Origin of the sequence: Sphingobium sp. SYK-6, assembly GCF_000283515.1 — a bacterium.
Classification (GTDB): Bacteria; Pseudomonadota; Alphaproteobacteria; order Sphingomonadales; family Sphingomonadaceae; genus Sphingobium; species Sphingobium lignivorans.
On sequence record NC_015976.1, the window covers coordinates 1,366,683 to 1,479,907 of the forward strand.

A 113,225-nucleotide genomic window follows, 5' to 3' on the forward strand; every position below is an offset into this window, starting at 1 on the left:
GGCGCCGATGGTGAGACGCGCCACGCCCGGCCGGTTCTCGCCCAGCGCTTCGCTCAGCCCCGCTTCCAGCTCGCTGCGGGCGAGGCGGAAGGCGCGGGCCGTGCGCCGGCCCGGATCGGTGAGCGCAATGCCGCGCCCCCGCCGCTCGACCAGCGGGCGGCGCAGGATGAGCGCAAGATCGCCGAGCGCGCGGTGCAGCGTGGGCTGGGAAAGGCCAGTGCGCGCGGCCGCCGCGGCATAGCTGCCGGCATCGGCGACCGCGAGGAACGCGCGCATCTGGGCCGTGGTGACGCGGTGCGAGCCGATCAACGCCAGCGCCCGCTCGATCCGCGCCGCCAGCGCGCGGGCGGGGGGCAGGGGCGTCATGCCATCGGTGCGCCGCTCGAAGAGCTGAAGCTCCAGCAGGGACTCCACCCGCGCGATCGCCTGAGTGACGGCGGGCTGGGTCAGGTGGACCGTGCTGGCGGCGGCGGAGACGCTGCCCCGGCTCACGACGGCCGCGACCGCCGCGAGGTGGCGCAGATTGAAGGACCAGGGCGTCAGCATCAGGGCGGACTTAGCAGCAGCTTATGGTCCGCGCAAAGTTCGCGCTTGCCTGACGCGCGCATGGGGGTGGATGGCGTGTACGATGTCGCTATTCGCGCATGCGGGTGGATGGTGTCCGCCGTGTCACTATTATAGTGATAACGGTCATCAATAGTGACGATGATCAATCTGAGGAATGAGAGGAGCTGCCATGGGTGTCGTCGTGCAGAATATCGAGCGTGCGCCGCTGGAGGTGATCGATGGTCTCGCCGCGTGCGGTGTCGCCACGGTTCACGAGGCGCAGGGCCGGACCGGTCTGCTGGCGTCCTACATGCGCCCCATTTATCGCGGCGCGCGCGTGGCCGGCAGTGCGCTCACCATCAGCGCGCCTCCGGGCGACAACTGGATGGTCCATGTCGCCATCGAGCAGCTCAAGGCTGGCGACATCCTCCTGCTGGCGCCGACCAGCCCCTGCGAGGATGGCTATTTCGGCGACCTGCTGGCGACGAGCGCGCAGGCGCGCGGCTGCCGTGGCCTGGTCATCGATGCCGGCGTGCGGGACGTGCGGGACCTGACCGAGATGAACTTCCCCGTCTGGTCCAAGGCCATCTACGCGCAGGGCACGGTCAAGAACACGCTGGGCAGCGTCAACGTGCCGGTGGTGTGCGCCAATGCGCTCGTCAATCCGGGCGACGTGATCGTGGCGGACGATGACGGCGTATGCGTCGTGCCGCTCGCCAATGCCGAGAAGGTGCTGGAAGCCGCCCGCGCGCGCGAAGCCAATGAAGGCGACAAGCGCGAGAAGATGGCGAACGGCGTGCTCGGCCTCGACCTCTACAAGATGCGCGAGCGGCTGGAGAAGGAAGGGCTCAAATATGTCTGAGCCGGTCGTGCCGGGTGGCGTGCGCTGCATGTGGATGCGGGGCGGCACGTCCAAGGGCGGCTATTTCCTCGCCGAAGACCTGCCCGCCGACACGGCCACGCGCGACGCCTTCCTGCTGCGCGTCATGGGCTCGCCCGATCCGCGCCAGATCGATGGCATGGGCGGCGCCGATCCGCTGACCAGCAAGGTCGCGGTGGTGAAGAAGTCCGCGCGGGAGGGCGTCGATGTCGACTATCTCTTCCTGCAGGTGTTCGTCGACCAGGCGATCGTCACCGACGCGCAGAATTGCGGCAACATCCTCGCCGGCATCGGCCCCTTCGCCATCGAGCGCGGGCTGGTCGCGCCGACGGGCGACGAGACCCGCGTCGCCATCTTCATGGAGAATACCGGCCAGATCGCCGTCGCCACGGTGCAGACGCCGGGCGGCACGGTGACCTATGACGGCGAGGCCGCGATCACCGGCGTGCCGGGCACGGCCGCGCCGGTCCCGCTGCTGTTCCGCGACACCGCCGGCTCCTCCTGCGGCGCGCTGCTGCCCACCGGCAACGGCGTCGACGAGATCGACGGCGTCCGGGTCACGATGATCGACAATGGCATGCCCTGCGTCGTCATGCTGGCGAGCGACGTCGGCGTCACCGGCTATGAGGACCGCGACACGCTGGACGCCAATGCGGAGATGAAGGCGAAGGTCGAAGCGATCCGCCTCAAGGTCGGCGCGATGATGAACCTTGGCGACGTGACGGAAAAGTCCGTCCCCAAGATGATGCTCGTCGCGCCGCCGCGCGAGGGCGGGGCGATCACCGTGCGCTCGCTCATCCCGCATCGCGTCCATGCTTCCATCGGGGTGCTGGGTGCGGTGAGCGTGGCGACGGCCTGCCTGATCGAGGGCTCGCCGGCCGCATCGGTGGCGACGGTGCCGGACGGCGCGACCAAGACGCTGGGCGTCGAGCATCCCACCGGCGTGACCGAATGCGTCGTGACGGTGGATGCGGCGGGCCAGCCGGTGGAAGCGGGCATGCTGCGGACGGCGCGCAAGCTCATGGACGGCATCGTGTTCGGATAAACGGACGGGATGGCCGGATAAGGAACGGCCGGGGCCGGGCCGCCGCGACGCGGGGCATCGGGCCGGGCAGGGAATAAGGCGCCGCCGAAGCGGACGACATTTTTAGGACAGGCAGACCAGCATGACGAACGACGAGCGCATTCTCTCCTGGAACGAGACCCCCTCCAAGCCGCGCTACACGCCGCCGCCGGGCGCGATCGACGCGCATTGCCACGTCTTCGGGCCGATGGCGCAGTTCCCGTTCAGCCCGAAGGCGAAATATCTGCCGCGCGATGCCGGGCCGGACATGCTGTTCGCGCTGCGCGATCATCTCGGTTTTGCGCGCAACGTCATCGTGCAGGCAAGCTGCCACGGCACGGACAATGCCGCCACGCTCGACGCGATCGCCCGCGCGCAAGGCAAGGCGCGCGGCATCGCGGTGGTCGATCCCGCGATCGACGAAGCGGAGCTCGCGGCGCTGCACGAGGGCGGGATGCGGGGCATCCGCTTCAATTTCCTCAAGCGGCTGGTGGACGATGCGCCCAAGGACAAGTTCCTCGAGGTGGCGGGGCGCCTGCCGGCGGGCTGGCATGTCGTCATCTATTTCGAGGCGGATATTCTGGAAGAGCTGCGCCCCTTCATGGACGCCATTCCCGTGCCGATCGTCATCGACCATATGGGCCGCCCCGACGTCCGCCAGGGGCCCGACGGCGCGGACATGAAGGCCTTCCGCCGCCTGCTCGACAGCCGCGAGGACATCTGGTTCAAGGCGACCTGCCCGGACCGGCTGGACCCCGCCGGCCCGCCCTGGGACGACTTCGCCCGCTCGGTCGCGCCGCTGGTCGCGGACTATGCGGACAGGGTCATCTGGGGCACCGACTGGCCGCACCCGAACATGCAGGACGCCATCCCCGACGACGGGCTGGTGGTCGACATGATTCCGCGCATCGCGCCCACGCCGGAGCTCCAGCACAAGATGCTCGTGACCAATCCCATGCGTCTATATTGGTCAGAAGAAATGTGATCTGAGTCATAGTCATCGCTTGGGGAAGGAGGCAGAAAGAGGGCCACAACAGACTGGAGAGAGCGATGTCATTTCCCGCGACCCCGGACTATACCGGCCTCAACAAGCCGGTAGGCCAGGAAGTCTCGATCAAGGGCCTGAAGGCGAGCGAGGGCACGATTCCCGCAGATGTGCGCGGCGCATTCTTCCGGGCCGTGCCCGATCCGCAGTTCCCGCCTTTCTTCCATCCGGACACCGCACTTTCCGACGACGGCATGATCAGCCGGGTGCTCTTCAACGCGGACGGCACCGTGGACTATGACATCCGCTATGTGCAGACGCCGCGCTGGAAAGCGGAGCGCGCCGCGGGCAAGCGCCTGTTCGGGCGCTATCGCAATCCCTACACCAATGACCCTTCCGCTTTCGACCTCGAGGGCACCGTCTCCAACACGACGCCGGTCTGGCATGCCGGCAAGCTCATCATGACCAAGGAGGATGGCCCGGGCCATCAGGTCGATCCGCATACGCTGGAGACCATCGGCGCCTATGATTTCGGCGGCGTCCTGCGATCGAAGACGATGACGGCGCATGTCCGCGTCGATCCCGAAACGAAGGAGATGTTCGTCTATGGCTATGAGGCGGACGGGCTCTGCTCGAAGACCATGGCCTACTGGTGGACGGACCGGGACGGCAAGCTGGTGAAGGAGCAATGGTTCGAGGCGCCGTTCTGCAGCCTCGTCCACGACTTCGTCATTACCGAAAATTACGCGATCTTCCCGCTGCAGCCCACCACGGCCGACCTGGAGCGTGTGAAGGGCAAAGGCGCCCACTGGGTGCACCAGCAGGACCTCGACTATCATGTCGGCATCATGCCCCGCTATGGCGACGTCTCACAGATCCGCTGGTTCAAGGGCCCCAAGGGCATGTCCAGCTTCCACATGATGAATGCCTTCGAGACCGACGACGGCAAGGTCCACATGGACCATCATGTCACGGACACGATCGCTTTCCCCCACATTCAGGCGGACAGCGGCATCAATGTCCCGCCCCAGATGCTGGGCGGCGGCTTCCAGCGCTGGATCATGGACATGAAGGGCGACGGCGAGAGCGTGGCAGTGACGCCGCTCGGCCCTCCGGGAGACATGCCGCGCATCGCCGATGCCGATCAGGGCCGGCCCTACCGGCGCGGCTGGTATTGCAGCATGAATCCCCAGCCCATGGGGCCGCCGGTGATGGGCGGCGTGGTCGGCGTCATGTTCTCGGCCCTGCTGCGCAAGGATTTCGAGACGGGCGAGATCGTCGGCTACAACCTGCCGCCGGCGCACGGCATGAGCGAGACCGTCCACGTTCCCGCCAGCGAACCCGGCCATGAGGGCTGGCTGATCGCGGTGGTCGATCACCAGCTCGGGCCGGACACATTCGAGCATGCGCTGTGGATCTGGAATGCGGGCGATCTGCCCGCCGGGCCGGTCGCCAAGGTGCCCGTGCCCACGCGCATGCGGCCGCAGGTCCATGGCTGGTGGGTGCCGATGGCAGATTACGAGGCGGCGCGGGCGGCCTAGGCAGCAAATTCGCGGATTCTGAGAGAGCCAAAAGCGAGCTTTTCAGCCATTTCTGTTCGTCATCCCGGATCGAGTCCGGGATGACGTCGTGAATGACGAGAGATGGTGCGCCGCCATGGCCTCGGAATTCGTCCACGCTCCCTAGGACAATGTCGATCAGCCCTGAGGGGCCCGGAGGGGGCGCGGCTTGCCACCCGGCGGGGCGGCGGGCGCGCTTACCAGCTCGCGCCGTCGATGAAACGGCGCGGCAGGCTTTTCCAGAGCGCGGGCTCGAACAGCCTGAGATTGATGCCCATCCGGTCATAGGCCGGATCGTGCGCGCTCCAGTGCGTGACGACGCCGCAGGTGCCGCAATGCCACAAGGTCAGGGTCGCGTCGCCCTGCACATAGCCCACGCCGGTGCCGGTGACCTCCACCTCGCCGGGCGAGCGGTACGTCCACAGGGCGCCGGTCCGCCGGCAGATCGAGCAATTGCATTCGCCGGCATCGACGGGATCGCCGTCCATCGCCACCCGGACCGCCCCGCAATGGCAGCTGCCTTCATGCTTCATGGCCGTCTCTCCCGCTTCGACAGGGCAAGCGCCTGTCGAGGATCGATCCTACCATGGCTGGCGCGGAACGACAGCGGCCATCGCAGCCGCCATCGTTCCTGCCGCATGAGGCCGCGTCGGAGGCCGCGCGCTGCCTCGCGCGCTCAAAGCGCGGAGATGGCCTTCACCGTCTCGTCGAAACGGCCCTCGCGCTCGGCGTAGCGCAGGAACTTCACGGTCTCGACCAGGATTTCCGGCGGGGTCGGCGCGGTCTGGAAGAGCGCCATGACTTCCGCGACATAATCCTCCAGCGGCATGTAGTTCTCGCGGGTGGACTGGCCGGGCGTCAGCTCCGTGCGCACGGCGGGCGGGGCGATCTCGATCACTTCGATGGTGCCGGCAAGCTGCGCGCGCAGTGAAACCGTCCAGCTGTGCAGCGCCGCCTTGCTCGCGCTGTAGCTGGGCGTGCCGATCAGCGGCACGAAGGCGAGGCCGCTGGTGGTGTTGATGATCGCCGCGTCCGGCTGCGCCGAGAGATGCGTCACCAGCGCATCGGTCAAGCGGACTGGCGCGAGCAGATTGGTGGTGATGGTCCGCTCGGCAATACTGGTGTCGCCTTTGCGGGTCAGGTCCTCGCGCTGCATGATGCCGGCATTGTTGAACAGGATGTTCAGGGCCGGGAAGCGGGCGATGGCTTCTTCCGCCAGCGCCGCGATGCTTGCCGGATCGCTCGCGTCGAAGGTGAGGGCATGCATGCCGTCGCGCCCCGCGATGGTCTCCTCGAGCGTGGCGGCGGTGCGCCCGGCGACGATGACGGTGTTGCTAAGATCATGGAAGCGCTGGGCAAGCGCGCGGCCGATGCCCGAGCCGCCGCCGGTGACGAGCATCGTGTTGCCGGTGGTTTTCATGGGAAGTCTCCTCTTTGCCAGTGGACGACGCCCTATCTATGCCGATACTCTCGAATCGAAAGAAGGCACCGAAAAGATTTATACTTACTCGAAAGAGAGTATTGGCCAGAAAGAGAGTATCGGATGACAGCGAGCTCCGGAAGCGCAAGCCCGGCGCGTTACGACGAGATCGACCCCCGCGTGGAAGCGCTGGTGCAGGACCTGATCGCGCAAGTGGCGGACAAGTGGACCATGATCCTCATCGAGGTTCTGCACGACCATGGCGAGCAGCGCTTCACCCGCATCGCGCAGAAAGTGCCGGACATCAGCCAGAAGATGCTGACCCAGACGCTGCGCCGGATGGAGCGCAACGGGCTCGTGTGCCGCACCGTGCATCCGGTCGTGCCGCCGCGCGTGGACTATCGGCTGACGGCGCTGGGCGAGAGCCTGGGCGAGGCCTTCTGCGGCGTGTGGGAATGGGCGCAGGCGCATCTCGACACGGTGGAGGCCGCGCGGCAGGGCTTTGACGGGCGCAAGGCGGAGGGCGTCTGAGCGGGCCGGGCGTGACGGGGCAGGGCATGACGACGCCGCGCGGGCATGACCCCCTTGCGGGCGCTCTCCCGCATCGTCAAAGAAGGGCCATGCGTATCCTGCTTCCGGCCCTCGTCGGCCTTGCCCTGCTGTCTCCCCTCCATGCCCGGACCGCCGCGGTCTCGCCCATCCTGACCACGCCCGACGCGGTGGACAGCGAGACCTATGCGCAGCCGCGCATCGCACGCGTGACGCATGTCGCGCTCGATCTCGATGCCGATTTCGAGGCGCGGGTGATGCGCGGATCGGCCCGGCTGGACATTCTCGCCGCGCCGGGCGCGCGGGAGATCGTGCTGGATGACAAAGGCCTCGCGATTGAGCGGATCACTGACGACAAGGGCAGGGCGTTGCGCTGGACCGTCGGCGCCAGCGAGGAGAACAAGGGCGCGCCGCTGACCGTGCAGATCGGCGCCGCCCGGCAGATCACGATCCATTACAGCTCCCGGCCCGATGCGAGCGCGCTCGGCTGGCTGCCGCCGGCGCTCACTGCCGGCAAGCGCAAGCCCTTCCTCTTCAGCCAGGGGCAGGCGATCGAGAATCGCAGCTGGATCCCGACGCAGGACAGCCCCGGCATCCGCCAGACCTGGGAAGCGAGCATCACGGTGCCGGACGATCTGGTCGCGGTGATGAGCGGCGAGCGGCTCACGCCCCAGGGCGAGCCGGCCGGAGCAGGGCGCAAGCGCTATCGCTTCCGCATGGCGCATCCCGTGCCGCCTTATCTCATCGCGCTGGCGGTGGGCGACCTCGCGTTCCAGCCGCTCGGCCCGCGCAGTGGCGTCTATGCCGAGCCGGTCACGCTGGCGAAGGTCGCGCCCGAGCTGGACGACACCGAGCGGATGATCGACGCGGCGGAATCGCTCTACGGCGCCTATCGCTGGGGCCGCTACGACATGCTCGTGCTGCCGCCCTCCTTCCCTTATGGCGGGATGGAGAACCCGACGCTCACGTTCCTCACGCCGACGATCTTCACCGGCGACAAGGCCAATGTCGACGTCGTGGCGCACGAGCTGGCGCATAGCTGGTCCGGCAATCTCGTCACCAACGCGACCTGGCCGGACGGCTGGCTGAACGAGGGCTTCACCACCTATTTCGAGAATCGCATCGACGAGATCGTCTACGGCAAGGAACGCGCGGCCGTGCTGGCCGACATCTCGTGGGACGATCTCCAGCGCGACCTGCGCGGCAGCAAGCCCGCCGCGACGAAGCTCTATGTGGGGCCCGGGGAGGAAGCGGGCGAACTGGCCTACAACAAGGGCGCCATCTTCCTGCGCACCATCGAGAAGACCGTGGGGCGGAAGCGCTGGGACGCCTATCTGCGCGCCTATTTCGACCGTCATGCCTTCCAGCCGCAGACCACGGCCGGCTGGCTCGCTGACCTGCGCGCGAACCTCATCAAGGGCGATGCGGCGCTCGAAGCGAAGCTGCAGCTCGACCGCTGGGCCTATGAGGCCGGCCTGCCGGACAATGCCGTCCATGTGCGCTCGGCCACGCTGGCGCAGGTGGATGCCGCGATCGAGCAGGTGAAGGCAGGCGGCCCGGTGGCGTCCCTTCCCTTCGCGGGCTGGGGCACGCAGGAATGGCAACGCTTCCTCAACGGCCTGCCGCGCACGCTGCCTGCCGCGCGCCTCGCCGAGCTGGACGGCGCGATGAAGCTCGGCACCTCGCCCAACGCCTATGTGCGCTCGGCCTGGCTGACGCTGGCGATCGGCAATCGCTACGAGCCCGCGCTCGCCTCCGCCGAGGAATTCCTGCCGCGCGTCGGGCGGCTGCTGCTCATCCGCCCCGTCTACCGCGCGCTGGCGGCGCAGGGCGACTGGGGCATGCCCGTCGCGCGCCGCATCTTCGCACAGGCGCAAGGCGACTATCACCCGATCACGGCAGCCGTGGTGGAGAGGATCCTTGAGCCGGCGGGGTAGGGTGGATCGATATCCAGCGCTGGCGGCCTGCCAAGGGCGGTTCCGGGCTTCCGGTGGAAGATCTTGCCTTCAGCCCTGGTTTTGCGCTGCGCGGGTGACTGGATTCCCGTGTGCACGGGAATGACGAGGGAGGGGGAGGGCAGGTCTGCTGCCCCCCTACGGTCAGTCCGCGGGCTGGCTGTTCGGGCCAGCCAATTGCCCGCCTCTCCTTTCACCGCCTACTTTAGAACCGGCGCGATATCGACCAGCTTCACATCGCGCATCTGATGAAGATAGGCTTCGTAATAACCTTTGTGCGACGCGCCGACGATCGCCAGCATCCTTGTGCCTGCCCGCCGTCCGAGTACTTCCCTGATGTTCGCGACCATCCGCAGGTTGCGGGTTTCCCAATAGGCGACGTAGCGCCTGCCATATCCTTGCGGAGAGGGGTCGGCCAGCGCTGGTCCCCAGTCTGACTTGTAGGCCTCGATGGCGTAGGATGGATCGTTGAAGGCGCGATAGAGATTGAGAAGGCCATCGGATGAGGTGATGGTGCTTGCAAGAGCGTCGCTTTGGGCCTTGCGCGCTTTCGATGCGTCATTGTCCCAGGCGCGCGACAGAGCCTTGCCAAAAGCTTCCTCGTCCTGCAGCGCGCCCATATAGGTCGATTGATCGTCCACGCTCCACACACGCTCCAGTCCGGCACGCGCCGCGACACGCGCAGCGATCAGATCGGTTTCGTTCACCCGCTGAGCGCGTGCCTTCAGCAGATCGACAAGCTCGGATGTCAAAATGCCGTCCGCGATGCGCTGGCTGTCGGGCAGGCGCAGCCATTGCACCAGGGCCGATGCAGGCTCTCCCGCTGCCAGGAAGGTCGCGGCCAGTGTGCGACGCATCGCAGGAGCCGGGTTGTCAGGCCAGTCCGCCAGCATGGCTTCCGCCTTCGCATTGGCCGTCGGGACATCGAGGCCAGTGGCTAGCGCGGCACGGGACGGGTCGAAGCAATAGGATCGATAAGCGTCCTCATAGCGCGCCGGTTGCCGCCGCATCATATCGCAAAGAAGCCCGGAATTATCCTCCGTCGCGACCGCTGTGGGCTGCCATGCGACAAGGCGGGACAGGAGCGGCTCGACCATCTCGGGACGAAGACGATCACGCCATTGCGAAAGATGCGGACTGGCGAGAACCATGACCTGGTTCGGCTCGCCCACCGGCCGATCATCCATCGCGTCCGGACGAAAGGCGGGTGAATAGTCCTGTGCAGACACAGCTGCTCCACCCATCAGGGCCACAACCGCAATCATGGAAAGCGACGCCAATGACCTCATAAGATCTCCCCCATCATGCAAGACTTCCGCCAGGAAATGCCGCCGACTTGCGAACGCGTTATTGAACGCGCGAGGATTTCCCGCAATGGCAGGATCGCTTCCGGCCCATGATCCCAAGTCAAGTCAGATCGGCGAGGTCGATGCGGGCGCCGGCGAGGGCGGCCTTGTTGGCGGCGCGGCGTTTGCGTTCGATTTCCAGCCGCTCGGGCGGGGCTTCTTCGTCCGGGAGGGCGGCGAGGCTGGTTTCGTAGATGTCCTCGAAATCCTCGGCGAATTCCGGGTGGGTGAAGATGAGGCCGCGATTCTCGCTCATGCCGCGCAGGATCTTCTCGCCGGCTTCCAGCGGGTCCATGCCGTTGGAGAAGGCGGACGCGAAGTGGCGCAGCTCGGCTTCGTCCACCGGCGCGAAGCCGCTCTCGCCGAGGCGGGCGGGGCGCTTGAGCGCGCTCAGCCCGGCATCGGTCGCCACCAGAGCGGGGCACACCAGCGAGACGCCGATGCCGTGCGGCGCCAGATTGTAGCGCAGCGACTCGGTGAGGCCGCGCACGGCGAACTTGGATGCGGTGTAGATGCCGGCCTGCGGGCCCGAGAGATAAGCGGCCATCGAGGCGACGTTCACGACATGCCCGCCTTCGCCGGTCGCCTTGATCTTCGGCAGGAACGCCACCAGCCCGTTCGCCACGCCGCCGAAATTGACGCCCATGATCCAGTCATAATCGGCGTGGCTGGCTTCATCCGTGGGGCCGAACACGGAGACGCCGGCATTGTTGACCAGCACATGGCATTTGCCGAAATGATCGATGACTTTATCTGCAGCATCAGCGAATGCGGGGCGATCCGTGACATCGAGCCTGATCCACAGCGGCGCCTCGCGCCCGCGCTGCGCGAACCAGGCGTCGCAGCGGGCGCGCTGCGCCTCGTTCCGGTAGGAAAGGGCCAGGCGCATCCCGGCATCGCTGAAGGCCCGGGCAATGCCGAAGCCGATGCCTGTCCCCGCGCCGGTGATGAAGGCGACCTTGCCGGTCCAGTCCATGGCGTTTCCTCTCGATTCATTGGCTTTGCTTTGTTAGCCATCCTTGCAGACAAGGAGAGAGGAGTCGATAATGGCTGATGTGGAAACGCGTTTGGCTGAGCTGGAAAAGAAGGTTCAGCAACTCGAGGACGTGAACGCGATCAGGCGGCTCCAATGGGCTTATGGATATTATATAGATTATAACAGGCCGGAAGAAGTCGCCGGGCTTTTCGCGAAGGACGGCGTCGTCGTCTTTCTTTCCGGTGAATATGTCGGTTACGAAGGCGTGATGCGTCTTTACGGCACATGGTTCCAGAATCGCTTCACCGGCGGACGACGCGGGCCTGTCCATGGCCTGCTTCTCGATCATTTCCAGCTTCAGGACATCATCACCGTCGCCGAGGACGGGCAGACCGCCAAGGGTCGGTTCCGCGGCATCCTCGCGGGTGGCTGGCATGACGAGGTGCTGCACGAGAAGCCGGACGAGGTCCCGCAGCAATTCTGGGAATCCGGGCTCTACGAGAATGACTATGTCAAGGAAGACGGCGTCTGGAAGATCAAGCGGCTCGATTACATGATGCAGTGGCAGGGCGATTATGAGACCGGCTGGGCGCACACGGTCGCGCATCTCCAGCCGGCGCTGGTCTGCTATCCGGAGAATCCGGACGGCCCGGATCGCATCCTGCCCCAGAAGGACGTGCGCCAGACCTGGCCGCACCGCTACGAAGTGCCCATGAGTTTCGCGCATCCGGTGCTGGGCAAGGCCTTCATGGTCGAGAATTTCACGCCGATGATGATGAAGAAGGAGAAGCCCGCATGAGCCGCGCATCCCTGGGCACGCGCGTCATGGCCCTCGCGCTGGGGCTGGCCGGCATCGCCGCGCCCGCGCAGGCGGCGGAGGGACAGTGCGATCTCACCGCCCGGCAAGTGGTCGATCGCTTCATTCCGCTGTTCTACGAGCAGAAGGACGTGCGCACCGCGTTCATGACCTGGGTGGCGGAAGATTATATCCAGCACAATCCCGTGGCGAAGGACGGGCGGGACAATGGCATCGCGGCGCTGGAGCCGTTCTTCCGCTCGATGCCCGAGCTGCGTTACACCGTGGCGCGCGTGATTGCGGAAGGCGATCTCGTCGTCGTCCACAACAAGCTCCAGATGAATGCGCAGGATCGCGGCTCGGCGGTGGTGGACATCTTCCGGGTCGAGAATTGCAAGATCGTCGAGCATTGGGATGTGATCCAGCCGATCCCCGAGAAATCGGCCAATCCCCATCCGATGTTCTGAACGCGGGCGTCGGGGCCTCTTGCCGGGCGCCCGGAGTGCGACGGTGCGGCTAAGGGGAGGAGAGGACATGAAGGCAAGGATGTTCATGGTCGCCATGCTGGCGATGTCGGCCGCTGCGGCGCCCGCTCGCGCCGCCGAGCCGGACAGTTGCGGGAAGACGGCGGTGGAGATCGTCAGCGATTTCAGCCGGCTGTTCTTCGTCGAGAAGAACTGGCGCGAGGCGTTCATGACCTGGGTGGCCGAGGATTATATCCAGCATAATCCCTATGCGCAGGACGGGCGGGCCGCTGCGCTGCGCCATCTCGGCCCGATCTTCGATGCCAATCCGCAGCTCAAGGTGGATATCAAGCGCATCTTCGGGGACGAGACGCATGTCGCGGTCCATTATCATTCGGTGATGACACCGGGCACGCGCGGTTTCGCGGCGGTGGACATGTTCCGGGTGAAGGACTGCAAGATCGTGGAGCATTGGGACGTGATCCAGCCGATGCCGGAGACATCGGCCAATCCGCATCCGATGTTCTGAGCCCCGGCCGCCATGCCCGCGCCGGCGACGGGTTGATTTTGTCCGCTGATCCGTGCAGCCCCTGATGCCAGGACAAGACGGGCCGGAGATCAGCGCGCCGGCACAAGGCCGCCCTTCCTCAAGCTAGAGCAGAAGACCCCATGCCCATCGACCCCAGCAAAGTGAAAGCCATCGACGTCCACGTCCATGCGGAAGTCTCGTGCCACGACCCCGAGGACCCGGTGATGGCGCAGTTCTTCGATGCCGCGTCCGCCTATTTCAAGGCGCCGCGCGAACGGCCGAAGATCCCCGAGATCATCGATTTCTACCGGCAGCGCGAGATCGCCTTCTGCCTGTTCACGGTGGATTGCGAAAGCGCGGTCGGCGCCAAGCGGGTTTCCAACTACGAGATTGCCGAGCTGGCGGCCGAGCATGACGACATCGTCATCCCCTTCGCCTCGATCGACCCGCACAAGGGGAAGATGGGCGCTCGCGAGGCGCGCGACCTGATCGAAAATTATGGGGTGAAGGGCTTCAAGTTCCACCATCTCATCCAGGGCATCCACCCCTCCGACCGGACCGGCTACCCGATCTACGAAGTGATCGCGCACTACAAGCTGCCGGCGATCTTCCACACCGGCCATTCGGGCATGGGCACGGGCATGCGCGGGGGCGGGGGCATCCGCCTCAAATATGGCCAGCCGATGCTGGTGGACGATGCGGCGTCCGATTTCCCGGACATGAAGTTCATCCTCGCGCACCCCAGCTGGCCCTGGACGGACGAAAGCCTCTCCATGGCGCTGCACAAGGACAATGTGTTCATCGACCTGTCCGGCTGGAGCCCGAAATATTTTCCGCCGCAGATCATCCGCTATGCCAACACGCAGCTGAAGCACAAGATGATGTTCGGCAGCGATTTCCCGCTCATCACGCCGGGAAAATGGATCGCCGCCGCGCAGGAAGTCGGCTTCAAGGAGGATGTGCTGCCGCTCATCCTGAAGGACAATGCCGTGCGCGTGCTGGGGCTGGGCTGAGGGGGCCGGCACCCGGACATCGATGACGAAAAGGCGCGGGCGGGGGCTGCCTTCAATCGCGCCGGACAAAAGGAGAGGAGCAGCATGAGCGATCTGGCCGGACGGCACATCATCGTCACCGGGGCATCGAGCGGCATCGGTCTCGCCACGGCGCGGATGCTGGCCGCGCGCGGAGCGAAAGTCTCGATGATCGCGCGGCGGATCGATGCGCTGACGGCGCAGGCGGGCGAGATCGGCACCGGCGCTGCCGCCTTCGCCGCCGATGTGGGCGACAAGGCGGCACTGGACGCCGCGCTGCAGGCCGCGGCGGACCGTTTCGGCCCCGCCTATGGCCTGTTCGCCAATGCCGGCTTGGCAGGCAATTTCGCGCCCGCGCTCGATTATCCGGGCGAGCTGTTCGAGGATGTGCTGCGCGTCAATCTCACCAGCGTCTTCTGGGCGATGCAGGCCGTGCTGCCCGCGATGATCGCGGCGGGGGAAGGCAGCATCCTCGTGACAGGTTCGATGGCGAGCAAGCGAGGCATGGCGATGAACCCCGCTTATGTCGCGTCCAAGCATGGCGTGCTGGGCCTCTCGCGGGCGATCGCGGTGGAAATGGCGCCGCATGGCGTGCGGTGCAATTGCGTGATCCCGGGCTTCATCGATACTCCCGCCTTCGACCTCATCCCGCCCGATCAGGCGGCGCGGATCAACCAGCGCGTGCCCCAGCGCCGCATGGGCTCGGCGGACGAACTGGCCGAAGTGGCCTGCTTCCTGCTCTCGCCCGCCGCGAGCCATGTGACCGCGCAGGGCTGGGCCGTGGACGGCGGCGTGCTGGAGACACTGGAGGTCTGATGCGGGGCAAAGCGGGGCGCCTTGCACGGCTGATTCGCGAGGCCGGCGGCGATGCCGGTGAGGCAGCGGGACTTGCTCTGCGGCGCAACCGGACGTCCGCGCACTGGCAGGGGGAAATGCGCGCAAAAGCCGCAGAAAATCATGCTGTTCCGGGCTTCCTTCTTGGTGGGCCGGAGGGGCTGTGTTATTTCGCGCAGTGAAAGAACAAGCGAGGAGGAGAGGCGCTTGATCGAACGGAAAGTGAAGACCGTACGCGCGCTGGAGCGCGGCTTGCAGGTCCTGTCGGAAATCGACCGGCGCAAAGGCGCCAATCTTCACGAACTTCATCTGGCGCTCGGCCTGCCCAAGGCGACATTGCTGCGCATGGTGGTCACGCTGGGCAAGCATGGCCATATCTGGCAGCGCCTCGCCGATGGCGCCTTCCTGCCAAGCGCGCGCCTGCGGCCACCGTCGGCGGATATCTCCGCCGAGGAAGTGGCCGAGGTCTCATCTGGTCATCTGGCCCGCCTGTCCGATCAGGTGGCATGGCCTTCCGCCGTGGCGGTGCCGCGCGCCGACCATGTCGAGATCGTGGAGACGAACAGCCCGCTCATCCGGCTCGATGCCATCATGCTGGGCCCGGTGGGGGTGCGCCTTTCCTATCTGCACACGGCGACGGGGCGGGCTTATCTTGGCGCCTGCCAGCCGGACGAGCGCGCGGCGATCGTCCGCCGGCTGCGCCCGGCGGAAGGCGACAGCGCGGGAGAACGGCTGCTGGACGACATGCTCGCCGGCATCCGCGACCGTGGCTATGCGCTGCGCGAGCCGTTTCATCCCTGGCCGGACCGGGACTGGCAGGCAGTGCGGCAGGACGGGCGGCGCTCCATGGCGGTGCCGGTCATTCTCGGCGCCTTCCCGGTCGCGTCGATCAACATCACCTGGCTGCAGCGCCGCAGCGACACGGCGACGGTCGTGCAGCGCCATCTCGGCGCGCTGCGCCGCGCGGCGGAAGGCATCGCGACGGACCTGGCGGCGGCGCGCGGCGTCGTAGCCTGACCGGGCCTTCGGGGCGGCGAGGCGGTATCGACTCTGAAAGGCATTGCATGCGGTGAAAACGCTGCGCTTGCCGGAGCTCGCGCGAGGCGGCTAGAGCCGTTCGGAAGAGGCGCCGGCGAGGGATGCCTCAAGGGTTTTGAACGGCCGCTCCCGGGTCGGTCCGGCTGAACAGCCCAGCGACCGTCCAGAGCCGGCCAGGCGAATGAGCACAGGAGACAAGCGGATGCGTGCATGGCAACTGGCGGCGGGCGCCACCTCGATCGATGATCTGAGCCTGATCGAGATGCCCGATCCGGTGCCCGGCCCCGGCGAGGTCGCGATCCGCGTCCACGCATGCTCCCTCAATTATCGCGATCAGGCGATCGTGCGCGGCCAGTATATGGGCGGGCCGGTGCCATCGCCCATCGTGCCGCTGTCGGACGGGGCCGGCGAGGTCGTCGCGGTCGGCCCCGGCGTCTCGCGTTTCCGGACCGGCGATCGGGTGGCCGGCACGTTTTTCCAGGACTGGGTCGACGGACCGCCCAATCCCCACACCGGCCCCGCGAACGGCGCGGCAGGCGGGCGGGGCATGCTTGCGGAAACCGTGCTACTGCCCGAGCAGGGCGTCGTCTCCATCGCCGCATCGCTGAGCTACGCGGAAGCCGCGACGCTCCCCTGCGCGGGCGTGACGGCCTGGAACGCGCTGTTCGAGGGTCCGCGACCGGTCCGCCCGGGTGATCGCGTGCTGCTGCTCGGCACCGGCGGCGTCTCCATGATCGCGCTGCTGCTGGCCAAGGCGGCGGGTTGCGAGGTCATCGTCACATCCTCGAGCGATGCCAAGCTCGAACGGGCGAAGGCACTCGGCGCCGACCATGGCGTCAATTACAAGGCGATCGAGGACTGGGGGCGCCATGTCGGCACGACGCTGGGCGGCGTGGACAAGGTGGTCGAGGTCGGCGGGGCCGGCACGCTGCACCAGAGCTTCGCCGCGCTGCGCCACAATGCCGAGGTGGCGCTGATCGGCGTGCTCAATCCCGTCGGCGGGCCCAATCCGGCCGCGCTCATGATGACCGGCAGCATCCTGCGCGGCATCTTCGTGGGCTCGCGACGCATGGCCGAGCGGCTGGCCGGGGCCGTGGACGCCAATGGCATCAAGCCCGTCATCGGCGCGACCTTCAGCTTCGAAGACGCGAAGGCGGCTTATGCCTATGTCGAATCCCCGGACCTGTTCGGCAAGGCGGTGATCGCATTCTCCTGACCCCGGCAGGCCGGCATGGCGAGCTTTCTGATGATCCATGGCGCCTGGCATGGCGGCTGGTGCTTCGAGCGCCTGCGCAGGCCGCTGGAAGCGCGGGGCCATGCCATGGCGGCGCCGGACCTGCCCGGCATGGGCGGGGACGCGCGGGCCCTGGCGGCGGCGACGCTCGACCGCTGGGCGGACTTCGCCATCGCGCAGGCAGACACCTTGCCGGGGCCGGTGATCCTGTGCGGGCACAGCCGGGGCGGGCTCGTCGTCAGCCGTGCCGCCGAGCGCGCGCCCGAGGCATTCGCGGCGCTTGTCTATGTCGCGGCGCTGCTGTGCGAGGATGGCCGCAGCCTCTACGACATGATGGGCGAGCCGCAGCATGGCGGCTTTTCCGATGGGCTCTCGCCGGTCGCGGACGGGCTGGGCGTGGCGCTCTCCGCGCAGGCGGCGATCCCGCTTTTCTACAGCCACTGCGAGCCGCAGGTGCAGGCCGTGAGCGCCGCGCGGCTCGTGGCGGAACCGGTGCGTCCGCTCGGCACGCCGGTCCGCGTCACGCCGGAGCGCTTCGGCCGCGTGCCGCGCCATTATGTGGAATGCATCCATGACAGGGTCCTGCCGCTGGCGACACAGCGCGCCATGACGGCGGCCCTTCCCTGCGCGAGCGTGACCACGCTCGACAGCGATCACAGCCCGTTCCTGTGCGTACCCGACGCACTGGCGGGCGCCCTGACAACGATAGCGGAGAGGACGCAGGCATGAACAGGACAATGGGTTTCGGCGGGCAGGTCGGCACGGTCTGCCAGATGGCCTATGTCGTGAAGGACATGGACGAAGCGATCGACTGGTGGATCAGCAAGCTGGGCATCGGCCCGTGGTTCTTCCTCCCGCGCTTCGGCGGGGAAGGGCATGTGTTCCGGGGCGCGCCTTGCACCAGCGACGTCGCCATCGCGATGAGCTTCGCGGGATCGATGAACATCGAGCTGCTGCAGCCGCTCGACGACAATCCCTCGGTCTACAAGGAGACGATCGACCGGGTGGGCTATGGCTTTCATCATTTCGGCCTCGCCATCGACGGCGACGAGATCGAGGCGGAAGTCGAGCGCCGCATCGCGCGGGGCGAAGTGCTCGCGCATCGCGCGCCGGTGCCCACCGGCGGGTCGGTCGCCTATTTCGAAGGCGGGCCGGGCGCGCCGGGCTTCGTCGAGCTGATCCCCGCGACCCCCGGCATGGACGAGGGCTTCACGCGCTTCTGGGAGCAGACGCGGGGCTGGGATGGCAAGGATCCGTTGCGCTCCTTCCTCTGATTTTGCTGCGCAGCAACATGGCGCCGCAGGACGTCGGAGGTGACCCGCGTGCCGAGATTTCTAGGGCCGTTTCCGCCTGGTCTGAAATGGGCCTCACAACCCTTCGCGGGTGCAGCAAGAATGGCGGAAATGCGCTGGATACAGCCAGTGACACAAGTTTGGACAGATGCGCCGGGGGCACGAAATTTTCGTTTGTGTAACATACAAAAATTCGTATGTTTCCGGGCGTCCATCGATTCGACCGATTGCGTCGAACGCCGACCCGTACCTCGCGATGATCAAGGAGAGGACTTAGCTGATGTCGGCACCTACCAATCTTGAACAAGTGCTTGCCGCCGGCGGCAACACCGTCGAAATGCTGCGCAACAGCCAGATCGGTGCCTATGTGTATCCGGTGGTGGCGCCGGAATTCTCCAACTGGCGCACCGAGCAGTGGGCATGGCGCAATTCGGCAGTGCTCTTCGACCAGACCCACCACATGGTCGACCTCTACATCCGTGGCAAGGACGCGCTGAAGCTGCTCTCCGACACGATGATCAACTCGCCCAAGGGCTGGGAGCCCAACAAGGCGAAGCAGTACGTGCCCGTGACGCCTTATGGCCATGTCATCGGCGACGGCATCATCTTCTACCTCGCCGAGGAAGAGTTCGTGTATGTCGGCCGCGCGCCGGCCGCCAACTGGCTGATGTATCATGCGCAGACCGGCGGTTATAACGTCGACATCGTGCATGACGACCGCTCGCCGAGCCGCCCGATGGGCAAGCCGGTGCAGCGCATCTCCTGGCGCTTCCAGATCCAGGGCCCGAAGGCCTGGGACGTGATCGAGAAGCTGCACGGCGGCACGCTCGAGAAGCTCAAATTCTTCAACATGGCCGAGATGAACATCGCCGGTATGAAGATCCGCACCCTGCGTCACGGCATGGCCGGCGCGCCGGGTCTCGAGATCTGGGGTCCCTACGAAACCCAGGAGAAGGCCCGCAACGCGATCCTCGAGGCAGGCAAGGAATTCGGCCTCATCCCGGTCGGTTCGCGCGCCTATCCGTCCAACACGCTGGAATCCGGCTGGATCCCGAGCCCGCTGCCGGCCATCTACACCGGCGACAAGCTCAAGGCCTATCGCGAGTGGCTGCCGGCCAACAGCTATGAGGCGAGCGGCGCCATCGGCGGTTCGTTCGTGTCCAGCAACATCGAGGACTATTACGTCAATCCCTACGAGATCGGCTATGGTCCCTTCGTGAAGTTCGACCACGACTTCATCGGCCGCGACGCTCTCGAGGCGATCGACCCGGCCACGCAGCGCAAGAAGGTCACGCTGGCCTGGAACGGCGACGACATGGCGAAGATCTACGCTTCGCTGTTCGACACCGAGGCCGACGCGCACTACAAGTTCTTCGACCTGCCGCTGGCCAATTATGCCAACACCAACGCCGACGCCGTGCTCGACGCGGCCGGCAACGTGGTCGGCATGTCGATGTTCACCGGCTATTCCTACAACGAGAAGCGCGCGCTTTCGCTCGCGACGATCGACCACGAGATCCCCGTCGGCACCGAGCTGACGGTCCTGTGGGGCGAGGAAAATGGCGGTACGCGCAAGACCACGGTCGAGCCGCACAAGCAGATGGCCGTGCGCGCCGTCGTGAGCCCGGTCCCCTATTCGGTGACCGCGCGCGAGACGTACGAAGGCGGCTGGCGCAAGGCTGCCGTCACGGCCTGACCTTTGGGCATCGGGCGGCCATCTCCCACGGGGGACGGTCGCCCGGCGCCACCCATGACGATTGCTCTGCGAAGGGCGCCGTTCGTCCCGAGGAGCCGCCGCGTCCGTCGGCACGGCGAATCGAGGGCGATGCTGACGACCGGCCCCGCCTGGCGCCGGCATGCAGCGCCACCCGGCCGGGACCGCCGAACGACCGGCTCCCGCGGCTCTCGCGCAATCGAACCTGAACCCTGAGGCGAGGAAGAGGCGAGGAACCGATGGCTACTGCAACGCTCGACAAGGCCGCCCTGTCGCGGCTGTTTACCGACTACTCGCTCGAGATCACGCCCAAGGACGTGGAAGCGCTGGAAAATGCCGCGCACATGATCCCGCCCGGCACGCTGATCTCCGTGACGTTCCTCCCCGGCGCCGAATATGAGGATCGCGCCCGCGCCGCCAAGCGCATCCAGGAGCTGGGCTTCCGGCCGGTGCCGCATCTCTCGGCCCGCCGCCTGATCGACGAGGCGGACCTGCGCACCTATCTCGACATGCTCAAGGGCGTCATCGATCTCAAGCATGTGTTCGTGATCGCGGGCGATCCCAACGAGCCGCTCGGCATCTACGAGGACGCGCTGGCGCTGATCGACAGCGGCATCCTCAAGGAATATGGCATCGAGCATTGCGGCATCTCGGGCTATCCGGAAGGTCATCCGGACATCACCGACGAGAAGCTCGCCAAGGCGATGCACGACAAGGTGGCCTCGCTGAAGCGGCAGGGCATCGATTATTCGATCATGACGCAGTTCGGCTTCGATGCCGAGCCGGTGCTCGAGTGGCTCAAGCAAATCCGCAGCGAAGGCATTGACGGGCCCGTCCGCATCGGCCTCGCTGGCCCGGCCTCGATCAAGACGCTGCTGCGCTTCGCCGCGCGGTGCGGCGTGGGCACCTCGGCCAAGGTCGTCAAGAAATATGGCCTTTCCATCACCAGCCTGATCGGCAGCGCCGGCCCGGACCCGGTGATCGAGGACCTGACGCCGGTGCTCGGCCCGGAACATGGCCAGGTGCATCTGCACTTCTATCCCTTCGGTGGCCTGGTGAAGACCAACGAGTGGATCGTCAATTTCAAGGGGAAGCAGGGCATCTGAGCGCCCTGCCGACCGAACAGGACTTACGGCGCATCGGCCCGGGCGACCTGCCCGGGCTCGCCACGAGAAAGGACGAGGAGGACACATGGCACAAGGCTCCGATATCGAGATCGCCCGCGAAGCGAAGATGCAGAATATCGCGGAGGTCGGCGCGAAAGTCGGCATCCCGCAGGACGCGCTGCTGAACTACGGCCCCTACAAGGCCAAGCTGAGCTGGGACTTCATCAACAGCGTTCAGGGCAACCAGGACGGCAAGCTGATCCTCGTCACCGCGATCAACCCGACGCCGGCCGGCGAAGGCAAGACCACGACCACCGTGGGCCTGGCCGACGGCCTCAACCGCATCGGCAAGAAGACCGTGGCGGCGCTGCGCGAGCCTTCGCTCGGCCCCTGTTTCGGCGTGAAGGGCGGCGCGGCCGGCGGCGGCTATGCGCAGGTCGTGCCGATGGAGGACATCAACCTTCACTTCACCGGTGACTTCCATGCCATCACCTCGGCGAACAACCTGCTCGCCGCGCTGATCGACAACCACATCTACTGGGGCAACAAGCTCGGCCTCGATCCGCGCCGCATCGCATGGCGCCGCGTGCTCGACATGAACGACCGGGCGCTGCGCTCGATCGTCAATTCGCTGGGCGGCGTCTCGAATGGCTATCCGCGCGAGGACGGCTTCGACATCACCGTGGCTTCGGAAGTCATGGCGATCCTGTGCCTTTCCTCGGACCTCAAGGACCTCGAGCGGCGCCTCGGCAACATCCACGCCGGCTACACGCGCGAGCGCAAGGCCGTGCTGGCCAGCGAGCTGAATGCCTCGGGCGCCATGACCGTGCTGCTCAAGGACGCGCTGCAGCCGAACATGGTGCAGACGCTGGAGAATAATCCGGTGCTCATCCATGGCGGCCCGTTCGCGAACATCGCGCATGGCTGCAACTCGGTGCTCGCCACCAAGACCGCGCTCAAGATCGCCGATTATGTGGTGACGGAAGCCGGCTTCGGTGCCGACCTGGGTGCGGAGAAGTTCTTCGACATCAAATGCCGCAAGGCGGGCCTCAAGCCCTCGGCCGCAGTGATCGTGGCGACGATCCGCGCGCTCAAGATGCATGGCGGCGTCGACAAGGCCGATCTCGGCACGGCGAACCCGGAGGCGGTCCGCAAGGGCGGCGTCAATCTCGCTCGCCACATCGAGAATGTCCGCCAGTTCGGCGTGCCGGTGGTGGTCGCGATCAACCAGTTCATCACGGACACCGACGAGGAAATGGCCATGGTGAAGGAAATCGCCGAGGCCGCGGGCGCCGAGGCGGTACTGTGCAGCCACTGGGCCAACGGCTCGGCCGGCACCGAGGAACTGGCGCGCAAGGTCGTCGCGCTCGCCGAGAGCGGTTCGTCCAACTTCGCGCCGCTCTATGAAGACAGCATGCCGCTGTTCGAGAAGATCGACACGATCGCCAAGCGCATCTACCGCGCGACCGAGGCGACGGCGGACAGCAGCGTGCGCAACAAGCTCAAGGGCTGGGAAGCGGACGGCTTCGGCCATCTGCCGGTCTGCATGGCCAAGACGCAGTACAGCTTCTCGACCGACCCGGCGCTGCGCGGCGCCCCGACCGACCATGTCGTGCCCGTGCGCGACGTGATCCTCTCGGCCGGCGCGGAGTTCATCGTGGCGGTCTGCGGCGACATCATGCGCATGCCCGGCCTGCCCAAGGTCCCCTCGGCAGACTTCATCAAGCTCGACGAGCAGGGCCAGATCCAGGGCCTGTTCTGAGCCCCGGCCATGCCGTGCGCGTCATGACCGGGTCATGACCGCGTGAAGACATCGGGAAGGCCCGCCGCGCAGATGTGTGGCGGGCCTTTCGCTATGGCGGCTCGGCGCCCGCTTGCGATGCCGGGACCCGCGTGCGACGCTGGCGCCATGACGGGCGCGGGGAGAGCAGAAGCGGAAGGCGCAGCGGAGCAGCCGCTTGCCGGTGGGCGGGCGACGCGCGGCGTGGTGCGTGTCGGCGACACTGTCCGCCGCCCGCCGCGCGACAATGCCGCCTTTGCGCGTGCATTGCTGCGCCATCTGGAGAGGGCGGCCCCCGGCCTCGCGCCGGCCTTTCTCGGCCAGGATGCGCAGGGGCGGGACATGCTCGGATGGATCGCGGGCGACGTCGAGCCATCGCTGCGGGATTATGGCGACGCGGCTGTCATCGCGGCGGCGCGATTGCTGCGCCGGCTGCACGATGCCACGCGTGGCACGGCATTGGCGGGGGAGAGCGAGGTCGCCTGCCATTTCGATTGCGGGCCCTATAATGCCATCTTTCGCGACGGCCTGCCGGTGGCCTGGATCGATTTCGACATGGCCGCGCCCGGCCGGGCGATCGACGACCTGGCCTATCTGGTCTGGATGTGGTCGATCTCGTCACAAGCGAACCGCGCGCCGCTCGCCGCGCAATGCCGGCAGGCGGCTCTGGCTGCCCGCCATTATGGGGTCGCGCCGGCCGAGCGGGCCGGGCTGGTGGCGGCCATCATCGGACGGATCGACGGCAATATCCGTTATTGGGAAGCCGCCCTGCGCGATCTGCGGCGCGTCGCGGTGAGCGAGGAGAAGGCGCGTGCCATGCTGCGCTGGTCCCACGAGGAGCGCGCGCATATGCTGCGCCACAAGGCGGCCTTTGCTGCGGCTCTCGATGCTGGCTGAGGGGCGGGGGAGTGGCTTGCCGTCACCCTCGGCTTTGCGCAGATGGAGCGGAGATACCCACGGCAGGGGGATGCCCAAGCGGCGTGGACAGAGTCCAGGCCTTTGCGGAACGGCGGTTATCCCGCTTTTGCTCCAGAAGAAGCCTGACCCGATACGACTTCTGTTGCGGACGTGCCGTCCCTCATTATGGAATAATTCCGGGGTAGGGGTTCCATGATCGATTGGATTCTTTCTGGCTTTGGCGCGTGGCTCGGAAACCGCTGGTTCGGGGCGTGGTTCAAGCGTCATCCAATCGTTGGAAATCTTTTCTTTATTGTCGGGACAATTGCAGCGATCATTGTTCTTCTGGCCATCGAGTGATCGTCCGCTTTCCATCACCTTTACGCCATAGCTCCTGCAAGCCCTCTGTCCTAAAAGCTGACATTCGCAGTTTTATGCGACATCTTCGGTGTTACAACCGGAACCGCTCGCTCCGCATTCGGCTATGAAAGATCGATAACAAGGCGATGGCGAACGGCAGAAAATCAGGTGCGAGGCCTCAAGAGCGGCCTTTCCGGACAGACGCCAATGGAGACGTCATCTTCCCCTTAAATCGTCATTCCCGCGCACGCGGGAATCCAGCTGAGACATCGCGTACGAGCGCCGGGGTGTCACTGGATTCCCGCGTGCGCGGGAATGACGAAAAGTGGAAATGTCCGCTTGCCACAACCAATCGGCCATCCACCGACCTTGATGGGTTCCTTTAAAGCGGACCTTCGCCCGGCCGACGTCTGGCCACGCCGCCGGGTCATTTGAGGCGCACCTTCCCCGCCGCACGGCGAAGCGCCGCTTCAGGGGAGGCGGGCCGCGCGGGCCGGGTTTTCCGGGCCTGCGCCGCGATCGGGGAGCTGCTCGTTGAAGATCTTGCGGCTGACGAACTTCCATGCGCCGTCGACCTTGCGCATGGAGTCCTCGTAATGGCCGTAGCTGCCGATGGCGGGGCTGTGGCCGGGGCCATTATTGGCCACCTCGAACCAGTAGATGACGCCCTTCGCGGTGTCGCCATGCACATAAATCGCCTGATTGGTGATGAAGTGGCGCAGCACGACGGGTTTGCCCGAGCCGTCGTCGCCATAATATTGCTTGATGGCTTCCTTGTAGATGCCGATCTCGCGGTAGATCGCCTCGGGGCCGACGGCTGTGCCCCGCGCCCATTCGAGCCGGCCTTCGGGCGCGAACAGGGCCGCGTAGGATTCCGCATCGCCCCAGTCGAGCGCCATCAGATACTCCGCCTCGAGCTGCATGATCGCCGCGCGATCGGCGGCATAGGCATCGCCCGCATCCTGTTGCTGGCCGGTTCCGGTGATCATTCGCTGGGCCTCCCCTGTTGTCGATGCGTGCCGCCAGATGAAATGACCGGGCTTTGCGCGCGCCTTACACCATGCCCGTAAAGCACAGAAAACCGGCACCTGCAAAGTGCTGGACAAAATCAACGCGACGTTGGAAACCACGGGGGCGGACGGCACCGGGGGAGAAGACCCGGCGACTGTCCGCATTCTGGGAAGAGGAGATCATATGGCAATTGCACCCGTCACGGGGCAGGGGGCGCCGAAGGAAGGTACGCAAGCGCATAGCTGGCCGTCCGCGCCAGCCGCTTATTATGGCCTCACGGTCATCATCATCGCGACATTCCTGAGTTTCTTCGACAGCACGGTGTTCGGCATGCTGGCCGAGCGCATCAAGATCGACTTCGGCCTGTCCGATACGCAGCTCGGCATCCTGGGCGGGCCCGCCAGCATCATCTTCTACGTCTTCGTCGGCATTCCGCTGGCGCGCCTCGTCGATCTCTATCCCCGCCGGATCATCCTCGCGATCAGTGCCGCGGTGACGGGCGGCGTGACGATGCTGAGCGGCCTTGCGCAGAATTTCGGCCAGTTCATCGCGGCGCGCATGCTGCTCGGCGCGGGCGGATCGGCCCATGCGCCCGGCTCCTATTCCCTCATCGTCGACATGTTCCGGCCCAAGCGCATCCCCATTTCCTTCGCCCTGCTGCAGCTCGGCTTCATCGGCGGGACCACGCTCGGCGTGTTCTTCGGCGGCATGATGATCGCGGCGACATCGCACTGGGAACCGAGCCAGGTGATGGGCCTGCGCATCTTCGGCTGGCAGTGGATCCTCATCGGCCTTGGCCTGCTGTCCTTTCCGGCAGCGCTGCTCTTCCTGTTCATCAAGGAACCCGGCCGTCGCCTCGCGCCGGTCGAGGCGGTGGTGGTGCCGGAAGCGGTGCCGCTGGGCCGCAAGGTGCTCACCTTCATGGGCTTCGATGCGCTCAAGGGCATCCGCGCCAAGGGCGTGGTCTATTATCCGCTGTTCTTCGCGCTCGCGCTCAGCGCGACGGAAAGCCAGGGCATCGGCTTCTGGCGCGTGCCTTTCCTGGTGCGCACCTACGGGCTGGACGAGGCGCGGATCGGGCAGGTGCTTGCGCCCATGCTGCTGGTCGCGCAGCTCGTGGGGCTCGTGCTGGGCGGCGTCATGGTCTCCTGGTTCGCGCGCCGGCACAAGGACGCCAATGTCCGCACGGCGGCCATCTGCTTCACGGCGGTGACGGTCTGCACGCTCGCCGCGCCGCTGATGCCGAGCGGCGAGCTGGCCATGGGCGCCATGGCGATCGCCACCATGTTCGGCCTGGCCGGCGCGCCGGCGCAGAACGCGGCGATCCAGCGGGTCGCACCGCAGGCGATGCGCGGGCAGGTGACGGCCTTCTATCTGTTCATGTTCACCTTCTTCGGTGCGATGGGCAGCTTCGTCATCGGCGCGGTCGCGCAATATGTCGTGGGGGATGAAGCGCGGCTCTGGCAGGCCATCTTCATCACCGCGCTGGTGCTGCTCCCGCTCGCCACGATCAGCATGTGGCGCGCCTGCAAGCCCTATCGCGCGGAGATCGAGCGACTGGAGGCAGCCGAGGCGGCAATTGCCGCGCAAACCGCGGAAACAGCCAAGGGGAGTTGACGACTCACCATCTCTTCCCGAAAGGATCATACATGCCCTCGGGCATGTCCGGCTCCCGGAGGCCGCGGCGCGTGCTGCGGCCTCCTCGCGGAGCACGCTGAGTTCTGGAAGAGGATTGCCATGACCGCCTATCCGTCCCTTCACATGATTATCGACGGTGAGGCCGTCACTGGCGGCGACCGCCGCACGCAGACCATCGTCAACCCCGCCACGGGCGAGACGCTGGGCGAATTGCCGCTCGCCGACACTGCCGATCTCGACCGGGCGCTCGAAACGGCGCAGCGCGGCTTCCAGCGCTGGCGCAACAGCACGCCGCAGGAGCGGGCCGCCGTCCTCTCCGGCGCGGCGCGGCTGCTCATGGAGCGGCAGGAGACGCTGGCGCGCATCGCCACCATGGAGCAGGGCAAGACGCTGGCGGAATCCCGCATCGAAGTGATGATGGTCGCCGGCCTGTTCAATTTCTACGCGGGCGAGGTGTTCCGCCTTTATGGGCGCGCGCTCGTGCGTCCGGCCGGCACCCGCTCGACCGTCACTTATGAGCCCGTCGGTCCCGTCGCGGCCTTTTCCCCCTGGAACTTCCCGCTCGGCAATCCGGGCCGCAAGCTCGGCGCCCCGATCGCGGCGGGCTGCTCGGTCATCATGAAGTCGGCCGAAGAAACGCCCGCGTCCGCGCTTGGCGTGCTTCAGTGCCTGCTGGATGCGGGCCTGCCCAGCGACGTGGCGCAGGCCGTGTTCGGCGTCCCGGACGAAGTGTCGCGCTATCTGCTGGCCTCGCCCGTCATCCGCAAGCTCAGCTTCACCGGATCGACGGTGGTCGGCAAGCATCTCGCGAAGCTCGCCGCCGACGACCTCAAGCGCACGACGATGGAGCTTGGCGGCCACGGCCCAGTGCTCGTCTTCAACGATGTCGACGTCGACCGCGTCCTCGAGGTGATGGTCGGGCACAAATATCGCAATGCCGGGCAGGTCTGCGTCTCCCCCACGCGCTTCATCGTGCAGGAGGATGTCTACGAGACTTTCCGCGACGGCTTTGCCGAGCGCGCGAAGGCACTGCGGGTCGGCAACGGCCTCGAGGACGGCATCCAGATGGGCCCGATGGCCAATGCCCGCCGTCCGGACGCGATGGAACGCCTGATCGGCAGCGCCGTCGATGCCGGGGCGACGCTCAATGCCGGTGGCGAGCGAATCGGCAACCAGGGCTTCTTCTACGCGCCGTCCGTGCTGAGCGACGTTCCGCTGGACGCCGAGATCATGAACGAGGAGCCGTTCGGCCCCGTCGCGCTCATCAATCCCTACCGTACGGCGGACGAGATGATCGCGGAAGCCAATCGCCTGCCTTACGGTCTCGCCGCCTATAGCTGGACCAACGACGTGAAGATGCAGCGCCGCATCGCCCGCGAGGTCGAAACCGGCATGCTCGGCATCAACAGCGTTGCCATCGGCGGCGCGGATTCGCCCTTCGGCGGTGTCAAATGGTCGGGTCACGGCCATGAGGACGGCCCGGAAGGCGTGCAGGCCTGCCTCGTCACCAAGGCGGTGCACGAGGGCTAAGGCCCGGCTTTCCATTCAGGAAACGCTGCCCGGGCCGGAGAGGCCAGGCCGCCTTGCAGGGGCAGGGCCGGCTCTGCCCGGGCAGACCAGTGAACTCAGGGGTTGCAGGAGAAAGACATGACCCACGCACTCAACACCGGTGGCGACCGGGGATATCTCAGGATCGCCACGGAGGAAGCCTTCGCCACGCCCGCGCAGCTCGACGCTTATCTCAAGCTCGTGCGCGAGGGACGGGCCGACAAGGCGACGACGTCGCTCTGGGGCTTTTACGGCACGTCGCCTTCGGAGCGCTCGCAGTGGATCCGCGACCGGCTCGTCGATCTCGACGACCTGCGCCTGCAGGCCATGGACGAGACCGGCATCGACGTCGCGATCCTCTCCATGACCTCGCCCGGCGGCCAGGTCTTTGAGGCGGACGAGGCCAAGGCGCTGGTAAGCGAAGCCAATGACGTGCTCAAGGCTGCGTGCGAGCGCTACCCCACGCGCTACTACGGCATGATCTCGATCGTCCCGCAGGACCCGGCATGGTCCGTGGCGGAAATCCGTCGCGGCAAGGAGGAGCTGGGCTTCCGGGGCGTGATGGTCAACAGCCACACCAAGGGCCAGTATCTGGACGAGCCGCAGTTCGACCCCATTCTGCGCGCCTGCGCCGAACAGGACCTGCCGCTCTACATCCACCCGCAGTCCCCGCCGGACGGCATGATCGCCGGCATGGTGGAAGCCGGGCTCGATGGCGCCATCTTCGGCTTCGGCGTGGAAACGGGCTATCATCTGCTGCGCCTGCTCACCACCGGCGTGTTCGACCGCTATCCGAACCTTCAGGTGGTCGTCGGCCATGGCGGCGAGGCCATCCCGAACTGGCTGTTCCGCGTGGACTACATGCACAAGGCTGGCGTGCGCTCGCAGCGCTACGAGCGCCTGAAGCCCCTGCAGCACGACATGTTCCACTACATGCGCAACAATGTGCTGGTGACCACCAGCGGCATGGCCAGCGAGCCCACCATCAAGCTGTGCATGGAACAGCTCGGCGAGGACCGGGTGATGTATGCCATGGACTATCCCTATGAATATGTGGCGGACGAGGTGCGCGTGCACGACAACCTCGCCATCCCCTTCGCCCAGAAGAAGAAGCTGATGCAGACCAACGCCGAGCGAGTGTTCAAACTGTGAGCGACGCGCCCGCGGCGGCCCGGGTAACCGGGACGGCCTGGTATGCGCTGGCGCTGGTCGGCCTGACCAACGCCCTGTCGCTCCTGGATCGCAATATCCTTGCGATCCTGGCGCCGCGCATCAAGGCGGACCTGGCGATCGGCGACGCGGAGATGGGACTGCTTTACGGCACCGTCTTCGCGTTGTTCTACGCCTTGTTCTCACTGCCGCTCGGGCGCCTCGCGGACGGCTGGATCCGCACGCGGATCCTAGCCGTCGCCATTGCCTTCTGGTCCGTGGCGAGCGGCATGGCCGCCTTCGCCAACGGCTTTGCCATGCTGGCGATTTCCCGCCTCGGGGTCGGCATCGGCGAAGGGGCGACGGCGCCGGCCGGCACCTCGCTGCTGTTCGACTATTTCCCGCCGCGCCGGCGCGGCCTCGTCATGGGCGTCATCGCCTCGGCCATCGCGGTCGGCCTCGGCCTGTCCAATGTGCTGGGCGGCGTGGCGGCCGAATGGTGGGACAATCGCTATGCCGGCGGCGCCGCGCCGCTCGGCTTCTCCGGCTGGCAGTTCGCCTTCATGGTTGCGGCGGTGCCCGGCCTGATCCTCGCGATCCTGCTCTGGGGTCTGCGGGAGCCGCAGCGCGGCACCATGGACGGCATCGTCTCGCGGCCTGATCCGGCGCCGTTCCGGGCAAGCTTCGCGCTGCTCGGATCGGTGACGCCGGGGCCGCATCTTCTTGCCCTCGGCACGCGCCGCGCCCCGGCCCGCCACTGGTCGGCAAACCTCGTCTTCATTCTCGGCGTCATCCTGCTCATGACGCTGATCGTGCAGGTGACCTCGGCCTTTTCGCCGCGCCCCTCGCTCAACTTCGGCGGTGCGGCGATCAATCCCCATGTCCTCCAGTGGGGCGTGATGGGCTTCGGCATGATCGTGATCTTCAATCTGCTGCAGGGCTTCGCGCTGGTCGATCCGCCAACCTACAAGCTCACCGTGGGATCGCCCTCGCTGCTCATCGCCATCGCGGTCGGCACGATGCAGACGATCATCAATTACGGCGTGATGGGCTTCACGCCGACCTTCATCATGCAGACCTACGGCACGTCGCCGGCCGAGACCGGCGTCACCTTCGGCATGCTCTCGCTGGTCGTGGGTATCGTTGGCCCCATGCTGGCGGGTCCGCTGGCCGACTGGTTCGACAAGTCGATGCCTGCCACCGGGCGAGTCTATCTGACGCTGTTCGCGCTCGGCGTCTCGCCGCTTGTGGGCATCTGGACCTATCATGCAGCCGACACCACCGGCTTCTATACCCGCTTCGTGCTCTACAGCGTGATCCTCACCTGCTGGATGCCGCCGCTCTATTCATTGCTCTACGGCCTTGTCCTGCCCCGCATGCGCGGCATCACGGCGAGCACCTATCTCATCATCTCGACCATCTTCGGCCTCGGCATGGGGCCCTATCTGGTGGGCATGGTGTCCGATGCCACGGGCGGCGACCTGCGCACCGCGATCCTCAGCGTGAACTGGGTCGCGATCCCCATCGTCATCCTGCTGCTGGTGCTGGTGTTCCGGATCCGCAAGGACGAGGGGCTGAAGCTCGAGCGGGCGCGGGCGGGCGGCGAACCCGTCTGACCCGGCCCGGCCGGCCTGCGCGATCCTCTGGTTGACTTTGTTCGAAAAAGACCGCCTTGTAGCGGCCGATGGAGTCAATGCAGCGCACAGCCAAATCGTGCGCGCGGGGTGAGAGGAAAGACAGGCCAATGGTTGATGTCAGAACGGTCGACTATGTGATTGTCGGGGCCGGAAGCGCGGGCTGCGTGCTCGCCAACCGGCTCTCGGCGGATCGGCACACCGAAGTGGTGGTGCTGGAGGCGGGCGGCGACGATCGTCCCACGCGCGAGCTGAGCCAGTTCCGCTCCAACCTGATGATCCACATCCCGATCGGCTTCGGCAAGACACTCAACGATCCCAAGGTCAACTGGCTCTACGAAACCGAAGTGGACGAGGGCTCGGGCGGTCGTCCGCACAAATGGCCCAAGGGCAAGGTGCTGGGCGGCTCCTCCTCGCTGAACGGCCTGCTCTACGTGCGCGGCCAGTCCGCCGACTATGACGGCTGGCGCCAGATGGGCAATGAAGGCTGGGCCTGGGATGATGTGCTGCCCTATTTCAAGAAGAGCGAAGATCAGCAGCGCGGCGCCATCGAGGGGCACGGCACCGGCGGCGGCCTCTCCGTCTCCGATTTCCCCGAGCAGCACCCGGTCAGCAAGGCGCTGATCGATGCCTGCGTCCAGGCGGGCTATGGCTACAAGGACGACCTCAACGACGGCGACCAGGAAGGCACGAGCTGGTTCCAGATGACGGCCCGCAACGGCCGGCGCTGCTCGGCGGCGGTGGGCTTCCTCCATCCGGTGATGGATCGCCCGAACCTGACGGTCGAGCTGCGCGCCATGACCACGCGCATCCTGTTCGAGGGCAAGCGTGCCGTGGGCATCGAGTTCCGCCAGCATGATCGCATGCGCCGGGTGATGGTCCGGCGGGAAGTGATCCTCGCAGCAGGTGCGGTGGAAAGCCCCAAGCTGCTCGAGATCTCGGGCGTGGGGCAGGGGGCGCTCGTCCAGTCGCTGGGCGTGCCGCTCGTCCATGAGCTGCCGGGCGTCGGCGAGAACCTGCAGGACCATTACATGATCGGTTGCCAGGCGCGGCTCAAGCCGGGCACGCCGTCGGTCAACTCCATGGCGAGCGGCCTGCCGCTGGTCGGCCAGATCTTCAAATATGGCTTCACGCGCAAGGGGCTGCTGTCCTACGCCGTGGCCCATGGCTGCACGTTCCTGCGCTCGCGCGAGGGGCTGGAGACGCCGGACATCCAGATCCACACCATGGCGGCCTCCATGGACCTCGAAGTGCTCAACGCGAAGCAGCAGCTCGCGCTGGAGAAGGAGCCGGGGCTCGCGTCCAACCCCTGCCAGCTTCGCCCGGAATCGCGCGGCTCGATCCATGCCCGCACGCCCGACGGCCTGGACGCGCCGAAGATCACGCCCAATTATCTTGCCGACCCGATCGACCAGCAGATGGCGGTGACGCAGCTCAAGATCATCCGACACATCTGGCAGCAGCCGGCGATCAACAAATATCTGGCCGGGCCCGATCCCTTCGGCGAGACGGACGACCAGATGTTCCATTATGCGCAGGTCGCGGGCGGCACGCTCTATCATGCCGTGGGCACGTGCCGCATGGGCTCTGACCCCAAGGCGGTGGTGGATGCGCGCCTGCGCGTCCACGGCATCGAAGGCCTGCGCGTCATTGATGCCTCGGTCATGCCGAAGATCGTCTCCGGCAATACCAATGCCGCCTCGATCATGATCGGGGAGAAGGGATCGGAGATGATCCTGCAGGACGCGAAGGAACTGGCGCCCGCCTGACCGGAGCGGCGCGGGTGCATGCCGCCCGCGCTCCTGCCCCGCCTGTGCGTGCCGAACTCAGGCCGGCGCGGTCGTCTGCCCCGCCTCGACCGCGCGGAAGGCGTCGGCGATGAGCGCCACGGACTTCAGCCGGGCATCGGGATCGAAAGCCGGGCTGTGGACGATCACTTCGTCCACCTGCGTGCGCGCGATGAAGCGGGCGAGACCCCGCGCGACATCCTCCACCGACCCGAAGGCGCTGCATTGCAGGACATGGCCCAGCATCGCGCTCGCCGAGGGCGGCAGGCTGGCGACATAATTCTCGACCGGCGGTGGCAGCTTGCCCGGTCGACCGGTGCGCAGCGCCACGAAATTCTGCATCATCGAACTGGCGATATATTCGGCTTCGGCCGTGGTGTCGGCGGCGACGGCGCTCAGCGCCGCGGCGGCATAAGGCTCGCGCAGCCGGGCGGAAGGGCGGAAGTCCCGCCGATAGATCATCAGCGCTTCATCGAGCTGGTCGGGCGCGAAATGGGACGCGAAGGCATAAGGCATGCCGAGCGCGGCGGCGAGTTGCGCGCCGAACAGGCTGGAGCCGAGAATCCACATCTCGATGTCCGCGCCGCGCCCCGGCACCGCCAGGACGCCAAGATCCGGGTCGCCGGTGAAGTGCGCGCGCAGCTCCACGACATTGCGGGGAAATTTCTCCGCCTCGGTCATGAAGTCGCGCCGCAGCGCGCGAGCGACGCGGCTGTCCGCGCCGGGCGCGCGGCCAAGGCCGAGATCCACCCGGCCCGGAAAGAGCGCGTCGAGCGTGCCGAACTGCTCGGCAATGACGAGCGGGGAATGATTGGGCAGCATGATGCCGCCCGAGCCGATGCGCATGCGGCTGGTCGCGCGGCCGGCCTCGGCAATGATGAGCGAGGTGGCGGCGGCGGCCACGCCTTCCATCCCGTGATGCTCGGCGATCCAGTAGCGATGATAGCCATGCGCCTCGGCATGGGCGGCGAGCGGGCCGACGCGGCGGATGGCATCGGCACTGGTTTCGCCCTCGACGACATTGACGAGGTCCAGGAAGGAAAGCTTGGTCATTGGAGGAAGATGGGCGCTTCGGTAGCGCTTTGCAACGGGCTGGGCGTCGTGACGGGCAGCGTGCGGGATTGCGCGTATGTGATGCCCTCCGGACGGGCGCCCGGCGTCCTCAGGTCACGCGCCACACCCACAGCTTGATGCCCGCCTTGTAGCGCGCGCCGGAGCACAGGAAGATGCTGCGGTTCATCCAGTCATATTTGCCGATCGGTGCGATGAACTCGGGCACGGTGCGGAAATAATAGTCCGCCGGGTCGACGTCCTCACCGGCGCCCAGCCGCGCCATCACCTCGGGCGGGCCATGGCGCAGGCCACGATTGCGGATCTGGATGACGACGTCGTCATCGGTGTGGAGCGCGTAGATCGCGTCCGCCACCGTCACGCCGTCGCCGCGGGTGAGCTGCCAGTCCGACGCCCCGCCGACCAGCCGGCCACGGATCAGCGGTCCTTCCACGCGCCCCCCGGCGCGGATGGGGATGATCCGCCGCGTGCCATCGACGGTCTCGCCGATGGGAATGGGCGGATCGAGATCGCCCTCGGCCTCATAGACGAACTCGAGGCCGGGAATCACGGCGCCGGCTGGAATCATGGCTTCTCTCCCTTGATCGACGATATGGCCGCGCGGACGTCAGGCGCCCGCGCGGCGGTTGTTCGGTTTCGATGCCCGGATCTCAGGCGGCGAGGCCGATCTCCTCGGCATTGGCCCAGTTGCCGTGCAGACCGAAGCGCAGCGCGAAGGGCAGGTGAACCGTCGCGACCGGGCCTTTCTCGATGTCCAGTGCCTCGAAGATCAGCAGGTCGCTCTTGTGGTCGGCCAGGCGATTGCAGACCTGTACGATCCAGCCATCGCCTTCCGGCGCATCCTTGCTGCGCGGGATGAAGGCGGGCTCCTGCAGCGAGGAAGTGGGGCCGCACCACCAATGCTGCTCGGCGCCGGTCTGGTGATCCTTGAGGAACAGGCAGTTCATCAGGAAGCCGCCCGCGCTGCCGCCCTTGAGTTCCACCGGGCGCTTCATGTCCATTTCCAGCATCCAGCCGTAGCGATAAGGCAGGCCGGTCATGCGATCATCGATGCGCGGGAACTCGCCCGCCGTCTCGGTGAGGCGCGTGACGCTGTCGAACTCGTCGCTGTTGGATGCCATGTCCACCGTCCAGCGGGTGAGCCGGCTCATTGCCTGCTGCGGATTGAACGGCGCGCCGTGGACGTCCGGGAAGAAGGGGAACATGTTGTTCTCCGCCTCGGGCACGTCGACATGGACTTTCGTGCCTTCCTGGAAGGCATTCATCACATGGCTGGCGAAGCAGTTCTCCCGCTTGAACCAGCGGATGTCCTCCTGCTTGAGGTCCGCGCGGCGCGGAATGATGCCGAGATAGACCGGCAGGGTGGTGTCGAAGCCGAAGTGCGGCAGGCCCTTCTCCAGCCGGTCCCAGCTGCCGATGCTCGGCACGATGTGCAGGACCAGATAGTCCTTCGTCACGCCGAAATCATGCATCATGCAGTAATAGGGGACCTTGAACCACGCCTCGTAGATCAGCTCGCCGTCCGGGGAGATTTCATAGAGGCACACATCGTCCGTGCACAGGCCGCTGGCCGCATAACCGATGGCGACCATGTTGCCGGTGAGCGGATCGACCTTGGGATGGGCTGTGAAGGTCTGGCCGGTCATCTTGCCGCCGAACTTCTCGAAGCCGAAAGTCTCCATCGTCGCCGGGTCCATGGTCAGCGAGGGGCTGTCCTCCTTCATCGCCCAGAGCTTGCCGGCGAAGACGAAGGCATTGGTGTTCGCGGTGGAGCGATACTCGCCCTTGACGGACTCGTCATCGGTCAGCGGATTGCGATAGGAGCCGAACAGGGCCTTGCCGGCGGCGTTCTCCAGCTTCCACTTGTTCGTCTTCGCCCAGCGCTGCTTGATGTCGCACTGTCCATCGTGGATGTGGAAGCGCGTGATCATGCCGTCGCCGTTGAAGCTGATGTCGTCGCCCAGCCGCGGCGGGAATTGCGGGTCCGGCTGGACACGGAAGAAGGCGCCGTTCAGCTCCGGCGGGATCGTGCCCTCATGCACCAGGTTCGGAATGTCGCACTCGATGCGCGAAGGGGCGTTGAAGCCGGTGAAGGCAGGGGTGTCGGGAAAATGTGCCATGGCTTGCTCCTCTCGCAAGTAATTGTATGCTACGCTTACGAAATCGACAAATTTCGGCTTCGGGTCAAGGAGGCTGCGGCGAGTCTTGGGGGAAAGAGAGTTGGAAGCAAGAGATAGACAGCATCTGGTTCAGGCCGCCGGCCTTGAATGCGCGGACGACGCGCAAGCTCGTCCCGCGCGCGCCGCGACGATCGAGGACCAGGGCGTCGGCGCGATCGACGACATCATCGGCTTCCATATCCGCCTCGCGCACGGCGCGACCTACCGTCACTTCACGGAAACCTTCAGCGAGCTGGGCCTCACCCAGAAGATGGTGTCGGTCCTCTGGCTGATCGACGATCATCCGCACATCGCCCAGGCCGACATCGGGCGGCGCCTGCAGATGGACCGCGCGACGACCATGGCGATCGTGAATCGGCTGGAAGCGCGGGGCCTGCTGGTGCGCGGCGCATCGACGCTCGACCGGCGCCGGCAGACGCTGACGCTGACCGATGACGGGCACGCGGCGCTCCTCGAGGCGCGCCGCTGCATCGACGCGCACGAATATTGGCTGAAATCCCGCTTCACCAAGCGCGAAGCAACGTTGCTCATTGAGCTGTTGCGCCGTATCCACGAATAGATTCGGGGCGTTGGTTGCCCGGAAACGAGGCAGCGCACTCGGGGAGGGGATGAAGGGGTATGTCCGCAACGGATCCACGTGAGATCATCAACGATTCGCCCATGTCGGTCCGGCAATGGATCGTCGTGGTGCTGATGATCTTGCTCAACGCGCTGGACGGCTTCGACGTCCTGTCGAGCGCGTTCGCGGCACCCGGCATCTCGCAGGAATGGGGCATTCCCCGCTCTGAACTGGGCGTCGTGCTTTCCGCCGAGCTGGTCGGCATGGGCTTCGGCTCGGTGCTGCTGGGCGGGCTGGCCGACAAGGCGGGCCGCAAGCTGGCCATGCTGCTTTGCCTCTTCGTCATGGCCATCGGCATGTACATGGCCCATGCGGCGGGCGATGTGTGGACCCTGACGGTCTGGCGCTTCATCACCGGCCTCGGCATCGGTGGCATGCTGGCCGCGACCAACGCGGTCGTCGCCGAATCGACCAGCAAGGCATCGCGCAGCGTGGCGATGGCGCTCTACGTCATCGGCTATCCGCTCGGCGGCGTGATCGGCGGCTTCGCGGCGCAGAGCTGGCTGCTGGTCGATTATGACTGGCGCGCGGTCTTCATGTTCGGCGCGGTGGTCACGGCCGTGATGATCCCGCTCGTCTTCCTGCTGGTGCCCGAGACGCCGGCCTTCTACGCGGCCCGCAGGCCGGAAGGCGCGGTCGAGAAGATCAATCGCTCGCTGCGCACGCTGCGCCAGCGCACCATCGAGGCATTGCCGCCGCTGAAGCTCGAAGGCCCGCAGCCCAAGGTGACGGACATCCTGTCCCGTCCCGGCCTGCGCTCGGTGACCTGGCTGCTTGCGTTCGGCTACATGTTCCACACGCTGACTTTCTATTACGTCCTGAAGTTCGCCGTGCAGATCGTCGCGGACTCCGGCTTCACGCAGGCGCAGGCCGCCAGCACGCTCACCTGGGCGAATGTCGGCGGTGCCATCGGGGGCGCGCTGTTCGGCTTCCTGCTCAAGAAGTGGGACATCAAGGGCCCGACCATCGCGATGCTGCTGCTGGGCGTCTGCGCGGTCGCCTGGTTCGGCAGCGGGCATGGCGATCTTGCCGCGTGGCGCTTTGCCGGCTTCCTGTCGATGTTCTTCCTCAATGCCGCGATCGTGGGTTATTACGCCGCCTTCGCGCGCGGCTTCCCCGCTTATGCGCGCGCGACGGGCACCGGCTTCGTGCTGGGCATCGGCCGGGCGGGCGCGGCGGGATCGCCGATTATCGCCGGCTTCCTGTTCGATGCGCTGGGCAAGGAGCAATTGCTGACAGTGTCGGTCATCATGAGCCTGGGTTCGGTCATGGCCGTGTTCATGCTGCTGTTCCTGCCGATGCGGGATGGCGACGCGGCGGCGGCTGTTACGGCTGCCGGCAAGTAACACGCCTGTCCGGCGCTGCCGGTCGTCGGAGGTTCTTCGGGCGGCTGCAGTGCCGGGGGCGTCGTCCCGGATGGAATGGCGATCAGTGCCCTGCGGTGACGCGCAGCACTTCGTCCGGCCGGGCCAGCGCATAGAGGCTGAGGCCCGCCGCCTGCGCCCGCGCCGCCGCCATGCTGGTCGGCACGGAAATGGTGACGAGCATGGTCGCGCCGGCGCGCACGCTTTTCTCGACGATCTCGTAACTGCACCGCGCGGTGGAGAGGATGAAGCCCTCCGCCATCGGCTGGCCTGCGCGCGCCATGGCGCCGACCAGCTTGTCCAGCGCATTGTGCCGCCCGACATCCTCGCGCACCGCCACGATCGCGCCGTCCGGCGCCACGAAGGCAGCGGCATGCATGCCGCCCGTCGCGCGGTTGCCGGGCTGATGGTCGCGAAGCGCCTCCAGCGCGCGGAAGATGGCGGCCGGGGCGATCGGCGCGTGCGGCGGCACGGGGGGCAGGGGCTTGGCGATCGCTTCCAGATTGTCGATGCCGCACAGGCCGCAGCTTGATTCGGCGACGCGCGAGCGCACGCGGGCCTGCAGCGTCTCCAGAGCCAGCGAAGTGATGGTGGCGCGCGCGATCCAGCCCTTGTCCGTCTCGGCAAGGTCGATGCCGGTGACGTCTGTGGCGGTGGGCGCCAGCCCTTCGGTCAGTGCGAAGCCGGTGACGAAATCCTCCAGATCGCTGGGACTCGCCATCATCACGGCATAGGAAAGGCCGTTATATTCGAGCGCGACCGGAATCTCCGGCGCGAACGGCCGTTTGACGTGGCGGCTGGACCCGTCCGGCCGAAGGGCGACGAGGTCAGCCGGCGTCGTTATAGCCAGGATCGTTCTCATCCGCGCTCGCGAATTCGGTGGCCCGCGTCATGTGCGGCACCGGCCCGTCCACCATGGCGATGGCGCGCGCGGCGAGCGGCGACAGGTCGGCCGGGTCGACAGCCTTGATGCCCGCGAGCATCCGCGGGTCCCAATACATCTTGATATGATCGGCAGTGGCCATGGCCGCCTGATCGTGGCCCAACGCTTCAAAGTTCCGCGCGATCTGGTTCGCCATGTAGATGAGGCGGCTGGGTTCCATCTCGCCTTACTCCGCTGCTTCAGCCGTGAGGCTGGCCACGATCCGCCGTGAGCGCTCGGACCAGCTGTTGTAATCCTCCTGCCAGTCGGTCGGGCCATTGGACGGCGTGATCTGCACGGCCGTCACCTTGTATTCGGGGCAGTTGGTGGCCCAGTCCGAATATTCGGTGGTGACGACATTGGCTTGCGTCGCGGGGTGGTGGAAGGTGGTGTAAACCACGCCTGGCGCAACGCGCTCCGTGATCGTCGCCCGCAGCGTCGTCTCGCCGGTGCGGCTGGAGAGCTTCACCCAGTCGCCATCCTTGAGGCCGCGATTCTCGGCATCGGTCGGGTGGATTTCCAGCAGATCCTCGGGGTGCCAGGCCGTGTTGCCGGTGCGCCGGGTCTGCGCGCCGACATTATACTGGCTGAGGATGCGCCCGGTGGTGAGCAGCAGCGGGAAGCGCGGGCCGGTCTTCTCGTCGGTCGGCACATAATCGGTGACGACGAACTTGCCCTTGCCGCGCACGAAGCCATCGACGTGCATGATCGGCGAGCCTTCATGCGTGTCGTCCTTGACCGGCCATTGCAGCGATCCCTCGCGCTCCAGACGCGCCCAGGAAACACCCGCGAAGGACGGGGTAAGACGCGCGATCTCGGCGAGGATCTCGCTAGGATGGGTGTAGGTCCAGCCCAGATCGAGCGCATTGGCGAGCAACTGCGTGACTTCCCAGTCGGCATAGCCGTTGGCGGGTTCCATCACCTTGCGGACCGGCTGAATGCGCCGCTCGGCATTGGTGAAGGTGCCGTCCTTCTCGAGGAAGGTGGAGCCGGGCAGGAAGATGTGCGCGTAGTTCGCCGTTTCGTTCAGGAAGAGGTCCTGAACGATGACGCATTCCATGGCCTTGAGGCCAGCCGCGACGTGCACGGTGTTGGGGTCGGACTGGAGAATATCCTCGCCCTGAATGTAAATCGCGCGGAACGAGCCATCGAGTGCGGCATCCAGCATGTTGGGGATGCGCAGGCCCGGCTCGGAATCGAGCGTGACGCCCCAATCCGCTTCGAAAAGCTTGCGCGTCTCTTCATCGCTGATGTGGCGATAGCCCGAGAGCTCGTGCGGGAAGCTGCCCATGTCGCAGGCGCCCTGCACATTGTTCTGGCCGCGCAGCGGGTTCACACCCACGCCGCGGCGGCCGATATTGCCGGTCACCATGGCGAGGTTGGCAATCGCCATCACGGTCGAGCTGCCCTGGCTGTGCTCCGTGACGCCAAGGCCATAATAGATGGCGCCATTGCCGCCGGTCGCGAACAGGCGAGCCGCGCCGCGCAGTTCCTCGGCGGGCACGCGGGTGACCGGCTCCAGAACCTCGGGGCTGTTGCGCTCCTGCGAAACAAAGGCCGCCCAGTCCTGATACTCGTCCCAGTCGCAGCGCTCGCGGATGAACGCTTCGTCGGCCAGGCCTTCGGTCACGATCACATGCGCCATGGCGGTGAGCACGGCGACGTTGGTGCCGGGCTGCAGCGCGAGATGGTGCTGCGCCTCGATATGTGGCGACTTGACCATGTCGGTGCGGCGGGGATCGATAACGATCAGCCTGGCGCCCTGACGCAGCCGGCGCTTCATGCGGCTCGCGAACACCGGGTGGCCGTCCGTCGGGTTGGCACCGATGATCAGGATCACGTCGCTGTCCATCACGCTGTCGAAATCCTGCGTGCCGGCGGACGTGCCGAAGGTGGTCTTCAGGCCATAACCGGTCGGCGAGTGGCAGACGCGCGCGCAGGTATCCACATTGTTCGCGCCGAAGCCGGCACGGATCAGCTTCTGGACGAGGAACGTCTCCTCATTGGTGCAGCGCGAGGAAGTGATGCCGCCCAGCGCGCGGGCGCCATGCTCGGCCTTGATGCGCTTGAGCTCGGACGCGGCATAGCTGATCGCTTCTTCCCAGCTCACCACTTGCCAGGGATCGTCCACGGACTTGCGGATCATCGGCTCGGTGATGCGGTCCTGATGGTTGGCATAGCCCCAGGCGAAGCGGCCCTTGACGCAGCTGTGGCCGCGATTGGCCTTGCCGTCCTTCCAGGGAACCATGCGCACGAGCTGTTCGCCGCGCATCTCGGCGCGGAACGTGCAGCCCACGCCGCAATAAGCGCAGGTGGTGACGACGGCGCGCTCGGGCTTGCCGATCTCGCGCATCGTCTTTTCCTGCAGCGTGCCGGTGGGGCAGGCCTGCACGCAGGCGCCGCAGGAGACGCACTCGGAGGAGAGGAAATCGTCGCTGGCAACGCCGGCGGACACCATGGAGCCGAAGCCCCGGCCCTCGATGGTCAGGGCGAACGTGCCCTGCACCTCGTCACAGGCGCGCACGCAGCGCGAGCAGACGATGCACTTGGACGGATCGAAATCGAAATAGGGATTGGACTCGTCGGTCGCGAGACCGAGATGGCTGTCGCCCTCATAGCCGTACCGCACGTCGCGCAGGCCCACGGCGGCGGCATTGTCCTGCAGCTCGCAATCGCCATTGTCCGAGCAGGTGAGGCAATCGAGCGGGTGATCGGAGATGTAGAGCTCCATCACGCCCTTGCGCAGCTTCTGCAGGCGTGGAGTCTGCGTGTGGACGTTCATCCCTTCCATGGCGGGCGTGGTGCAGCTTGCCGGGGTGCCGCGCATGCCGTCCACTTCCACCAGGCACAGGCGGCAGGAGCCGAAGCTCTTCACATTGTCCGTGGCGCACAGCTTGGGGATGGAGCCGCCGCATTCGGCGGCCGCGCGCATCACGCTCGTGCCCTCGGGCACGGTGACCGAGCGCCCGTCAATGGTCAGGGTGACCAGCTTCTCCGATGTGGAGGCGGGAGTTCCGAAGTCGGCTTGCGGTTCATAGCCCATGGCGTTCAACTCTCTCGAGGTCAGCAGCGGTGTTTATGTTAACAGGTTCGCGCGCCAGTTGCACGGCACGCGCTCCAATGCGGGATGCGAAGGCCTTCATGGAATGGGTTCCGTTCCCGTCCAGTATCGCGAGCGCGTCGGCGGCCGCCGCGGCTGGCCAGAGGCCGATGACCGGCAGGCTCTCCACATAAGCTGGGTAAGGGAACAGGCGCTTCAAGAGGTCTTGCGGCAAGTCGATGGCATCGCACGGCACGCTCAGCACGGCCGGCAAGCCACGCGCCTGCGCTTCGAGCAGCGCGGCGGCCAGGCCACCGAGCGGGCCCATGCCGGCGGCGGGCTGGTCCGGAACGGCGGACGCCCCGTCATGCGTGCGGCCGCAGACGATGACCTGTCCGCAATGAGCGGCCAGATTGTCCAGGGCATGATCGATGAGCGGGCGGCCCTGAAAGCGGGCGAGCGCCTTGTCGCTGCCGAAGCGCGTCGACCTGCCGCCAGCGATCACGGCGCCGAGCACGGCGCTGCGATCGATACCGAGCAGGCCGGCGCAGCAGCTCATTCGGCCGCTTCCGCCATGCGGGTCACGCCGAAATCCTCCGGCCAGTGACGCAGTGCGCTCAGCACCGGATAAGGCGTGAAGCCGCCGAGCGCGCAGAGCGAGCCGAACTTCATCGTCTCGCACAGATCCTCGAGCAGCGTGATCTCGTCTTCCAGCGCGCGGGCGCCGCGCGGCGCATTGTGCATCTGGGGGAGAGCCTCCACCGTATCGCGTCCGCGCGGCGCACGGGCGAGGATGCGGTCGATCAGTTCCTTGCCGCGCGTCGAGCCGATGCGGCAGGGCGTGCACTTGCCGCAGCTTTCCACCGCGCAGAATGCCATGGCGAAGCGGGCCATTCCGGCCAGATCGGCGGTATCGTCGAACACGCAGATGCCGCCATGGCCGATCAGCGCGTCGACAGCGGCATAAGCTTCATAATCGAAGGGAATGTCGAACTGGTCGGGGTGGATATAGGCGCCGAGCGGGCCGCCGACCTGCACCGCCTTCACCGGGCGTCCGCTGGCCGTGCCGCCGCCGATCTCGTTGACGAGCGTGCCGAGCGAGATGCCGAAGGCCGTCTCGAACAGGCCGCCATGCTTCACATTGCCCGCGAGCTGGATCGGCATGGTCCCGCGCGAGCGGCCGAGCCCGTAATCGGCATAGAATGTCGCGCCATCCGCCAGGATGTGCGTCACCGCGCAGAGCGACAGGAGATTGTTGACCACGGTGGGCTTGCCGAACAGGCCCTCCAGCGCGGGCAGCGGCGGCTTGGCGCGCACTTCGCCGCGCTTGCCTTCCAGGCTGTTGAGCAGCGAGGTTTCCTCGCCGCAGACATAGGCGCCGGCGCCCTCGCGCACTTCCAGATGGAACGGCGCGATGATGTGGGCGCTCTTGTGGATCGCCTGCTCAAGCTTGGCGATGGCGTGCGGATATTCGGAGCGGACGTAGATATAGCCCTTGCTCGCGCCCACCGCGAAGCCGGCGATCGCCATGCCCTCGATGAGCTGGTAGGGGTCGCCCTCCATGATCATGCGATCGGCGAATGTCGCGCTGTCGCCTTCGTCGGCATTGCAGACGATATATTTCTGATCCGCCCTGGCAGCGGCGACGGTGCGCCACTTGATGCCGGTGGGGAAGCCCGCGCCGCCGCGACCGCGCAGGCCGGACGCCACCACTTCCTCGATCGTCGCTTCCGGGCCCAGCTCGCGTGCGCGGCCCAGCCCCTTCCAGCCATCGGTCGCCTCATAGTCATCGAGGCTGAGCGGGCGCGTCTTGCCGGCGCGTGCGAAGGTCAGGCGCTGCTGCGCGACAATGAAGGGATGCGCCGCGACCGGCCCGACGCAGAGCGCGTCCGCGCCGCCATCAAGGATGGCCTGCACGTCGGCCGGCGTCACGGGGCCGAAGCCGACGCCATTCACTTCCACCAGCGGTTCCAGCCAGTGCATGCCCCAGCTCGACACGCGCTCCACGGCGGCGCCGGCTTTCTCGAACGCAGCGGCGACGTCGTCCGCGCCGCAGGCAATCGCCAGCGCGTCATCGGAAATGCGCACCGTCGTCATCACGCCATCTCCCCGATCAGGGCCGTCAGCTTCGCGCTGTCCAGCCGGGCATGGACGGTCTTGCCGACCATCGCATTGGGGCCGACAGTGCACAGGCCGAGGCAGTAAACGGTCTCAACCGCCACGCGATCGCCCGCTGCAGCCTCCGCCGCGCCTACGAGCGTCTCGACGCCGCGCGACTTGCAGGCTTCCGCCCGGCAGAGCTTGAGTACCGGCTTGCCTGCCGGCTCGCTGCGGAAATCATGATAGAAGCTCACCACGCCATGCACTTCGGCGCGGCTGAGATTCAGCGCGCCGGCGATCCGCCGCTTGGCTTCCTCGCTGACATGACCGAACTCGGCCTGGATGTCGTGCAGGATGGGAAGGAGAGGGCCTTCGCGGCTGCTATGGCTCGCAATGATCTCGTCCAGCCGGTCGGCCTTGCCGTCATTCACGCGCGCATCTCCCAGACTTTCTCTCGTAAAATTCGTTTGTCTTACTGCCTATTTTTTGCGCCGCTGGCAAGGGCAAAGCGCAGCATCGCGCCGGGATGTTGCTGCGCGAAACGCTGCGGAATCGGGGCGGCGGAAGGCGTGCTCAGCCGGTGCGGCGGCCGAAGGTGCGCGGGGCGGTGCCGAAGGTTACGGGCCGCGTTCCGGCCGCGCCGGGCATAGGGGGGCGCGGGGTGCCCGAGGGCGGGGCTGCGGACTCGAGAAGCGCCAGCGTCTCGTTGAAGCAGCCGCGCAGCATGGCGACTTCGCCGCCCACTTCGCTCGGCGCGAGGCGCTGCTCGACGCAACGACGGGCCGTCTGCTCGATCGATTCGGCGATGCCGCCCAGGCGTCGCGCGCCGAACTGGAGCGATTCGCCCTTGAGCGTGTGCGCCGGAATGACCATCGCGGCGGCGTTACCCTGCGTGAAAGCCTCCTCGATGGCGCGGATGGACCGCGCGCCATCCTCGCGGAAATAGCCCAGGATGCGCGCCATGCCCGCACCCATGACGGCACGCGCCTGCGCCAGCTCGGACTGGTCTACCAGTGGTGTCTCATAATGAAAGGACATGGCCTGCATCCTATCCCAAGGCATCCCGGAGGGGGCTTCATTATGGCCATGGTGGAGTAAAGGGCGGCTTAACGCTGCCGGTCAGGTGCGCGGACGGCCGATCCGGAACTCGGCGTGGCCCGGCAATTCGCGGACCTCGAGGCTCCAGCCATGGGCCTGCGCCAGCGCGGGCACGTCGATCAGCGCCACCGGATCATCGGCGAGCAGCAGGATCGCTTCGTGCTGGCGCATCTCACGCGCGGCGCGCAGCACCGGCCAGGGGCATTTGAGGCCGCGCGTGTCGATCCGGGCGGGGTCGGCGACCTCGTCGGCCTCCGGCTCAGTTCTTCTTGTTGTCAAAGGGATTGCGCGCGCTGCGCAGGTTGAGGCGGATGGGAACGCCCGAGAAGTCCAGCTCCCGCCGGATGCCATTGACGAGATAGCGCCGGTAGCTTTCCGGCAGCTCATCGAGCCGGGTGCCGAACAGCACGAACGTGGGCGGGCGGATGCGGGCCTGCGTGATGTAGCGCAGCTTGATGCGCCGGCCGCCCGGCGCAGGCGGTGGATTGGCTTCCAGCGCAGAGTCGAACCAGCGGTTGAGCAGGCTGGTCGGCACGCGCTGCGACCAGCGGCTGCGCGTGTCGAACGCCGCGCCGAGCAGGTCATCGAGGCCCTTTCCGGTCGCGCCGGACACGGTGAGCAGCGGCACCCCGCGTACCTGCGCAAGCCCTTCATCCAGCGCCTTGCGCACGCCCTGGTAGAGCGAGGAGCCGTTCTCGGCGACGTCCCATTTGTTGAGCGCGATGACGAGCGCGCGGCCTTCGCTCAGCACCTTGTCGGCGATCTTGAGATCCTGCGCTTCCAGCCCCTTGGTGGCATCGAGCAGCAGCACCACGACTTCCGCGAAGTCCACGGCGCGCAGGGCATCGGAGACGGAAAGCTTTTCCAGCTTGTCCTGCACCTTGGCGCGCTTGCGCATGCCGGCGGTGTCGATCAGCCGCACCGGCCGCACGCGACCGTCCGGCGCATGCCATGTCCAGTCGACGGCAATGCTGTCCCGCGTGATGCCCGCTTCCGGGCCAGTGATCAGCCGGTCCTCGCCCAGGATGCGATTGATGAGCGTGGACTTGCCCGCATTGGGACGGCCGACGATGGCGAGCTGGAGCGGCGCATTCTCGTCGGCTTCCTCGTCGTCGCCTGCCTCGTCCGCCTCGTCCTCGTCCCGCTCGACATGGGGGCGAATGGCTTCGAACAGGTCCGCGAGGCCAAGCCCATGCTCGGCGGAGAAGGCGATCGGTTCGCCAAAGCCAAGCGCATAGGCTTCCATCAGCCCGGCGTCGGCAGCGGAGCCTTCCGCCTTGTTGGCCATCAGGACGACGGGCGTGTCACCGGCGCGCAGCCAGCGGGCGATATGCTCGTCGAGCGGCGCGACGCCCGCGCGCGCGTCGATCATCAGCAGGGCGACGGAGGCCCCGCGCACCGCCATTTCCGTCTGCGCCCGCATGCGGCCCGGCAAGGTCTGCGGATCGTCCTCCTCGAAGCCGGCCGTGTCGACGATGCGGAACTTCAGGCCCAGCAGCTCGGCATCGCCTTCCCGCCGGTCGCGCGTCACGCCCGGCTGATCGTCGACAAGCGCGATCCTCTTGCCGACAAGGCGGTTGAACAGGGTCGACTTGCCGACATTCGGCCGGCCGACAATGGCGACGACGGGGAGCATGGGGCAGTGTCCTGACAGAGGGTTCATCGATTGCGCCTGCATCGGCAGGAGCCCGGGCCGGCGAAGATCGCCGCAGTCATCCCGGGTTCCCGCGCCTGCAGGAACGATTGCTGGTTACATGGCGTCGCCGCCGACCTCAAGTGCCGGCCGCCCCGCGCCTGCCGGAGCCGCTTGCCTTGCCCGCCTTCCGGACGGCGCGGCCCGGGCGCTCAGCGATAGGCGAGGATACGGCCGTCGTCGGCCAGCAGATAGAGCATGTTGCCCGCCACGACCGGCGAAAGCGAGACGCCCCGATTGAGATCCTGCTCGGACAGGATGGCGCCCGTCGTCGGATTGGCAAAGACGAGCGCGCCTTCCGTCGACACCAGGATCAGCTTGTTGCCGGCCACGACCGGACCGCGCCAGCGGATCGGGCCCTGCTTCTTCTTCGGCTTGCGCCAGGCCGGGAGATCGCTGATCCAGCGCACCTTGCCGGTGGAGCGGGTGATGCAGAAAAGCTTGGCCTTGTCGGTGACCACGAACACCCATTCGCCCACCACCAGCGGCGTCGACACGCCACCGATATTGAGCTCCCACAGGCGCTGGCCGCTGACCAGCTCATAGGACGCCATGCGGCCACCTTCGCCGATCGCGAAGACGCGGCCCCGGTCGATCACCGGGTCGGCATCGATGTCGGTAAGCGTGGAAACGGAGGTCGAGATGCTGGTCTTGCTCAGCGCATCGCCCCAGAGTGCCCGGCCATTCTCGTAGCGATAGGCGGTCAGCTCGCCCGAGCTGTAACCCGCGATCACCGAGCCCTGGCCGGCGGCGGGGGCCGCCACGCCGAACACGCCCGTCGATTCGAGCGTGCCGGAATCGGACCAGATGACAGCGCCATCGGTTTCGTTGAGCGCGAAGAGCTGGTTGTCCTGGCTCATCACATAGACATTGCCGTTGGAAAGCGTCGGTGATCCGCGCAGGGGGCCGCCGGGCCGGACCTTCCAGGCGATCGTGCCGTCGGCCGCATTGAGGGCGGCCACGTCGCCGATGCCGGTCGTGGCATACACACGTTCGCCATCGACGCTGACGCCGCCGCCGAACTGGACGCTGCCGCGATCATCCTTGGCGCGGACGCTGGATGTCCACAGGCGGGCGCCGGTCTGGGCATCGAAGGCGTAGACCACGGCCTCGGTATCGATCACGTACAGCTTCCCCTCCGCGATCACGGGCGGGGAGGCGAGGCGGGCGCGATTGCTGCCGCCGGTGATCGACGCGGTCCAGACCTGCTGCGTCCCTTCCCCAAGCGCCACATGGCCGATGGCCTTGGAGGCGGTGCCGCCGGATTGCGGCCAATCCGCGTTGGGGGCGGGGGGTGGCAGGGTAACCTCCAGCGCGGCCACGCTTTCATCGGGGTTCACCACTTCGGTGCCGCTCAGGATGGAGGTGCGCTCGCCGTGGACGGGCGTCTTGGGGCCGCTCTTGCGCCCCCCGCAGCCGGTCAGCACCAAAGCGACAGGCAGGACCATCAGGGCGGCACGAAAGCTCATGCGACGATTCATCATCATATTCTTGTCTTTCAGCGGGCCGGGGTGCCGGGTTGCGCGGCGGCGGGCGTGGCCGCCGAGCCGAGCATGCTTGCCATCTGTCCTGCCCGGAGCCTGATCGACTCCGGAACGCTCTGGTCGCCGGCGAGGCTGGCAAAGAGAGAACCGGCCTGCTGGCGGCGGCCGGCCTTGAGATGCGCGATCGCGGTCAATTCGCCCGCGCTGCCGAAAAAGGCGCTGTCGGGCGTGCTGAGCCTGCTGAGCGCGGCGATCACGTCATCGGGCTTGGCCTTGTCGAACTGCAGGGCCGTCTTGCGCAGCAGCGCGGCATCCTTGAGCGGCTGCAGCGCCTCGGGATCCTTGAGGACCTCGTCATAAGTGGCGATGGCGGCAGCATCATCCTCGCGTCCGGCGGCGAGGGCTGCCTTCACGAGCTGCGCTTCCGTCTTGTAGATGGCGCCGCCTTCGGTCACGAGCGGGTCGTAGATCTTCTGGTCGAGCGAGCCGCCCTGCGCAGCCTTGAGGAGATTGCCGAACGCGACGCTGTTCGCCTCGGCGACCTGGGTCCTGTGGTGCTGCCAATAGAGCCAGCCACCGAATGCCGAGAGGCCGAGCACCACCGCGACCCCAATGGCGATGCCATAACGTTGCCAGAACGACTCGAGATCATCCTTGCGGACGGCATCGTCCACTTCGCGAAGCAGGGCATCTGTCTGATATGGCGTCAGGGCCAAATCTGGTCTCCGGTGGATTGAACAGGTTGGGGGAGTTTGCGGCGGCGGACCTTAGCCGTGGCTGAACCTCAAGCAAATCACTTTTTGGCGCGGTAGAGCTGGTCCTCGTCCGGGAAGGTCCGCGTGCGGACCTCCGCGGCGTAAGTCGCGGCCGCTTCGCCGATCGTGGCGGCGATGTCCGCATAGCGTTTCACGAAGCGCGGCGTGCGCTCGAACAGGCCCAGCAGATCCTCGGTGACCAGCACTTGCCCATCGCACAGGGGCGAGGCGCCGATACCGATGGTGGGGCAGGGGACGGCCGCAGTGATGGCGGCGGCGAGCGGCTCGATCACCCCCTCGATCACCATCGCGAAACAGCCGGCCTGCGCCACGGCCTTCGCGTCCGCCATGATCTTGCCCGCTTCGGCCGCGTCGCGCCCGCGCGGGCCATAGCCGCCCAGCACATTGACCGCCTGCGGGGTGAGGCCGACATGCGCGCAGACCGGGATGCCGCGCGCGACGAGGAAGGCGATCGTCTCGGCCATGGCTGCGCCGCCTTCGAGCTTCACGCCCGCCGCGCCGGTCTCCTTGAGCAGGCGCGCGGCGCTTTCGAAGGCTTGCGCGGGCGATGCTTCATAACTGCCGAACGGCATGTCGATGATGACGACGCTGTGATAGCTGCCGCGCACCACGGCTGCGCCATGGGCGGCCATCAGGTCCAGCGTCACGGGCACGCTGGAGGGCAGGCCATAAATGACCTGGCCAAGCGAATCCCCGACCAGCAGCATGTCGCAATGCGGATCAAGCAGCTGCGCCTGCCGCGCGGTGTAGGCCGTGAGCACGACGAGCGGCTCGGCCGTCTCGCCGTCCGCCTTGCGGGCCCGCAGCGCGGGAATGGTGAGGCGCTTCATCGGCGCGGGCGTCGGGTTGGCCCGGCTCGTCGATGTGTCGAGCGTGAAGGTGGTGGACATGAGCGCGCTTTAGCTCATGCATCCCGCGCGGAACAGCCCCTGCCGGGAAGGGACTAACATGCCCGGTCCGGGACCGGGCAGCGCCTCAGGCCCACTCCGCGAGCCGGGTGCGCAGCTTGTCCAGCGCGGCCTTCTTGATCTGGCACACGCGCGCCGCGCCGATGTCCAGCGTCAGGCCGATTTCCTCGAGATTCAGTTCCTCGACGAAATAGAGCTGCAGGACCATGGCTTCCCGTTGCGGAAGGTCCGCGATGCAGGCAGCGATGGCTTTCTTGAGCGACTCGCGCTCCAGCATCTCGTCGGCCCGCTCGGCGACATCCGCGAACCACATCGACTGGTCCGAATAGACCTCGTCCATGCTCTGATGCTGTGCCATATCGGTGCCGTCCGCGAATTCGCGCCAGGCGGCGGGATCAAGGCCGAGATGCGCGGCGATCTCGGCATCGCTTGCCGCGCGGCCGGTCCGGTGCTCGATGCTGCGCCGGGCTTCCTGCAAGGTCTTCCGCCGCGCCATGGCGGAGCGACAAAGCGTCGCATGCCGGCGCAGATGATCGATCATCGCGCCGCGCACGCGCATCTGGGCGTAGGTCGCGAAGCCGTGGCCGCGATCCTCGAAGCTGTTGGCCGCTTCCACCAGGGCGACCATGCCGATCTGCAGGAGATCCTCGATATCGATCGCCGAGGAGACCCGGCCATGGACATGCCAGGCGATCTTGCGCACCAGCGGCATATATTGCCGGGCGAGCTGGTCGGGCGTGGAACTTGTCCTGCGCCCATATGTGTAGCCGGCGACCTCGAGCTTTGCGCTTTGCATAAGAGTGGCTTAGTCCAAAAGGCTTAACTTAGATTTTCCGACGCGTTTGCGGTGCGTTAAACTTCATTTTTGTGCGCAGCATGGCGGTGCAGCATCGTTGCTGGTCGCTGGGGCTTGTGACCGCCATCGTCAGGGCGCTCCTCATGCCGCCTGAAGCCTTTCCACGCGGTTGATGCGGCTCTCGCTCCCGACCACGGCGACGACCTCCACCGGCTTGCCGTCCGGGATTTCGAGGAAGGACAGCACCGGCGTCTCGGGCAAATGCGGCTTGAACAGGCGGGCGAGCGCGCGCCGCGCCACGGGGGATGTCACGATGGCGAAATTGCGGGCCTGCGCGAGCAGCGGTTGCGCGGCCTCGCCGACCTGCTCGATGAGGCGCTGGGCCAGCGCGGGTTCGATCGGGTGCTGGGCGTCGCCAGCGACTCGCATCGCCTGCGCCAGCAGCCCTTCCAGCTCGCCATCGAGCGTGACGACCGGCAGCGGCATCTTCACGGGCACGATGGTCTGGATGATGAGCGAACCGATTTTCTGGCGCACGGCCTCGGCCAGCGCCTCGGTGCCCATGTCCGGCCGCGCGACCACGATCATGGCCTCGGCGATGCGGCGGAAATCCTTGAGCGGCACGCCCTCGGACAACAAGGCGCGGCAAAGCGCGGTGATCTGGGCAAGGCTCAGCGGATTGGGAGACAGGCCATCGGCGAGCTGCGGGGCGACCTCCTTGAGCGTGTCGAGCAGCTTGCGCGCTTCGTCCATCCCGAACAGCTCGGCGGCATTGTGCGCGACGAGGTGATTGAGATGCGTGGCGACGACCGTGGAGGGATCGACCACCGTATAGCCGGCGATCACGGCCTCGCTGCGGCGATCGGGCGTGATCCATACCGCGTCGAGGCCGAAGGTCGGATCCCGGGCGGCGCGTCCGTCAACGGTCTGCGTCAGGTCGCCGCTGTCCAGCGCGAGCAGGTCGTCCGGCCAGATCTCGTCCTCGCCGACCACCACGCCGGCAACCGTGATGCGATACTGGTTGGGGCCGAGCGCGAGATTGTCCTTCACCCGGATCATGGGGATGACGAAGCCGAGTTCCCGCGAGAGCTGGCGCCTTATGCCGGTGATCCGGCCCATGAGGGGCGCTTCCTTGCGCTCGTCGACAAGGGAAATGAGGCCATAGCCGATCTCCAGGCCGAGGACCGCGCCGTCGGACACGTCGGTCCATTCGATATGCGCGGGATTTTCGGGGATCGGCTCTTCCGCCGGCGTCTCGGGCGCGGCGCTGGCGGCCTTGCGCAGGCGCCATGTGACGAACCATGCAAGGGCGGCCGCGGGCAGGATGATGAAATGCGGCATCCCCGGCAGCACGCCAAGGAAGGTGAGGATCGCGGCGACCGGGAGCCAGGCCTTGCCGACGCCGAACTGCGCCGAGATCTGGCCGGAAAGATCATGATCGGACGTGACGCGCGTGACGATCGCCGCGGCCGCGATGGAGAGAAGCAGGGCAGGCACCTGCGCGACCAGCGCATCGCCGATGGCGAGCAGGACATAGGTCTGCGCCGCTTCGCCAAAGCCCAGATCATGGCTCACCACGCCGAGGATGATGCCGCCCACGATGTTGATGACGAGAATGAGGATGCCGGCGACGGCGTCGCCCTTCACGAACTTGGAGGCACCGTCCATGGAGCCGTAGAAGTCCGCTTCCGTCGCGACGTCCTGACGGCGCCGCTTGGCTTCCTCGGGCGTGAGCAGGCCGGCGTTGAGATCGGCATCGATGGCCATCTGCTTGCCGGGCAGCGCGTCCAGCGTGAAGCGGGCCGACACTTCCGAGACGCGCCCGGCGCCCTTGGTGATGACCACCAGGTTGATGATCATGAGGATGGCGAAGACGAAGATGCCGACGACATAGTCGCCGCCGATGAGGAAGTTGCCGAACGCCTCGATCACATGGCCGGCCGCGTCCGATCCGGTGTGGCCGTTCACCAGCACGACGCGGGTGGACGCGACGTTGAGCGCGAGCCGCAGCAGGGTCGCGAACAGCAGCACGGTCGGGAAGCTGGAGAAATCGAGCGGCTTGGCGGCGTTGAGCGCGATCATCAGCACGACGAGGCTGATCATGATGTTCGCGATGAAGCCCATGTCCAGCATGATCGCCGGCACCGGCACGACCATGAACATGACGAGGAGCAGGATGGCGAAGGGCAGGACCGCGCCTTTCGCGGCATTGCTCCAGATGCGGCCATTGACGTCGCTGCGTGTCATGGTGCGGGATTACCTTCCGAAGGTGGCGAGCATGAGATAGGCGAGCCGCGCGGTTTCGGCGCGCGGGGCGGAAGCGGGATAGGGCTGGGCTTCGGCGAGCTTCTGCTGGCTCGCGAGCTGATCCTGCCCGGAAAGATTTTCGCGCGCGATGCGGACATAATCGGACGGCTGGACGGTCCGCGCGTTGGCGGGAAGGCCGCCGTCGACCGCGCCGGCGTTCTGCATGCCGTTCATCTGCGCGCCGGCCTGGAGTTTGCGGGCGAAATTGTCGCGGATGTCGGCAAGGCTGCGCGCATTGCCCTGCCGGTCGTAGAAGATGGCGCTGTTGGCGCGCGCGGCGGCGGGAAACAGGCTGGCGCCGCTCGCATCGGGTGACTGGGCCATGGTCGTCAGGAATTTCGCGGCGCCTCCGGCACCCAGGAAATGGGCGAGATAGAGATCCACCGAGTCCGCCGGGCGACCTATGCGCGCTTCCAGATAATCACGATTGTCGGACGCGAGCTCCGCCGCCATGACCGACGCCGTTTCGGGATGATTGCGCAGATCGAGGATCTGCTGGCGCACGGCCGGATCGGCAACGAAGTAGCGGCCGCTTCCGGTGCGCTGGATGGCCTCGGATGCCCAGCCCATGCCATGCTTGGCGCCATGATCGTTGACGATGGCGAGCCAGCTCTGATCGATGAACTGGTAAAGGCCGGTGGCGCTCGACGTGCGCGCCCGCGCCGAGGGATCGAGGCTGCTCTCGACCTGTGCCTGGCCCAGAAGATAATTGAAATCGACGCCGGTCCGCCGGCTCGCCGAGGCGATGGCCTGCGTCACCCGGCCCGGCTGGCCCGACGTTTCCTTGATGTTCAGTCCGTTGAACAAGGACATGGTGTGCGTTCGATCCCGCGTTGATACGGGTATCAAAAAGCAAAAACCATGCCAGTTTCAGTGATTTGGGCCGGGCCAGATAAGGCGCGTGTCGGGAGATGGCGCGCGCAGAGCTGCCGCTCAGGACCGCGCGGAGCCGGCGGGCGTCAAAAAATGGGGAGGGGAAGGGAAATCAGCGCCGATAGAGAGGCTGCGGCGCATCCGGCGTGCGGGCGGCGGCGGCGGCATGCGCCTGGCCAGCCATGTCGCCCAGCAGGAGGGCAAGGCCGCGCGAAGCGTCGAGCTCGGTCATCAGTTCGGCGATTTTCGCCTTGATCTGCGGTTCGCTCCGCCAGGCGCCATTGGCCTGGACCGCCTCGATGGAGGACCGGAAGCCGTCCAGCCCCTTCTCGATGTCGCCGAGGTCGGCGCGCTGCATGGCATCGCGCAATTGCGACGCTGCAACGGACAGATCATCGATGAGGGCAAGCGACATGAGTACGTCTTTCAGTGCTGGCGAAGGGGAAGGTCGAGATCCAGCATCTTCTCGGCGATCTTGCCGGGATCGACGGGATAATTGCCGGATGCAATGGCCTGCTTGATGCTGGCGATGCGCGCGCTGTCGATGGGGGCGCCTTGCCCAGCCATGCGCGAGGCCGGCGTGGACGCCGGGGCAGGGCTCTCGGCATCGTTCTCGGCGACGACCCTGGATGCTGACCGCGACGACGCGGTCTCGCGCAGCCGGGCTGCCTCGACTGCGGCGTTCATGAACTGGCCAACAGGCTTGATCATCGTTTCATCCTTTCTGTCCGACCCTTCTATATACGGATCGGTTCACGAAAGTTTAAATCCCCGGAATGCGAACGATGCCGAGCGCTTCCACGCGCGCCATCACCGGCATGGCCTTGGGGTCCTGCCGCACGCGGATGAGCGCGCCGACGGCACCATCCTCATCGGCGATCACCAGCCGCGAAACCGAGAAAAAGTCATTGCCGGCAACCAGTTGCACCGGATCGCCCTTCTTGACGACGATCGCCGGGCTGCTGTGAGCGGCGACCGGAGCGACGGGAGCCGCCACAGTGTTGCTCACTGCCGCGAGCGGCACGCGAAGGCGCCAGCCGGCACTGGGGCAGGAGACGATGGCGGCGCTCATCCGCGTTTCCTCGACAAGAGGCGTCTGCGGGCAGGGCGCAAGGCGCAAGCGGCGATCGATGGGCGCGATCGGCCCGCCGGGCTCGCCCAGCGCGGCCCCAACGCTCATCGCAACCAGCGTGTCGAGCCGGTCCAGATTCTCGAAAGTGGCGGCTCTTGCAGGCGAGACAAGGCCGATGAGCAGCAGGCCGATCAGGGTCGTCATCACGGCGGAAACGGCACGGATGGGCGGCGCAATGCGATCAGTCATGGCAATCGGCTCCGAAGATGTTCGGGCGTATCGCAGCAAGGACCGTGCCAGAGGCGCTCACTCGGCGGCTGGCGGCTTCTCGACGAGGCGGATGACCTGCCGCCCCGAAGCGGAGGCATCCGCTTCCTCTGCCAGCCCGGCGACGCGCAGCCGCTCCGGAGGAATGCCCGCCGCCACCAGCGCGCGCGCGACCGCGCCAAGCCGCGCGGCGGCGAGATCCCATTCGTCGAAGCGATGTTCGCCGCGTTCAAGGCCAATTGACTGAATACGCACGATATTCCCTGAGGCGCGCAAGGGGGCTGCGGCGCGGGCAAGTGCGGCGTGCCCGGCTTCGCTGAGCAGCGCTTCGCCCGGCTGGAAGAGCGCGGCCGCGGGGAGATCGATCTTCCGGGGTGCTTCGAGCGCGCCGAAATAGCTGCCGATGCCGGCCAGCGCCTGATCGCGCGCCGACTGATTGGCCTGCAGCAGCACGAAGAAACCGAGCAGCAGGAGGCAGAGATCCGCGAAACTGACCGCCCACCGGCCGCGCCGCATGCCGGCACTGGCGCGCATCAGGCCGCCTCGCGCGCGGTTTTGCGCAGCATGCCGGGCTCGCGGCTCGCAATCGCTTCCAGCCGCCGGGCGAAGGCGCGTTGCCAGGCCAGCTCCCGCGCGGAAAGATCGGCGAGGCGGTTCGCGATGGGGCCTGCCACGGCATTGGCGAGGACCATGCCGTGCAGCGTCGTCATGAGGGCCAGCGCCATGGCCGGCCCGATCGTCGAAGGGTCGCGCATGCTCGCGAACATGCCGACCAGACCGATGATCGTGCCCGCCATGCCCATGGCCGGCGCGGCGTCGGCAATCGCGTTCCAGAAGCCGACCACGCTCGCGTGGCGATCGCGCCGGTCCTCGAGGACCTGATCGATCCGCAACGAGAAATGCTCGACATCGGGGGCGTTGGCGAGGCTGGTGAGCGCGCCGGCGATGAAGGGATGGCCTGCCCGGATGCGATCCGTGCGCATAAGCCCTCTGAGCTCGGCGACGGCTTCCACCTTGAACAGCAGCGCCCGCGCGGCGTCCCGCTCGTCATCCGGGCGCGCCATGAGCAGCGGCCCGAGCGCGCGAAGGGATCGCGCCGCCGTGACAGGGCCGAACTGGCCAAGCGCGATGAGGGCAGTGCCGAGCGATACCAGCAGGATGGGGAGCGGGGCGAAGAGCTGACCCAGAATATCCCACATCGCCGCGCCGACCCCGAATGTTTGACCGGAGACGGGCGGCAAAGAAATGCCGCCGACCGGCAAAAACTTGCCGGCCACGCCGTCCCTGCGCCGGAAAGGCGCGGAATTCCTTGCTCTCACGTCCCTGCCGGACCGGCAGCGCGCATGTTGGCACGGCCTTTGCAGATATTCCCTGTGGACAGGGGTGATGTCTCGCAACCGGACCGGCTCTTGCGGTGAGAACGACCCCGACGAAGCGTTATTTAGGGAAGGCACGAAAAAATGTCGCTGGAAGACAGTTTGTTCGGCGTCCATGGCAAGGCCCTCGCGCTGCGATCGCAGCGGCTGGAGCTCATTGCCTCGAATATCGCCAATGCATCGACGCCCGGCTACAAGGCACGGGACATCGATTTCGACAAGGCGCTCGCCGCCGCGACCAGCCAGCAGGGCAGTGTCGCCGGGGCGCTCGAAACCGCGATGGGCTATCGCACGCCGCTCCAGCCGAGCAGCGACGGCAACACCGTCGAGATGTCGACCGAGCAGACCCTGTTTGCCGAGAATGCGGTCAAGTACCGCACGACGCTCTCCTTCCTGGAAGGGCGCCTCAACACCATCACGCGCGCGCTGCGGGGAGAATGAGCATGGAAAAGCCCATGAACATCTTCGACATCGCCGGCCGCGCCATGTCGGCCCAGCTCGTCCGGCTGAACGCCACCGCATCGAACCTCGCCAACGCGGGATCGGTCTCGGGCAACGAGAACCAGGCCTATCGCGCGATCCGCCCCGTCTTCTCGACCATCGTGGAGAAGCCCGGCGTCGCGACGGTCAAGGTCGACAAGGTGGTGACCTCCGACACGCCCGCCACGCGGCGCCACGACCCCGGTCATCCGCTCGCGGACGCCAATGGCGATGTCTGGGAAGCCGGCGTCGACAGCAGCGCGGAGCTTGTCGAAATGGTCGAGAGCGCGCGCATGTACCAGAATAATGTGCAGGTCATCCAGACCGCCAAGTCCCTCCTCCTCGAAACGATCAGGCTCGGCAAATGACGACAACCACCGCATCCCAGACGTCCAGCCCCTGGACGGTCGATCCGACGACGTCTTTCACCAACCAGAACCTGGCGGAGACGAAGAAGGCGTCGAACCAGACGATCGACATGAGCGGCTTCCTGACGCTGCTGACGGCGCAGATGCAGTTCCAGGACCCTTTCGAGCCGACGGACAACAGCCAGATGGTCGCCCAGATGGCCCAGTTCTCATCGCTCTCGGCGCAGGCGGAATCCAACAGCCTGCTCGGGAACATCGCGGACTCCGTCTCCGGCGCGCGTCTTTCCGATGCCGCGAGCTGGATCGGCAAATCGATGCTGGTGAAAAGCAACATCGCAACGCCCGATCGCACCGGCGCCTATGCCGGCGAGATCACGCTCGGCGCGGCAGCGGACGGCGTCGCCGTCGATCTCGTGAACGCCAGCGGCCAGGTCGTGAAGACGCTGGAATTCGGCGCTCTCGGGGCCGGCGCGAGCTCCTTCTACTGGGACGGGAGGGACGACGCCGGCAATTTCATCGGTGGCGAGGCGCTTCAGGTGAAGGTGCGCGGCGCGAACCCGACGCAGGTCGCCACCTGGGCCAGCATCGCGGCCGTCCAGTCCCCCGCGAGCGGCACGGGCTCCCAGCTCATCACCCCGCTCGGCAATTTCTCGCCGACCGACGCAATCCGTCTCGGCTGACATCAGGAACCATCAGAGGAGTCTGCAACCATGTCCTTCTACATTTCCCTCACCGGTCTCAAGGGCGCCCAGACCGACCTGTCGGTGGTCGCCAACAATGTGGCGAACGTCTCGTCGATCGCGTTCAAGAAGAGCAAGGCCGCATTCGGCGACATCTTCGCCTCCAGCGGCGGGCCGCTCGGCGGCAACGGCGTGCGCCTCATCGACGTCAACCAGCAGTTCACGCAGGGCACGCTCGAAACGACCGACAAGACGCTCGATCTCGCCATCACCGGCGAGGGCTTCTTCACCGTGAAAGGCCTCGGCACCAACGGCTCCGTCAGCTACACGCGCAACGGCTCCTTCAGCGTGGACAAGAACCGCAACGTGGTGGACACGACCGGCTCGCGCCTGCAGGTGCTGCCGACCGATCCGACGGGCGACGGCACGCCGACGAGCACGGATGCCGCGGGGCTCATCGACCTCGTCATCCCGACCGTCCATCCCGACGATGCGACCATCCAGCTTTCGAGCATTTCGATCGACGAGACCGGGCTGGTCTCGGCGACCTTCGCGGACGGATCGGTCCGCAATCTCGGCGTGGTGGCAATGGCGAGCTTCCCGAGCCAGGACGCGCTGCGCCAGGAAGGCGATGCCCACTGGTCCGCGACCGGCGCGAGCGGCGAAGCGGTCTACGGCGCGGGCAACAACGGTCTCTTCGGAGCCGTGCGGTCCGGCACGCTGGAGCGCTCCAACGTGGACATCACCGAAGAGCTGGTCGCGCTCATTTCCGCCCAGCGCAATTTCCAGGCGAACTCGAAGGCGATCGAAACTGCGAACAACATGACGCAGACGATCATCGCCCTGCGCGCCTGACGCCGAAGGCCGATCGGAGCTCTAGTCCATGGATCGTCTCATCAATGTGGCCCGCACGGCGATGCGCGGCTCGATGGCCCGGCAGACGGCGATTGCGAACAATCTCGCAAACGCCAACACCACGGGCTTTCGCGCCGAGATCGCCAACGCCTCCACGCGGTGGATCGGCGGCGGCACCTTCCAGAGCCGCGCCGAGCAGGTGGGGCAGGTCATCGCCGCGGACCTGAAACCGGGGACCGTCGTCCAGACCGGCAATCCGCTGGACATCGCGGTCGACGGCGAAGGCTTGATCGCCGTCCAGGCGAGCGACGGTTCGGAAGGCTATACGCGGCGGGGCGACCTCAAGCTCAACGAAAGCGGCCTTCTCACCACCGGGGACGGCCATCCCGTCATCGGTGGCGCGGGGCCGATCACCCTGCCGCCGGCCGACAGCATCAAGATCGCGCAGGATGGCGGCGTATGGATCGTGCCCCAGGGCGGGCAGATCGACCAGCCCCAGCTCGTCGACACGATCAAGATCGCCAATGCCAATGGCTCCGTCATCGCCAAGGGCACGGACAATCTGTTCCGCGAAGTGAATGGCGGCGCGCTGCCCGAAGATCCGGCGGCCTCCGTCACCTCGGGAGCGCTGGAGGGCTCCAATGTCGATGCGACGCTGGCGCTCGTGCAGATGATCGAGGCCAGCCGCGCCTGGGAAACCCAGATCAAGATGATCGATACCGCCAAGGACATCGACAATGGCGGCTCCAGCCTGATGCGGCTCGACGCGTAATCAACGGAAGAGGACCAGACTCATGACCACCAGCGCCCTTCATGTGGCCCGGACCGGGCTTGATGCCCAGGACGTCAAGATGCGGGTCATCGCCAACAATCTGGCGAATGTGAACACCGTGGGCTTCAAGCGCGACCGCGCGAATTTCGAAGCGCTGGCCTATCAGCAGGTCATCGCGGCGGGCAGCCAGGCCGACAGCCAGAACAAGCTCGCCATCGGCCTCAATCTCGGCACCGGCGTGCAGCTCACCGGTACGGAGCGGATCGATACGCAGGGCACGCTGAACACGACGGACAACTCGCTCGATCTCGCGATCGAGGGTAACGGCTTCTTCCAGGTGCAGCGGACGGACGGCACGATCGCCTATACCCGCGCAGGCAACTTCAAGACCAATGCGGAAGGCATCCTCGTGACGCCGGGCGGGCTGCCGCTCATCCCGCAGATCCAGCTCCCCGAGGGCGTTTCCTCCATCACGATCGGCAATGACGGCACGGTCTCGGCGACGGTGGACGGCCAGACCGAGCCGACCCAGCTCGGCCAGATCGAGACGGCGCGGTTCGTCAATCCCGCCGGCCTGCAGGCGGTCGGCAGCAACCTGCTGATCGAGACGGCCGCATCCGGCGCGCCGCAGACGGGCGCCGCCGGTCTCGAGGGACGCGGCACCATCCGGCAGGGCGCGCTCGAGCAATCGAACGTCAACACCGTGGAGGAGCTGGTCGACATGATCGAGACGCAGCGCGCCTACGAGATCGCCTCGAAGATGATCAAGGCGACCGACGAAATGCTCCAGTACGTCAACCAGCAGCTCTGATCATGAAGCCTCATCTCATCGCAGCGTCCGCCATCGCGGCCATCGCCTTCGCCGCGCCGGCATCGGCGGGCCTGTTCGGCAAGAAGGCCGACCCGATGGCCGATCCCGCCTTCCAGGCGACGCTGGCCCCGGCGGAAATGACCGCGCCGGAGCGACCAAACGGCGCCATCTTCCAGGCCAGCGCAGGCTATTCACCGCTCGTCAACGGCGCGCGCGCCGCGAATGTGGGCGACATCATCACCATCCTGCTCGTGGAGCGCACCCAGGCGAGCAAGAGCAACAGCGCCAATACCGACCGCTCGGGCAGCATCGGCCTGAACCCGCCCACAACCGGGCCGTTCAGCAAGATCTTCAGCGCGAGCGACGTCGGTGCCAGCGGCACGCAGGGCTTCAAGGGCAAGGGCGATGCCGCGCAATCCAATGCGCTGTCCGGCGAAATCACCGTCACGGTTTCAAAGGTCTACAGCAATGGAACCATGCTGGTTCGCGGACAGAAGCAGCTCACGCTCAACCGGGGAGACGAATATGTCCAGGTCTCCGGCCTCGTTCGTCAGGCCGATGTGGGCCCCGACAATCGCGTCCTCTCCACCCGCGTCGCCGACGCGCGGATCACTTACAGCGGCAAGGGCGAGATCGCACGGGCCAGCCGGCAGGGCTGGCTGCAGCGCTTCTTCTCCATGGTCAGCCCTTTCTGACGGAGCATTCCTCAGCATGATTTCCCGGATTACGCCTGTGCTCGGCCGTCTCGCCGGCTGGATCGTCGCCATCGCCGTCGTCGCCGGCCTGCAGCTTGTCGCGCCGCAGGCCCATGCCGAGCGCATCAAGGATCTGGGGGCCTTCGAGGGCCTGCGGTCCAACCAGCTCGTCGGCTATGGCGTCGTCGTCGGCCTTGCCGGCACGGGCGACGATAGCCTCGATTATGCCACGCAGGGCATGAAGGGGGTGATCTCGCGGTTCGGCCTCACCTTGCCGCCGGGGATCAATCCCGCCCTCAAGAACGCCGCCGCCGTGATGGTGACGGCCGAGCTTCCCGCCTTCGCGAAGCCCGGCCAGCGGCTGGACGTCACCGTCTCCGCACTCGGCAAGGCGAAGTCGCTTCGCGGCGGCACGCTGGTGCTGACCCCGCTGCGGGGTGCCGATGGCGAGATCTATGGCATGGCACAGGGCAATCTGGCCGTCGGCGGCCTTGGCGTTTCCGGCGCGGATGGCTCGCAGCTTTCGGTCAACGTGCCCTCGGCCGGCCGTATTCCGAGCGGCGCGTCGGTGGAGCGTGCCGTCGAGACGGGCTTCGATACCAGTCCGGCGCTGACCTTCAATCTGGCCGACGCCGACCTCACCACGGCGCTGCGGGTGGCGGACGCGATCAACCTCGCCTTCGGCGACCAGCGCGCCAAGGCGCTCGACGGCGTGTCGATCGCGGTCGCTGCGCCGCAGGGCGCCGAGAGCCGCATCATGATGATGGGCCTCATCGAGAATATCGAGGTTCGCCCCGCCGATCCGCCGGCCCGCGTGATCGTCAATGCGCGTTCGGGCACGGTCGTCATCAACGGCAGCGTGCGGATCAGTCCCGCCGCCGTCAGCCACGGCAAGCTCACCGTCTCGGTCAACGAAGCGCCGCGCGTCGTGCAGCCGGCACCCTTCTCGCGAGGGGAGACCGCGGTCGAGCAATCCAGCGCGATCAGCGCGGCGGAAGAGCGCAATCCCATGTTCCTTTTTAAAGGTGGCGCCTCTCTGGCCGATATTGTGAAGGCGGTGAACGCAGTCGGCGCTTCACCTTCGGACCTGGTGGAAATCCTCGGGGCCCTCAAACAGGCCGGGGCAATGAAGGCGGAGCTGGAAGTGATATGACGCAGATTGCCGCCCTTTCCGCCGCCAGCCGGCCGGCCGCCGCCGCACCGGCGAGCAGTGAACGCGAGCAACTCGCACAGGCCGCCCGCGCGTTCGAGGCGGTCTTCATGCGGCAGCTGCTGGGGACGATGCGCTCCGCCAGCCTGGGCGAGGACGTCGCCGGGAGCGCGGCGGTCGACCAGTTCCGGGAACTTGCCGACGCCAGATTGTCGGACAGCATGTCCCAGCAGGGTAATCTCGGCATTGCCGAGCTCATCCTCCAGCAACTGGACAAGAAGCCATGACGGTCAGCGATCTTTTTCAGATCGGCGTGTCCGGCGCGCGCTCCTATCAGGCGGCGATGGGCGCGGTGTCCAACAACATCGCCAACACCGACACCCCCGGCTACAGCCGCCGCACGATCGAGGTCAAGGAATCCCCCTCCGGCGCGGGGACGACCATCTGGTACCGCTCCGGCATCGCTTATGGCGGCGCCATGATCGGGCAGGTGATGCGCGCCAGCGATCCCTATCTGGATTCCGCAGCACGCCACACCGGCAACGCGCTGGGCAGCGTGGACCAGCGCGCGCGCTGGATGAACGACATCCAGACCGCGCTCAACGACGGAACGCTCGGCGTGGGCCAGCGCATGACGGCGATGTTCTCGGCCGTCGAGCGGCTGGCGTCGAACCCCACCGACACGACGCTGCGCGCCGACGTGCTCTTCTCCTTCGAGCAGATCAACACGGCCTTCAAGCAGAGCCATGGCGATCTGGTCGCGATCCGGGATTCGATCGGACAGGCGGCGACGAGCGACGTTGCCGCGCTCAACGATGCGCTCCAGCAACTCGCCACGGCCAATGAAGGCCTGCGGCGATCGCAGGAAGGGACGTCCGCGCATGTGAGCCTGCTCGATTCGCGGGACCAGGCGCTGTTCGAGATCACGAAGCGGCTCAACGTGACGATCGAATTCGGCGCCAATGACGTCGCCAACGTCAAATATGGCTCGGAGACGCTCGTCGAGAATGTCAGCGCCACGCAGATCTTCGTCAGCCAGGACGCGGACGGGCTGCTGCATTTCCAGGCCGGGGATGCCGGTCCGACGGGCACGGCGATCGCGGACCCGGCCGGCGGCTCGCTGGGCGGGCTCACCAGCAGCGCGAAGATCACCAAGGAGCGGATCGAGGCGGTCAACGATCTCGCCGCCGAATATGTCGAGGTCATCAATGACTGGCACATGCAGGGCCAGACCGCCGACGGGACGCCCGGTGCCGCGATGCTCTCGATCGGCGCCGATGCGGCCTCGCTCGAGGTTCTGATCACCGATCCCGCCGGGGTCGCCGGCGCTTCCGCATCGGGTGCGATCAACGGCAATCTGCTTGCGATCACGGCCATCCGGGGCTCGGGTTCGGTCGAGGACAAGTGGCTTTCGCTCATCTCGACGCATGGCAATCTGGTCAGCGCCACATTCGCCGAGCAGACGGCGGCATCCAATCGCGACCAGATGGCGCAGGCGGCGCGCGCCGACGTCAGCGGCGTCAATCTCGACCGGGAAGCGGCCGATCTCCTCCGGCTGCAACAGGCCTATCAGGCCTGCGCCCGCGTCATCCAGGTGGCGCGGGAGATCACCGACTCCCTCTTCGCAATCTTCTGATCCCCGTCGAAAAAGGCGCGCCCCCATGGTCTTCATCACGACACAGTCCATCAACGCCGAGATCCTGCGTCAGCAGAGGATGGCCAAGGAAATCGCCAACGAGCAGGCCAAGGTTTCGAGCGGCCAGAAGATCAACCAGCCTTCAGACAATCCGCAGGACTGGGTGCAGATCTCGCTGGTGGGCCGCCAGCAGTCCATCAATCAGGCATGGCAGAGCAACCTGACCTTCGCCGAATCCCGCGCGACCAAGGCCAGCACCAACCTGAACGACATCAACAACCTGATGACTCGCGTGACCGACCTGCTGGTGACCTCCACCTCGACCGGAGATGGTTCGCCCGGGCGAGAGGCCGTTGCGCAGGAGTTGGAGGGGATCCGGGCGACGATCAACGAACTGCTCAACCAGAAGGATTATCAGGGGCAGCCGGTGTTCGACGAGACGACCACGGTGAACGTTCCGGTCGGCATGGGCATCTCGGTGGAATCGGTGCCGACGCGCCAGAGCGTCGCGGAGAACGCGGTGGGCACCAAATCCCTCGACGATGTGCTCGCCGATGCGATCGCCGCCGTGAAGACAGGCACGGCGGACGACCGGTCCGCGGCGCTGAACGATGCGCGCACCGCGCTCGACCATGTCATCGTCGCCCAGTCCCTGCAGGGCGTCCGCTCGCAGCGCCTCGAGAATATCGGCGATCGCCTTTCGAGCCAGTCGCTCGCGCTCACCGAGCGGCGCTCGGGCTTGGCGGACACCGACCTGACCGAGACGATCACGACGCTTCAGAACAAGCTCATCACGCTTGAGGCGGCGCAGGCCGCTTTCGCGCGGATCAACCGCCAGTCGCTGTTCGACCTCATCTCCTGACGGACCGGCCCGGCGCGCAGGGCGGTCGCTGCCCGGGCACTTCTTTCACGAACTTAAGCCGGCGCTAACTCTGAGGCTAAACCCTGTTTCAGTGGAGCCGTTCTAAGCAGTGAATATGTGAGCGGCAGCCATCCGCCGCTCGCCAATCACAAAGCGCGCGGGGATCAGAATGTTCGCAGGTGTCGGTCTCGTTGTTCTCCTGGTCATGGTGTTCGGTGGCTTCATGCTCACCGGCGGCAATATCGGACCGGTGCTGCATGCACTCCCGCATGAAATGCTCATCATCGGCGGCGCCGCGGTCGGCGCGCTTATCATCGGCAACTCCGGCGCGGACCTGAAGGCGCTGCTCGGCGGGCTGATGAAGGTCTTCAAGGGCCCGAAATACAAGAAGCAGGACTATCTCGACTGCATCTTCCTCGTCAGCAAGCTGATGAAGACCCTGCGCGTGGAGGGCCCGGTGGCGCTCGAGCCGCATATCGAGGACCCCAAGAACTCCGCCATTTTCGCCGAATATCCCCGCCTGCTGACGGATTCGGCGCTGATCCACCTGATCTGCGACACGCTGCGTCTGGTCGTGGTGTCCTCGGGCACGCTCGATCCCCATGCGGTCGAGGACGTGATGGACAATGCGCTCAAGACCCACCATCACGAAGCGATCCGGCCGGCCGACAATCTGCAGGGCCTTGCCGACGCGCTGCCGGCACTGGGCATCGTCGCGGCCGTGCTCGGCGTGGTCAAGACGATGGGCTCCATCGACAAACCGCCGGAAATCCTGGGCGCGATGATCGGCTCGGCGCTCGTCGGTACCTTCCTGGGCGTGCTGCTCGCTTATGGCATGGTCGGCCCCTTCGCGAGCCGCTGCCGCCAGGTGATCGAGGCCGACGCGTCGATTTACCAGGTGGTCAAGCAGATCATCATCGCCTCGCTCCACGGCCACCCGCAGCCGCTCGTCATCGAGGCTGCGCGCTCGAACCTCAGCCATGCGAACCAGCCGGCCTTCGCCGAAGTGTTCGACGGCATGCGCGGCCGCTAAGCGCCGGATAGGACAGACATGGCCCAGCCCGCCAAGAAGCCCGCGAACGAGCCTGAGCCCAGGCCCATCATCGTCAAGAAGATCATCGCCGATGGCCATGGCGGGCATCATGGCGGCGCGTGGAAAGTCGCTTATGCCGACTTCGTGACGGCGATGATGGCCTTCTTCCTCCTGATGTGGCTGCTCGGCGCGACCACTGAGAAGCAGCGCAAGGGGCTGGCCGATTATTTCACGCCCACGCTCGTCCAGATGAAGATGGACAGCACCGGCTCCAACGGCCTGTTCGGTGGCGACAGCCTCGTGGCCAAGGAGAACCATCCCACCACGGGCGGGCAGGGCAATCTGGCGATCACCATCCCGCGCGACGCGACCGGCGTGCGCGACGTGGGCGGCGACGACCTCAAGGACCGCGACCGGCAGAAGTTCGAGCAGCTCAAGCGGGTGATCGAGAAGAAGATCGCGGAAGCGAAAGCGCTCCAGCACCTCAAGCGGCACGTCAAGTTCACCGAGACCCGGGAAGGGTTGCGGATCGACCTGATCGACGAGGCCGATTTCGCGATGTTCGCCATGGGCACCGACAAGCTGGTCCCGCAGGCGCGCGAACTGCTTGCGCAGGTGGCCCGGGTGGTGGCGGGCGTGCCCAACGGCGTCATCGTGCGCGGCCATACCGACAGCCTGCCTTATGCATCGGGCCGGAACATGAACAACTGGCTGCTCTCATCCTCGCGGGCCGAGGCGACCAGGGCCGTGCTGGCGCAGAACGGCATCGACAACGATCGCTTCCAGCGCATCGAGGGCGTCGCCGACCGGGAGCCCTTCGTGTCCGACGACCGCTATGATCCGCGCAACCGGCGGATGTCGGTGGTCCTGGCATGGAGCCAGAGCGATTCCGGCAGGAAAGCGGCGGCGGCTGCGCAGGGCGATTATCCCGTCGATCCGGTTCAGGCGCAGCGTCGGGGCCTGTTGCGGGACGACCGGGTGGCGCGCGCCGAGGCGGAAGTGCGCCGCATGGACCTGGGTGGTACGGCCCTGCCGAAGGGCGCGCTGGTCATGAACGAGGAGGCACTGCCCAAGCGCAGCGCCACGACCCCGCCCGGCATGAGTGACGTGACCGCCAGACAGAAAGCGGCATCGGGAGGTTCGGCGGAATGATCCTCCGCGCCTGAAACGCTGCGCTTCATCGCGGCGAGGCGGGAAATGCTCAGCGGGTCAGTGGCAGGATCAGTTCGGCGCGCAGCCCGCCTTCCGGACGGTTCGTCAGGTTCAGGCGACCTCCTTCGGCGGACGCGACCGCGCGGACGATCGCGAGGCCAAGACCAGTGCCTCCGGTGTCCCGGCTGCGCGATTCCTCCATGCGCGTGAAGGGCTGCAGCATTTCCTGGATCCGCTCCTCGGGGATGCCCGGTCCTTCGTCCGTGACGGCGAGAACGGCCCGGCCGCGCTCGACATGGACAGAAACATGCGCTCGCGCGCCATATTTGACGGCATTCTCGATCAGGTTGGTCAGGGCGCGGCGGATCGCGCGCGGATGGACCGTGGCGACGGCGCGCGACATCTCCCCGCGCGTGACAGGCGCGCCGGTATCCTCGAAATCATCAAGCGCGGCATCCGCCAGCGCCGCCAGATCGACGCGCTGAGGCGGCTCCCGATCCCGGCCGACCCGTGCCAGCGACAGGATGTCGTCCAGCATCTTCTGCATTTCCTCGATGGTCGCGATCATGCGGTCGCGGTCCGGCCCCTCGGCGGCGGTCTCCACCCGCACGCGCAGGGCGGTGAGGGGCGTGCGCAGATCATGGCCGATCGCGCCCAGCATGTGATCCTTCTCCTCCAGCATGGAGCGGATGCGATCCTGCATCGCGTTGAAGGACGCCGCGAGGCCACGGACATCGTCCGGTCCGATTTCCGGGACCGGCGGCGCTCCTTCCGGCGTGCCCACGCGCGCCGTCGCCGAGGTGAGCGCCCGCAGCGGGGCGGCTAGCCGGCGCGTGAACCACACCAGCGGAATGAGGACGATGCCGTAGACGAAGAGGGTCTGCACGACGATCCGCTGAAGAATCGGCTGATCGATGGGCGCCGCGCGCGTGAAGACGGTGACCCAGCGATTGGGCTGGAGCTGGACGCTGAGCTGCACCTGCAGCCGGGCACGGCCGCCGCGCCGGTCTCCCGGCAGGATCTCGGCGAGGCGATTGCGCCGCCGCGGTTCATCGATGGCGGCGCGCACTTCCAGCGGCGCGAGGCCGGCGGAGCGGAACAGTTCGGAGGCGCGCTGCGCGACTTCAGGGGCATCCTCCCCCCGGCGCGGCGGCGGCTGGGCGCTGAGCAGCAGGCCGCGCGCGGCGCGAATGCGCTGCCAGGGCTCGGTCCGCTCGCTCGAATCCAGCGCTTCCAGAATGCGGATGACGCCGGGGGCCGCAGCAACCGTGATCCACTGATTGCGCTGCGTCGCATAATAAATGAGGAAACCGATGAGCTGCACCATGAACAGCGACGCGGCGACCACCAGGATCGTCTGGCCCGCGAGCGTGCGTGGTCGAAACCAGCCCAGGGAAAGGCGCTGCCTCCAGCTCATTCGCGGATCACGTCCGCGCTGAACATATATCCGCCGCCCCACACCGTCTTGATGAGCACGGGAGAGCGGGCGTCATCCTCCAGCTTCCGGCGCAGGCGGCTGATCTGGTTGTCGATCGAACGATCGAAGGCATGGGCTTCGCGGCCCTGTGTGAGATCGAGGAGCTGGTCGCGGCTCAGCACTTGCCGGGGATGCGTGACGAAGGCGTGCAGCAACCGGAAATCGGCGGTGCTGAGCGGAATGACGACCTCGTCCGGCCCGGTCAGCGTCCAGTCGTCCGCGCGCAGGGTCCAGCCCTCGAAGCGATAGAGCGCGGCGCTGTTCTGGCTCTCCCGCGCGCTGGCGCCAGTGCCGGCCGCGCGGCGCAGGATCGTCTTGATGCGGGCCACCAGTTCACGGGGCGAGAAGGGCTTGAGCACATAGTCGTCCGCACCCATTTCCAGCCCGACGATGCGATCCGTCTCCTCGGTTCGCGCGGTCAGCAGGATGACCGGCAATTCGCCCTGCTCGCGGATGGACCGGCACAGGCTGAGGCCATCCTCGCCCGGCATCATGATGTCCAGCACGACAAGCTCGATGGCGCTGCTCGCGAGGATCCGGCGCGCCTCGGCGGCGTTCGGTGCTTCGGAAACGCGAAAGCCCGCGCGCTGGAGATAGGCGCCCAGCGGTTCGCGAATGGCGGTTTCGTCATCGACGAGAAGGAGATGGGGGCGGGGAGACATGACGGACGGTCCTGCGCAATGGATCGATCGGCTTGTGCCGCGATTGCGGAGCGGCGTCCATCCCGCAACGCGCGGCGGGAACAACGGAGGACGGCGGGGAAGCCGAAGGCCTCCCCGCCGTGAGTGCGGCCGGTCCGACGAAAAAGTGGGACTTCGCCGGGCCGGTCGCGCGCCTCATTGTCCCGGGGGCGGGGACATGGGCTTCCGGGCCGCCGCGGGGCGGTCGCGCATTGCCTCGCGGGCGGCCTTGTGCTCGGCAGGAGAAATCTTGCCGTCGCGATCCGTGTCGACGCGGTCGAACATGCCGAGCCCCAGTTCCACGAACTGGCTCCGGGTGAGCGGCTTGTCCTTATAGGCGGCGAGCTGGTGGTGCATGGGCATGCCGGACATCGCGCCCGGATGGCGGCGCATCTTTCCGGCCTCGCCGGGGCCCTTGCGGTGCTGGCCCTTGGCAGCGGCGAATTCGTCCTTGCTGATGCTGCCATTCTTGTCCGCATCGAGGCGAGCGAACATGTGCGCCCGCATCGTCTCGCGCATCTGGGTGCGGCCGGCCTTGCGTTCCTCCGGCGTCACGGTGCCGTCCTTGTTGAGATCGAGCGCGTCGAAATGCTTTTCGAGCCGCGCCTGGACCTGACTGCGATCCATAGGCGCGGGGCGGGCGCCGGCACGATCGCCGGGCGGCTGGGCATTGGCGGCCGCGCCGAGCGAAAGCAGGCCGGCGCCGATGAGAAGAAGAGTGGGGCGAAGGGACATGACGGTTTTCCTGACTTGGTGGCGCCGTGGGAGCGAGCGCCTTCCCCTGCCTTATAGGTGGAGGATGTCAGGAGATTTTGTCGCAATCGCGCGACTTTGTATCAAATTGTCGGTTGGCCTTAGCTATGTGTCCGCTCCTCGGGCGTGCGGTGTGAATGGCCATGATGCGAAGGGCATTGACCCGAAGCGCCGCGCTGTGGCAAGCGGCCGCTCTCGGCGCGGGTATAGCTCAATGGTAGAGCACTAGCCTTCCAAGCTTGTGATGCGGGTTCGATCCCCGCTACCCGCTCCAGCCTTCCGACATCGCCGCGCGCCCCATTTCGTCGCATTGCCAAGATGGCGCATTTGCCATAGCTCTGCGGCGCATGAGATCCATTCGCTTGCTGGCGTCCAGCCTCGCCGTCGCTTCCGTGCTCGCCTCCTCCGCCGCGCTTGCGGAGACCGAGAGCTTTTCCGTGATCTATGGCCAGAAACCCGTCGGGCACATGACGGCCGATGTAGAGAACGGCAAGACGAGCATCGTGTTCGACTACAAGAACAATGGTCGCGGCCCGACCATCGCCGAAACGCTGGCGACCGATGCCAGCGGTCTTCCGACGAGCTGGACAGTGACCGGCAGCACCACCTTCGGCAGCAAGGTCGATGAGCGCTTCTCGATCCGGGGCCGCAAGGCGACGTGGACGGACTCGACCGGCTCGGGCAGCGCGACCGTCAGCCAGCCCAGCCTGTACGTCCCGCAGAGCGGCAGCCCGTGGTCTCTTTGGGTGCAGGCCAGCCAGCTTCTCAGGGACGCGGACAATGCCATGCCGGCGCTGCCGGGCGGCACGCTGCGCCTCGCCAAGGGAGAGGCGTTCCAGGTCAAGGGGGAGGGCGGTGATCTGCAGGTCACTACGCTCACCATCTCCGGTGTCGATCTCAATCCCAGCTATCTCGCGGTCGATCCGGCGGGAAAGCTGTTCGCTTTCATGACTCCCGAGTTCGTGGTCGTCCGGAAAGGCTATGAAGGGGAGGAAGCGCGGCTGCGCGGTATTGCCGAACGGCTTTCGACCCAGCGTTATGTCGACATGCAGACGCGTTTTGGCCATCGCTATGGCAAGCCCGTGCGCATCACCAATGTGCGCCTGTTCGATCCCGCGGCGATGGCGCTGACGGCGCCCGTCTCGGTCGTCGTGTCCGGCGAGCGGATCTCCGCCGTGGAGCCGCTCGACAGCCCCGCCACGCCCGGCGAAGTCCGGATCGACGGCGGCGGCGGCACGCTCATTCCCGGCCTGACCGACATGCACGGCCATCTCGACCAGGACAGCGCGATGCTGAACATCCTGGCGGGCATCACGACCGTGCGCGACATGGGCAACGACAATGCGGTGCTGGACCAGCTCGTCGACCGCATGGACCGGGGCGAGATCGCCGGGCCGCGCGTGGTGCGCAGCGGCTTCATCGAAGGCAAGAGCCAGTTCAATGCCAATAACGGCATTCTCGTCGGTAATCAGGCCGAGGCGCTGGACGCGGTGCGCTGGTATGCCGCGCGCGATTTCTGGCAGATCAAGGTCTACAACAGCATGAACCCGGCCTGGGTGCCGGCGATGGTCGAGGAAGCGCACCGGCTGGGGCTGCGCGTCACGGGCCATGTGCCCGCCTTCACCAATGCGGATGCGATGATCGCCGCCGGCTATGACGAGCTGACCCATATCAACCAGGTCATCCTCGGCTGGGTGCTGGCGCCCGACGAGGACCCGCGCACCTTGCTGCGCATCACAGCGCTCAAGCGGCTGCCCGGCCTCGACCTTGGCAGTGCGCCCGTGCGGAAGACGCTGGACAGCATGGCCGCGAAGAAGATCGCGCTGGACCCGACGCTGGTGATCCACGAGCAGGCTCTGCTCGGCCGCGACGGGACGGCGACGCCCAATATGGCGGATGTCTACGACTACATGCCGGTGAGCGTGCAGCGGAGCCTGAAGCAGCAGATGCTCGACACCTCGGCGGCCGGTGATGACGCGGCTTACCGGGCCGCGTTCGACCAGATCGTCGCAACGATCAGGGCCATGCACGAGCGCGGGATATTCATCGTGCCCGGCACCGATCTGGGCGGGGCGTTCAACCTGCATCGCGAGCTGGAGCTCTACCAGAAGATCGGCATGACGCCCGCGCAGATCCTCAAGCGGGCCACGCTGGACGTGCAGGCCTATATTGGGCAGGACCAGTCGACGGGCTCGATCGCCAAAGGCAAGCTCGCCGACTTCTTCCTCATCCCGGGCGATCCCCTGCAGGACCTGAAGGCGACCAAGCGCATAGCCATGGTGATGAAGGGCGGCGTCGCTTATTTCCCGGCGGAAGCCTATCCGGAGTTCGGCATCAAGCCGCTGGCGCAGGCGCCCGAGGTGACCGGCGCGGAGTGAGGAGAGGGCGGGGCAGCGCGGCCTCGCCCCGAAATTGCACTCGCCGCCGCCATCGTCTATCAGGTCGGCCCACAGCCCCCGGCGTTCGCTGATCCTTGCCGATTCGCGTCGCCGGGGTCTTGGTTTTTCGTTCACCGCTTGCGAGTAGGCACCCCATCATGTCCCGTCGCCGCCAAATCTACGAGGGCAAGGCGAAGATCCTTTATGAAGGACCCGAACCCGGCACGCTGATCCAGTATTTCAAGGATGATGCAACGGCCTTCAATGCCCAGAAGAAGGGCACGATCTCGGGCAAGGGCGTGCTCAACAACCGGATTTCCGAGCATATCTTCACGCTGCTCGCCAATATCGGCGTGCCGACGCATTTCATTAAGCGGCTCAACATGCGCGAGCAGCTCATCCGCCAGGTCGAGATCGTGCCGATCGAAGTGGTGGTGCGCAATGTGGCGGCGGGCTCGCTCTCGACGCGCCTGGGCATCGAGGAAGGCGCGCAGCTGCCCCGCACGCTGATCGAATATTACTACAAGGACGATGCCCTCGGCGATCCCATGATCACCGAAGAGCATATCGCCTGCTTCGGCTGGGCGAGCCAGGAGGAAATGCACGATATCGCCGACATGGCGATCCGCGTGAACGACTTCATGAGCGGCCTGTTCGCCGGCATCGGCATTCGCCTGATCGACTTCAAGCTGGAGTTCGGCCGCATCTGGGACGGGGACTTCTCGCGCATCATCCTGGCTGACGAGATCAGCCCGGACGGCTGCCGCCTGTGGGACATGACGACCAACGAGAAGCTCGACAAGGACCGGTTCCGTCGGGATCTCGGTGGCGAGGTGGAAGCCTATCAGGAAGTCGCGCGGCGCCTTGGCCTGCTGCCGGAGGGATCGGACACCGACGTGCTCGACCTTGACAGCCACCGCAAGAAGCGCGGCAAGTAAAAGCAACGGGGAGGGATGCGGTCGGGTGGCGATCGCATCCGATCCTCCGCCGAGACGCCCTGAAGGCGCCTTACATCATCCCTGCCATTATCCAGAGCGCCATGGCGCTCATCAATATATCCTCCATCAGCGAGACGAAGCCCAACGGCACATTGCTGCCGCCGCCCACGCAGGCGCATTTGAGGCTGCGCTTCTCGATATAGACGGCCTTGAAGACCGAGACGGTGCCGATGCCGCCGATCAGCAGGGCGATGGGCGCAGCGAGCCAGGGCAGGGCGCCCGCCAGCATCAGCACGCCCGCGCCGAGCTGCGCGAAGGGATAGAGATAGGCGTAAGGCACCCAGCGCCGCGCGAGCAGGTCATAGCCCAGGAACATGGTCGCGAACCGGTCGACATCCTGCAGCTTGAGCATGGCGAGCAGGATCATCGCGGTGGAAATGAAGCGCTCCACTGTCGCGATCGACAACCAGGGCGTCGCTGTCAGCCAGTCGATGACGAGCGCGATCAGCGCCGCGACGGCGAACAGGGCGAGGACGGGGACGTAGCTGGTCGCCTGCGGATCATGGACCTTGAGCCCGAGATGGCGGCGCAGGTCGTCATGCCCGCCGATCCGATCGCCATCGATGAAGATCTGGGGCGTCGTGCGCACGTCCTGCTCGGCCTTGAATGCATCGGTCTGCGCGCGGCTGGTGAGCCAGCGATCGTCCACCGAAAAGCCCTTGCTGCGCAGGAGATGCAACGCCTTGAGTCCATAAGGACAGATATGGCCGGGCATGACCATGCGATAGAGAATGGCCTCGCGGCCCACCGGTGCAGCAGAGACAGCCATGCCGTCCTTCCTTGTTCTGATCGTGCTGCGTCCCATATAGGGTCCGTACCATGGTACGGAGTCAAGCATGGCAGGCATGACGATATCGAAACTTGCGCAAGCGGGCGGCGTTGGCGTCGAGACGGTGCGTTATTATCAGCGCCGCGGGCTCCTGGCGCTGCCTGAGCGGGGCGGGGGGCGCGCGCTATCCGGGGGCGTGCGGCGTTATGATGACGAGGATGTGCGCCGCCTGCGCTTCATCCGCTCGGCCCAGTTGGCTGGCTTCACTCTGGATGCGATCGGAGAGCTGCTCTCGCTGGACGCGGGGGAAGACCGGGTACGCGCGCGCCAGCTCGCCGCCGAGAGGTTGACGGCGCTGGATGCCAAAATCGCCGAGCTTCAGCGTGCCCGGGCGGTGTTGCAAAAACTCGCGCTGGAATGCGAATCCTCGGGGATGGGGCCATGCCCGATCCTCTCTTCGTTCGATGACGCCGCCGAGTCGCGCCCGCAAACGGGTGGGGTGACTGCGCTATAGATTGAAAATATTCACGATAGAATTCGCGTGAATGTTTCAATGTGATCCAGAAGCAGGCGATTATCAGGGGATAAATATCGTTAAATGGTTAATATTAATCGCAATATAGTTAACTGTATTTGTCCTTTCTCTCATGTTTGAGAAGCTTTCCTCCGGTTAAGTGGGAGGAAAGTTGTCATGTTGAAGTTCAATGTTCTTACGACTGCGGCGATGGCCGCACTTGCGGCCGGCATCGTGATCGCGCAGCCTGCGGTCGCCGCGACGCAGACCGTCACCAGCCTTGGGCTGCCGGTGCCGGCTGGCACGGCGTGGGGATCGCTTCCCGGCGAGAATACCGGCGGCGGTGACGCTTATATCTCGAGTGCCGCGCCGCGCTCGGGCAATGGTTCGCTCGAACTGGTCGGCGATCGCACACGCGTTCAGACCGGCTATCAATATGGTGGCCCCGGCGTCGCCACCAATCTCGGCTTGCTTTCGGACGTTCTGAGCCTGGTCTTCGACTGGCAGGTGGCGGCGGACAGTGCCCGCCAGACTTACACGCCCGCCCTTCGCCTGATGGTGCAGGACGGCGCCCAGCGCAGCGAGCTGATCTGGGAAGGCGCGTATAATCCCGGCGTGGGCGGCCTGGCGAGCGCCAATCCGACCGGTGCCTGGTACCGCACCAACAGCACCGATGTCTTCTGGCAGTTTGCCACGGGTCTGGGCCCCAATGAAGATGGCGGCATGCTGCAGCTCCACACGATCACCGACTGGGCAGCGAGCAACTATTATTCGGACGCTGCCTATGTGACGGCGATCAGCGTCGGCGCCGGCAGCGGCGCCACGCTCGGCTATCATGCGTTCGTCGACAATGTGACGTTCACCACGACCGGTGGCTCCACCACCTATAATTTCGAGATGCAGGCGCCTGTTCCCGAACCGGCGACCTGGGCCATGATGATCGGTGGCCTCGGGCTGGTCGGCGCGAGCATGCGTCGCCGCTCGACCAAGGTCCAGTTCGCCTGAGCCTGTCTCACACGTTCCACATGCTGGGAGGGTCCGGACAGTCGTCCGGGCCCTCTTTTTTTGGCCGATCAGCCGGCCGGCAGGCGCAGGCGGACGAGCAGCCCGCCAAGGTCCTCGCTTTCATCGAGCTCGACGGTGCCGCCGTAGATTTCCGCAACGTCGCGCACGATGGCGAGGCCGAGGCCCGTGCCGGGCTTGCCGCTGTCCAGCCGCACGCCCCGATCGAAAATGCGCTCGCGCTCGTTCTCGGGAATGCCTGCCCCGTCATCCTCGACGAGGATGTCAATCGACTGGCCTTGCGGGGAGACTGTTACGAACACGCTGCCGCCGCCATATTTGGCCGCGTTCTCGATCAGGTTGCCGAGCAGTTCGTCGAGATCCTGCCGCTCCACGCGGACGACGGCATCATGCGCGCCGTCGCGATCGATGCGGACATCGGGATAGAGGCGCTCGACGGCGCGCTCGACCGCTTCCAGGCTGGGCCATACTTCCGTTCGGCTCTGGGCGGCGCCGCGCCGGCCAAGCGCCCGCGCCCGGGCGAGGTGATGATCGATCTGGCGGCGCATGGTGCCGGTCTCGCGAATGACGATGCCCGAGAGGTCCGGGGCCTTCGCCGTCGCCGCGTTCATGACCACGGTGAGCGGCGTCTTGAGGGCGTGGGCGAGATTGCCGGCATGGCGCCGGGCTTCCTCAGCCTGCTGCTCGTTATGCGCGAGCAGGGCATTAAGTTCCTCGACCAGCGGCTGGACTTCGCGCGGCAGCGGCTCGGTCACCCGGCTCTTCTCGCCCGCGCGCATCCGGGCGATTTCCCGCCTGATGCGGCGCAGGGGGCGCAACCCGAAGAAGACCTGGAGCGCCGCGAGCAGGATCAGGCCGACGCCCAGCGCCAGGAAGCTGTTCACCAGCGTCTGCCGCAGTGAGCGGATCTGCGCGTCGAGGCCCTCGCGCGCCTGCGCGACGATGAAGATCCAGCGCGTGTCGCTTCCCGGCAGGATCACGGTGCGGGCCATCAGGCGCAGGGGTTCCTCTGGGAACTGGTGGCTATCGATGCCCTGGCCCGGCCGATCGCGCATGTCCGGCGTCACCTGGATGGCCCGGTCCCAGAGGGATCGCGACCGCCAGTCCTCATGGCCCTCGCCGCTGATCTGGTAATAAAGGCCGCTGGCGGGTTCGAGAAAGCGCTGGTCGGCGAGAGGCCGGTTGAACAGCACTTCGCCTTCCGGCCCGACCTCGGCCGAGGAGATCATCGCCGTCAGGACATAGGAAAGCCCGTCGTCGAAATTGCGCGTGATGGCGCTGGTGAGCACGCGATCGAGCGCCAGTCCGCCGCCCAGCAGCAGCACACCGATCCATATCGCGGAAATGCCGATGATGCGGCGGCTGAGCGAGCCGGTGCTGCGGGGTTTCGGCTGTTCCGCAATGGAGGACGCGGACGGGGCCTGATCAGCCAGCGGGTTCGTCCAGGCTGTAGCCCAGCCCCCTGATCGTCGAGATCACGTCGGCGCCGAGCTTCTTGCGGATCCGCGTCACGAAAACCTCTATGGTGTTGGAATCCCGGTCGAAATCCTGATCGTAGATATGCTCGATCAGCTCCGTGCGGCTGACCACCTTGCCCTTGTGATGCATGAGGTATGAGAGCAGCTTATATTCCTGAGCCGTCAGCTTCACCGGCTCGCCATTGAGCGTCACCTTGCCCGAGCGGGTGTCGAGGCGCACATCGCCGGCGATGAGTTCGCTCGAGGCATTGCCGGAAGAGCGACGGATGAGCGCGCGCAGGCGGGCGATCAGTTCCTCGCTCTGGAATGGCTTGGCGAGATAGTCGTCGGCGCCCGCGTCCAGCCCGGCGACCTTGTCCGACCAGCTGTCACGCGCGGTCAGGACGAGCACGGGGACCTGCGAGCCTTCCTTGCGCCAGCGATCGAGAACGGTCAGGCCGTCGATTTCGGGCAGGCCAAGGTCGAGGACGATGGCGTCATAGCTCTCGGTGGACCCGAGGAAATGGCCATCTTCGCCATCCGTGGCGAGGTCGACCGCATAGCCGGCGCCTTCCAGCGTGGCCTTGAGCTGGGTGCCCAGTGTCGGTTCATCCTCAACGATCAGCAGGCGCATGATATTCCTTTCAGACTGGTCCCGGTCGGGAAGAGCGGCATGCCAGGGCCGGCCCGGCTAGTCTCTCTGGCCCTTCTGGCGCTTGCGCGCGACGATGTCACCCGACTTGCCGTCCACATAGACCCATTCCACCACGCCATTGGCATGGAGGAACTGCATGAGATAGATTCCATCTCGCGGCGGGGGCGCCACGCCGAGCAGCGTGGCGTCGCCCATCGCGCGTTCCACGCGCCGCTTGATGATCGAAAAGGGCATCACTTCGCCATCGAGCATCGCTCGACGCGCCTGTTTCTGGTCGTCGCCATGCGCGAAGCTTTGCGCCGAGGCCGGCGCCGTCACCCCGCCCAGGGCCAGGAGACTGCAAAGGATCAGAATCGGTCTGCGCACTGTCATGGCGCCGCAATAGCGATCATGCATTGAACACGCGGTGAATGCCCCATTTCGTTCCCGTTCAGCGCTCCAGCATATATCGGACGTTGAGCGAAATCGAGGTGCCGATTTCGCCCGGCTCGATCTTGGTCTGCGGCGCCGCTTCCATGGCCATGGAGCGCATCATCATCGGCATCGGCGGGCTGGATTCGCCGCCTTCGGAAATGCCCACCAGCCGGGCACTGCGATAGCCGGTCGCCCGGGCATAGAGGTCCGCCCGCGCCTGCGCGGTGCTGATCGCCTTGGTCCGCGCCTGATCGAGCAGCGCGGCGGGGTCGGCGATGCTGAAGGAGGGGCCATTGATGTTCGTGGCGCCTGCCGCGACCATCGCGTCGACCAGCTCGCCCGCGCCATCCAGCTTGCGCACCTTCACGGTGAGCTGGTTGCTCGCTTCATAGCCCATGAAACGGGGCGGCTTCCCGCCGGTGCGATCGGAATAGTCATATTGCGGGTTGAGGTTGATGCCGCTGGTCTGGATGTCCTTGCGTTCGATACCCTTCTTCACCAGCATCGACACGAGCTTGTCCATCTGGGCGGCATTCTGCGTCATCGCATCCTGAGCGCTCATCGAGCGGGTCTGCACGCCGGTATTGATCGTCGCCATGTCCGGCGCCGACTGGATCGTTTCCGTCACCGCGAGACTGAGGATGGGCCCGCTCGCCGGAACCATCGGGCCGGCGCCCTGCGGCCCCTGGGCAGACACGGCCGCCGGGATCATGAGAGCTGCTGCTGCGAGCAGGAGGGGCGTTCGTAGCATGGGAGCATCCTTCCACTTTTGATCATGGGGGCGTCTTGATCGAGCAACGATGAACGATCGCTGACCTGCAGGACGCTCTGCCCTTGCCCGGACCGCCCAGTTCTGTTTTAGCGCCCCGTCATGGCAGCGCCACTTCTTTCATACGAAAATCTCGGTCTGATCCAGGGCAGCGGCTGGCTGTTCCGGGGGCTCAACATCTTTGTCGGGGAGCGGGACCGGCTCGCCCTGATCGGCCGCAACGGCGCGGGCAAGACGACGCTCCTCAAGCTCATCGCCGGTCACATCGAGGCGGACGAGGGCAAGCGCTCGATCGTGCCGGGCACGAATGTCGTGATGCTGGACCAGGACCCGGATCTGGCGCCTTTCGCGACGCTGCGCGACTTTACTGTTGCCGGCGACAATCCACCGGCCCTGCACGAGATCGAGGCGATTGCCGATCAGATCGGCATCGATCTTTCCCGCGAGGCGGCCACCGCGTCGGGCGGCGAGCGGCGCCGGGCGGCTCTCTGCCGGGCGCTGGCGAGCGAGCCGGACATTCTCCTCCTCGACGAGCCCACCAACCATCTCGACATCTCCGCGATCGACTGGCTGGAAAGCTGGCTCTCGCGATACAGCGGCGCCTTCATCACGATCAGTCATGATCGGACCTTCCTCACGCGCCTGACGCGCTCGACGCTCTGGCTGGATCGCGGCGACCTGCGCCGCAACGAGGTGGGCTTCGGCGGGTTCGAGGCATGGATGGAGAAAGTCTATGCCGACGAGGCCCGCGCTGCGGAAAAGCTCGACGCCAAGCTGAAGATCGAGGCGCACTGGCTGGAGCGGGGCGTTACGGCCCGGCGCAAGCGCAATCAGGGCCGCCTCGCCAAGCTGGTCGAGATGCGCGCCACCCGTGCCGCCATGATCGGGCCGCAGGGCGCCGCGAAAATGTCCGTCGTCGCGGATGATGTGAAGACCAAGAGCGTCATCGTGGCCGATCAGGTCACCAAGGCCTATGGCGAGCGGACGATCATCCGGGACTTCACGCTGCGCATCCAGCGTGGCGACCGCATCGGCATCGTGGGCGGCAATGGCGCCGGCAAGACGACGCTCCTGCGCATGCTCACCGGCGAACTGGCGCCCGACAGCGGCACGATCACACGCGCGAAGACCCTGGACGGCATCGTCATCGACCAGCAGCGCAAGTTGCTCCAGCCCGAAAAGCGGGTGCGCGACATCCTCGCGGATGGCGGCGACTGGGTGACCGTGCGGGGTGCCAAGAAGCATATCCAGGGCTATCTCAAGGAGTTCCTGTTCGACCCCGGGCTGGTCGAGGCGCGGATCGGCACATTGTCCGGCGGTGAGCGCTCGCGCCTGCTGCTGGCGCGCGAGTTCGCCCGGGAATCGAACCTGCTGGTGCTCGACGAACCGACCAACGATCTCGATCTCGAGACGCTCGATCTGCTTCAGGAAGTCATTGCCGATTATGAAGGTACGGTGCTGATCGTCAGCCACGACCGCGACTTCCTCGACCGCACGGTGACGGTGACGCTCGGCCTCGATGGCTCGGGCCGGGTGGACGTCATTGCGGGCGGCTATGCCGACTGGGAAGCCAGGCGACGGCAGCCGCTCGGGGGAGCGAAGAAGAGCGGGACGGCCAAGGGGAATACGCTGGATGCGCCGCCGCCGCCGAAAGCCGCGAAGCTGAGCTACAAGGACCAGCGCGACTATGACCTTCTGCCGGCGCGGATCGAGGCGATCGAGGCCGCCATCGCGCGCGATGAGACGGCGCTGTCCGATCCCGATCTCTATGCGAAGAATCCCGGGCGCTTCGCCGAACTGACCGCCGCGATCGACAAGGCATGTGCCGAGAAGGAAGCGGCCGAGGAGCGCTGGCTGGAACTGGCCGAGATGGTCGAGGCGCTGGGCAGCTGAGGCGCGCGGAGCGAGGGTTAGCGCTCGCGAGCGGTAGCGACCTCATATTCGGTGATCGCGCGGTCGCCGATGCCAAGGGCCTCCCACGCCGCGCGAAACGCCGCCATATGGGCGCTGGTCGAGTGGGCCTGCTGCGCGGCGCGGCCTTCGAAGAGCTCGAAGATGCGGATCAGCCCCGGCTCCAGAAGATCCTCGGCGAAGCTGTAGGCGATGCAGCCCGGCTCGGCACGGCTGGCCTCGACCATCCGTGCCAGCACCGGCCGGGCCTCGTCGAGACGTTCGGGCGGGAGCCGGATCGATCCCGCGAGAACGATCACCGGATCGGCGAATCCGGCGCGAGACGCATGTCGAGATAATTGTCGACGCTCATCATCAGCTGGTCGAGTTCATGCTCGAAGAAGTGATTGGCGTTGCGGATCTCGTCATGATGGATGGTGATGCCCTTCTGGGTACGCAGCTTGTCGACAAGCTTCTGCACCGAACCGGCGGAGACGACCTCGTCGTTCACGCCCTGCACGATGATCCCGGAAGCGGGGCAGGGGGCGAGGAACGAGAAGTCATACATGTTCGCGGGTGGCGCGACCGAGATGAAGCCGCGCACTTCCGGCCGGCGCATGAGGAGCTGCATCGCGATCCAGGCGCCGAAGGAGAAGCCGGCGATCCATGTCGTCTGCGCCTCGGGGTGGAAGCTCTGCACCCAGTCGAGCGCGGCCGCAGCATCCGACAGTTCCCCGATGCCGTTGTCGAACACGCCCTGGCTGCGGCCCACGCCCCGGAAGTTGAAGCGCAGGGTTGCGAAGCCCCGCTTCACGAAGGTCTTGTAGAGCGCCTGCGTGATGCGATCGTTCATCGTGCCGCCGCCCTGCGGATGGGGATGAAGGATCAGCGCGACGGGCGCGCGAGGACGGGGCGGAGGGCTGAAACGGCCCTCGAGACGGCCTTCGGGACCGGGAAAGATGACGTCTGGCATGGCACCTGGAGCTAGATAAGGAATTCGGCATCTGCCGGGTGGCTGACGCGCGAGGATTGCGGGCTTATATAGGTGAGCGCCGCCATTTCGCAATCTTATTGGATGGTGATCCTCGATACCCCTCCTGGCGGCAACGCTCCTTTCTGCACGAGTTGTCATGACCAGCCGTATCTATCTCGACCATGCCGCCACGACGCCACTCCTGCCTCAGGCGCGGGCGGCGATGCTGGAAGGCTTTGCGGCCTGGGCCAATCCCTCCTCGCCGCATGCCGCCGGACGCCGTGCGCGCGCGCTGCTGGAGGACGCGCGGGCGCGCATCGCCCGGGCGCTCGGCTGGGATGGGCATGTGATCTTCACCTCGGGAGCAAGCGAAGCCATCGCCATCGCCCTGCAGGGCGCGAAGCGGGCGCGGCTGCTTGCCGGCGCAAGCGAGCATGATGCGGTGCTTCGCCAGGTGCCCGTGGAGAGCCGCCTGCCTATTGATCGCGGCGGCCTCGTGTCCCTGCCCGATGACATCGGGCCGGACGCCCTGATCGCCATTCAGCAGGTCAACAGCGAGACAGGCGTCATCCAGCCGCTCGACGCGCTGGCGGCGCGCATCCATGCGGCAGGCGGGCTACTTTTCGCCGATTGCAGCCAGAGCGCGGGCAAGATCGCCTTGCCGCAGCAGGCCGATCTGATCGCGGTCAGTGCGCACAAGCTCGGCGGGCCGATCGGCATCGGTGCGCTGCTGGTGCGCGATCTCGCCGCGCTCGATCCCCGGGGCGGGCAGGAGCAGGGCTATCGGGCGGGGACGGAAGCGATGCCGCTCACGCTCGGTTTCGCGGCCGCGCTGGAGGCGCCGCGCGACTGGCTCGCCGATGCCGCGCTCTGGCGCGAGCAACTCGATGCCGCGATCCTTGCAGCCGGGGGCGAGATTGTGGCGCAGGCATCGCCGCGATTGCCCACGATCGCCAGCTACCGCATGCCCGGCGTATCGGCGCAGGCGCAGCTCATTCGCTTCGATCTGGCGGGGATCGCGGTCTCAGCCGGCAGCGCCTGTTCCTCGGGCAGCCTGCGGACCAGCCATGTGCTCGCGGCGATGGGGTGGGACGATACAGCCGCCAGTCAGGTTATCCGTGTCACTATGGGGCATGATACGCAGGCCAGCGAGATTGACGCCTTTCTTGCTCAGTGGCAGGCCATTTGCCACGGGAACGCAAAAAAATGATCTATCTGGACTATCAGGCGACGACGCCCCTCGCGCCGGAGGTCGCTGCGGCGATGACCGAGGCGATGGCGCATTATGGCAACCCCAACAGCGCGCACCGCATCGGGCGCGTGGCGGCGGCCGACGTGGGGCTGGCCCGCGAGCGGATCATGATGGCTCTGGGAAAGACGGACGGCCGGCTGATCTTCACCAGTGGCGCGACCGAGGCCCTGAACATCGCGATCGTCGGCGCGGCGCGCGCGTCCGCGCCCGGGCGTCGGCGCGTGATCACGCTCGCCACGGAGCATGCCGCCGTCCTCGACACGGTGATGGCGCTGCGGCACGAGGGCTTCGAGCCGGTGATCCTGCCGGTGGGCCGCGACGGTCTGGTGGACCTCGACATTGCCGAGGCGGCGATCGACGAGAGGGCGGCGCTCCTCGCGGTGATGCAGGTCAACAATGAGATCGGCGTGATCCAACCCATCGAAGCGCTGATCGCTATCGCCCGCGCGCATGGCGTGCCGACGCTGTGCGATGCTGTGCAGGGCTTCGGCCGGCTGGACACGCCCTCGGCCGACATGATCGCCGTCACCGCGCACAAGATCCACGGGCCCAAGGGCGTCGGGGCGCTGTGGCTGCGGGACGGGCTGCAACTGCCACCGCTGATGCACGGTGGCGGTCAGGAGCAGGGGCTGCGGCCCGGGACGCTCTCGCCGATGCTGTGCGCCGGCTTCGGCGTCGCGGCGCAGCTCGCGGCCGCGCGGCGGGCGGAGGATCTCGGCCTCGTCGAGACGCTCTGGCGCGAGGCGCTTGCATTCTTCACAGGCTGGCGCGTCAATGGCGCTCTCGATGCGCGCTATCATGGCAATCTCAATCTCTGCCGGCCGGGCATCGATGCCGCGCGACTGGTGTCGGACGTGCGCGGGGTGGCTTTCTCGCTCGGTTCTGCCTGCGCCAGCGGATCGGGCCGGCCGAGCCATGTGCTGAGGGCCATTGGCCTGAATGACCGCGAGGCGCGCAGTTCGCTGCGGCTGGGCTTCGGGCGCTACTCGACCTTCGAGGAGCTTGCGAACGCGGCCACGCTCATCAATGAGGCGGCGGCGATGCAGAAGGCGGCGGCATGACACGGATCACGTTCATCAGCGCGAACGGCGCGGACGTCATGGAAGTGGAGGCCGCGCCGGGCGACACTCTGCTCGACATCGCGCAGGCGGCCGGGCAGCCTCTGGAAGGGACTTGCGAGGGGCAGATGGCGTGCTCGACCTGCCACGTCATCATCGATCCGGCGGATTTCCCGAAGCTGCCCCGGGCGAGCGAGGAGGAAGAGGACATGCTGGATCTGGCGGCGGCGACCACCCGCACCAGCCGGCTTGCCTGCCAGATCGTCCTGTCCGAGGCGATGGAATCGCTGACCGTGCGGATCCCGCCGGAAAGCCGCAACATGCAGGGGTTGTGAAGGCCTGAGCGCGGAACCGCCGGCCGGCATGCCATGTCAGGCCCGCCGCCAGTGCCTTCCTGCCTTGCATTTCGGCGACAGCCCCGCCATATGCCCGCTCGGAAGCCGGGCGGACGTAGTCTTCGCCAACCTGGTCAGGTCCTGACGGAAGCAGCCACAACGAATTCGCTGCGGGTCGTTCCGGCTTCCACCGCCTCGCCGCCGCTCAGGCGTCCACGGGCAGCGGCGCGTGCATCAGCCGCTTCGAAAGCAGCAGCTTGAAGATCAGGAAGATGCCGCCCGCCGAGGCCGCGAACCCGGCGTGCATCAGCCAGAAGACCGGCGTCGCCATCGTCTCGTAATAGCCGCCGACCCAGCCGACGAGCGAGTTGCCGCCGAAGAACGCCAGATAGTAAAGGCCGATCACGGTCGCATTGAGCGCCTTGGGCGCGAGGCGCGCGAACAAAGCGAGGCTGACCGGGAGCAGGTTCGCGAAGCCGATCGAATTCACGACATGGAAAAGCACGGGCCAGAGGAGGCCGATGCGGCCATCGCTGCCGTCGGTCGAGGCGGCCATGAACAGGCAAAGCATGCCGCCGGTGGAGAAGAGCGAGCCGATGACCATCTTGCTCAGCTCGTCCGGTTCCTGCCAGTGCCGGCCATACCAGCGCCAGAACAACGCGACGATGGCGAGGAAGCTGACCGACACGATCGCATCCAGCGTGACCAGAAAGGATGTCGGCAGGCGCGTGCCGAAGAAATCGAGATCGAAGGTCTGGTCGCCCCAGATCAGATAGGCATTGAAGATCTGATTGTTGGGGACGATCGCGATGGCCATCACCGGGATCAGCAGCAGCACGGCGATCAGCGCCAGCCAGTCCTGCCGCGACATGGGCGGGCGCGGCGAAGCGGCGATGGCGCCGGCCCGGCTGCGCGGCTCGAACTGCTCGGACGGGAGATATTTCTGGCCCGAGACATAGATGGCGAGGCCGATGAGCATGCCGACGCCCGCGGCGCCGAAACCCCAGTGCCATCCGACCTTCTCGCCCAGCGCGCCGACGATCAGCGGCGCGCCGATCACGCCGGCATTGATGCCGAGATAGAAGATCTGGAAGGCATCGGCCCGGCGCAGGTCGTCCGGCTTGTAGAGCGCGCCGACCTGGCTGGCGATATTGCCTTTGAACATGCCCGCGCCGAGTACCATGCATAGCAGGGCGAGGAGGAAGCTGGCCTCGAACGCCATGAGGAAATGGCCGATCGCCATGGTAATGGCGCCGAGCAGCACCGTGCGCCGCTTGCCGAGAAAACGGTCGGCAAGGAAGCCGCCCAGGATCGGCGTGAGATAGACGCTCGCGGCATAAGTGCCGAAGATCGCCGAGGCGAGCGGCTGGCCATCCAGCCCGCGATAAAGCGGGAGCTGGCGAAAGGCGTCCAGCATCCAGACATTCTCGATCTGCCCCGGCAGGAGCAGATATTTGACCATGTAGAGGACCAGGAGGGTCTGCATGCCATAATAAGAGAAGCGCTCCCACGCCTCGGCAAAGGCGAGATAAGCCAGGCCCTTGGGATGACCCAGAAAAGCACGGTCGGCATGGTCGATCATGGTAAGAGAGGGCGTGGCCTCGGCAGTGGTCATGGCTGCATGTGCCTTACAGGTCCGTTGTTGGCGCAAGGTTAGAGGCGCGATCGCCGCCGAATGCAAGATGGGGGCGGCGCGCGGCTCCGACGGCGCCGAACCTTTACGGGTGCCGCACTGCTTCGCTTGCGAAGGGCCGGCGGCGACGTCATAGGCGCGGATGTCCAGAGAAAGGCTCGTCATTTGCTGACCGGATCACGCCGCGGCGTCTACTTCATGCTGGTTCTCGTGATGCTGCTCTGGTCCGGCAACAGCATCGTGGCGCGCGCCATCCACGAGGAGGTGCCGCCGTTCACGCTGGCTTTCTGGCGCTGGGCCGGCGCTTCGCTGCTCGTGCTCCCGGCGACCTGGCGCTACATCGCGGCCGACCGTGACATCATCCGGCGCGGCTGGCCGCGCATCCTCCTGCTCGGCATATTGGGCGTGGGTTCGTTCAATGCCTTCTTCTATTCCGGTCTGCAGTTCACGACCGCCTCCAACAGCCTGCTGATCCAGGCGGCGGTTCCCGCGCTGGTGCTGGCGCTGAATTTCTTCATCTTCCACATCAGGCCGCGACCGGTGCAGGTCGCCGGTTGCCTCGTCGCGGCCGCCGGGGTCCTGGCGATTATCTTCCGGGGCGATCCCGCCGCCCTGCGCGCCATGCAGTTCAATATCGGGGATCTGCTCATTCTGGGCGCGGTGGTGGTCTGGTCGCTTTACACGGTGCTGCTGCGCCTGCGGCCGCCGGTGAATGCCCTGACGTTTCTGGGTCTCACGATCCTCATCGGGGCGCTCGCGATGCTGCCCTTCTCGCTTATCGAGCTGCAGAGCCGGGCCGTGCATCTGACGCCGGGGGTGCTCGCCGGCGTGGCCTATATCATCGCGCTGCCCTCGATCGTGGCCTATTTCATGTACAATCGGGCGGTGGAAGAGATCGGCGCGGCGGATGCCGGACAGGTCGTCAATCTGCAGCCGCTGTTCGGCGCGCTGCTCGCGATCCTGATCCTCGGCGAGCCGCTTCATGCCTATCATGTCCTGGGCATGGCGCTGATCCTGCTGGGAATCGGCGCCACGATGTTTGCGCGAGCCACCCGTAGCGCCACGTTGCAGGGTTGATGAGGACGCCCGCTTTGGAAACGGATGCTAAACAAGTCGGGCGGCAAGCGCTAAGGTCGTCGCAATGACCGATTCACCAGAAGATCACGGGTCCGGGCCGGGCCTCGACCTCGGCGTGCCTGCACAGCCGCAGCCGCCAGCGCCCAAGAGCTATCGGGTGCTGGCCCGCGCCTATCGCCCGCAGACGTTCGCCGAGCTGATCGGGCAGGAAGCCATGGTGCGCACGCTGGCCAACGCCATCCGGCGGGACCGGCTGCCGCATGCCTTCCTGATGACGGGCGTGCGCGGCGTGGGCAAGACATCGACGGCCCGGCTGATCGCGAAGGCCCTCAATTGCGTGGGGCCGGACGGGCAGGGCGGGCCGACGATCGATCCCTGCGGCGTGTGCGAACCCTGCAACGCTATCGCCGAGGGGCGGCATATCGACGTGGTGGAGATGGACGCCGCCAGCCACACCGGCGTGGACGACGTGCGCGAGATCATCGAGGCCGTGCGCTATGCCAGCGTTTCGGCGCGCTTCAAGATCTACATCATCGACGAAGTCCACATGCTTTCACGTAATGCTTTCAATGCATTGCTGAAAACACTTGAGGAGCCGCCGGAGCATGTGAAGTTCCTGTTCGCCACCACCGAGGTGAACAAGGTGCCGATCACCGTGCTGTCCCGCTGCCAGCGCTTCGACTTGCGGCGGATCCCGGTCGATCTGCTGGTCGACAATTTCCGGATGATCTGCGGCAAGGAAGGCGTGGATGCGGAAGAGGATGCGCTGCGGCTGATCGCCACGGCGGCGGAAGGCTCGGCGCGTGACGGGCAATCCATCCTCGATCAGGCGATCGCCCATGCCGGCATGGTGGATGGGCGGGCCTTCGTTCAGGTGGAGCAGGTGCGCGAGATGTTGGGGCTCTCCGACCGTGGCGCGACCCGGCGGCTGTTCGACCAGATTCTCGATGGCGACGCGACGGCCCTGCTGGCGACGCTGGCCGAACAGGAAACGCTCGGCGTGGAGCCGGTGGCCACGATCAACGCGCTGCTCGAACTGATCCATGCCGTCACCATGGCCAAGGCCGGGCGCGGCGCGGGACTGGAGCGGCATCCCGAGGCGGAACGCGCGGCCATCGCCGGCTGGGCGGAGGAGCTGAGCTTTCCGGTGCTGCACCGGCTCTGGCAGCTCCTGCTCAAGGGACATGCCGAGGTGATCGCCGCGGCGCGCCCACAGGCAGCCTCCGAGATGGCGCTGCTTCGGCTGATCCATGCCGCGACGATGCCCGATCCGCTCGAGTTGGCGCGGATGATCCGCGAGGGTGGGCAGGGCGGCACGCCCGCCGTCGATGGGCCCTCTGCTGCTCCGGCCGCGTCGCCGACCGCCGCGGCCGCCGCGCCGCTTCCGGCTCCCGAGGAGGCCGCGCGCCCTGTCTTCCCGCCCGACTTCGCGGCGATGGTCGCCGCACTGCTCGACCGTTTCCCTCGCCTCGGCGCGGAAATGCATGATTATGTCAGTCTCGTGCGTTATGAACCGCCGGTGCTCGATTTTCGCATTCTCCAGCCGCTCGATGCCGATTTCCCCCGGCAAGTGGCGGCGGCGCTGAAGGATCTCACCGGCCAGTCCTGGACGGTCGGATCCACGGATGCGCCGGGAGAGCCGAGCCTGCGGGAGCAGCAGGTGCTCGCTCGCGAGGCGCGCATCGCACATGCCAGTGCCCAGCCGGTGATTGCCGCGGCGCTGGACGCATTTCCCGGTGCCGTGGTCATGGACCCGGCTTCGGGCCAAAGCTGAAGGAAGACGTGAAATGAAGGATCTGAACGATATTCTGGGCATGGCGAGCCGTGTGCAGGAGGAAATGCAGAAGGCGCAGGCCGAGCTCGACAATCTTCAAGTCGAGGGAATTGCCGGCGGCGGGCTCGTCAAGGTCCGCGCCAGCGCCAAGGGGCGTATCCTGGGTCTCTCGATCGACCAGAGCCTGATCGACCCCAATGACAAGGGCATGCTGGAGGACCTGATCGTCGCTGCGTTCAACGACGCGCGCGCCAAGGCCGATGAGGTGGCCAGTGACCAGATGAGCAAGATGACCGCGGGGCTGCCTCTTCCTCCGGGGTTCAAGCTGCCTTTCTGAGGCGGTGCGCCCGGCAGGGGGCGACCGGTCCCCTGAGCCCTGCCGGGAGACGGCATTCGTCAAGCCCCCGCCTGACTCACCTGATGCAGGCGGGGGGCATCCACGATTTCCCGTATCGAAACGTCGGCGGGTAGGCGGCTGCGTTTGCGGCGACGCAGCATTGAAAAGTTCCGGCCGGTCGCCGATATTGTGATCAGGTCAGCGGGCCGCAGTTGTGAACGCCCGCACAGGATTTGGAGTTGTCATGGATCTGGAACTGCCCCTCCTGCCGCTGCGGGACATCGTTGTCTTCCCGCAGATGATCGTGCCGTTGTTCGTGGGGCGCGACAAGAGCGTGACCGCGCTCGAGAAGGCGATGGCGGGCGACAAGGACATCTTTCTGGTCGCGCAGCTTGACCCGGGCGAGGACGATCCCGATCGCGACGCGCTTTACGACATGGGCGTGGTCGCCAGCATCGTGCAGATGCTCAAGCTGCCGGACGGCAATGTGCGCGTACTCGTGGAAGGCAAGCAGCGCGCGGCGCTGCTCGCGCTGACGAATGAGGAAGGCCATGTGGTGGCCTCGGTGCGTCCGCTGGATGACGGATCGGCCGAAGGCACCGAAGTCGAAGCGATGATGCGCTCCGTGGCCGACCAGTTCGAGAATTATTCCAAGCTGAACAAGAAGCTGCCCGCGGAAACCGCCGTGCAGCTGCGCGAGATCACGGAGGCCGGGCGCCTCTCCGATTTCGTCGCGGCCAATCTGGCAGTGAAGGTGGCGGACAAGCAGGCGCTGCTGACGGAGGCTGACCCCCTCAAGCGTCTGGAAATGGTGTTCGGCTTCATGGAAGGCGAGCTCGGCGTGCTGCAGGTGGAGAAGAAGATCCGTGGCCGCGTGAAGCGCCAGATGGAGAAGACCCAGCGCGAATATTATCTGAACGAGCAGCTCAAGGCGATCCAGCGCGAGCTGGGCGGCGGCGAGGGCGAGGACGGCGATGAGCTCTCCGAGATCGCCGAGAAGATCAAGAAGCTCCGGCTCAGCAAGGAAGCGCGCGCCAAGGCGGATGCCGAGCTCAAGAAGCTACGCGGGATGCAGCCGATGTCGGCCGAAGCGACCGTGGTGCGCAATTATCTGGATGCGCTGCTCGGGCTGCCCTGGGGCAAGAAGAGCAAGCTCAAGAAGGACCTGGTGAAAGCCCAGGACGTGCTCGATGCCGATCACTTCGCGCTGGACAAGGTGAAGGACCGGATCGTCGAATATCTCGCCGTGCAGGCGCGCTCCGACAAGCTGCGCGGCCCAATCCTCTGCCTCGTCGGCCCGCCCGGCGTCGGCAAGACCTCGCTCGGCCGCTCGATCGCGAAGGCGACGGGGCGCGAGTTCGTGCGCCAGTCGCTCGGCGGCGTGCGTGACGAAGCGGAAATTCGCGGGCACCGGCGCACCTATATCGGCTCCATGCCGGGCAAGATCGCGTCCAACCTGAAGAAGGCGGGCACGATGAACCCGCTCGTGCTGCTCGACGAGATCGACAAGCTCGGGCAGGATTTCCGCGGCGATCCGGCGTCGGCGCTGCTGGAGGTGCTCGATCCCGAGCAGAACAGCAAGTTCCAGGACCATTATCTGGAGATCGACCTCGATCTTTCGGACGTGATGTTCGTGACCACCGCGAACAGCCTGAACCTGCCGCAGGCGCTGCTGGACCGCATGGAGATCATTCGTCTCGAGGGTTACACCGAGGACGAGAAGGTCGAGATCGCCCAGCGCCATCTGATCGACAAGCAGATCGAGGCGCATGGGCTGAAGGATGGCGAGTTCGCGATCGAGGAAGCGGCGCTGCGCGACCTGATCCGTTATTATACGCGTGAGGCTGGCGTAAGGACGCTGGAGCGCGAGATCGCGCGGCTCGCCCGCAAGGCACTGCGCCGGATCCTCGAAGGCAAGGCGGAAAGCGTCACCGTGACGCCGGACAATCTTGGCGAGTTCGCGGGCGTGCGCAAGTTCCGCCACGGCGTTTCCGAAGAGGAGCACCAGATCGGTGCGGTCACCGGCCTCGCCTGGACGGAAGTGGGGGGCGAATTGCTCACCATCGAATCCGTCACGGTGCCGGGCAAGGGCGCGATCAAGACCACCGGCAAGCTCGGCGACGTGATGACCGAATCCGTGCAGGCCGCCTTCTCCTATGTGAAGGCGCGCGCGCCGGCTTATGGCATCAAGCCCAGCATCTTCCAGCGCAAGGATATCCACATCCACTTGCCCGAAGGCGCCGTTCCCAAGGACGGACCGAGCGCCGGCATCGGCATGGTGACGTCGATCGTCTCGACGCTGACTGGCATTGCCGTCCACAAGGATGTCGCCATGACGGGCGAAGTGACGCTGCGAGGTCGCGTGCTGCCGATCGGCGGGCTCAAGGAGAAGCTGCTGGCGGCCTTGCGCGGCGGCATCAAGACTGTGCTGATCCCGCAGGAAAACGAGAAGGACCTCGCGGAGATCCCTGCCAACATCAAGGAAGGGCTGGAGATCGTTCCGGTCACGCATGTCGATGAGGTCCTCGCACGGGCCCTGATCGCGCCACTCACCGCGATTGCCTGGTCGGAGGAGGATGACCTCGCCGCCCAGCCGCCGATCGGGGTTCAGGAGAATGGTCCGAGCGTTCGGCACTGAGCGGATTTGCCGGGGACGAGGCACGGCCTGCCTGCCTGCGTCGTTCCCGGAAATCGGGCTTGTTTCCCCCAGAGGTCGTTGCGCGCGGAAAATCCGACCAAAACGGCCGAATCATCGGCAAATCGGCCGAAAATTCTTTGACTCATGCGGCGAACCGCGCCTTTATGCGCGCCTTCGTCGCTCGATTCCCACACAAGCACATCCATGAAGGGGGTTCCTTAGGCATGAACAAGCAGGATCTCATCAGTTCGGTCGCAGACCAGGGCGGTCTCACCAAGGCAGACGCCGGCAAGGCTGTTGAGGCTGTTTTCGACGCGATCACCGCCGCTCTGAAGAAGGGCGATGAGGTGCGTCTCGTCGGGTTCGGCACTTTCTCCGTCTCCAAGCGCAAGGCCTCGACCGGCCGCAATCCGCGCACCGGCGAGACGATGGCGATCAAGGCTTCCAGCCAGCCTAAGTTCAAGGCCGGCAAGGGCCTCAAGGACGCGGTGAACTAAGACATTCGTCTTTTCCGGCGCTCCGGCTTCCCGTCGGGGCGCCCCGCTTTCCCTGAAGCATCGGCACATGTCGCGACGGCACGTGTTTTTTTGAAGGTCGGGCCTTGCCCGGCCTTTTGTTTTTCCATGCGCGTCCGTGAGGTCATCTCCGCGCTTGACGCTGGCACCGCGCGCGCATTATGGCGCCCCTCTCGATTGCGCCGTTCGGCGCTGTGGCGATCGTAGCTCAGTCGGTTAGAGCGCTGGTTTGTGGTACCAGAGGTCGTGGGTTCGGATCCCATCGGTCGCCCCATTTCCCTCCCTGAGACGCTCAGGAGCAGCGGGCAGCGCTGCCGGCAAAGGACGATCATTGCATGATGTGGTCCCATCAGGACTTCGATGACCATGAGGCGATCCATTATTTCACGGATCGGCAGAGCGGCCTGAAGGCCATCATTGCCATCCACTCGACGCATCGCGGGCCGGCCAGTGGCGGCGTGCGCTTCTGGCATTATGCGCGGGAGGAAGACGCGCTGACCGACGCGCTGCGCCTGTCACGCGGCATGAGCTACAAGAATGCCATGGCGGGATTGCCGATTGGCGGGGGCAAAGGTGTCATCCTGTCCGACGGCACGCCCAAGACGGCGGAGCAACTCGCCGCGTTCGGCGCCGCGATCGATTCGCTCGGCGGTCGCTATGTGACGGCGGAAGATGTTGGCATGAGCGAGGCGGATATGACCGCCATCGCCCGGCGCACGCGCCATGTCTCGGGCCTTCCGGTGGCCAGCGGGCAGGCCGGCGGCGATCCGGGCCCGGTGACCGCGCGCGGAGTCTATCTGGGCGTCAGGGCGGCCATTGCCGAGGGTCTGGGCCGGGAGGATGTCGCCGGCGTCCATGTCGCGATTCAGGGCGTGGGCAGTGTCGGCGGCGGTCTGGCCCGCCGTCTCGCGGCCGATGGCGCGCGGCTGACGCTCGCCGATATGGACCGGCGCAAGGCGGAAGCACTGGCGGGCGAGATCGGCGCTGCGGTGACGGACGCGAGCGAGATCATGACGATCGAGGCCGATGTATTCAGCCCCAATGCGCTGGGTGCCATCCTCGACGAACGATCAATCCCGCTGTTGCAGGCGGGCATCGTCGCGGGCGGGGCCAATAATCAGCTCGCCACCCATGCGGATGCGCAGCGGCTGCACGAGCGCGGTGTCCTCTATGCGCCGGATTATGTGATCAACGCAGGCGGCATCATCAATGTCGCGTCCGAATATCTGGGCCTGGGCGACAGGGCAGCGGTGGACGCGCGCGTGGATGAGATTCCCGACCGGCTCCGCGCCATCTGGGCGGAAAGCAAGGCGACGGGCATGCCGGCCGCCGACGTGGCGGATGCCATGGCCCGCAGGCTCATCGGACGCGATTGACGCGGGGCGGGGCTGACAGATGGCCAGCGTCTGCCTATAGGGCGGCGCATGTCAGATGAACGCGAAACGGGCAGCAGGCTCGACCCGAAATTCGACGCCGACGGCCTCATCACCGCCGTCGCCAGCCATGTCGACACTGGCGAAGTGCTCATGCTCGCGCATATGAACCGCGAAGCCCTCGATGCCACGATCGAGACGGATCGTGCGCACTTCTGGTCGCGCAGTCGCCGGAAGCTCTGGCGCAAGGGCGAGGAGTCCGGCAACGAGCTTCACGTCGTGGACATGCGGATCGATTGCGATCAGGATGCCGTCTGGCTGCTGGTCCGGCCGATGGGGCCGACCTGCCATACCGGCGCGCGAAGCTGCTTCTATCGCCGCGTGACTGCCAACGGGCTGGAACGGATTGACGGGCAGAGCTGATGGCTCTTCGCGTCCGTCAGGCAGGGCTGATGGCTTGCGCCGCGCTCATGCTTGTCCAGTGCAGCGATGCAGACGACATGCGCGCGCCGGAGGCCGCATCGCGTGACATGAGCCCGGCCGCCGAGGAGCTCGATGCGCTGGCGCTGGAAAGCGGCGCATTGCCTGACAGTGCCGCTCTCGATCCCGCAGGCCGTTACGGCCGGCGCTATGAGGGCGGTTCGGACAGCCTGTGCCTTGTCCCGGAAGAAGCCGCGCGCGGACGTTATCGCTTCGGCGTCGAGAGCCGGATCGGCGCCGACGAATATTGCCGGGGCGCCGGGCGGGCCCGCCTCTCGGCCGGCAAGCTGCTGCTGCGCTTCGAGGGGGCCGGCAGGGATTGCCTGATCGTCGCGCGCTATGAAGGCGACAGGGTGGAGATGCCGGGCGGACTGGACCTGCGCTGTGCGGCGCTCTGTTCGAGCCGCGGCTCGTTCGCCGGGGTCAGTTTCCCACGCGTGGATCGCAGTGCCGAAGCGGCGCGCGCGATGCAGGACTCGCGCGGACGTCCATTGTGCCGTTGACGTAAACGTAAGGCTCAGTTAGCATGTCGTCATGTCCAAGCCCATGATGATCGCCGGCATCCCGCAGCCCGAGCAGGACGGGCGCGCGGAATTCACCATTACCGATCTTTGCCAGGAGTTCGGCGTCACGCCGCGGGCGCTGCGTTTTTACGAGGACGAGCGGCTCATCGCGCCGCGTCGCCAGGGACTTGCGCGGGTTTACAGCCAACGCGACCGTGCCCGGCTTGCCTGGATTTTGCGGGGCAAGCGCGTCGGCTTCAGCCTCGCCGAAATTCGCGAGATGATCGACCTTTACGATGCTGGCGATGGACGCAGGAGCCAGCGCGAGGTGACCATCGACAAATGCCGCGACCGGATCGCGTTGCTCCAGCGCCAGCGCCAGGACATCGACGAGGCGATTGCGGAGCTGAAGGGCTTCATCACACTAGTCGAAGAGAGTCAGCTTGGCCCCGGGGGCTGAATGACGTCCAGGGAGTTCGTCCTGCTTGTGAGAGACGCGCTCTAAATTGCTGTTTCATGGCTTTTTCGGATCATCAGGCGTTTTCCTTCGATCTGAAAAGGCTCTAGTCGTTGATCCACCGCGCCGTTCCAGGAGAGAGAGATGCCCAGCTATACCGCGCCCGTTGCCGATACGCTTTTCGTGCTGGATGAAATCGTCGGGCTGGACAGGCTGGCCAATGTCCCGGGCTTCGCGGCGGCATCGTCGGATATCGTCCAGGCTGTTCTGGAGGAAGGCGGCAAGTTCGCGGCCGAAGTGCTCTATCCGCTGAATGCGGTGGGGGACCAGATCGGCTGCACGCGCAACGAGGATGGCACGGTCACCGTGCCACCGGGCTTCAAGGAAGCCTTCGACCAGTTCGTGGCGGGCGGTTGGACGACGCTGCATGCGCCGGAAGCCTTTGGCGGGCAGGATCTGCCGATGGTGCTCGCGATCGCGGTCGAGGAATTCTTCACTGCGGCGAACCATGCCTTCAACATGTATCACGGGCTGACCGGGGCGGCGGTTTCGGCGATCCTCGCCAAGGGCAGCGAGGAGCTGCAGCAGAAATATGTGCCGAACATGGTCGCCGGGACATGGTGCGGCACGATGAACCTGACCGAGCCCCATTGCGGGACGGACCTTGGCCTCATCAAGTCGCGTGCCGAGCCGCAGGCGGATGGCAGCTACCGGATCACCGGCACCAAGATCTTCATTTCCGGCGGCGAGCATTCGATGGCGGAGAACATCATCCACCTCGTGCTCGCCAAGACGCCGGGGGCGCCGGCGGGCAGCAAGGGCATCTCGCTGTTCCTCGTGCCCAAGGTCATGGTCGGCGAGGACGGTGCGCTCGGCGCGCACAATGCCGTGTCCTGCGGTTCGATCGAGCACAAGATGGGCATCCACGGCAATGCCACCTGCGTCATGAACTATGACGGCGCGATCGGCTGGATGATCGGCGAGGAGAATAAGGGGCTCGCTGCCATGTTCATCATGATGAATCAGGCGAGGCTGGGCGTGGGCGTGCAGGGACTGGCGCAGGCGGAAGTCGCTTACCAGCAGGCCGTCCGCTATGCCATGGATCGCCGGCAGGGGCGCGCGCTCACCGGCCCGGCCGAGCCGGACCAGCCCGCGGATACGCTGTTCGTCCACCCCGATGTTCGCCGCATGCTCATGGAAGGCAAGGCCCTGACGGAAGGTCTGCGCGCGCTGCTGCTCTGGGGGGCGTTGCAGGTCGATCTCGCCAAGCTCGCGCCGACCGAGGAGGAGCGCCAGGCGGCGGATGACTTGATCTCGCTGCTCACGCCCGTCATCAAGGGCTACGGCACGGACAAAGGCTTCGATGTCGCCGTGCTTGCGCAGCAGGTTTTCGGCGGGCACGGCTATATTCAGGAATGGGGCGTGGAGCAGAATGTGCGCGATGCGCGCATCGCCATGATCTACGAAGGCACCAACGGGGTGCAGGCGATGGACCTCGTCGGGCGCAAGCTGCCGAAGGACGGCGGGCGCGCCATCCAGGCATTCTTCCGCATCGTGGGCGAGGATGTCGCGGCGGGCAAGGCCGTGCCGGAGACCGCCGCGATCGCCGAGGCGCTGGAGAAGGCCAATCAGCAGCTTCAGGCGGCGACCATGTGGCTCATGCAGAATGCCATGACCAACCCGAACAACGCGGGCGCCGCGGCTTATGCCTATATGCACATCATGGGTATCGTCTCGGTCGGCCTGATGTGGCTGCGCATGGCGCGGGCGGCGCAGGCGAAGATCGCGGCCGGCGCGGAGAATGGCGACTATCTCAATGCCAAGCTGGTGACAGCGCGTTATTTCGCCGAGCGCATCATGCCTGAGGCGGGCGCCCTGCGCCGCAAGATCGAGGGTGGTGCCGAGGCGCTGATGGCGCTGCCGCCCGAGGCTTTCCTCACCGCGGCCTGACGAAGGGCTGCTCTTCCTGCTCCCGGCGGGCCGGCTTATCATGGTCGGCCCCCGTCCTCCTTTTTCGCCGAAATCCAACAAGCGTCTTGCATTGTTCGCGCTTGCCGGCATGATCGTATATTATCGACGATCTGGGCGATTGTTCCCGCGGGGTGGGGCGGTGGTCCTGCATGAGGAGGCGGACCATGGACGTGACACGCAAGGGATTTCTGGGGCTGGCGGCCGGCAGCCTGGCGGCAGGCGCGATGGCGGGCCGGTCCGTCACGGCGACGGCCGCGACCGCGAAGCCGGCCGATGCGGTTCGGCCCGCGCACCGAACGCTCATCAAGGGCGCGGACATCATCACCATGGACCCCGCCCATGGCGAGATACTGGGGGGCGATGTCCTCCTCGACGGTGGGAAGATCGTGGCGGTGGGCAAGGGGCTGACCGCTGACGGCGCGGAAATCATCGATGCACGCGGCATGATCCTGATGCCGGGCATGATCGACAGCCACCGGCATGTCTGGGAAGGCATGGACAACGGCGTCGTCGCCAAGATTTCCAAGACCGTCAATTACTACAATGAATACAAGCTGCGCACGATGGTCTCATACACGCCGGAAGACGCCTGGCTGGCCCAATATGCCAGCGCCATCCAGGCCATCGATTCCGGCGTCACGTCGCTCATCGACTATTGCCATATCTTCCATACTTCGGAGCTGGCCGAGCAGGCGGCGCGCGGACTGATCGACTCCGGCATCGCCGGGACCTTCTGCTACCAGGTGTCCCACTCGCCGACTTACAAGCCGGGCGACACGGTCAAATGGGATGACGCCAATGCCATGCGCAACGCCCCGGCGGACGAGCAGCACTGGCAGACCGTGCGACTCCTGCAGGAGCGCGTCTTCACCGGCAAGGACGGGCTCGTGCGGTTCGGTCTGTGCGCCAGCCCCGGCTTTTCCGACCGGCCCATGACGGAAATTCGCGACGAGCTCGCGAAGATGAGGACATTCGAGCCGCACATCATCGCGCAGCACCATCGCCGGTCCCATGTCCAGCGGCCCCCGGAAGTGTTCAACCAGTTCAGCCAGCTCGGCGAATGGGGGCTGCTCGGCCCGGACTATCATGTCTCCCATGGCACCGGCTTCATCGACGAGGAACTCGACATGTGCCGCGACACCGGCACGATGATCTGCGCGACCACCATGGGCGAGCACAGCTATCCCGATCCCTCGGTCCATGGCCGCGCGCGCCAGAGGGGCGTGGCGGTCGGCATCGGCGTCGACGGGGCGCTGGCCTTCACGCACGACTATTTCCAGCATGTGCGCGGGGCCTTCTACAATCTGTTCCGCACCGATATCGGCAAGGAAATCGCCTCGGCCTATCAAGGCGAGGACGTGCTGGATTTCGTGACGCGGCTCGGCGCCCGCTCGATCCGGGAGGATGGCGTGACCGGGACGATCAGCGCGGGCAAGCGGGCGGACCTGCTGCTGCTGAAGACGGACCGGATCAATTTTCCGATCACCGGCCTGCTCGCCGACCGCGTCGTGAATTATTCGAACCAGCCGGACATCGACACGGTGTGGATTGCCGGCGTGGTGCGCAAGCGCGGCGGGCGCATGGTCGGCGTGGACATGGCGGCGCTCAAGGCGAAGATCAACGAGGCGTCCACCCGCATTAACAGGGACGGCGCGACCATCCGCTTCGTTTGAGGAAGGAAGCGGGAGGCGGTGGCAGGCTGGCCTATCGGCCCCCGATCGCGGCCGGAGCGGGCTCTGCCGTTCCAGCGCCTTTCGGCAGGAAGCGCCTGGCGTCGGCGCGAGGCAGGGGCGCGAGTTCGCCGCTCTGCATGTCCGCGACCGGCCGTGCGCTTTCGGGCAGGCGACTATTGCTCTTGCCGGCGCGGTCATCGGCCAGCAGGCGCGGAGCCTGCGGGATGGGGACACGCCGCGTCATGCACTTGATGCGCGGCGTATCGGGAAACTCGTCGCAATTGTAGAGCATCCGCTCGATCCCGCTGTCCTTCATGCGCAGATAGGAGAAGGACATGGATGTCAGGTTGTTCTCCGCGACCGGGAAGCTGCGCGGCGTGGCGCGCGGATCGGTCCAGGCGAGCAAGCGGCACTGATCGCGCCCGGCGCACAGCTGGGACGCTGCCTGGGCATAACGTGCGGGGTCGCCGCCCTTGTCGATCGTCATGGCGAAGCCATTGCCGTCCGGGTCCATCGCGACGAGCCGGCCCGGGCCGATCCGCTGGCCGATATGTTCCGGCCCGATCGCGAGGGGGCGGGCCGTGTCGTCGATCAACGTGCCGGGCAGCCCGGTGAGGGCGAAGGGGTCCTCCTCGCCACGATGCGCCGGGGAAAGCGCGGCGAGCCGCGCGATCACCGGTTCTGCAGCGATGGCCAGCGCGCGGGCGAAGGCACCGGGCGTTCCCCACCAGCCTTTCCAGCGGAAGAAGAGATGCGTGTCGACGGCGGTGACCTTGTCGAGCGACTTGCTCCAGTAGGGCATCACCCAGTCCGTATGATAATGGGTGCTGTGGCCGACGGGGGCATAGACGTCGCCGGCCAGCATGGCGCCGGCCAGTGCCCGGGCGCGCGTCCAGGCCGCGACCGCGGGCGCTCGCCCCATGGCTCCGTCGCAGGTGAAAGTGAACTGGCAGCCGGTGCTGCGCTCCTGCCCCTGAAAGACGACGCCGCAGACGGTCTTGGGAAAGGCGGGATGGCGCAGGCGATTGAGCACGACCTGTCCCACTGCCCGCTCGCCCGTCGGATCGTCTCCCGCTTCGTAGATCATCGCTGCGGCGAGGCAGTCCACAGCCCGCTCGCGGGCGACCGTGTCCCCGCTGAAATGAAAGGGGCGGGCGGCGGGATTGGGATCGGTGGAGAAGGGGATGGCGGCATTGAGCTTGCGCGCCTCATCCGGTTTCGAGGCATCGAGCACCAGCGGCTCGACGACGGGAACGGGGCTATCGGCGCGGGGCGTGCCGGGGATAGGCGCGCTGACCGCATCCTGCGACCGGCGCGTGCCCGTTCCATTGAAGCCGAACAGGCCGATCGCCATCGCCCCGACAAAGGCAAGGACAAGCGCGGCGGCGAGCCACCGCCGGCCCATTTCAGGCCGCTCAGCAATCATGCCCTGGCTCGTCATGTTTCTTTCCCACGTCAGAGTGGCGCTATCTGTGCCTCCTGCCGCAGTTTGACAAGATGCAAGCGGCGGAGCGAGGCCGGCGCGGGAGCGACAGTCTCATTTCGAGAAACTCCGAGGGCCGGGGGTAAACATCTCCTGCCGGCCCGGTAGTGGCGGGGAGGGAGCGCCGGAGACTCGGCGCTTTCGGAGCGGAACCTCTCCACCTGGCCGGTCTGCTGAACGGTCCCACGCGGCGTGGACAAATCCGAGGCGGCGGCGGCCCAGCATATCTCGTCATGAACGACGTCATCCCGGACTCGATCCGGGATCCAGCTGCCTTGAAGATCGCCGGTCCAGCCGGTTTGAAAAAAGGAGCAGCGGGATCCCGGAGCAAGTCCGGGACGACGAACGAAAATCGCTGAAAACCTCGCTTCTGGTTCCCTCAAAGTCCGGGGAACTGGTCCGCGCCGCCTAGGCCTCCGGGAGGAAATCCGGCACCGAGAGATAGCGCTCGCCGGTATCGTAATTGAAGCCGAGCACTCTGGCGCCGGTCGGGAGCTCCGGCAGCTTCTGGGCGATGGCGGCGAGGGTCGCGCCGGACGAAATGCCGACCAGCAGCCCTTCCTCGCGGGCAGCGCGGCGAGCATAATCCTTGGCATCGTCCGGTGTCACCTGGATGACGCCATCAAGCAGGGCGGTGTGCAGATTGGTGGGGATGAACCCCGCGCCGATGCCCTGAATGGGGTGCGGGCCCGGCGCGCCACCGCTGATGACCGGCGAGAGGGTGGGTTCCACGGCGAAGACCTTCAGTCCCGGCCAGGCCTGCTTGAGCACCTGCGCGCAGCCGGTGATATGGCCGCCGGTGCCGACGCCGGTCACCAGCGCGTCGAGCGGCTCGTCCGCGAAATCGGCAAGGATTTCCTGCGCGGTCGTGTGGACGTGCACGTCGATATTGGCGGGATTCTCGAACTGCTGGGGCATCCAGGCATCCGGCGTTTCCTCGACGATCTGGAGTGCGCGCTCGATCGCGCCCTTCATGCCCTTCTCGCGCGGGGTCAGGTCGAAAGAGGCGCCGTAGGCCAGCATCAGCCGGCGGCGCTCGATGCTCATGCTCTCGGGCATGACGAGGATCAGCTTGTAACCCTTCACCGCCGCCACCATCGCGAGGCCGATGCCGGTGTTGCCGGAGGTGGGCTCCACGATCGTGCCGCCCGGCTTGAGGCTGCCGTCCTTCTCGGCCGCCTCGATCATCGAGAGCGCGATGCGATCCTTGATCGATCCGCCGGGATTGGAGCGTTCCGACTTCACCCAGACCGGCGCGTCGCCGAAAAGCCTGTTGATGCGGATATGAGGTGTGCCGCCGATCGTATCGAGGATGGATGAGACTTTCATGGCCGGTCTCCTGTCAATTTTTCTGCCGAACGAAAATCGGGAAAAGGTTGAGGCTTTGCAAGAGCGCAATGCCGGGTTGTTCCTGCATCATGCCGTTCTTTCGGGGCGTCGGCGGGCCGCGTCGTGCGACGGACGCAGATGTTCTTCCGGTGGATCGAAGGTGCGGGCCCGGCGCAACTCGGGGAAAAGGCGTGACCACCAGAGGGTGATGACGAGAGCGCCCGCGCCGCCGACCAGGACGGCGGCGACCGGGCCGATCAGGGCCGCGAGGAAGCCCGATTCCGCTTCGCCCAGTTCGTTGGAGGCCGAGATGGTCATCAGCGAAACGCTGGAGACCCGGCCGCGCATCTCGTCGGGCGTGTGAAGCTGGATGAGCGACTGGCGCACATAGACCGAGAACATGTCCGCGCTGCCCCATGCCGCCATGGCGAGCAGCGCGACGAGGATCGCGATCTGCTGCGGCATGAAGGCGGTGAGGCCGAAGACGATGGTGGCGATGCCGAAGACGCCCACGGAGATCAGCATCTTCAGGCCGACATTGTGCCGCAGCGGCCGGAAGGAAAAGATCAGTGCCGTGATGCCCGCGCCGACGCCGGGCGCTGCCGCGAGATGGCCGAGGCCCGCCGAGCCGACATGCAGGATATCGCGGGCATAGACGGGCAGCAGCGCCGTTGTGCCGGCCAGCAGGACGGCGAAGAGATCGAGCGTGATGGCACCCAGCACGAGCCGGTTGGTGCGCACATAGACGAGGCCATCCAGCACCTGCCGGAGCGGGTGGCGGTCTCTTTGTGGGGGCGCCTGCGGGACATGGCCGACGATCATCATGCCCACCACCGCGCACAGGAAAAGGCCGGCGCTGGCAAGATAGGCATAATGCGGCTTCATGGCATAGGCATAGCCCGCGACGGCGGGGCCAATGATGCTGGCCGCCTGCCAGGCCATGCTGCTGAAGGCGATGGCGCGGGGCAGCAGATGCTTGGGCACGATATTGGGCGCGAGCGAGCCGATCGCCGGGCCCTGAAAGGCGCGCGCGAAGCCGAGCACCGCGGCAAGGCAGAAGATGAGCGGCAGGCTTATCCAGCCTTCATAGCTGGACAGCGCGAGCACGCCTGCGCAGCAGAGCAGGATGCTGAGCGTCACCATGGCGATGCGGGTGCGCCGGAAATTATCGGCGACGAGGCCGGCAAAGGGCGTCATCACGAAGACGACGCCGAACTGGATGAGGCCGATCAGCCCGAGTTGCGCCGCGGACTGGCCGGGGCTCATGGTCTCCCGCGCGATGTTATAGGCTTGCCAGGCGATGATGAGCGCCATGCCCGTCGCGCCCAGGATGGTGCAGAGCCGCACGACGAGATAGGCCCGGAAGGCAGGGATCTGCAGGGGATGAGACGGTTCGGCCGATCCCCCGGCTGCCTCTGGCTCGCTGCTGGAAGAGGGACTCGCCATGACCGGTTCCTTGGCTCAAGCGATGACCGCGCGCAACGGCGCAAAGCTTGGTGGCGCTAAAGTTTTTGCCTGCTCGACGGATAAGCCGCGGGCCCGGGTACCGGGGCGATGCAGGCCGCCGCGGCATGGAGCCCGGAGACGGGGGAAAGTGATCCCGTCACCTCCCCCGCCGCCAGCGCAGTCCTTCAGGTCAGAAGGCGGCTTTCGCAGCGCCGCCCATCATCTGCTGCCGCACCAGCGGGATCGGCGGTCCGCCAAAGCTCAGGAACTCGTCATGGAAGGCTTTCCACGCCGCACTGCCGCCGCGCGATGCCGTCCAGTCCGCGCGCAGCTTGCGGATCAGCAGCTTGCCCATCGTGTAGTTGAGATAGGCCGGATCATAAGTGCCGCGCGCCGCCTGCTGGCGGGCATTGCCTTCATCCTGATAGCATTCCTCCCGGAACATCTGCTCGGACTGTTCCTGCGTCATGCGGCCCGAATGCAGCCGAATGGCCGACAGATAGCGGCAATTGCGCAGCAGCGCATTGGAGAGCTGGCCGATCTGGGTTTCCGGATCCCCTTCGTTGAGGCCGGCTTCCCACATCATTTCCTCGGTATAATGGGCCCAGCCCTCGGCGAAGGCATAGCCCACGAACACGCGCCCGAAGAGCGACGGTGAGCGGTTGGCATGCAGGAACTGGAGGAAGTGGCCCGGCATCACTTCGTGGATCGAGGTGAAGAGCAGGTCCTTCTTTCCGGGAATGAACGCCTCCTGCACGGCCTTGGGCCATGAGGGATCGGGCGGCGAGATATAGTAGATGGAGGGGATGCCCTTCTCGTACGGCCCCGGGGGATCGATATAGGCGGAGTTCTGCCGGTTATAGGGAGGACTTTCCTCGACCAGCGCCTGCTCCGTCCCCGGGATGCTGACGAGATCATGCTTCTGGACGAAGGCGCGCAGCACCGGGATCTGGCGCCGGGCCTCGGCGACCGGACCGTCGGCCGGCTTGTCCTCGTTCATTTTCTCCATGCAGTCGGCAATGCCCTTGCCAGGTGCGAAGCGGGCGCAGGCGGCTTTCAGCGCATCCTGATTGCGCTTGAGGTCGGCAACGCCGATGGCCTCCAGCTCGGCGAGTGGCGTGTCCACCATCTCGGTCGCTGCCAGCATGCGCGAGAAGCGATCGGCGCCCAAGGCAAAATCCTGCGTGGCAGTGGCGCGGTTGCTTTCCAGCCAGTCGGCCAGCTCCTTCATGGCGCGGGAGGCAGCGCCGGCGGCGGCATCGAACTCCGCCTGCAGGGCGGGGTCATTCACGCTGGCGAAGGCGGCCTTGGCATCGCCCGCATAATAGTCCGCGAAGCCCTGAAAGCCGGCCTTGCCATAATTGATGAAACTCACCGGCATCGGCGTCTTCAGATTGGCGCGGATCTGGGCGGCGGCCGTGGGCACGCGCCGGAAGAAGGCGATCATGGCCTTCATCCGCGTCGGCGCATCGGCATAGTTGCGGGCGATGTAGACATTGGGATCGAGCCCGCCGCCGACATAATAAGCCGGGTTGCGATACGGTTCGCCCGCATCGGTGAGCCAGAACAGCCGGGCACGGGCGACGGCGACCAGATAATCCCGCTCGAACGCCTCCTCCTTGCTCAGCGTGCCGGGCTTGAACGCCTGTGCCTGCGCGATTGACTGTGTCAGGAATGTCTCCTGCCCCTTGAGGCCGGCGGGGCTCCAGTCGGGCAGTTGCCCGTCGAAATCGTGGCGCCCCTGATAGATGGCGAAGGACGGATCATGCTGGAACAGGCTTTCCAGAAACGAATCCCGGAAGCTCGCCCAGTCCGCCGGAGCGGAAACATCGGTCGCAGTGGAAGGCGGCCCGCCGTCGGCAAGCGTGGGTGCGCATGCGCCCAGCGTCAGCGCGGCAAGAGCCGGCGCGAGCATCAGCGCAAGTCTGCGGGTGTGGATCATGAAAACGCCTCCCGTGAGTCTGCCGCCCTGAACGGCGCCGGCAGACTGGCTCGGCGCCCCGGCCTTGTCCAGTGCGCGAGAGAGCGGGAGCGATAAATGCGGAGCGGGGAGGGGAAGGCGGGTGCGGCAGGCAAAAAAAGGCCCGGCGGGAACCCACGCTCCGCCGGGCCTAGTATGAGCACTGGGTTTGGCCAGCGCCCTTCGGGTCGCCAGCCGTGACTAGGAGAAGAAGGTTAACAAGACGCAAAGAAATGTAATCTTTTGCATCGTGAAACAGATTATGCGGGCACGAAAGTGACTCGGCGCGGGCTTGCGAGACTTCGCGGTGGCAATGCGTGTTCCTCAGCCCTGCGAGAGATCCAGCCCCTCGATCGCCGACAGGATGACGGAGACGGCGGCGCGCTCTTCCGCGCTGAGTTCCGGCCGCCAGATGTCGAACAGCAGGACGACGCGCAGGGCGCTGCCCCGGTTCCACGCTTCATGCTCCACGCTGTCGTCGAAGATCAGGAGCTTGCCTTCCTCCCATGCGCGCTGCTCCGAGCCGCAGCGGAAGCCGCAGCCGGGCGGCACGATCAGCGGCAAATGGCAGATGAGCCGCGTGTTGAGCAGGCCGGTATGCGGTTCGATATGCGTGCCCGGCCGCAGCAGCGACCAGATGGCGAGCGGACCGCGTCCGGGAACGCGGGCGAGATCGGGCAGGGTCAGCGCGTCCATGGTGGCCGGGCAGCGTGCGGCATGCTCCGCTACCGGCTCGCCATCGCGCAGGAAATAGAAGGAGCTCCAGCGCGGATCGTCCCGCAGGGGATTGTTCGCCGGGGGGCGCGCGGCACTGGTCTGCACATAAGGCGTGAAGCCCACATCGTCGGCAAGCGCGGCTTCCAGCTCCGCGCGGAGCGCCGGCGTGCGGCTTTCCATCTCCGCCGCCCAGTCGAATTCCTCCCGCTCGTAGAAATAACGCTGCGGCAGACCGGGGAAGTAGAACATGTTGGGCTGCTGGAGATACAGCGTCACCCGGCCGAGCACGAGATCGACGGCATGGCGCACGCGCGGTGAGGCGCTGGCGACGTCCCCGATCCGCGCCTCGAGATGCGTGGAGAAATGATCGCTGTTCTCGGCCACATGGGTGCGTGCGCGCTCAAGCAGGGGATGGAGCGCCGACGGCACAGCGCTGACGCCCGCCTGCGCGAGCGCGGTGCGGAAATAGCTGGTGGCGGCGCGCCGGTCGCCGGCCTTCTGCTGGGCCTCGCCCATGGCGAGCAGGGCCTGCAGCTGACGCGGCTCGCGCGCGAGGATGGACGCCAGCGCCGCGATCTCGCCTTCCACATCGCCCGCACGCGCGCAGGCATGGGCCAGCAGCATCGGCGGGGGATCGGCCATGTCGGCAAGCATGGCGCGCGCTTCCGCCACGCGCCCGGCCCGCAAGGCCTCGACGACGGCGCGCTCGCCCGGCTGCGCCGTTGCCATCAGGCGAGGCTCACGAAGCTGTCGAGCACGCGCTTGGCGCCGGCCTGCTCGAAATCGATCTCCAGCTTGTTGCCCTCGATGGCAGTGACGCGGCCATAGCCGAACTTCTGGTGGAAGATGCGCATGCCCACGCTGATATCATCCCGCCCCTTGTTGCCAAGGCTGACGGCGCTCTGCCGCGCTTCCACGATGCGGGTGGGCTCGCGCGTGAACTGGCCCTGCGCGCGCTGCCAGCCGGGGCCCCGGCCCGAGCCGCGCGCGACATTCGCGAAGGGATCGTCCCGCTCGGACCAGTTGGCGCGCCACAGGCTCGCGCCGCCGCTCATGGTGGTTTCCACGTCCGTCGTCTCCTTCGGCAGCTCGCCGATGAAGCGGGAGGGAATGGAACTGGTCCACTGGCCATAGACGCGCCGGTTGGCGGCATGGAGGATATAGCAGCGCCGCCGGGCCCGCGTGATCGCCACATAGGCAAGGCGCCGCTCTTCCTCCAGCGCCGAGAGCCCGCCCTCGTCCAGCGACCGCTGGGAGGGGAACAGGCCGTCTTCCCATCCGGCCAGGAACACGGTGTCGAATTCGAGCCCCTTGGCGGCATGGATGGTCATGATGGTGACCTTCGCTTCCTCCTGCGCCCCCTCATTGTCCATGACGAGGCTGACATGCTCGAGGAAGGCGCCGAGCGTCTCATAATCCTCCATGGCGCGCGCCAGCTCCTGGAGGTTCTCGAGCCGGCCGGACGCCTCGGTGGAGCGCTCCGCCTGGAGCACCGCGGTATAGCCGCTCTCATCCAGAATCTGCCGGGCGAGGTCGGCATGGTTCATGGTGGTGGCGAGATCGCGCCAGCGGGCAAGATCACCGATGAAGCGGCCGAGCGCCCGGCGCGCCTGCGGCGTCAGCTCGTCGCTATCCACGATCCGCGCCGCGGCGAGGCTCAGCGGCACGCCCTCGGCGCGGGCCAGACGATGGACTTTCTCCACCGCCTTGTCGCCCAGGCCACGCTTGGGCACGTTGACGATCCGCTCGAAAGCGAGATCGTCCGCAGGCTGGTTGACGAGGCGCAGATAAGCGAGCGCATCCCGGATCTCGGCTCGCTCGTAGAAGCGGTAGCCGCCCACGATGCGATAGGGCATGCCGATCTGGATGAACCGATCCTCGAACTCGCGGGTCTGGAACTGCGCGCGCACGAGGATGGCGATGTCATCCGCCCGCACGCCCTGCCGCTCCAGCCCCTCGATCTCGTCGCCGACCCGGCGCGCTTCCTCGGGCCCGTCCCACACGCCGATGACGCGCAGCTTCTCGCCCTCGTCGGCCTGCGTCCACAAGGTCTTGCCGAGCCGGCCGCCATTCTGCGCGATGACCCCGGACGCGGCGGCCAGGATATGCGGTGTCGAGCGGTAATTCTGCTCCAGCCGGATGATCGCCGCGCCGGGGAAATCCCGCTCGAACCGCAGGATGTTCGCCACTTCCGCGCCGCGCCAGCTGTAGATGCTCTGGTCATCGTCGCCCACGCAGCAGATGTTCTTGCGGGTCTGCGCGAGGAGCCGCAGCCAGAGATACTGGCTGGTGTTGGTATCCTGATACTCGTCCACCATGATGTAGCGGAAGCGCTGCTGATACTGCTCCAGCACTTCCCGGTCCGTGCGGAACAGGGTCAGCATGTGCAGCAGCAGATCGCCGAAATCGCAGGCATTGAGCGCGCGCAGCCGATCCTGATAGGCGGCATAGATTTCCGCGCCCTTGCCATTGGCGAAGGCCTCGCTCTCGCCGGCATCGACATCCTTCGGCGTGAAGCCCTTGTTCTTCCACCGGTCGATGAGCGCGGCGAGCGCGCGGGCGGTCCAGCGCTTCTCGTCGATGCCGGCGGCCTGGATGATCTGCTTCATCAGGCGCAGCTGGTCGTCCGTGTCGAGGATGGTGAAATTGCTTTGCAGGCCCACCAGCTCGGCATGGCGGCGAAGCATGCGCGCGCCGATGCTGTGGAAGGTGCCGAGCCAGGGCATGCCCTCCACCGCAGGGCCGATCATCCGCCCGACGCGCTCGCGCATCTCGCGCGCGGCCTTGTTGGTGAAGGTGACGGCGAGGATCTCGGACGGGAAGGCGCGCCGCGTCGCCACCAGATGCGCGAGGCGCGCGGTGAGCGCGGCCGTCTTGCCCGTGCCGGCGCCGGCAAGCACCAGCACCGGACCCTCGGTCGTGAGCACGGCCTCGCGCTGGGGCTCATTGAGCCCTTGCAGATAAGGCGGGTCGGCCGGGGAGGGGGAGGGAACTGTCATCTCAGGTGAACAGCTAGGGAACGAAATGAGTCGGAGCAAGGCTTTCCCCGCATTCCGGGCTCTCCCCAAGCCCCATGTCGCGCCGACGCGACATGCCGCCGCGCGGGCAAGGCGGATGGTGGAACCCCTTGTCTCCACGCGGATTGTCAGGGGTACCCGCATGTCGACCATGAAAAGACATCAATCTGGAAAGGATGCCACCATGCGTTTTCTGACTCTGCTTGCCGGCCTCGGCGCCGCCTCGACGATGGCTCTTGCTGTCCATGCGCAGGATATGCAGTCGGCGCAACCCTCCACCGAGCCGATGACCCAGCAGCCCATGCCTCCGGGCCAGACGCCGCCGCCGCCCGCGGACGGGACGGCACCCATGCCGCCGGCCACCACGCCCACGCCCGACAGCGCCACGCCGCCGCCGCCCCCGCCGCCGCCTTCAGCCTATAATGCGACGCCCAACACGCCCCCGCCGGGCCGGATCGAGATGGCGCCGCCCCAGCCGGTGGAGCAGGCCGCGCCCCAGCCGCCGCAGGAGTATCCCGTCTGCTCGCGCACAGTGAAGGACGGCTGCCGCAATCCGGGCGAGCGCAACCCCGGCTGAGCCGGCGCGAACGACCCGAGCGAACCGCCCGAGCCAACCGATAGCCCGCGGCCGCCGTCCCTTGAGGCGGTCGCGGGTTTTCGCGTAGGCCGGGGGAATTTCCGGACATTCTAGGACAGATAAAAGCGATGCTCGCGCGGGGGAGTAATAGCGGCCGGCGCCTGATCCTGCCTTATTCGTAGCTCCACATAAAATCATTTAAATTCAAAAAGTTAAATAGTAATTTGCAGATGAGGTTGGCATGCGGCAGGAGCGGTCGCGTTGGCCGCCGCTCGCGCTGCGCACCTGACAGCTTGCCGCTCCGCCACAAACGAGGCGCCCTCAGCGCGATTGGGCGGCGGCCCGCTCCTGATTCAGCCGGAACAGCCGGGCGAGTATTTCGTCATCAGTCAGCAGCCCCGCGCGCCAGTCATCACCCCAGCCATAGGCTTCCGCCACTGCCTCATCGAGCGCGGCATGGGCATTGGCCAGCCAGTGCGGGCGGGCATTGTAGAGATTGGTGAGCGTGCGCTTCTTCAGCTCCTTCGCCGCATCCTCATCCCTGGGCACGATGCGGTCGGGATAACCCGGCACCACTTCCGGCACCCGCACGACCAGATCGGCGTGGTTGAGCCAGTTCTCCCGCAGCTCGTTGAGCCGCGCGGCCGCGACGGCGATTTTCTGCGCGCGCGGATCGTCGGCATAGTCGGCGGCGGGAATGTCGGGGGTCAGGCCTTCGGGGAAGGGGAAGGTCTCGAAGGTGGTCGAGGGGGTGTAGCGAGGGCGGTCTTCCAAGGAAGTGCCCATGCGCAGCGACCAGAGTTCGTGAAAGCGCGAGTGGAGGATGCCGAAGCTGGTGTCGTCTTCACGCGTGATGACCACTAAGTTTTTGTCCAACACAACCGTGGTGGGGAGGAATGCAAATACGCGATGCTTCGCGACCTCGGGAGTGACTATGCAGCGCGAAAGACCTAGCAGGCGCATTTTTAGCGTCGGCGCGCGCCTTGCCAATCGCCACCAATCTCGACGCTCGGTTGGGTTGCGACTTTCCTGGCGGGTCGGAAAGACGTGCTGATGAACCCAGTTGAAAGGGGCCTCATAACAGCTTGCATCGATCTCCGACATTTCCCCGAAATTGACGATCCAGCGGTCGTCCCACCGGCGCGTTACATGAAGACCGTTGAACCATGGCGCGACAACGTCCGCATTAGGCTGCCCGTTAGGATTGCCTCGTTCACTGATCCAAGCCCGCGCAATCGCTCCCGGGACATCGAACGCACCTTTTTTGGAGATGCCGTTCGATGCTACCTGCGAGTTTTCGATTAACGAAGTTGCCTCATGTATCGGCGTGTCCGCGGTTAAATCTGCCCTGATCGCAGCTGACGCCATTCCGTTAAGCTTTGGAGCTGCCGTCTTAATAGATTCAAAGCACACCATCGAAACTCGAACCGCCGCTCCTTCAACAGTCCACTCTTCATCGCTCCAAGCATTGAAAATTGCACCATGTTCGACAATAGGTTTCAGAACTTCACGGTTCGCGCCGCCGCGTATAGAGTTGGTCGAAACTAAACCCGCACGTTCCAACTGACCGGCAACAATTTTTGACCAGGCTTTGGCAAACCAATAGCAGACCAGATCGACTCCACCCGGCACTTCGGGCCATGCCTTGCGCAGCGCCCGCGTGTAATCCTCACCAAGCTCGGCGATCATCTTTTTGTTCCCAAGAAACGGCGGATTCCCAATCACCGCGTCCGCCGCCGGCCATTCCGCCCGCGTGCCATCTGCGTTCAGCACCGCATCCCGGCACTCGATCGTCTCCAGCGGACGCAGGATCGGGTTCTTCGCCGCGTCGAAGCCATTGCGGCGCATCCACTGGATTTCGCCGATCCACACCGAGACGCGCGCCAGCTCGGCGGCATAGGGATTGAGCTCGATGCCCAGCACGCATTCCGGCCCGACGCGGGGGAAGCCGCGCGGAAGGCCAAGCGCCTCGGCGTCCAGATTGGCGCGGTGCTCGATATCCTTGATGGCTTTCAGCGCGACATAGAGGAAATTGCCGGACCCGCAGGCGGGATCGAGCACGCGGAAATTGGCCAGTCGCTCGATGAAGGCACTGTGGATCGTCGCTGCCTCATCGAGCAGCTTCTGCGCCCGGCGTTTCTCGGCAGGGGTCAGCAGGCGCTCCGCCGTCCGTTTGGGCGCCTTGTCGATCAGGGCGGTGATCTTCGCTTTGGCCTCGGCCCATTCGGCTTCCAGCGGATCGATGATGACCGGCTTCACGATCATCATGATCTTGTCCCGGTCCGTATAATGCGCGCCGAGCTGGCTGCGCTTGGCCGGGTCCAGCCCGCGCTCGAAGAGAGTGCCGAGGATGGAGGGATCGATCTGGCTCCAGTCGCGCGCCGCCGCGCGCAGCAATTGCTCGATGTCATCCTCGTCCACGGGCAGGACATGATCGTCCGCGAACAGGCCGCCATTGAACCAGTCGATGGACGTGAAGCCCACCTTGCCGCCCTTGTGCGCCATGGCGCCGAACAGGGTCCGGCAATTCTCCGTGAACTCGGCCGGGGCGCGCCGGCTGACCTCCAGCATCTTCGTGAAGAGGAAGTCCGGCAGCAGCGCGGCATCCTCGGCGAACATGCAGAAGACGAGCTGATTGACGAAATGGGCGACCTCATGCGGTTCGTGGCCCCGATCGCGCAGGCGCTGGGCAATGCCGGCAAACTCGCGGGCGGTCTCCTCGGTCAGTTCCTGCCGGGATTTTTCGGGCTTGAAGCTTTCCGGATCGAGGAACACCGCCTTCAGTCGCTCGCGCACCGTGCCGTCGACCAGATCTTCCAGCGCGAACTCGTGGCGCTCCTGCACGCTGTTGGTCCAGTTCGTGCGGATGACGATCCGGCTCATGTCCGAGACGATCAGCAGGGGCGGATTTTCCAGCGCGACCGCATATTGGAGGAGCTGGTTGTAGGCCTTGTCCAAATTGGCGTGGAGGCCCTTATACTCCCAGGCGAAACACCCCTTGCGCCACACGTCTGCCCAGCCTTCGCCGCCGCTCGTCTTGCTCGCGCCCTTCTCGAAGGTGAACCATTCGCCTTTAGGATCGGCAGAGGCCGGATCGGGGATGCCCAGCAAGGCGCACAGATCATTGAAGTGGCTCTGCGACCCGGAGCGCTCCTTCAATTCGGACTGGCGCCATTTCTTGAGGAATTCGTGCGGTGTCATGCTGCCCCGGAGCCGAAAGATGCGGAGCCGCACCCGATAGCGAGCCGCCCCCTTCGGTCTTACTAGCCGATCGGCACGGCAGGGCAATCATGGCGCTGCCTGTCCTGA

General features: G+C 66.3%; 107 protein-coding genes, 2 tRNA genes and 1 other RNA gene (1 of these 110 only partly in view). 63 read left to right on the plus strand and 47 right to left on the minus strand.

Going from position 1 to position 113,225, the window contains the following annotated elements:
• Positions 1-546, minus strand: the start of a protein-coding gene (locus tag SLG_RS06140; RefSeq protein ID WP_014075580.1) for a LysR family transcriptional regulator. Its footprint begins 636 nt before the window's first position; the window shows 546 of its 1,182 coding nt (coding positions 1-546); the start codon lies at positions 544-546; its stop codon lies beyond the left edge, outside the window.
• 190 nt (positions 547-736) lie between these two features.
• Between SLG_RS06140 and ligK the strand changes: the two genes are divergently transcribed.
• From ligK to SLG_RS06160, 4 genes are all read left to right on the plus strand, one after another.
• Positions 737-1,408, plus strand: coding sequence for a 4-carboxy-4-hydroxy-2-oxoadipate aldolase/oxaloacetate decarboxylase (gene ligK / locus SLG_RS06145; RefSeq protein WP_041391773.1), 672 nt, complete (start codon positions 737-739; stop codon positions 1,406-1,408).
• On the plus strand, positions 1,401-2,471 hold the full coding sequence (locus SLG_RS06150; protein WP_041391774.1) for a 4-oxalomesaconate tautomerase: 1,071 nt from the start codon (positions 1,401-1,403) through the stop codon (positions 2,469-2,471). The genes ligK and SLG_RS06150 overlap by 8 nt, the downstream gene beginning before the upstream one ends.
• A gap of 121 nt (positions 2,472-2,592) precedes the next feature.
• Entirely contained in the window at positions 2,593-3,474 is an 882-nt protein-coding gene (gene ligI, locus SLG_RS06155) for a 2-pyrone-4,6-dicarboxylate hydrolase (RefSeq protein WP_014075583.1), read from the plus strand.
• 65 nt (positions 3,475-3,539) lie between these two features.
• The gene (locus SLG_RS06160; protein WP_014075584.1) at positions 3,540-5,015 is read left to right on the plus strand and encodes a carotenoid oxygenase family protein; all 1,476 of its coding nucleotides are present in this window, start codon (positions 3,540-3,542) and stop codon (positions 5,013-5,015) included.
• Between the two features lie 215 nt (positions 5,016-5,230).
• Here SLG_RS06160 and SLG_RS06165 read toward each other — a convergent pair whose 3' ends face one another.
• Both SLG_RS06165 and SLG_RS06170 read right to left on the minus strand, forming a co-directional pair.
• Positions 5,231-5,566 (minus strand): GFA family protein, encoded by a 336-nt coding sequence (locus SLG_RS06165; RefSeq protein WP_014075585.1) that lies wholly within the window; start codon positions 5,564-5,566, stop codon positions 5,231-5,233.
• A gap of 143 nt (positions 5,567-5,709) precedes the next feature.
• On the minus strand, positions 5,710-6,453 hold the full coding sequence (locus tag SLG_RS06170) for an SDR family oxidoreductase (RefSeq protein ID WP_014075586.1): 744 nt from the start codon (positions 6,451-6,453) through the stop codon (positions 5,710-5,712).
• 123 nt (positions 6,454-6,576) lie between these two features.
• Here SLG_RS06170 and SLG_RS06175 point away from each other — a divergent pair, with 123 nt between their 5' ends.
• Together SLG_RS06175 and SLG_RS06180 are read left to right on the plus strand one after the other, a co-directional pair.
• Positions 6,577-6,984, plus strand: coding sequence for a winged helix-turn-helix transcriptional regulator (locus tag SLG_RS06175; RefSeq protein ID WP_014075587.1), 408 nt, complete (start codon positions 6,577-6,579; stop codon positions 6,982-6,984).
• An 89-nt stretch (positions 6,985-7,073) separates the two neighbouring features.
• Positions 7,074-8,939: a M1 family metallopeptidase gene (locus SLG_RS06180; protein ID WP_041391776.1), complete on the plus strand. Its 1,866-nt coding sequence runs from the start codon at positions 7,074-7,076 to the stop codon at positions 8,937-8,939.
• Between the two features lie 218 nt (positions 8,940-9,157).
• On the opposite strand, the gene SLG_RS06185 is transcribed toward SLG_RS06180, so the two are convergent.
• Positions 9,158-10,201 carry a DUF5694 domain-containing protein gene (locus tag SLG_RS06185; protein WP_231848767.1) on the minus strand — a complete coding sequence of 348 codons (1,044 nt, stop codon included), beginning with the start codon at positions 10,199-10,201 and terminating at the stop codon, positions 9,158-9,160.
• Positions 10,202-10,364: 163 nt separating this feature from the next.
• Positions 10,365-11,279: an SDR family oxidoreductase gene (locus SLG_RS06190; protein ID WP_014075590.1), complete on the minus strand. Its 915-nt coding sequence runs from the start codon at positions 11,277-11,279 to the stop codon at positions 10,365-10,367.
• Positions 11,280-11,349: 70 nt separating this feature from the next.
• On the opposite strand from SLG_RS06190, the gene SLG_RS06195 reads away from it, so the two are divergent.
• The 14 genes from SLG_RS06195 to SLG_RS21650 all read left to right on the plus strand — a co-directional run bounded on the left by SLG_RS06195 (position 11,350) and on the right by SLG_RS21650 (position 24,354).
• Positions 11,350-12,078 carry a nuclear transport factor 2 family protein gene (locus SLG_RS06195; protein ID WP_014075591.1) on the plus strand — a complete coding sequence of 243 codons (729 nt, stop codon included), beginning with the start codon at positions 11,350-11,352 and terminating at the stop codon, positions 12,076-12,078.
• Entirely contained in the window at positions 12,075-12,542 is a 468-nt protein-coding gene (locus SLG_RS06200) for a nuclear transport factor 2 family protein (protein WP_014075592.1), read from the plus strand. Before SLG_RS06195 ends, SLG_RS06200 begins: the two co-directional genes overlap by 4 nt.
• Before the next feature lie 67 nt (positions 12,543-12,609).
• Positions 12,610-13,068, plus strand: a complete 459-nt coding sequence (locus SLG_RS06205; RefSeq protein ID WP_014075593.1) for a nuclear transport factor 2 family protein — start codon at positions 12,610-12,612, stop codon at positions 13,066-13,068.
• Between the two features lie 140 nt (positions 13,069-13,208).
• Positions 13,209-14,081: a 4-hydroxyphenyl-beta-ketoacyl-CoA hydrolase gene (locus SLG_RS06210; RefSeq protein WP_014075594.1), complete on the plus strand. Its 873-nt coding sequence runs from the start codon at positions 13,209-13,211 to the stop codon at positions 14,079-14,081.
• An 84-nt stretch (positions 14,082-14,165) separates the two neighbouring features.
• On the plus strand, positions 14,166-14,915 hold the full coding sequence (locus tag SLG_RS06215) for an SDR family NAD(P)-dependent oxidoreductase (RefSeq protein ID WP_014075595.1): 750 nt from the start codon (positions 14,166-14,168) through the stop codon (positions 14,913-14,915).
• Positions 14,916-15,140: 225 nt separating this feature from the next.
• Entirely contained in the window at positions 15,141-15,950 is an 810-nt protein-coding gene (locus tag SLG_RS06225) for a helix-turn-helix domain-containing protein (protein ID WP_014075596.1), read from the plus strand.
• 223 nt (positions 15,951-16,173) lie between these two features.
• Positions 16,174-17,187 carry a zinc-dependent alcohol dehydrogenase family protein gene (locus SLG_RS06230; protein WP_014075597.1) on the plus strand — a complete coding sequence of 338 codons (1,014 nt, stop codon included), beginning with the start codon at positions 16,174-16,176 and terminating at the stop codon, positions 17,185-17,187.
• 15 nt (positions 17,188-17,202) lie between these two features.
• On the plus strand, positions 17,203-17,934 hold the full coding sequence (locus tag SLG_RS06235) for an alpha/beta fold hydrolase (protein WP_014075598.1): 732 nt from the start codon (positions 17,203-17,205) through the stop codon (positions 17,932-17,934).
• Positions 17,931-18,479, plus strand: coding sequence for a VOC family protein (locus tag SLG_RS06240; RefSeq protein ID WP_014075599.1), 549 nt, complete (start codon positions 17,931-17,933; stop codon positions 18,477-18,479). Before SLG_RS06235 ends, SLG_RS06240 begins: the two co-directional genes overlap by 4 nt.
• Before the next feature lie 298 nt (positions 18,480-18,777).
• On the plus strand, positions 18,778-20,193 hold the full coding sequence (gene ligM / locus SLG_RS06245; RefSeq protein ID WP_014075600.1) for a vanillate/3-O-methylgallate O-demethylase: 1,416 nt from the start codon (positions 18,778-18,780) through the stop codon (positions 20,191-20,193).
• 257 nt (positions 20,194-20,450) lie between these two features.
• Positions 20,451-21,317: a methylenetetrahydrofolate reductase gene (locus tag SLG_RS06250; RefSeq protein ID WP_014075601.1), complete on the plus strand. Its 867-nt coding sequence runs from the start codon at positions 20,451-20,453 to the stop codon at positions 21,315-21,317.
• 85 nt (positions 21,318-21,402) lie between these two features.
• Positions 21,403-23,079, plus strand: a complete 1,677-nt coding sequence (locus SLG_RS06255) for a formate--tetrahydrofolate ligase (RefSeq protein WP_014075602.1) — start codon at positions 21,403-21,405, stop codon at positions 23,077-23,079.
• A 147-nt stretch (positions 23,080-23,226) separates the two neighbouring features.
• Entirely contained in the window at positions 23,227-23,994 is a 768-nt protein-coding gene (locus tag SLG_RS06260; RefSeq protein ID WP_014075603.1) for a phosphotransferase, read from the plus strand.
• 213 nt (positions 23,995-24,207) lie between these two features.
• Positions 24,208-24,354 carry a hypothetical protein gene (locus SLG_RS21650; protein WP_158512688.1) on the plus strand — a complete coding sequence of 49 codons (147 nt, stop codon included), beginning with the start codon at positions 24,208-24,210 and terminating at the stop codon, positions 24,352-24,354.
• Positions 24,355-24,824: 470 nt separating this feature from the next.
• Here the strand turns inward: SLG_RS21650 and SLG_RS06265 are convergent, their stop codons facing one another.
• On the minus strand, positions 24,825-25,343 hold the full coding sequence (locus SLG_RS06265) for a nuclear transport factor 2 family protein (RefSeq protein ID WP_014075604.1): 519 nt from the start codon (positions 25,341-25,343) through the stop codon (positions 24,825-24,827).
• A gap of 205 nt (positions 25,344-25,548) precedes the next feature.
• On the opposite strand from SLG_RS06265, the gene SLG_RS06270 reads away from it, so the two are divergent.
• The 5 genes from SLG_RS06270 (at position 25,549) to SLG_RS06290 (ending at position 33,103) form a co-directional block, all read left to right on the plus strand.
• The gene (locus tag SLG_RS06270) at positions 25,549-26,982 is read left to right on the plus strand and encodes an MFS transporter (protein ID WP_014075605.1); all 1,434 of its coding nucleotides are present in this window, start codon (positions 25,549-25,551) and stop codon (positions 26,980-26,982) included.
• A gap of 120 nt (positions 26,983-27,102) precedes the next feature.
• On the plus strand, positions 27,103-28,533 hold the full coding sequence (locus SLG_RS06275) for an NAD-dependent succinate-semialdehyde dehydrogenase (protein ID WP_014075606.1): 1,431 nt from the start codon (positions 27,103-27,105) through the stop codon (positions 28,531-28,533).
• Between the two features lie 117 nt (positions 28,534-28,650).
• Positions 28,651-29,703, plus strand: coding sequence for an amidohydrolase family protein (locus SLG_RS06280; RefSeq protein WP_014075607.1), 1,053 nt, complete (start codon positions 28,651-28,653; stop codon positions 29,701-29,703).
• Positions 29,700-31,316 carry an MFS transporter gene (locus tag SLG_RS06285; protein ID WP_014075608.1) on the plus strand — a complete coding sequence of 539 codons (1,617 nt, stop codon included), beginning with the start codon at positions 29,700-29,702 and terminating at the stop codon, positions 31,314-31,316. The genes SLG_RS06280 and SLG_RS06285 overlap by 4 nt, the downstream gene beginning before the upstream one ends.
• 128 nt (positions 31,317-31,444) lie before the next feature.
• A complete protein-coding gene (locus tag SLG_RS06290) occupies positions 31,445-33,103 on the plus strand; it encodes a GMC family oxidoreductase (protein ID WP_014075609.1) in 1,659 nt (552 codons plus the stop codon).
• 57 nt (positions 33,104-33,160) lie between these two features.
• On the opposite strand, the gene SLG_RS06295 is transcribed toward SLG_RS06290, so the two are convergent.
• The 3 genes from SLG_RS06295 to SLG_RS06305 all read right to left on the minus strand — a co-directional run bounded on the left by SLG_RS06295 (position 33,161) and on the right by SLG_RS06305 (position 36,312).
• Positions 33,161-34,174 carry an LLM class flavin-dependent oxidoreductase gene (locus SLG_RS06295; protein WP_014075610.1) on the minus strand — a complete coding sequence of 338 codons (1,014 nt, stop codon included), beginning with the start codon at positions 34,172-34,174 and terminating at the stop codon, positions 33,161-33,163.
• Between the two features lie 109 nt (positions 34,175-34,283).
• Complete coding sequence (locus SLG_RS06300) at positions 34,284-34,760, minus strand: DUF3237 domain-containing protein (RefSeq protein WP_014075611.1); 477 nt, start codon at positions 34,758-34,760, stop codon at positions 34,284-34,286.
• An 82-nt stretch (positions 34,761-34,842) separates the two neighbouring features.
• The gene (locus tag SLG_RS06305) at positions 34,843-36,312 is read right to left on the minus strand and encodes a carotenoid oxygenase family protein (RefSeq protein WP_014075612.1); all 1,470 of its coding nucleotides are present in this window, start codon (positions 36,310-36,312) and stop codon (positions 34,843-34,845) included.
• 100 nt (positions 36,313-36,412) lie between these two features.
• On the opposite strand from SLG_RS06305, the gene SLG_RS06310 reads away from it, so the two are divergent.
• Together SLG_RS06310 and SLG_RS06315 are read left to right on the plus strand one after the other, a co-directional pair.
• Positions 36,413-36,931 (plus strand): MarR family winged helix-turn-helix transcriptional regulator, encoded by a 519-nt coding sequence (locus SLG_RS06310; RefSeq protein WP_014075613.1) that lies wholly within the window; start codon positions 36,413-36,415, stop codon positions 36,929-36,931.
• Positions 36,932-36,990: 59 nt separating this feature from the next.
• Positions 36,991-38,337: an MFS transporter gene (locus tag SLG_RS06315; protein ID WP_014075614.1), complete on the plus strand. Its 1,347-nt coding sequence runs from the start codon at positions 36,991-36,993 to the stop codon at positions 38,335-38,337.
• A gap of 82 nt (positions 38,338-38,419) precedes the next feature.
• On the opposite strand, the gene fdhD is transcribed toward SLG_RS06315, so the two are convergent.
• The 20 genes from fdhD to SLG_RS06415 form a co-directional block, all read right to left on the minus strand.
• On the minus strand, positions 38,420-39,217 hold the full coding sequence (gene fdhD, locus SLG_RS06320) for a formate dehydrogenase accessory sulfurtransferase FdhD (protein WP_014075615.1): 798 nt from the start codon (positions 39,215-39,217) through the stop codon (positions 38,420-38,422).
• Positions 39,183-39,434, minus strand: coding sequence for a formate dehydrogenase subunit delta (locus SLG_RS06325; RefSeq protein WP_197535680.1), 252 nt, complete (start codon positions 39,432-39,434; stop codon positions 39,183-39,185). The genes fdhD and SLG_RS06325 overlap by 35 nt, the downstream gene beginning before the upstream one ends.
• Positions 39,435-39,464: 30 nt before the next feature.
• The gene (gene fdhF, locus SLG_RS06330; RefSeq protein WP_014075617.1) at positions 39,465-42,320 is read right to left on the minus strand and encodes a formate dehydrogenase subunit alpha; all 2,856 of its coding nucleotides are present in this window, start codon (positions 42,318-42,320) and stop codon (positions 39,465-39,467) included.
• Positions 42,310-42,876: a molybdenum cofactor guanylyltransferase gene (gene mobA, locus SLG_RS06335; RefSeq protein WP_014075618.1), complete on the minus strand. Its 567-nt coding sequence runs from the start codon at positions 42,874-42,876 to the stop codon at positions 42,310-42,312. Before mobA ends, fdhF begins: the two co-directional genes overlap by 11 nt.
• Positions 42,873-44,414 (minus strand): NADH-ubiquinone oxidoreductase-F iron-sulfur binding region domain-containing protein, encoded by a 1,542-nt coding sequence (locus SLG_RS06340; RefSeq protein ID WP_014075619.1) that lies wholly within the window; start codon positions 44,412-44,414, stop codon positions 42,873-42,875. Before SLG_RS06340 ends, mobA begins: the two co-directional genes overlap by 4 nt.
• On the minus strand, positions 44,414-44,848 hold the full coding sequence (locus SLG_RS06345; protein WP_014075620.1) for an NADH-quinone oxidoreductase subunit E: 435 nt from the start codon (positions 44,846-44,848) through the stop codon (positions 44,414-44,416). The genes SLG_RS06340 and SLG_RS06345 overlap by 1 nt, the downstream gene beginning before the upstream one ends.
• A gap of 142 nt (positions 44,849-44,990) precedes the next feature.
• On the minus strand, positions 44,991-45,455 hold the full coding sequence (locus SLG_RS06350; RefSeq protein ID WP_014075621.1) for an Hpt domain-containing protein: 465 nt from the start codon (positions 45,453-45,455) through the stop codon (positions 44,991-44,993).
• A gap of 81 nt (positions 45,456-45,536) precedes the next feature.
• Entirely contained in the window at positions 45,537-45,794 is a 258-nt protein-coding gene (locus tag SLG_RS20300) for a sulfurtransferase TusA family protein (RefSeq protein WP_051003706.1), read from the minus strand.
• Positions 45,775-47,151, minus strand: a complete 1,377-nt coding sequence (gene der, locus SLG_RS06360) for a ribosome biogenesis GTPase Der (protein ID WP_014075623.1) — start codon at positions 47,149-47,151, stop codon at positions 45,775-45,777. Before der ends, SLG_RS20300 begins: the two co-directional genes overlap by 20 nt.
• Positions 47,152-47,360: 209 nt before the next feature.
• Positions 47,361-48,677, minus strand: coding sequence for an outer membrane protein assembly factor BamB family protein (locus SLG_RS06365; RefSeq protein WP_231848768.1), 1,317 nt, complete (start codon positions 48,675-48,677; stop codon positions 47,361-47,363).
• 29 nt (positions 48,678-48,706) lie between these two features.
• Entirely contained in the window at positions 48,707-49,408 is a 702-nt protein-coding gene (locus SLG_RS06370; RefSeq protein ID WP_014075625.1) for a tetratricopeptide repeat protein, read from the minus strand.
• A 77-nt stretch (positions 49,409-49,485) separates the two neighbouring features.
• Positions 49,486-50,358 carry a 3-methyl-2-oxobutanoate hydroxymethyltransferase gene (gene panB / locus SLG_RS06375; protein ID WP_014075626.1) on the minus strand — a complete coding sequence of 291 codons (873 nt, stop codon included), beginning with the start codon at positions 50,356-50,358 and terminating at the stop codon, positions 49,486-49,488.
• A gap of 85 nt (positions 50,359-50,443) precedes the next feature.
• Entirely contained in the window at positions 50,444-51,172 is a 729-nt protein-coding gene (locus SLG_RS06380) for a sigma-70 family RNA polymerase sigma factor (RefSeq protein ID WP_014075627.1), read from the minus strand.
• A gap of 141 nt (positions 51,173-51,313) precedes the next feature.
• Positions 51,314-53,419 carry a flagellar biosynthesis protein FlhA gene (gene flhA / locus SLG_RS06385; RefSeq protein WP_014075628.1) on the minus strand — a complete coding sequence of 702 codons (2,106 nt, stop codon included), beginning with the start codon at positions 53,417-53,419 and terminating at the stop codon, positions 51,314-51,316.
• 9 nt (positions 53,420-53,428) lie between these two features.
• On the minus strand, positions 53,429-54,292 hold the full coding sequence (locus SLG_RS06390) for a hypothetical protein (RefSeq protein WP_014075629.1): 864 nt from the start codon (positions 54,290-54,292) through the stop codon (positions 53,429-53,431).
• A 172-nt stretch (positions 54,293-54,464) separates the two neighbouring features.
• Positions 54,465-54,767, minus strand: a complete 303-nt coding sequence (locus SLG_RS06395) for a hypothetical protein (protein WP_014075630.1) — start codon at positions 54,765-54,767, stop codon at positions 54,465-54,467.
• A gap of 11 nt (positions 54,768-54,778) precedes the next feature.
• Positions 54,779-55,063 (minus strand): flagellar biosynthesis anti-sigma factor FlgM, encoded by a 285-nt coding sequence (gene flgM / locus SLG_RS06400; RefSeq protein ID WP_014075631.1) that lies wholly within the window; start codon positions 55,061-55,063, stop codon positions 54,779-54,781.
• Positions 55,064-55,115: 52 nt separating this feature from the next.
• A complete protein-coding gene (locus tag SLG_RS06405; protein WP_014075632.1) occupies positions 55,116-55,673 on the minus strand; it encodes a flagella basal body P-ring formation protein FlgA in 558 nt (185 codons plus the stop codon).
• 57 nt (positions 55,674-55,730) lie between these two features.
• The gene (locus SLG_RS06410) at positions 55,731-56,225 is read right to left on the minus strand and encodes an OmpA family protein (RefSeq protein WP_014075633.1); all 495 of its coding nucleotides are present in this window, start codon (positions 56,223-56,225) and stop codon (positions 55,731-55,733) included.
• The gene (locus tag SLG_RS06415; protein ID WP_331386515.1) at positions 56,225-56,968 is read right to left on the minus strand and encodes a MotA/TolQ/ExbB proton channel family protein; all 744 of its coding nucleotides are present in this window, start codon (positions 56,966-56,968) and stop codon (positions 56,225-56,227) included. The genes SLG_RS06410 and SLG_RS06415 overlap by 1 nt, the downstream gene beginning before the upstream one ends.
• 183 nt (positions 56,969-57,151) lie before the next feature.
• Here SLG_RS06415 and SLG_RS06420 point away from each other — a divergent pair, with 183 nt between their 5' ends.
• From SLG_RS06420 to SLG_RS06480, 13 genes are all read left to right on the plus strand, one after another.
• A complete protein-coding gene (locus tag SLG_RS06420) occupies positions 57,152-57,508 on the plus strand; it encodes a flagellar basal body rod protein FlgB (RefSeq protein WP_014075635.1) in 357 nt (118 codons plus the stop codon).
• Positions 57,505-57,915: a flagellar basal body rod protein FlgC gene (gene flgC, locus SLG_RS06425; RefSeq protein ID WP_041391781.1), complete on the plus strand. Its 411-nt coding sequence runs from the start codon at positions 57,505-57,507 to the stop codon at positions 57,913-57,915. The genes SLG_RS06420 and flgC overlap by 4 nt, the downstream gene beginning before the upstream one ends.
• On the plus strand, positions 57,912-58,595 hold the full coding sequence (locus SLG_RS06430; RefSeq protein ID WP_014075637.1) for a flagellar hook assembly protein FlgD: 684 nt from the start codon (positions 57,912-57,914) through the stop codon (positions 58,593-58,595). Before flgC ends, SLG_RS06430 begins: the two co-directional genes overlap by 4 nt.
• Before the next feature lie 30 nt (positions 58,596-58,625).
• A complete protein-coding gene (locus tag SLG_RS06435) occupies positions 58,626-59,450 on the plus strand; it encodes a flagellar hook-basal body complex protein (RefSeq protein WP_014075638.1) in 825 nt (274 codons plus the stop codon).
• Positions 59,451-59,478: 28 nt separating this feature from the next.
• Positions 59,479-60,222, plus strand: coding sequence for a flagellar basal body rod protein FlgF (locus tag SLG_RS06440; RefSeq protein ID WP_014075639.1), 744 nt, complete (start codon positions 59,479-59,481; stop codon positions 60,220-60,222).
• Between the two features lie 22 nt (positions 60,223-60,244).
• Positions 60,245-61,033, plus strand: a complete 789-nt coding sequence (gene flgG, locus SLG_RS06445) for a flagellar basal-body rod protein FlgG (RefSeq protein WP_014075640.1) — start codon at positions 60,245-60,247, stop codon at positions 61,031-61,033.
• A 2-nt stretch (positions 61,034-61,035) separates the two neighbouring features.
• On the plus strand, positions 61,036-61,728 hold the full coding sequence (locus tag SLG_RS06450; RefSeq protein WP_014075641.1) for a flagellar basal body L-ring protein FlgH: 693 nt from the start codon (positions 61,036-61,038) through the stop codon (positions 61,726-61,728).
• Between the two features lie 16 nt (positions 61,729-61,744).
• Positions 61,745-62,881, plus strand: a complete 1,137-nt coding sequence (locus SLG_RS06455; protein WP_014075642.1) for a flagellar basal body P-ring protein FlgI — start codon at positions 61,745-61,747, stop codon at positions 62,879-62,881.
• Complete coding sequence (locus SLG_RS06460; RefSeq protein WP_014075643.1) at positions 62,878-63,165, plus strand: rod-binding protein; 288 nt, start codon at positions 62,878-62,880, stop codon at positions 63,163-63,165. Before SLG_RS06455 ends, SLG_RS06460 begins: the two co-directional genes overlap by 4 nt.
• Positions 63,162-64,514, plus strand: coding sequence for a flagellar hook-associated protein FlgK (gene flgK, locus SLG_RS06465; RefSeq protein WP_014075644.1), 1,353 nt, complete (start codon positions 63,162-63,164; stop codon positions 64,512-64,514). Before SLG_RS06460 ends, flgK begins: the two co-directional genes overlap by 4 nt.
• Positions 64,515-64,539: 25 nt before the next feature.
• The gene (locus SLG_RS06470; RefSeq protein WP_014075645.1) at positions 64,540-65,376 is read left to right on the plus strand and encodes a flagellin; all 837 of its coding nucleotides are present in this window, start codon (positions 64,540-64,542) and stop codon (positions 65,374-65,376) included.
• Between the two features lie 169 nt (positions 65,377-65,545).
• A complete protein-coding gene (motA, locus tag SLG_RS06475) occupies positions 65,546-66,409 on the plus strand; it encodes a flagellar motor stator protein MotA (protein ID WP_014075646.1) in 864 nt (287 codons plus the stop codon).
• Between the two features lie 18 nt (positions 66,410-66,427).
• Positions 66,428-67,561 carry a flagellar motor protein MotB gene (locus SLG_RS06480; protein ID WP_014075647.1) on the plus strand — a complete coding sequence of 378 codons (1,134 nt, stop codon included), beginning with the start codon at positions 66,428-66,430 and terminating at the stop codon, positions 67,559-67,561.
• Positions 67,562-67,610: 49 nt separating this feature from the next.
• Here SLG_RS06480 and SLG_RS06485 read toward each other — a convergent pair whose 3' ends face one another.
• The 3 genes from SLG_RS06485 to SLG_RS06495 form a co-directional block, all read right to left on the minus strand.
• Positions 67,611-68,978: an ATP-binding protein gene (locus tag SLG_RS06485; RefSeq protein WP_014075648.1), complete on the minus strand. Its 1,368-nt coding sequence runs from the start codon at positions 68,976-68,978 to the stop codon at positions 67,611-67,613.
• Positions 68,975-69,700 (minus strand): response regulator, encoded by a 726-nt coding sequence (locus tag SLG_RS06490; protein ID WP_014075649.1) that lies wholly within the window; start codon positions 69,698-69,700, stop codon positions 68,975-68,977. Before SLG_RS06490 ends, SLG_RS06485 begins: the two co-directional genes overlap by 4 nt.
• Positions 69,701-69,874: 174 nt before the next feature.
• Complete coding sequence (locus SLG_RS06495) at positions 69,875-70,453, minus strand: EF-hand domain-containing protein (RefSeq protein WP_014075650.1); 579 nt, start codon at positions 70,451-70,453, stop codon at positions 69,875-69,877.
• Positions 70,454-70,671: 218 nt separating this feature from the next.
• On the opposite strand from SLG_RS06495, the gene SLG_RS06500 reads away from it, so the two are divergent.
• The 3 genes from SLG_RS06500 (at position 70,672) to purC (ending at position 73,787) form a co-directional block, all read left to right on the plus strand.
• A tRNA-Gly gene (locus tag SLG_RS06500) sits at positions 70,672-70,745 on the plus strand.
• Between the two features lie 73 nt (positions 70,746-70,818).
• On the plus strand, positions 70,819-72,849 hold the full coding sequence (locus tag SLG_RS06505; protein ID WP_014075651.1) for an amidohydrolase family protein: 2,031 nt from the start codon (positions 70,819-70,821) through the stop codon (positions 72,847-72,849).
• A gap of 158 nt (positions 72,850-73,007) precedes the next feature.
• Positions 73,008-73,787 carry a phosphoribosylaminoimidazolesuccinocarboxamide synthase gene (purC, locus tag SLG_RS06510; protein WP_014075652.1) on the plus strand — a complete coding sequence of 260 codons (780 nt, stop codon included), beginning with the start codon at positions 73,008-73,010 and terminating at the stop codon, positions 73,785-73,787.
• Positions 73,788-73,857: 70 nt separating this feature from the next.
• Here the strand turns inward: purC and SLG_RS06515 are convergent, their stop codons facing one another.
• Entirely contained in the window at positions 73,858-74,616 is a 759-nt protein-coding gene (locus SLG_RS06515; protein WP_041391784.1) for a MauE/DoxX family redox-associated membrane protein, read from the minus strand.
• A gap of 67 nt (positions 74,617-74,683) precedes the next feature.
• Between SLG_RS06515 and SLG_RS06520 the strand changes: the two genes are divergently transcribed.
• Positions 74,684-75,130: a MerR family transcriptional regulator gene (locus tag SLG_RS06520; protein ID WP_014075654.1), complete on the plus strand. Its 447-nt coding sequence runs from the start codon at positions 74,684-74,686 to the stop codon at positions 75,128-75,130.
• A 177-nt stretch (positions 75,131-75,307) separates the two neighbouring features.
• Complete coding sequence (locus SLG_RS22130; RefSeq protein ID WP_014075655.1) at positions 75,308-76,135, plus strand: PEPxxWA-CTERM sorting domain-containing protein; 828 nt, start codon at positions 75,308-75,310, stop codon at positions 76,133-76,135.
• A gap of 68 nt (positions 76,136-76,203) precedes the next feature.
• On the opposite strand, the gene SLG_RS06530 is transcribed toward SLG_RS22130, so the two are convergent.
• The 4 genes from SLG_RS06530 to SLG_RS06545 all read right to left on the minus strand — a co-directional run bounded on the left by SLG_RS06530 (position 76,204) and on the right by SLG_RS06545 (position 79,430).
• Complete coding sequence (locus tag SLG_RS06530; RefSeq protein WP_041391785.1) at positions 76,204-77,508, minus strand: sensor histidine kinase; 1,305 nt, start codon at positions 77,506-77,508, stop codon at positions 76,204-76,206.
• A 70-nt stretch (positions 77,509-77,578) separates the two neighbouring features.
• Positions 77,579-78,244, minus strand: a complete 666-nt coding sequence (locus SLG_RS06535) for a response regulator transcription factor (RefSeq protein WP_014075657.1) — start codon at positions 78,242-78,244, stop codon at positions 77,579-77,581.
• Positions 78,245-78,301: 57 nt separating this feature from the next.
• Positions 78,302-78,637 carry a hypothetical protein gene (locus SLG_RS06540; RefSeq protein ID WP_148276514.1) on the minus strand — a complete coding sequence of 112 codons (336 nt, stop codon included), beginning with the start codon at positions 78,635-78,637 and terminating at the stop codon, positions 78,302-78,304.
• Positions 78,638-78,695: 58 nt separating this feature from the next.
• The gene (locus SLG_RS06545) at positions 78,696-79,430 is read right to left on the minus strand and encodes an SIMPL domain-containing protein (RefSeq protein ID WP_014075659.1); all 735 of its coding nucleotides are present in this window, start codon (positions 79,428-79,430) and stop codon (positions 78,696-78,698) included.
• 120 nt (positions 79,431-79,550) lie between these two features.
• Between SLG_RS06545 and SLG_RS06550 the strand changes: the two genes are divergently transcribed.
• Positions 79,551-81,341, plus strand: a complete 1,791-nt coding sequence (locus tag SLG_RS06550) for an ABC-F family ATP-binding cassette domain-containing protein (protein WP_014075660.1) — start codon at positions 79,551-79,553, stop codon at positions 81,339-81,341.
• A gap of 17 nt (positions 81,342-81,358) precedes the next feature.
• On the opposite strand, the gene SLG_RS06555 is transcribed toward SLG_RS06550, so the two are convergent.
• Positions 81,359-81,658 carry a putative quinol monooxygenase gene (locus SLG_RS06555; protein ID WP_014075661.1) on the minus strand — a complete coding sequence of 100 codons (300 nt, stop codon included), beginning with the start codon at positions 81,656-81,658 and terminating at the stop codon, positions 81,359-81,361.
• Complete coding sequence (locus tag SLG_RS06560; RefSeq protein WP_014075662.1) at positions 81,655-82,311, minus strand: alpha/beta hydrolase; 657 nt, start codon at positions 82,309-82,311, stop codon at positions 81,655-81,657. The genes SLG_RS06555 and SLG_RS06560 overlap by 4 nt, the downstream gene beginning before the upstream one ends.
• A 157-nt stretch (positions 82,312-82,468) precedes the next feature.
• On the opposite strand from SLG_RS06560, the gene SLG_RS06565 reads away from it, so the two are divergent.
• The 4 genes from SLG_RS06565 to ffs all read left to right on the plus strand — a co-directional run bounded on the left by SLG_RS06565 (position 82,469) and on the right by ffs (position 85,151).
• The gene (locus tag SLG_RS06565; RefSeq protein ID WP_014075663.1) at positions 82,469-83,521 is read left to right on the plus strand and encodes a cysteine desulfurase family protein; all 1,053 of its coding nucleotides are present in this window, start codon (positions 82,469-82,471) and stop codon (positions 83,519-83,521) included.
• Positions 83,518-84,624, plus strand: coding sequence for a cysteine desulfurase family protein (locus tag SLG_RS06570; RefSeq protein WP_014075664.1), 1,107 nt, complete (start codon positions 83,518-83,520; stop codon positions 84,622-84,624). The genes SLG_RS06565 and SLG_RS06570 overlap by 4 nt, the downstream gene beginning before the upstream one ends.
• The gene (locus tag SLG_RS06575; RefSeq protein WP_014075665.1) at positions 84,621-84,956 is read left to right on the plus strand and encodes a 2Fe-2S iron-sulfur cluster-binding protein; all 336 of its coding nucleotides are present in this window, start codon (positions 84,621-84,623) and stop codon (positions 84,954-84,956) included. The genes SLG_RS06570 and SLG_RS06575 overlap by 4 nt, the downstream gene beginning before the upstream one ends.
• Before the next feature lie 97 nt (positions 84,957-85,053).
• Positions 85,054-85,151: signal recognition particle sRNA small type (gene ffs / locus SLG_RS20635), an RNA gene on the plus strand.
• Positions 85,152-85,161: 10 nt separating this feature from the next.
• Here ffs and SLG_RS06580 read toward each other — a convergent pair.
• The gene (locus tag SLG_RS06580) at positions 85,162-86,571 is read right to left on the minus strand and encodes a peptide MFS transporter (protein ID WP_014075666.1); all 1,410 of its coding nucleotides are present in this window, start codon (positions 86,569-86,571) and stop codon (positions 85,162-85,164) included.
• A gap of 216 nt (positions 86,572-86,787) precedes the next feature.
• Between SLG_RS06580 and SLG_RS06585 the strand changes: the two genes are divergently transcribed.
• The 12 genes from SLG_RS06585 (at position 86,788) to SLG_RS06640 (ending at position 99,387) form a co-directional block, all read left to right on the plus strand.
• Positions 86,788-87,666 carry a DMT family transporter gene (locus tag SLG_RS06585; RefSeq protein WP_070098769.1) on the plus strand — a complete coding sequence of 293 codons (879 nt, stop codon included), beginning with the start codon at positions 86,788-86,790 and terminating at the stop codon, positions 87,664-87,666.
• 64 nt (positions 87,667-87,730) lie between these two features.
• Positions 87,731-89,440: a DNA polymerase III subunit gamma/tau gene (locus tag SLG_RS06590; RefSeq protein ID WP_014075668.1), complete on the plus strand. Its 1,710-nt coding sequence runs from the start codon at positions 87,731-87,733 to the stop codon at positions 89,438-89,440.
• Positions 89,441-89,453: 13 nt separating this feature from the next.
• Positions 89,454-89,777, plus strand: a complete 324-nt coding sequence (locus tag SLG_RS06595) for a YbaB/EbfC family nucleoid-associated protein (RefSeq protein WP_014075669.1) — start codon at positions 89,454-89,456, stop codon at positions 89,775-89,777.
• A gap of 244 nt (positions 89,778-90,021) precedes the next feature.
• Positions 90,022-92,415 (plus strand): endopeptidase La, encoded by a 2,394-nt coding sequence (lon, locus tag SLG_RS06600; protein ID WP_014075670.1) that lies wholly within the window; start codon positions 90,022-90,024, stop codon positions 92,413-92,415.
• Positions 92,416-92,639: 224 nt separating this feature from the next.
• Positions 92,640-92,912: an HU family DNA-binding protein gene (locus SLG_RS06605; protein ID WP_014075671.1), complete on the plus strand. Its 273-nt coding sequence runs from the start codon at positions 92,640-92,642 to the stop codon at positions 92,910-92,912.
• Between the two features lie 215 nt (positions 92,913-93,127).
• A tRNA-His gene (locus tag SLG_RS06610) sits at positions 93,128-93,204 on the plus strand.
• 61 nt (positions 93,205-93,265) lie between these two features.
• Complete coding sequence (locus SLG_RS06615; protein WP_014075672.1) at positions 93,266-94,306, plus strand: Glu/Leu/Phe/Val family dehydrogenase; 1,041 nt, start codon at positions 93,266-93,268, stop codon at positions 94,304-94,306.
• A 48-nt stretch (positions 94,307-94,354) separates the two neighbouring features.
• Complete coding sequence (hisI, locus tag SLG_RS06620) at positions 94,355-94,726, plus strand: phosphoribosyl-AMP cyclohydrolase (RefSeq protein ID WP_014075673.1); 372 nt, start codon at positions 94,355-94,357, stop codon at positions 94,724-94,726.
• Positions 94,726-95,286: a hypothetical protein gene (locus SLG_RS06625; RefSeq protein ID WP_014075674.1), complete on the plus strand. Its 561-nt coding sequence runs from the start codon at positions 94,726-94,728 to the stop codon at positions 95,284-95,286. Before hisI ends, SLG_RS06625 begins: the two co-directional genes overlap by 1 nt.
• 31 nt (positions 95,287-95,317) lie before the next feature.
• Positions 95,318-95,746 (plus strand): MerR family transcriptional regulator, encoded by a 429-nt coding sequence (locus SLG_RS06630; RefSeq protein WP_014075675.1) that lies wholly within the window; start codon positions 95,318-95,320, stop codon positions 95,744-95,746.
• Between the two features lie 141 nt (positions 95,747-95,887).
• Positions 95,888-97,693, plus strand: coding sequence for an acyl-CoA dehydrogenase C-terminal domain-containing protein (locus SLG_RS06635; protein ID WP_014075676.1), 1,806 nt, complete (start codon positions 95,888-95,890; stop codon positions 97,691-97,693).
• A gap of 185 nt (positions 97,694-97,878) precedes the next feature.
• On the plus strand, positions 97,879-99,387 hold the full coding sequence (locus tag SLG_RS06640) for an amidohydrolase family protein (protein ID WP_014075677.1): 1,509 nt from the start codon (positions 97,879-97,881) through the stop codon (positions 99,385-99,387).
• Positions 99,388-99,418: 31 nt separating this feature from the next.
• On the opposite strand, the gene SLG_RS06645 is transcribed toward SLG_RS06640, so the two are convergent.
• The 6 genes from SLG_RS06645 to SLG_RS06670 all read right to left on the minus strand — a co-directional run bounded on the left by SLG_RS06645 (position 99,419) and on the right by SLG_RS06670 (position 109,321).
• Positions 99,419-100,828 carry a cell wall hydrolase gene (locus SLG_RS06645; protein WP_014075678.1) on the minus strand — a complete coding sequence of 470 codons (1,410 nt, stop codon included), beginning with the start codon at positions 100,826-100,828 and terminating at the stop codon, positions 99,419-99,421.
• A 450-nt stretch (positions 100,829-101,278) separates the two neighbouring features.
• Complete coding sequence (gene cysK / locus SLG_RS06650) at positions 101,279-102,199, minus strand: cysteine synthase A (RefSeq protein WP_014075679.1); 921 nt, start codon at positions 102,197-102,199, stop codon at positions 101,279-101,281.
• A gap of 87 nt (positions 102,200-102,286) precedes the next feature.
• The gene (locus SLG_RS06655; RefSeq protein WP_014075680.1) at positions 102,287-103,645 is read right to left on the minus strand and encodes an MFS transporter; all 1,359 of its coding nucleotides are present in this window, start codon (positions 103,643-103,645) and stop codon (positions 102,287-102,289) included.
• 190 nt (positions 103,646-103,835) lie between these two features.
• Entirely contained in the window at positions 103,836-105,587 is a 1,752-nt protein-coding gene (locus SLG_RS06660) for a DUF885 domain-containing protein (RefSeq protein ID WP_014075681.1), read from the minus strand.
• Between the two features lie 342 nt (positions 105,588-105,929).
• Entirely contained in the window at positions 105,930-107,051 is a 1,122-nt protein-coding gene (locus SLG_RS06665; RefSeq protein ID WP_014075682.1) for an aspartyl/asparaginyl beta-hydroxylase domain-containing protein, read from the minus strand.
• The gene (locus SLG_RS06670; protein ID WP_014075683.1) at positions 107,051-109,321 is read right to left on the minus strand and encodes an ATP-dependent helicase; all 2,271 of its coding nucleotides are present in this window, start codon (positions 109,319-109,321) and stop codon (positions 107,051-107,053) included. Before SLG_RS06670 ends, SLG_RS06665 begins: the two co-directional genes overlap by 1 nt.
• Positions 109,322-109,523: 202 nt before the next feature.
• Between SLG_RS06670 and SLG_RS21655 the strand changes: the two genes are divergently transcribed.
• A complete protein-coding gene (locus SLG_RS21655; RefSeq protein WP_041391788.1) occupies positions 109,524-109,916 on the plus strand; it encodes a hypothetical protein in 393 nt (130 codons plus the stop codon).
• Between the two features lie 321 nt (positions 109,917-110,237).
• Here the strand turns inward: SLG_RS21655 and SLG_RS06680 are convergent, their stop codons facing one another.
• Complete coding sequence (locus SLG_RS06680) at positions 110,238-113,117, minus strand: class I SAM-dependent DNA methyltransferase (protein WP_014075685.1); 2,880 nt, start codon at positions 113,115-113,117, stop codon at positions 110,238-110,240.
• Positions 113,118-113,225 lie beyond the last annotated feature (108 nt).

Bases quoted from the DNA above. Each gene is read 5' to 3' on its own strand.
- ligK (WP_041391773.1), top strand. From the start codon at position 737: ATGGGTGTCGTCGTGCAGAATATCGAGCGTGCGCCGCTGGAGGTGATC.
- SLG_RS06150 (WP_041391774.1), top strand. From the start codon at position 1,401: ATGTCTGAGCCGGTCGTGCCGGGTGGCGTGCGCTGCATGTGGATGCGG.
- ligI (WP_014075583.1), top strand. From the start codon at position 2,593: ATGACGAACGACGAGCGCATTCTCTCCTGGAACGAGACCCCCTCCAAG.
- SLG_RS06160 (WP_014075584.1), top strand. From the start codon at position 3,540: ATGTCATTTCCCGCGACCCCGGACTATACCGGCCTCAACAAGCCGGTA.
- SLG_RS06165 (WP_014075585.1), bottom strand. From the start codon at position 5,566: ATGAAGCATGAAGGCAGCTGCCATTGCGGGGCGGTCCGGGTGGCGATG.
- SLG_RS06170 (WP_014075586.1), bottom strand. From the start codon at position 6,453: ATGAAAACCACCGGCAACACGATGCTCGTCACCGGCGGCGGCTCGGGC.
- SLG_RS06175 (WP_014075587.1), top strand. From the start codon at position 6,577: ATGACAGCGAGCTCCGGAAGCGCAAGCCCGGCGCGTTACGACGAGATC.
- SLG_RS06180 (WP_041391776.1), top strand. From the start codon at position 7,074: ATGCGTATCCTGCTTCCGGCCCTCGTCGGCCTTGCCCTGCTGTCTCCC.
- SLG_RS06185 (WP_231848767.1), bottom strand. From the start codon at position 10,201: ATGGGTGGAGCAGCTGTGTCTGCACAGGACTATTCACCCGCCTTTCGT.
- SLG_RS06190 (WP_014075590.1), bottom strand. From the start codon at position 11,279: ATGGACTGGACCGGCAAGGTCGCCTTCATCACCGGCGCGGGGACAGGC.
- SLG_RS06195 (WP_014075591.1), top strand. From the start codon at position 11,350: ATGGCTGATGTGGAAACGCGTTTGGCTGAGCTGGAAAAGAAGGTTCAG.
- SLG_RS06200 (WP_014075592.1), top strand. From the start codon at position 12,075: ATGAGCCGCGCATCCCTGGGCACGCGCGTCATGGCCCTCGCGCTGGGG.
- SLG_RS06205 (WP_014075593.1), top strand. From the start codon at position 12,610: ATGAAGGCAAGGATGTTCATGGTCGCCATGCTGGCGATGTCGGCCGCT.
- SLG_RS06210 (WP_014075594.1), top strand. From the start codon at position 13,209: ATGCCCATCGACCCCAGCAAAGTGAAAGCCATCGACGTCCACGTCCAT.
- SLG_RS06215 (WP_014075595.1), top strand. From the start codon at position 14,166: ATGAGCGATCTGGCCGGACGGCACATCATCGTCACCGGGGCATCGAGC.
- SLG_RS06230 (WP_014075597.1), top strand. From the start codon at position 16,174: ATGCGTGCATGGCAACTGGCGGCGGGCGCCACCTCGATCGATGATCTG.
- SLG_RS06235 (WP_014075598.1), top strand. From the start codon at position 17,203: ATGGCGAGCTTTCTGATGATCCATGGCGCCTGGCATGGCGGCTGGTGC.
- SLG_RS06240 (WP_014075599.1), top strand. From the start codon at position 17,931: ATGAACAGGACAATGGGTTTCGGCGGGCAGGTCGGCACGGTCTGCCAG.
- ligM (WP_014075600.1), top strand. From the start codon at position 18,778: ATGTCGGCACCTACCAATCTTGAACAAGTGCTTGCCGCCGGCGGCAAC.
- SLG_RS06250 (WP_014075601.1), top strand. From the start codon at position 20,451: ATGGCTACTGCAACGCTCGACAAGGCCGCCCTGTCGCGGCTGTTTACC.
- SLG_RS06255 (WP_014075602.1), top strand. From the start codon at position 21,403: ATGGCACAAGGCTCCGATATCGAGATCGCCCGCGAAGCGAAGATGCAG.
- SLG_RS06260 (WP_014075603.1), top strand. From the start codon at position 23,227: ATGACGGGCGCGGGGAGAGCAGAAGCGGAAGGCGCAGCGGAGCAGCCG.
- SLG_RS21650 (WP_158512688.1), top strand. From the start codon at position 24,208: ATGATCGATTGGATTCTTTCTGGCTTTGGCGCGTGGCTCGGAAACCGC.
- SLG_RS06265 (WP_014075604.1), bottom strand. From the start codon at position 25,343: ATGATCACCGGAACCGGCCAGCAACAGGATGCGGGCGATGCCTATGCC.
- SLG_RS06270 (WP_014075605.1), top strand. From the start codon at position 25,549: ATGGCAATTGCACCCGTCACGGGGCAGGGGGCGCCGAAGGAAGGTACG.
- SLG_RS06275 (WP_014075606.1), top strand. From the start codon at position 27,103: ATGACCGCCTATCCGTCCCTTCACATGATTATCGACGGTGAGGCCGTC.
- SLG_RS06280 (WP_014075607.1), top strand. From the start codon at position 28,651: ATGACCCACGCACTCAACACCGGTGGCGACCGGGGATATCTCAGGATC.
- SLG_RS06290 (WP_014075609.1), top strand. From the start codon at position 31,445: ATGGTTGATGTCAGAACGGTCGACTATGTGATTGTCGGGGCCGGAAGC.
- SLG_RS06295 (WP_014075610.1), bottom strand. From the start codon at position 34,174: ATGACCAAGCTTTCCTTCCTGGACCTCGTCAATGTCGTCGAGGGCGAA.
- SLG_RS06300 (WP_014075611.1), bottom strand. From the start codon at position 34,760: ATGATTCCAGCCGGCGCCGTGATTCCCGGCCTCGAGTTCGTCTATGAG.
- SLG_RS06305 (WP_014075612.1), bottom strand. From the start codon at position 36,312: ATGGCACATTTTCCCGACACCCCTGCCTTCACCGGCTTCAACGCCCCT.
- SLG_RS06315 (WP_014075614.1), top strand. From the start codon at position 36,991: ATGTCCGCAACGGATCCACGTGAGATCATCAACGATTCGCCCATGTCG.
- fdhD (WP_014075615.1), bottom strand. From the start codon at position 39,217: ATGAGAACGATCCTGGCTATAACGACGCCGGCTGACCTCGTCGCCCTT.
- SLG_RS06325 (WP_197535680.1), bottom strand. From the start codon at position 39,434: ATGGCGAACCAGATCGCGCGGAACTTTGAAGCGTTGGGCCACGATCAG.
- fdhF (WP_014075617.1), bottom strand. From the start codon at position 42,320: ATGGGCTATGAACCGCAAGCCGACTTCGGAACTCCCGCCTCCACATCG.
- mobA (WP_014075618.1), bottom strand. From the start codon at position 42,876: ATGAGCTGCTGCGCCGGCCTGCTCGGTATCGATCGCAGCGCCGTGCTC.
- SLG_RS06340 (WP_014075619.1), bottom strand. From the start codon at position 44,414: ATGACGACGGTGCGCATTTCCGATGACGCGCTGGCGATTGCCTGCGGC.
- SLG_RS06350 (WP_014075621.1), bottom strand. From the start codon at position 45,455: ATGTCCTTTCATTATGAGACACCACTGGTAGACCAGTCCGAGCTGGCG.
- der (WP_014075623.1), bottom strand. From the start codon at position 47,151: ATGCTCCCCGTCGTCGCCATTGTCGGCCGGCCGAATGTCGGCAAGTCG.
- SLG_RS06365 (WP_231848768.1), bottom strand. From the start codon at position 48,677: ATGAGCTTTCGTGCCGCCCTGATGGTCCTGCCTGTCGCTTTGGTGCTG.
- panB (WP_014075626.1), bottom strand. From the start codon at position 50,358: ATGTCCACCACCTTCACGCTCGACACATCGACGAGCCGGGCCAACCCG.
- SLG_RS06380 (WP_014075627.1), bottom strand. From the start codon at position 51,172: ATGCAAAGCGCAAAGCTCGAGGTCGCCGGCTACACATATGGGCGCAGG.
- flhA (WP_014075628.1), bottom strand. From the start codon at position 53,419: ATGACACGCAGCGACGTCAATGGCCGCATCTGGAGCAATGCCGCGAAA.
- SLG_RS06390 (WP_014075629.1), bottom strand. From the start codon at position 54,292: ATGTCCTTGTTCAACGGACTGAACATCAAGGAAACGTCGGGCCAGCCG.
- SLG_RS06395 (WP_014075630.1), bottom strand. From the start codon at position 54,767: ATGTCGCTTGCCCTCATCGATGATCTGTCCGTTGCAGCGTCGCAATTG.
- flgM (WP_014075631.1), bottom strand. From the start codon at position 55,063: ATGATCAAGCCTGTTGGCCAGTTCATGAACGCCGCAGTCGAGGCAGCC.
- SLG_RS06405 (WP_014075632.1), bottom strand. From the start codon at position 55,673: ATGACTGATCGCATTGCGCCGCCCATCCGTGCCGTTTCCGCCGTGATG.
- SLG_RS06410 (WP_014075633.1), bottom strand. From the start codon at position 56,225: ATGCGCGCCAGTGCCGGCATGCGGCGCGGCCGGTGGGCGGTCAGTTTC.
- SLG_RS06420 (WP_014075635.1), top strand. From the start codon at position 57,152: ATGTCGCTGGAAGACAGTTTGTTCGGCGTCCATGGCAAGGCCCTCGCG.
- flgC (WP_041391781.1), top strand. From the start codon at position 57,505: ATGAGCATGGAAAAGCCCATGAACATCTTCGACATCGCCGGCCGCGCC.
- SLG_RS06430 (WP_014075637.1), top strand. From the start codon at position 57,912: ATGACGACAACCACCGCATCCCAGACGTCCAGCCCCTGGACGGTCGAT.
- SLG_RS06435 (WP_014075638.1), top strand. From the start codon at position 58,626: ATGTCCTTCTACATTTCCCTCACCGGTCTCAAGGGCGCCCAGACCGAC.
- SLG_RS06440 (WP_014075639.1), top strand. From the start codon at position 59,479: ATGGATCGTCTCATCAATGTGGCCCGCACGGCGATGCGCGGCTCGATG.
- flgG (WP_014075640.1), top strand. From the start codon at position 60,245: ATGACCACCAGCGCCCTTCATGTGGCCCGGACCGGGCTTGATGCCCAG.
- SLG_RS06450 (WP_014075641.1), top strand. From the start codon at position 61,036: ATGAAGCCTCATCTCATCGCAGCGTCCGCCATCGCGGCCATCGCCTTC.
- SLG_RS06455 (WP_014075642.1), top strand. From the start codon at position 61,745: ATGATTTCCCGGATTACGCCTGTGCTCGGCCGTCTCGCCGGCTGGATC.
- SLG_RS06460 (WP_014075643.1), top strand. From the start codon at position 62,878: ATGACGCAGATTGCCGCCCTTTCCGCCGCCAGCCGGCCGGCCGCCGCC.
- flgK (WP_014075644.1), top strand. From the start codon at position 63,162: ATGACGGTCAGCGATCTTTTTCAGATCGGCGTGTCCGGCGCGCGCTCC.
- SLG_RS06470 (WP_014075645.1), top strand. From the start codon at position 64,540: ATGGTCTTCATCACGACACAGTCCATCAACGCCGAGATCCTGCGTCAG.
- motA (WP_014075646.1), top strand. From the start codon at position 65,546: ATGTTCGCAGGTGTCGGTCTCGTTGTTCTCCTGGTCATGGTGTTCGGT.
- SLG_RS06480 (WP_014075647.1), top strand. From the start codon at position 66,428: ATGGCCCAGCCCGCCAAGAAGCCCGCGAACGAGCCTGAGCCCAGGCCC.
- SLG_RS06485 (WP_014075648.1), bottom strand. From the start codon at position 68,978: ATGAGCTGGAGGCAGCGCCTTTCCCTGGGCTGGTTTCGACCACGCACG.
- SLG_RS06490 (WP_014075649.1), bottom strand. From the start codon at position 69,700: ATGTCTCCCCGCCCCCATCTCCTTCTCGTCGATGACGAAACCGCCATT.
- SLG_RS06495 (WP_014075650.1), bottom strand. From the start codon at position 70,453: ATGTCCCTTCGCCCCACTCTTCTTCTCATCGGCGCCGGCCTGCTTTCG.
- SLG_RS06505 (WP_014075651.1), top strand. From the start codon at position 70,819: ATGAGATCCATTCGCTTGCTGGCGTCCAGCCTCGCCGTCGCTTCCGTG.
- purC (WP_014075652.1), top strand. From the start codon at position 73,008: ATGTCCCGTCGCCGCCAAATCTACGAGGGCAAGGCGAAGATCCTTTAT.
- SLG_RS06515 (WP_041391784.1), bottom strand. From the start codon at position 74,616: ATGGCTGTCTCTGCTGCACCGGTGGGCCGCGAGGCCATTCTCTATCGC.
- SLG_RS06520 (WP_014075654.1), top strand. From the start codon at position 74,684: ATGGCAGGCATGACGATATCGAAACTTGCGCAAGCGGGCGGCGTTGGC.
- SLG_RS22130 (WP_014075655.1), top strand. From the start codon at position 75,308: ATGTTGAAGTTCAATGTTCTTACGACTGCGGCGATGGCCGCACTTGCG.
- SLG_RS06535 (WP_014075657.1), bottom strand. From the start codon at position 78,244: ATGCGCCTGCTGATCGTTGAGGATGAACCGACACTGGGCACCCAGCTC.
- SLG_RS06540 (WP_148276514.1), bottom strand. From the start codon at position 78,637: ATGACAGTGCGCAGACCGATTCTGATCCTTTGCAGTCTCCTGGCCCTG.
- SLG_RS06545 (WP_014075659.1), bottom strand. From the start codon at position 79,430: ATGCTACGAACGCCCCTCCTGCTCGCAGCAGCAGCTCTCATGATCCCG.
- SLG_RS06550 (WP_014075660.1), top strand. From the start codon at position 79,551: ATGGCAGCGCCACTTCTTTCATACGAAAATCTCGGTCTGATCCAGGGC.
- SLG_RS06560 (WP_014075662.1), bottom strand. From the start codon at position 82,311: ATGCCAGACGTCATCTTTCCCGGTCCCGAAGGCCGTCTCGAGGGCCGT.
- SLG_RS06565 (WP_014075663.1), top strand. From the start codon at position 82,469: ATGACCAGCCGTATCTATCTCGACCATGCCGCCACGACGCCACTCCTG.
- SLG_RS06570 (WP_014075664.1), top strand. From the start codon at position 83,518: ATGATCTATCTGGACTATCAGGCGACGACGCCCCTCGCGCCGGAGGTC.
- SLG_RS06575 (WP_014075665.1), top strand. From the start codon at position 84,621: ATGACACGGATCACGTTCATCAGCGCGAACGGCGCGGACGTCATGGAA.
- SLG_RS06580 (WP_014075666.1), bottom strand. From the start codon at position 86,571: ATGACCACTGCCGAGGCCACGCCCTCTCTTACCATGATCGACCATGCC.
- SLG_RS06585 (WP_070098769.1), top strand. From the start codon at position 86,788: ATGCTGGTTCTCGTGATGCTGCTCTGGTCCGGCAACAGCATCGTGGCG.
- SLG_RS06590 (WP_014075668.1), top strand. From the start codon at position 87,731: ATGACCGATTCACCAGAAGATCACGGGTCCGGGCCGGGCCTCGACCTC.
- SLG_RS06595 (WP_014075669.1), top strand. From the start codon at position 89,454: ATGAAGGATCTGAACGATATTCTGGGCATGGCGAGCCGTGTGCAGGAG.
- lon (WP_014075670.1), top strand. From the start codon at position 90,022: ATGGATCTGGAACTGCCCCTCCTGCCGCTGCGGGACATCGTTGTCTTC.
- SLG_RS06605 (WP_014075671.1), top strand. From the start codon at position 92,640: ATGAACAAGCAGGATCTCATCAGTTCGGTCGCAGACCAGGGCGGTCTC.
- SLG_RS06615 (WP_014075672.1), top strand. From the start codon at position 93,266: ATGATGTGGTCCCATCAGGACTTCGATGACCATGAGGCGATCCATTAT.
- hisI (WP_014075673.1), top strand. From the start codon at position 94,355: ATGTCAGATGAACGCGAAACGGGCAGCAGGCTCGACCCGAAATTCGAC.
- SLG_RS06625 (WP_014075674.1), top strand. From the start codon at position 94,726: ATGGCTCTTCGCGTCCGTCAGGCAGGGCTGATGGCTTGCGCCGCGCTC.
- SLG_RS06630 (WP_014075675.1), top strand. From the start codon at position 95,318: ATGTCCAAGCCCATGATGATCGCCGGCATCCCGCAGCCCGAGCAGGAC.
- SLG_RS06635 (WP_014075676.1), top strand. From the start codon at position 95,888: ATGCCCAGCTATACCGCGCCCGTTGCCGATACGCTTTTCGTGCTGGAT.
- SLG_RS06640 (WP_014075677.1), top strand. From the start codon at position 97,879: ATGGACGTGACACGCAAGGGATTTCTGGGGCTGGCGGCCGGCAGCCTG.
- SLG_RS06645 (WP_014075678.1), bottom strand. From the start codon at position 100,828: ATGACGAGCCAGGGCATGATTGCTGAGCGGCCTGAAATGGGCCGGCGG.
- cysK (WP_014075679.1), bottom strand. From the start codon at position 102,199: ATGAAAGTCTCATCCATCCTCGATACGATCGGCGGCACACCTCATATC.
- SLG_RS06655 (WP_014075680.1), bottom strand. From the start codon at position 103,645: ATGGCGAGTCCCTCTTCCAGCAGCGAGCCAGAGGCAGCCGGGGGATCG.
- SLG_RS06660 (WP_014075681.1), bottom strand. From the start codon at position 105,587: ATGATCCACACCCGCAGACTTGCGCTGATGCTCGCGCCGGCTCTTGCC.
- SLG_RS06665 (WP_014075682.1), bottom strand. From the start codon at position 107,051: ATGGCAACGGCGCAGCCGGGCGAGCGCGCCGTCGTCGAGGCCTTGCGG.
- SLG_RS06670 (WP_014075683.1), bottom strand. From the start codon at position 109,321: ATGACAGTTCCCTCCCCCTCCCCGGCCGACCCGCCTTATCTGCAAGGG.
- SLG_RS21655 (WP_041391788.1), top strand. From the start codon at position 109,524: ATGCGTTTTCTGACTCTGCTTGCCGGCCTCGGCGCCGCCTCGACGATG.
- SLG_RS06680 (WP_014075685.1), bottom strand. From the start codon at position 113,117: ATGACACCGCACGAATTCCTCAAGAAATGGCGCCAGTCCGAATTGAAG.